The sequence below is a fragment of the Bacillus sp. N6 genome (assembly GCF_052805735.1).
In genome coordinates, this window is sequence record NZ_CM127843.1 from 4,015,136 (window position 1) to 4,130,478 (window position 115,343).

The window sequence follows — 115,343 nt, forward strand, 5'->3', positions numbered from 1 at the left end:
CGGAATAAAGAACATGTCGTTTCACAATGAGTATCAAATCTTTACTCCGTTCTATAGTTACTTTCTATATGCTACCGTTGTACTTATCGCTATTTATACATTCACCTTATTTATCGGAACCATTACTGGACATATATTCTCTCAAAGTAGTTTAACTATCATTCTATTATTTTTACCATACGGTTTTGGATTGTTAATTTCCGGATTCATTTATTCCCATACACAATGGTCTTTAGATGCAATGGGAGAAATAGAGCAACGTACTCATGAGTACTTACAACATATAGATATCATTTCACCATTAGAATCTTTTTCTATTACTTATGATTATCACCCGATAGAAACATTTGATGACTATGGCAATAAACTTTCTAGTGTACCACAGGACAATCCAATGGAGCATACTTCTGTACCTTCTCCTTGGACACTATTAACACCATTTGCTTACATCATTATCTTTTTATCAATGGCAACCTTTCTATACACACGTACACCAAACGAACAAAACGGAAAAATACTATTGTTTCCTAACTTGCAAAAATGGTTCATGATTTGCACTGTTCTATGCTTCGGACTGCTTGGCGGTAGAATATTAGGCGGACGAGATGCACTTCTGTCTTATTATGTTGGATTTTTCCTATTCGCTATCATAAGTTACTTCATTTTTACACGTCTATTAAAATTGAAGTTTGCTTTTGGAGGGAAATAAACATACATTAAGGTAATGAATACATGTTTCAAAAAGCATTATAGATGTGAAACTATAAACACGTAACAATGGCATTAATAGAAGCTGACAAAAAAAGTCATACAATGACAAAAGAAAGATGTTATGAATTATTTAACTCTTATATGAACTAAATAAAAAGGCATTGCACAAGAGCAATGCTTTTTATTATATATCCCTATCTAAATAAAGAGGTTATTTCACATTCTCTCTCCTATCCCCATACACCATCTCTTCTTTCATCCCAAATCCATCACCATTTTGCACAATTTGCTCTGTCGGTGCAACTACACTTTCGGCAATTTTCCATTCCCCACGCTCTTTTACGAATACTTGTAGAAAATAGTTCATGCCATCTAATTGATATGCATTTTCTTTTTTCACATTATAGTGAATCGCAATGTAGTACACTTGAATGTTTTCTTTCCCTATTTTTGATACGTATTGCGATAGTCTCGGTATATAAAGTGCTGCTTTCTGAAAAGATAGTTGCTTCGCTTTAACAAGCGATGAACTTGTTACATTACGTAATGTGTCCCGATTACGAATATTATCGCTATGGTGGAATAATACTGCGTTTTGCATAGAACGAACCCATAATTTCGAATATAAGACTGTATTATCGTTTTCGATGTACTTCACTTCTTTTCGCACCACTTGGATAGGTGTATCTGCGTACGTGAATGTTTGAAAACAGAAAAAACTACCAAATAAAATGGTAAGTGCAGCAATATATTTCATAATCTTTCCTCCGATCTTTTAATTAAAGTATCGGAGTTTCAAAATATTTTTATTCAAAAGAAAAAGGATAGGAATGCTTTCGCTTCCTATCCTCATTTATTATAATACGCGGCCAAATAGTTCTAAGACCATTTCTATTTCTTGGTCGCTCCAACCTTTAAATCTCTCTTTATAATATTCTTTACGCACAGCTTCAAGTTTTTCAGTTACTTCTCTTCCGTGCTCTGTAATTTCTAAGTACACGATTCGACGATCTGAATTAGAACGTTTTCTTTCTACTAATCCTTTTCGTACGAGACGATCTGTAACAGCTGTAATATGACTGGAGGTTACGTTTACTTCACTCGCAATTTGCGAAGCCATCTGTGGACTGTTTAAAAATAACGCACGTAATACAGAAAATTCATTATATGGCATATGTTCTGCAAAACGTGTATTAATATCATTTTGTAATAAACGTATCATTTTTCGAAATGATGCAGATAAATCTAAAATCAGCGTTTCTCTTTTTTCGTTCAATAGCCTCGTCCCTTTTTTATCATATTTACACATATTATAATCTATAAATACCTATGTTGTATATGCTTTCTTTCCTCAACATTCTCATTTATGTAACTTTTTTCATATAAATTTCTTTTTTGTTCACACATATACATATAAAAAGGATGGTGATGGAAAATGCAGGGTGGAATGAATCCTTATTTACACAACGTACGCACTGCTAATACTGGTAAAGAAGCTACTATTACTGTACAAGGAGAAGGTGTTGTAAAAGCAAAACCGAATGTTGTTATATTAACACTCGGCATTCGAACAGATGATAAAAATGTAAAACAGGCTCAAGAAGAAAATGCAGTGCAATCCAAACAATTGCTGGATGCACTTAAACAGCTTGGTATTGCCGATAAAGATATAGAGACGATTTCTTATACAATTACTCCTCAATACGAATATGTAAATGATAAAGCATTGCTACAAGGATACCGTGTAGAGCATTTGTATGAAATTACCGTTTTAAATGTACAAAAAGCTGGGGAAGTATATGATATAGCCGTTTCAAATGGCGCAAATGTAGCAAAAGGTTTACGTTTCCGAGTATCTCATCCAAATAAATATTATGAGCAAGCTCTCATTCAAGCTCTGCACCAGGCAGTAGAAAAAGCTCGTGCTATTGCGAGTACATATAATTTAAATATTAATCCTGTTCCCCTCTCATTCGTTGAAGAATCTGCCCAATTACCAAGGGAGGTTACGTCTTATGCTACTTTACATGCGCAAGCAGCTCCACCTATTCAATCGGGAGAATTAGAAATTATTTCAACAATACGGGCAATTTTTACGTATTTATAAATAATTTCATTTATAAGTAAACGTTATCATTTTCCTTGTTGTAAAAACATGATGTTCTGATATAATAAAGGACGGTGAGCTCTTACCAAAGAGATATCACGGGTGGGAGAGGGATATGAAAAAGAAGGTTTAACATGAAAGGAATACTTGAAAGAACATTTAAATTAGGTTTACACGAAACATCACCAAAACAAGAAGTTTTAGCTGGAGTTACGTCATTTTTCACGATCGTATATATTATGATTGTAAATGCGTCAATTTTATCCGATGCTGGCATTCCTCTTGAAGCTGGAATTTTAGCAACTGTTTTCAGTTCATTTGTCGGATGTCTACTCATGGCATTTTGGGCAAATGCACCTGCTATTCTTGTCCCTGGTATGGGTGTAAATGCATTCTTCACGTACACAGCTGTGCATACGCTTGGACTAACTTGGCAAGAAGCATTAGCTGCTGTCTTTATCTCTGGTATTATTTTTGCAATTGCCGCTTTTACACCAATCGCTCGCGTGCTATCAGTATCAATTCCAAAGTCATTAAAAGAAGCAATTACTGTCGGCATCGGATTATTTTTAGCGTTTATCGGATTGCAAAAAGGTGGTTTAGTCGTTTCGAACCCAAATACTGCTGTTGCAATGGGTAAATTAAGTAACCCTGTCGTTCTTGCGACCGTGCTTACTCTTATCGTTGCACTTGTACTATTTATTCGTAACGTACGTGGAAACTTTTTATGGACGATTGCAATAGGAACTGGTATTGCATGGCTATTTGGCCTTGTTGATACAAGTCAAATCGGAAATAGTTCATTCTCATTCGCTAATTACGGCGATGTGTTTGGAGCTATGTCATTTGGCAAACTTTCTTCCTTACCGTTTTGGATTGCAACATTCTCCTTAAGCATGGTGCTTATTTTTGAGAACATGGGACTTCTGCACGGTTTATTAGAAGATGACCGTAAATTCCCACGTGCTTACCAAGCCAATGCAATTTCAGCAATGACATGTGGTCTATTTGGCACAAGCCCTACCGTATCAACAGTAGAGAGTGCCGCAGGTATTACTGCAGGCGGAAAGACAGGTCTGACGTCTATCGTTACGGGGTTGTTATTCTTTGCATCATTGTTTGCACTTCCGTTTGTCAAACTAATTCCTGATAGTGCCATTGCACCAATCTTAATTATTATTGGCGGCCTGATGATTACAAGCATTCAGCAAATTCCTCTGAACGATTTTTCAGAAGGATTTCCAGCGTTCTTAATTATCGTCATGATCCCGCTCACATATAGTATCGCTGATGGCATTGCGTTCGGATTTATTGCTTACCCTATCTTAAAAGTTGCTCTTGGAAAGCGTAAAGAAGTCGCACCATCTATGTATATCATTACATGCTTATTCTTAGCTATGTTTGTATTACATGCTATTGGTTAAGAAAAAACACCGGGGAAATCCTCGGTGTTTTTTTACTTAAACCATCCTTTTTTATAAAACCAGGCCATCATTCCGCCGCCAATTAATGCCATTAGAAGAAGACAAATAAAATAACTATATTGTCCACCAAGCTCTGGCATATGCGTAAAGTTCATTCCATATACTCCCGCAATAAATGTTAATGGCATGAAAATAGTCGAGAATACAGTTAATGTTTTCATAATGTTATTCATATGATGTGAGTTTAATGAAAAATAACTATCCCGAATATCCGCCGTTAACTCTCGACTTGCCTCAATCATTTCCGTAAGTTTAAGTAAATGATCATGTATATCTTTAAAATAAATCTCATGATCACTTATACCGTAAAAACGAGTGGAATTCAAAATACGATACAATAAATCACGCATTGGAATAATTGTACGTCTTAACTTAGATAAATCTGCCCTAATATCAAATACTTCTTCTAGTACGGCTCCTGCTGTCTCACCTGTTAAATTATCATCAATCGCATTTAAATGATCTTCAATGTAATATACAGGTGCGAAATAATCATCTACAATTTGATCAGTGATCGTATGTGCTACATGTAAAGGTCCTTTCTTAATCCGCCTCTTCTCACCAAGTGTTTTCCATACTCTTTCAATTGCATTATTATGAGAAAAATGGAAAGAAACAATATAGCGATCACTAACAAACAAATCAATTTCATGTGGTTCTAGCCCATCTTCTCCAAACGCATGAAGAACTAAAAAGTTATATCCATCATAAAAATCAACTTTTGGCCTCTGTACATATTCTAGACAGTCTTCAATTGCAAGGGGATGGAACTTAAAATGGTCTTGCAGAATATATGTATACTCTTCTTTCGTTGGCTTATATAAATCTAGCCAATACCATACAATATGGTCTTTCTTTGTTTCTTCTAGAGAAACATCATATAATACTTCATCTGTTTTTGTTACTGCACAAATTCTAATCATAATTTCACCCATTATTATTATAAACAAAAAATAGTAAAAAAAGCCAAGGAGAAATCTCCTCAGCTTTTTTTTATTACTTCGTTACGATACCGTGTACTAAAGTTGGTGCATCTACGTGTTCTTTAGAGATCTTCATGTTCTCATAAATTTTCGCTTTTACATCTTCAACATTTTCGCGGTTTGCGTAAATTGTAACAAGGGATTCACCTTGCTTCACGCCATCGCCTACTTTTTTGCGCAGCATTAGACCAACTGCTAAATCAATTTCAGACTCTTTCGTTGCACGTCCTGCTCCTAAAAGCATTGCTGCTGTTCCGATTTCGTCTGCAACGATTTCTGATACATATCCGTCTTCTTTCGCTTCCACTTCAATTTTAAATTGTGCTTGTGGCAATTTAGAAGGGTCATCAACAACAGATGCGTCGCCGCCTTGCGCTGATAAGAACGTTTTAAATGATTCTAGCGCTTTTCCGTTGTTCATTACTTCAATTAGCTTTTCACGCGCATCTTCTAAAGATGAAGCTTGTCCAGCAAGGTAGACCATTTGACTTCCAAGTGTTAAACATAGCTCTTCTAAATCTTTCGGCCCTTTACCTTGTAATGTATCAATTGCTTCTTGTACTTCTAATGCGTTACCGATAGCTTCACCGAGTGGTTGACTCATATCAGAAATAACTGCCATCGTATTACGACCAACGTTATTACCGATGCGTACCATTGCTTCTGCTAAACGTTTTGCATCTTCATCCGTTTTCATAAATGCACCTGCTCCAGTTTTTACATCAAGAACAATTGCATCTGCACCAGCAGCAATTTTTTTACTCATAATCGAACTTGCAATAAGCGGAATTGAGTTTACTGTTGCTGTTACATCACGAAGTGCATATAACTTTTTATCAGCAGGTGTTAAGTTACCACTTTGGCCGATAACAGCGATTTTGTTTTCATTTACAAGACGCATGAATTCATCGTTTTCAATTTCCACATGGAATCCTGGAACTGCTTCTAATTTATCAATTGTACCACCAGTATGTCCTAAACCGCGTCCAGACATTTTCGCTACTGGTACACCTAAAGCAGCTACTAATGGACCTAATACAAGTGTCGTTGTATCACCAACACCACCTGTCGAATGCTTATCTACTTTTACACCTTCAATAGCTGATAAGTCGATTGTATCACCGCTATTTACCATTGCCATCGTTAAATCAGCACGCTCTTGATCGTTCATATCTTGGAAGAAAATTGCCATTGCAAGTGAACTTACTTGATAATCAGGAATATCACCATTTGTATATCCTTCAACAATAAAGTTAATTTCTTCTGTCGTTAATGCATGTCCGTCACGTTTTTTTGCAATTAGGTCCACCATTCTCATTGTGAAGTCACCCCTTCATTTGTTTTACGATTGCTTTTACTAATGCTAAGAAGTTAGCTTTAACACGTTCTGTCGTTTCAATTACTTCATCGTGGTGAAGTGGTTGATCTAAAATACCAGCTGCCATATTTGAAATACAAGAAATACCTAATACTTTCATACCAGCGTGACGCGCTACAATTACTTCAGGTACTGTTGACATACCAACTGCATCTCCGCCAAGTGTACGAAGCATACGAATTTCAGCAGGTGTTTCATATACAGGACCTGTCATTCCTACGTATACACCTTCTTGTACTTTAATATTTAAGTCTGCTGCAACTTGTTTCGCCATTTCGCGAAGTTCTACTGTATATGATGTAGACATATCAGGGAAACGTACGCCCATTTCAGAATCATTCGGTCCGATTAATGGATTCGTACCCATGAAGTTAATGTGGTCTGAAATTAACATAAGATCGCCTGGCTCAAATGATGTATTTACACCACCAGCTGCGTTTGTTACAACTACTGTTTCTACACCTAGTTCTTTCATAACACGAACTGGGAATGTTACTTTTTGCATGTCGTATCCTTCATAGAAGTGGAAACGTCCTTGCATTGCTACTACTGTTACACCTTGAAGTGTACCAAATACTAGTTGACCTGCATGGCCTTCTACAGTTGATACTGGGAATTCAGGGATTTCACTGTAAGGTACTGTTACTGCATTCTCAATTTCGTCTGCTAATACACCTAGTCCTGATCCAAGGATTAGTCCTACTTGTGGTGTCTCTTGAAATTTCTCTTTTAAGTATGAAGCTGATTTTGTAATAAGTTCACGATTCATTTGTTTATCCCCCTATTTCTTTAGCTCGTTTAAGAAGCTTGTTCCGTATTCTGGCATTTTCACACCGAAGTTTTCTGCTACTGTTGCACCAATATCAGCAAATGTTTGACGAAGTGGTAACTCTTGTCCGCCTTCTTTCATGCTTGGGCTATATGCTAATAATGGTACATATTCACGTGTATGGTCAGTACCAGGGTGAATTGGATCATTACCGTGGTCTGCTGTAATTAATAATAGATCATCTTCTTTTAGTTTTGCGAATACTTCTGGAAGACGTGCATCATATTCTTGCAGAGCTTCTCCGTATCCTTGTGGATCACGGCGGTGGCCGAATAATGCATCAAAGTCAACTAAGTTTAAGAAGCTAAGACCTGTAAAGTCCATATTTAATGTATCTACAAGCTTATCCATTCCATCCATGTTAGACTTCGTACGAAGTGATTCAGTTACCCCTTCACCATCATAAATATCAGAGATTTTACCGATAGCAATTACATCGTAGTCACTATCTTTTAATTCGTTCATTACTGTACGGCCGAATGGTTTTAATGCATAGTCATGACGATTTGGTGTACGTGTAAAGTTTCCAGGTTCACCAACGAATGGACGAGCAATAACACGACCTACCATGTATTTCTCATCTAATGTTAATTCACGTGCAATTTTACAGATTTTATATAACTCATCAAGTGGCACTACTTCTTCGTGTGCTGCAATTTGCAATACGCTATCAGCAGAAGTATAAACGATTAAAGAGCCTGTTTCCATTTGCTCTTGACCAAGTTCATCAAGAATCTCAGTTCCAGAAGCTGGCTTATTACCGATAATTTTACGGCCTGTTTTTTCTTCTAATTCATCAAGTAATTCTTTCGGGAATCCTTCCGGGAACACTTGGAATGGTGTATCAATGTAAAGGCCCATGATTTCCCAGTGACCTGTCATTGTATCTTTACCAGTAGATTTCTCTTGCATTTTTGTGTAATATCCAAGTGGTTTCTCTACTTTAGAGATACCTTTCATTTCTCGAATGTTACCAAGACCTAATTTCACCATGTTAGGCATTTGTAACCCATTCATATGTTCAGCAATGTGACCAATTGTGTCAGATCCTAAATCACCAAATTGCTCAGCATCTGGTGCTTCACCGATTCCCACAGAGTCCATTACGACTAGGAATATACGTTTATATTTATTCATAACTGCGACCTCCTATAAGTTCAGTTTTACTTCTTGTAGTATGTTCAAAACGCTATAAAGTGAAACTGTTATCCAAAAGAATTCTCATTGTCAAACAGTACTTCTTTAAATCATTTTCTAACCTATTTCGTTTACTTGAAACGATTCAAAAACATTTCTAGTTTTTTCTAAGTCAGATGTCAGACATCTGATACTGATATCATAACATGTTTACGCTTTCTTTTTAATACATTTTCGTAGAATTTCTCATTTTCTTCACACTTCTATTGTAATCCATTCTGCAACGAAGTGCTAATTTTTTTATGATTTATTTCTTCATAACAAAAATAAAAAGTAGCTCTAAAGAGCTACTTTTTATTTTACTTCTATTGTTTCTTCTTTATGTTCATGCAATTCGCCTTTTCTTACATGTACTTTCACTTTGTAAGCACCGTTCTCTTTGAAAGTATGTTTCGTTTCATACTCTCCTTTATTTCCTTCTTTCGCCGGAATAAATTCGTGTTTTTCAACACCATCTTTCCAAATCTCTAGTTGTACTTCAGCACCAGTTAATGCTTCTTCTTTTTGCTTTAAATGAACTTTCATTGTAGATTCAGCATTTGCCTTTATGTCTCCAGCCATAAGATGGATCATTGTGTCACTTTTATGATCTCCATGTCCTGCACTGTGGTCACTATTTTCTTTTTTCGCATCTTCTACTTTCGCATTTCCTACAGCAACTTTATGTTCTGGCATAACGTGCATATCACGTGCATTTGTATGAGGAATAATATGATATACTCCGTCAGTTTCAAATGTTTTCTCTACTGCATAAACACCTTTTCCTTTATGCTTACCATCTAACATCTCGTGCTTCTCGTCGCCATCTTTCCAAATTTCAAACTTTACATCATCGGCATCGGTTACTCTTTCTTTTCCTTGTGTAACAAGTGCTTGTACTTCTGTTTTTTCACCAGGTTTAATTTCTTTCGGATTCGTTTGAATTGCTACGTTTACACTTTCAAGTTTCTTTTCTTTTTTCGGTTCTTCTTTGTTTGTATTACAGCCAGCCAACGCTAGCATCGCGATAAATAAAGTTATAATCAGTTTTTTCATCATCATTTCCTCCTTTATACTCTATTTAGTATAGAGGAAATACATTGTAATATTCCAGTCTTCTGCTGAAAACAATATACGAAATGTTTGTGAAGTTTCTGTGAAGCGGTCTTCCCCTCTTAATCTATGAAAAAAAGAGCATAGTAACTATGCTCTCGGATGAAACTGTTTATATACATCTTTTAATCTAGTTTTTGAAACGTGCGTATAGATTTGAGTCGTTGAAATATCTGCATGTCCAAGCATTTCTTGTACAGCACGTAAATCTGCTCCATTTTCTAATAAGTGCGTAGCAAACGAGTGACGCAACGTATGAGGTGTAAGCTCTTTTTCAATATTTGCTTCTTTCGCTAATCGTTTTAATATTTTCCAAAATCCTTGTCTTGATAATCGATTACCATGATGGTTTAAAAAGAGTGCATCTACTACTTTTTTCCCCATTAATTCTCTTCTTCCTTTTTCAATATACTTTTGAATCGCTTCCGTTGCTAAACTTCCTAGTGGAATAATTCTTTCTTTATTCCCTTTCCCTATGCAACGAACAAATCCCATCGTTAAATGTACATCTTCTAAATTGAGTGCAATCAATTCTGAAACACGAAGTCCTGTCGCATACAGTAACTCTAGCATCGCCTTATCACGAATCCCAAAAGCACTTGTCATTTTTGGTGTTTGAAGTAACGCCTCTACTTCATCAACTGATAATACTTTTGGTAATTTCCGTTCCCCTTGCGGCGTTTCAATATGTACGGATGGGTCGTGTTCTACCGCTCGTTCACGAAGTAAAAATTGGTGGAACGAACGAATTGATGCGATATGACGCGCCAATGTTTTCGAAGATTTTCCGTTCTCTTTTAAATACTGCAAAAAGTTAACAATGTGTAAACGGGTCACTTCATGAAAAGTTTTCGTCTGTTCCACATTTTGCAAATACTTTACGTAGCTTTTTAAATCCCGTTCATAAGATACTACTGTATTCTTTGCTAATCCTTTTTCGACAACCATATAATGAATAAAATCTTTTAATTGATCTTCCACTCTACACTACTCCCCATTTTCATAGAAAAACATCATTCTATTTACGAAAGCATCCTTTGCCGGTTCTTCATTCCCTGATACTTTTTCTACAGTCTCTTCTTTAGGTTTTTCATAACGATGATAGCTTTCATATTCTTCATTTATCCATAGTATAGCGAAATAAAACAAAATCGTACAACTTGTAAATAATAAAAATACTTTTATTCCATCAAAAGTTAATTTTAAAGCTCGGCGCATTGTAAATTCCTCCAAAATATAAGTTATTACAACATATGCCAAGCTTTCACCAATTTATACCTTATTCAAATAAAAAACCTCTTCCTAGATAAATAGGAAAAGGTTATTTTTCATCCGTTTCATTTTCTTGACAGTTTTTACAAATCCCATGGAATGTTAAACGATGATCTTTCACCTTAAAGCTCCAGTCTCGTTCTACTTTCCTTTCCACTTCACCAAGTAAATCTTCTTGTATTTCTTGTACAGCACCACATTGTGTACAAATCAAATGATGGTGGAAACGCTGCGCACCTTCTTGGCGTAAGTCATAGCGTGAAACACCGTCTCCGAAGTTAATCTTATCGACAACTTTTAACTCAGATAATAGTTCTAAAGTTCGATAGACGGTTGCTAATCCGATCTCTGGCGACTTTTCTTTTACAAGGAGGTAAACATCTTCTGCGCTTAAATGATCTTCTTCATTTTCTAGCAGCACACGAACTGTTGCTTCACGTTGCGGTGTTAATTTGTAGCTCGCTGCATGTAATTGCTTCTTAATTCGTTCAATTCTTTCTTCCATTCGGTACTACTCCCTCCTCGCCACTCTTACACCATTATATCAGAAGAAGGGCTTCTGTCAAAAGAAAAAACAATAAAAACAAATTGATAATTATTCTCAAAAAGTATTTATTTTTTATTAATAGCCTCAACGACTTCTTTCATTAAAACTGGTGATGCGTAAGCCTCCACACTAGAAGCAAGTGCTAACACCACTCCAATTACGAGAAAGAAGCATGTATAACGGATTAATAATGGTAATAGTGGCTCGGTTATTTTTCTAATAAATTGATGCCTAATCATCCGTAAAGAAAAACTTGCAGCAATAGTTGTCATAACGAGAAAGACTGGAATGATAATTAAATTTTGTGGCAAAACAGATACAAATGCTAATAATAGTCCATTCCATCCATGCTGACTTACTAAAAAACCAACTGTAAATCCAACGACAACTCCTTTTACAAATAATAAAATAAAAATAAGTGGTAATCCAATAATTGAAATCCCTAAAATCCAAATAAATCCGATGTATTTTAATTGCGAAAAGTAACTTTCTCGAAACATTTCGCCCGCAATGGCAAATTCTCCTTTAGAGACTTGTCCAAAAAAACGTTGTAAATAAAATGATAAATCTTGTTTTTGATTGATTTGTAAACTATTCACCAGAATGGCTCCGAATATTACTCCCATCAATAATAAAACGGCGTTAAATATATATAATGAAGAGTTTTCCTGTATGTGAGACATTACACGGTCTTGCCAATTTTTTCGCCACATTTTTCTTCCCTCCGTTCACACTCTTATTAAAAATGTATGAAAGAAAGAAAAAAGTATGACGAATTAACATTGAAATTCCGCTCTACTTTGCTAAACTAAAAAGTAGAGAATAGGAGGGATTTCTCTTGAAACCATTATTATTAGATTTTCCAACATTATTTCAAACTGAACGCTTGCAAGTTCGTAAACCATTTCCAGGTGATGGTGCAGAAGTATATGAAGCAATCCAAGCTTCTCTAGAAGACTTAGTACCGTGGATACCAATTAACGCTGAAACAGAAGAGAGTGCTGAAGAAATTGTTCGCGAAGCTCACGGACAGTTTTTACTTCGGGAAACACTTGATTTTCACTTATACGATAAAGTATCTGGTACATTCATCGGAGCAATTACACTAAAGCCTGAAAACTGGGATATTCCAAAGTTTTCACTTCACTTCTGGCTACATAGTGCCTATACAAAACAAGGCTATATGACCGAAGCTGTTAAAGGTGCAATTCAGTTCGCCTTTGATAAACTAGGCGCTAGAAGGATTGAAATTCGTACTGATGCAACAAATATAAATGCATGTAGCTTAGCAGAACGTCTAGAATTCATTCTAGAAGGTACAATGGAAAATGATTTCCTAGCACCAGATGGTAGCTTACGTGATGCACGTGTATATGCAAAAATCAATTAAAAAACACTCGCCTTTGGCGAGTGTTTATTTTTGTAGTTGTAAATATTGTACTGCAAACATCGTCTTCGCATCATGAATACGAAGATCTTTCATAAGAGTAATCGCTTCTTCTAACGATACTTCCATTAATTCCACAAACTCATCTTCGTCTAACTCAGCTTTATTTTCTTTTCTTGTCAAACCTGTCGCTTTATATACATATAAAATTTCATCTGCGAATCCTGGAGATGTATAGAAAGAAGTAATGAGCTCCATATTTTCACATACATATCCTGTTTCCTCTTCTAATTCACGAACTGCTGTTACCTCAGGTTTTTCACCAGGTTCTAACTTGCCAGCCGGAATTTCTATAATCGCCTTTTCAAGTGCTTTACGATACTGCTCAACAAGCACAATTTTCCCCTCATCAGTAATAGCAATAATAGCAACTGCACCAGGGTGATTTACAATTTCACGTTTACTCATTGCTCCATTTGGTAATACTACATCATCAACACGAACTTTTATAACTCTACCATCAAAAATTGGCTCAGTTTTTACTGTTCTCTCTGCAAGATTACTCATACTACTTCATCTCCCTGTTCTATTTCCTATTCTTTCCTCATACATTTTACCACATTGAAAGGAGCGTGATAGAAATGAAAGTTTATATTTTACCAAATCGCGTCACTTTAGTCGGAAAAGCATGGCAAATTCGCCATAAGCTAAAGCAATATAGCAAAGAGTATACAACTGTACAAGAGTGGATTACAGCAAATAAAGTGAAACATTAATCGTGCTTTTACGGGCAGTTAATGCGAAGCGGAAAGTAAACGTTTGTCAACCTCTTTTCCCTCTCGTACAATAAAGGTAAGGAGGTTGACCTATGAAAAAACGTCAATTAGGAAACTCAGATTTGTTTGTTACAGAAATGGGCCTTGGCTGTATGTCTCTCGGTACATCTGAAACAGAAGCTATGCATATTATCGATGAAGCGATCGATTTAGGAATTAATTTTTTTGATACAGCAGATTTATATGATTACGGATTAAATGAAGAATTTGTTGGAAAAGCCTTGAAGGGAAGAAGAGACCAAATTGTACTTACAACGAAGGTTGGAAATCGTTGGACAGAAGAAAAAAATGGCTGGTCTTGGGATCCTTCTAAAGCTTACATAAAGACTGAAGTAAAGGAAAGTTTACGTAGACTTCAAACTGATTATATTGACCTTTACCAACTTCATGGCGGAACAATTGAAGATCCAATAGATGAAACAATTGAAGCTTTTGAAGAATTGAAAAAGGAAGGTATTATTCGCCATTACGGTATTTCTTCTATACGCCCAAATGTCGTTCGTGAATATGCAAAACGCTCAAACATCGTTAGTGTACTAATGGAATATAACCTTTTAAATCGTCGTCCAGAAGAATGGTTCCCCCTTCTAAATGAACACCAAATTAGCGTCATTGCCCGCGGGCCACTTGCAAAAGGAATTTTAACTGATAATAATGCAAGAAAGATAGAAAGAGTAAAGGGAAAGGATTATCTCTCTTATTCTTACGATGAATTACATGCAACTCTAGCAAGTGTAAAAGAAATGATTGGAGAACGCTCTTTAACAGGAACAGCTATTCAATATTGCTTACATAATAAGACTGTTGCAGCTGTTATACCTGGTGCAAGCTCTCTTCAACAATTACAGGAAAATATACGAGCTAGTCAACAGTTACCTTTAACGAAAGAAGAATATATACAACTTCAAAAGATTGTTAAATATGACACATATGCTTTGCATCGTTAAAAATATCGAATTACCGATAAAACAGAAGACTGTCTCCAGTATTAGGAGACAGTCTTTTTTATAACGTATCATATTTATCAGGATTCGTTCCTACATGTAAATCACGATTCAACGTGTTAATTTGACGTATTTCTTCTTCAGTTAGTGCAAAATCAAAAATAGTAAAGTTTTCTTTAATACGAGATGGTGTAACAGATTTAGGAATTGTAACAATCCCGCTTTGAATATCCCACCTTAATATAACTTGTGCAGGTGTTTTTTCATATTTGTTAGCAATAGCCTGAATGATTGGATGCTGGAATACTTCTCCGCCCCTCATTAACGGACTCCATGCTTCCATTTGAATTTGCTCATCTTGACAATAATTGCACAACTCAAATTGCGTCAACATCGGATGAAGTTCCACTTGGTTTACCATCGGCTTCACTTTGCAATTTGGTAATAATAGTTCTAAATGATGTTTATGAAAATTAGAAACACCAATCGCACGCACTTTACCTTCTTCATACAATTTCTCTAAAGCTCGGTACGTATCAACATACTTCCCTCTTACCGGCCAATGTATTAAATATAAATCTACATAGTCCATTTGTAATTTTTTTAAACTCTTTTCAAACGCCTCGAGTGTCTCCTCATATCCTTGATCGTCGTTCCATACTTTTGTTGTAATAAATAGGTCTTCTCTTGGAATTCCTGATTCACGTATCGCCTCTCCGACACCGCTTTCATTTTCATATACAGTCGCTGTATCAATCGAACGGTATCCAACCTCTAACGCTGTTTTTACTGCTTGTTTTACTTCGTCTCCTTCTTTTGCTTTATATACGCCTAGACCAATCATCGGCATTTTCACGCCATTATGAAGTGTAGTTGTTGGAATATGCACAGTCGTCTCCCTTTCATTGTTACATTATTTATAAGCCACAACTTTATTTCAACAATATTCATCCAAAAAGTCAAAACATACGTACAGTTTACATAACACTTTTATATAGCTAAAAAATAACGTGAACTCATTCATTCACGTTATTTTCTCTCCATTCTTTCGCTTTTTTATCCACATTGCGCACAAACTCATTTTTCCCTTCCGTATATAGCGTGCCATCATATGTATACTTTTCGGCTAATTCTTTCTTTAAGGTTGCATATGCCTCTGCTTCTTCACAATGAGCCATCATATAATCACGAAACGCTAAATGCCTTACTATCTCTGGATTTCCTTTTTCAAACACGTGTAAATGATACGAACGTTTTTCCTCAGTTCCATGAATAAAATATCGGCGTCTTGAAATACCATTTTCCCCTTTTACGATGTAACCAAGCTCTATAAATCGTTCATTCCACCCATCTACTCTTTCGATATTTTCTACTTCCATGATCATATCAATAATAGGTTTAGCTGCCAGTCCGGGCACTGACGTACTTCCAATATGATGCATTTTCACCGTTTCTGGCATCGCTGATTTTAATCTTTCAGCCTCCATTTGAAATTTTTCAATCCAATGGTTTTCATGCGGAACAACGACAATTTTTCTCATTCTAACTCCCCTTTTCTTACAAGCTCGTCAAAAAATGATCAGTGGTATTTCACTGATCATTTTTTTATTATTTAAAGTCTTTCCAAGTAAGGTTACTTTCACTTAGCAGTTCTTCAAATGATTTATTCTTTTCACGTTCTTTTTGTTCTTGGCGCTTTCTTTCCAGTTCAGCTACCTCTTTTTCCTCTTCTCTCACTTGCAACTCTTTCTTCTTACTCTTTAATTGTTGCATGAGTGAATCATTTAATTGATCGCCTAATGTAAGTGTTTCTTTCTTTGGTTGATTCACTTGCGATTGTCTTTGCATTTGTCTTTGTTTCTTTTTCTTCATGCTACTCACCTTTTACTTTTTTCTCCATTATAGTAGATACACGATGAAATCGACAATAAAAAAGGGTCTTTACTCTATTATTCACTTTTTGTAAATATGTTAATTTTTCGAAAAGACTAAATTTTTATGTAGCTATAATCCTATGAATCTATTAAAATTATGTCGTATGATGTCAGATTATAAAAAGAGGAGAATTATATTATGTGGAAAAAAATTATTCCTGCCGTTGCTGTTTTAAGCACTATTACTTTTTCAAGCGTATTTGCCGCTCCCCCATCTCAGAATCCAGCTGAACAAAACCGCTACATAGACGTACAAATGCTTGGTATTAATGATCTCCATGGACAACTAGATACTGTTAAAAAAATCAATAATAAAGAAGCTGGTGGCGCTGATTACTTAGCTACTTATTTAAAAGAACGTAAAAAACAAAACCCTAATACACTTCTCGTACATGCTGGTGATATCGTCGGAGCTAGTCCACCAGTTTCAGCATTATTACAAGATGAACCGACGATTGAATTTTTAAATGATTTAAAATTTGATGTTGGTACAATCGGGAACCATGAATTTGATGAAGGCATTGATGAAATGAAACGCCTCATTTACGGTGGATATCATGAAAAAACAGGGAATTTCAAAGGGGCTAACTTCCCCTATGTAGCTGCTAACTTCTATAACAAATCAACTGGCCGCTTATTTTTACCACCATTTACTGTAAAAATGGTAGATGGTGTTCCTGTTGGATTCATTGGTGTTGTTACAACTGATACACCAAATGTTGTTATGCCTACGATGCTTAAAAATGTACAAATTACTGATGAAGTAGAAGCAATTAATAAATCAACACAACAATTAAAACGCCTCGGCGTTAAATCGATCGTCGTTCTTGCTCATGTCGGTGGAACAACCGATGAGTCTGGGGTAACAAATGGCGATCTTACTCGAATTGCAAATGAAACAGACCCAGAAGTTGATGTTATTTTCGGTGGACATAGTCATACGTATGTAAATGGTACAGTAAATAATAAACTAATTGTCCAAGCAAATTCATACGGAACGGCTTTCTCAGACGTGGATGTAACAATTGATCGTAAAACAAAGGATATTGTAAAGAAAAAAGCTGAAGTTGTTACAACGTATCATGAAGGTGTAGAACCTGATAAACAAGTAAAGAAAAAACTAGATCAATATAAAGAAAAAATCGCACCACTTGTAAATGAAGTGGTCGGAAAATCTACAGCACCTATCGACCGTAAACAAAATGATGCTGGTGAGTCCACTCTTGGAAATTTAGTTGCCGATGCTCAGCGTCAAACGATGCAAACTCAAATCGCCCTCATGAATCCTGGTGGCATTCGTAATGACTTAGATGCTGGTGATATTACGTGGGGTGAGTTATATGGCATTCAACCTTTTGGAAATCAATTGATTAAAGTAGATTTAACAGGTCAAGACATTCGCGATATTTTAAATCAGCAATGGCAAAAAGGAACAACAAGAATGCTTCAAATTTCAGGTATTCAATATACGTGGGATGCAAATAAACCAAACGGTGAAAAAGTTACAAATATACGTTTAACAAACGGAGAAGAATTATCTCCATCTAAAACGTATAGCGTAGTTGCAAATGCCTTCTTAGCTTCTGGCGGTGACGGATTCGTATCATTTAAAAATGGTAAAAATGCAGAAACTGGTCCAAACGACTTTGAAGCGTTAGTCGATTACGTAAAACAATTAAAAGAACCAATTCAGCCAGTTATTGATGGAAGAATTCAAAAAGTAAATTAAGTGTTTCTCTAATAATAAATTTTATTTTTCACGCCATAAAGGATTTGTACTGATCCTCTATTTTATACGTAATATACATCATAAAAAGGATACTCGTTCTTCCAATGAACATAGTATCCTTTTCTTTAGTTATCAAAATGTGATGTTTTGTCAACTTCATATTGCTGTAAAAATTGTTGCAACGCCTCTTCTACAAGTTTAGACTTTTGAATTCCTTTCGATTCTGATATAAGGTCCAATCTTGCTAATATTTCTGTATTAATAGAAAAGGTTCGTCTCTTTTTCTCTGTACTCTTACTCATAATTGGTGCAATTACTTCGCCTCTTTTTCTTAGTAACTCATAAATGCTTTGTAATTGCTCGTAAATTAATAATTGATAATCTGTTTTCTCATATTGAAGGGCGGTCGCTTCTTGGAGTTGTAAGTGACGTGGTTCTTCTCCATCTCCTACAAAAATACGTTTCTTCTGCTCTCCATCATATTCGTATCCAATCAATCTTAATTTCTTCGATAATGTATACGGGCTTATTTCAAGACGTTTTGCTATAATAGCGATGGATTCACGTCTGTTTAAACCATCTATAATTTCTCCAATCGTCACAATTTCCCTCCTCCCGTGTTGAAATGACACTAGTATGGTATGTTACAATGATTTTCTAACAGTATATGCAAAATGAATAGCCTGTGCGATTCATACGATTTCACAAAAGGAGGTTTTCAATATGCTTTTTCGTAGCTACACCCCTCAGTTCTATAACGAAAACAAACAACTCATTCCTAATAGTATCGCTACGATAGAAAGCGTTATGATAAATAATCGAAAACAAACTCTCCTTATGCGTGGACAAAACGTAGAGCAACCTATTTTATTATGCTGTCACGGCGGACCTGGGATGGCACAAATCGGATTTATTCGCCATTTTCAAAAAGAATTAGAGAAGCAATTTATTGTTATTAATTGGGATCAGCGCGGGGCTGGTAAATCCTTTTCAATGAAAGATTTCGGAGCAAATTTCACAATTGAACAATTCGTTTCCGATGCAAAAGAAGTGATTCAATATGTACTTAAAAGGTTCAACAAACAAAAACTATTTCTCGCTGGTCATTCTTGGGGAAGTATTATTGGGCTTAACATAGCACATCAATATCCAAAGTATATCGAGGCTTACATCGGTATTGGGCAAATTGTACATATGAAACAAAATGAAGAATTGCTATATCAACATTTAATTCATTCTGCAAAAAAACATGATCATAAAAAAGCATTAGCTTCCCTTTTAAAATTAGGCAAACCACCATTTTTAGATACGAGACGTCTCATTATTCAAAGAAAGTGGCTTGGCACATTTGGAGGCGCAATCCAAAACGGATCTTCCTTTTCTTTCATACGAAAAGGTTTCTTTTCTCCTGAGTATACGCTATTAGATTGGTTCAAGTTTCTCGCAGGAAATTTAAAATCTGGCGTTTTATGGGAAGAAATGCTGACAATCGATTTCTTTTCTTCTATCTCAAGTTTATCTATTCCAGTTTATTTTTGTTCTGGTCGCTATGATTATCAAACTCCTTATGCACTCGTTCAGGAATATTGCGATCTTATTGAAGCGCCTATAAAAAAGATGATTTGGTTCCCAAATTCAGCACATTCTCCTGATTTAGAAGAACCAGAATTATTCGCTAATTCTTTGCAATCAATTAAACAAGAGCTAGCTTTTCAGCATTAGTAACAAAAGGCTCTTTTACATTTCATAGAAAACATTTTATAATAATATGTCGCAAGTATGTATAAACATCGCAAAATATTTCATATTTACTTGTCTTAACAGAATAAAAATTTAGGGAGATTACATTTATTATGAACGCTGTACTCGTCGCAGTAGCAATTATGCTATTGCTTAGTTTGTTACGTGTCCAGGTCATTGTCGCCATCATTGTTGGAGCTTTAACAGGCGGAATTATCGGCGGACTCGGTATTTCAGAAACGATTAACACTTTTACAACTGGTCTTGGAAACAGTGCTCCAATCGCTTTAAGTTATGCAATGCTTGGTGGTTTCGCTATTTCCCTTTCCAAAACAGGACTTCCAGATGCTATGATTCAAACTGCATTAAAATGGATTGGCAATGAACAAGACACGAAAAAACAAGTTTATTCTAAAATACTTATTTTATTCATTATTTTAACGATGGCTTGTTTCTCACAAAATGTGATTCCTGTTCACATTGCTTTCATCCCCATCTTAATTCCAGCACTTTTAAAAGTATTAAATGAGCTGAAAGTGGATCGCAGACTTGTCACATGTATTATTACATTTGGATTGATTACTCCTTATATGTGGATCCCTGCAGGATTCGGAAAAATTTATCATGACGTATTACAAACCAACGCTGCGCAAAGCGGCCTTACATTTGATGTCACACTTATTCCAAAAGCAATGACTATTCCAGCAATTGGTATGATTATTGGATTATGTGTAGCGGTATTCATTACGTACCGAAAACCTCGTACGTATGAAACAGAACAAATTCATACTACCGAAAATGAAATCGTTCCCTATACAAAACGTAGCATTACTTTCGGGTTATTATCTATCATTGCTACATTAACTGTTCAATTAACAACAGAATCAATGATTTTTGGTGCTTTAGCAGGTATTATCGTCTTATCGGTTAGTGGCAGTCTACCACTTAAAGAAGCAGATGCGATATTAACAAGCGGAATGCGTATGATGTCCTTTATTGGCTTTGTTATGATTGCTGCCGCTGGATTCGGCGCTGTTCTTCGAAAAACAGGACATGTTGAATCTCTGGTGCAAACGAGTGCACATATAATCGGAAATAATAAACCACTCGCTGCATTTCTTATGCTCGTTATTGGACTTCTCGTTACAATGGGAATTGGTTCATCCTTTTCAACGATCCCTATCTTAACAACCATTTTTGTACCTCTTTGCATTCAGCTTGGATTTAGTCCAATGGCCACAATTGCAATTATCGGTACAGCCGGAGCACTAGGTGACGCAGGATCTCCAGCATCGGATAGTACCCTTGGACCAACATCCGGTTTAAATGCTGATGGTCAGCACCATCATATATGGGATACATGTGTACCCACTTTTCTACATTACAATATACCGTTACTTATATTTGGTTTTATTGCCGCAATTACATTATAAAAAGGTGCGTATAAAACGCACCTTTTACTTTTTTATTTTTCCTTTTAATTGTTGAAAAGCTAATTTTCCATTATCTTTGACATAGCTTTCAATTGCCGGTAGTGATGAACCTATCCATTCACACTCTATGCTCCCATTAGGTCCAACAATTTTTAATTTATCTGGTATATGTATATTTAGAAATCTCGCTGACCGAATTAACTCAATAGCAATCTGATCACTTGAGGTTACAATTCCATCTATATACGGATTGTTTTGCAATAATGTAATAAATTGTTTATTTGTATACCCTTGTACACATTCTTCTCGATAAGAGATTCCTTCATCCCAAACAGCGTCTAAAAACCCTGCTATATAATCTTCCATTTCTTCACTTTCTTCTCCCTCACCGAAATATGCAAGAAAGTGACACCCTTTCTCTTTTAATAAAGAAACAGCTCTCTGTCCACTTTCATAATAATTTCCATGTGATTGTTGCTCATCGATCACAACAAACGGAAATGGAATTTCTCCTACACTTTTAAAAACTGCTCTCGTCAAAATAACACCTGCAATGTTATTTTGCTTCAGCATATGTATGTATCTATCTTTATTCTCTATATTACAAATAATGATTTGATAGCCTTCTTTATATGCTATTTCCTCAATACAATGTAGCAAAGTGATGTTTGATTGGTTACATAAATTATCTACAAGTAATGCAATTATCGTTGAATTCTCTTTAAATAGTGGCTTCGCTGCACTGTTTGGCCTATAACGTAATTCTTCAATTGCTTCCTTTACTTGTTTTACTGTGTCCTCATGAACGTATCCTTTTTCATTAATAACTCGTGAAACGGTTGCGACTGAAACACCTGCCAATTTTGCAACATCACGTATAGTTGCCACATCGTCACCCCTTAATATGGTAATAGATTACAATTTTACGGTAACCTAAATTACACTATCCGTCAAGATTAATAACTCATATTTCTGAAAATTGTTACATCATTTCACTAAACGATACTCCAACTGAATTTCATGTAAAATTGGGATATTATCATATCCAATACGTGGAATTTCTTTCTTTATTTTTCGCGCCTCCTCTACCGCATTCACATATAAATTAGTCATTACAAAATTACGTTTTTGGTAAAATCGTAACGCATTCATATTATCATTTGTTGTAATAAGCCAAACCTGTCTGCACCGTTCTTCTTCTGCAACTTGTAATACACAATCCACAAGTTTCGTCCCTATTCCTTTTCTTTCTTCAAAGCTATCTAGCGATACAATTTCGCACATATTTCCGGTCACTTCATACGTTATAATTCCGATTATTCTGTCATCTGAGAGCGCAACAAATCCTGGCAACTCTTCTAACTGATGTCCCTTACCACGTGAAACCATCAATGAACTTCCCCAGTTCTCACACATGAACATTCGGATTGTTTCTTTCATCGCTGGCGTAATTTTTTGTATATGCAGCATTTCCTATTTCTCCCCTTTTATATCATTGTGATACAATATAAGTGTATCACATGTAACGGTATTTGGAGGATGAGGTAAAGTATGAAACGTTTTTTTGCAGCATTGTTTACTATACTAGGTGCAATAACTGCCCTTGGGATTTTCTTTACAAATAAAGTGATGTACTTAAAGAAAAAAACAGAGGAAGAAGTACTCGAAAGAGAAACGAAAAAACATTTTCGTATAGAGGATTTTGATGCTCTTCATAAAGAAGAAATTCATATCCCTTCACAATTCGGATACGACCTTCACGGATATTACATTCCTGCTGGTCATTCCAATAAGTTTATGGTTTTTTGCCACGGTGTAACTGTAAATAAAATAAACTCTGTAAAATATGCAAACTTATTCTTAAAAAGGGGATATAATGTCCTCATTTACGATCATCGTCGTCATGGTAAAACTGGCGGAAAAACAACAAGCTATGGATACTATGAAAAGCATGATTTGAAATCCGTAGTTGACTGGCTAAAAACCCGTTTTGGAACCAATATTACACTTGGTATTCATGGTGAATCTATGGGAGCCGCAACAATTCTTCAATACGCAGGACTTGTAGAAGATGGCGCTGATTTCTATATTGCAGATTGTCCTTTCTCTGATTTTCACGGACAATTACAGCACCGTTTAAAGGTTGAATTCCATTTACCAAAATGGCCTTTATTACCTTTAGCAAACGCATTTTTAAAAGTTCGTGACGGTTATACAATTCGTGAAGTTTCACCAATCGACTGTATAAAAAACATTAACAATCCCGTTCTCTTTATTCATAGTAAAGATGACGACTATATTTTAGCCGATATGACAAAAGCGTTATATGAAGCGAAAGAAAATAATAAGCAACTTTATATTGCAGAACACGGTGCACACGCTTGCTCTTATAACGAAAATAAAGAAGAGTACGAAGCAGCCATCGATCAATTTTTAAACACATATGTGAAAGAAACAAAAAACAGGCTTGCATAAGCCTGTTTTTTTATTGCGCTAAAACGTCTGTAACTTGTTCCATATTTTCAGAAATCCATTGCATTGCATCATCTAACGTTGGAAATTCTGTCGTTTGAAATGTTACTTCATCTTGAAGTAACCAAACATCCTTTACCTCTTGCCCTACACCTGCAATGGACCAATGTAACAAACTATATGGATGATTATCATTCAAAAATGATGCCCACGTGCGCTCATTTGCAATGTTTCGTAATGTATGTAATTGTTTATCCATCTCTCGTCACCTTACTCTAGTCAGTTATGAAAACTATTATAACACTCTCTTCTTTCTCAAACAAAGTGCTCTTTTTTCCCCGCTATTTGCGGGCAGTAAAACTCCCATCTCAAAATTCGGCTGAAACAAAGAAGTTAGGCGGGAGATTAACTGCCCCTAAAAGCCCGATTGGTTCAAATAATAATTAGTGGGGGATGCCTCCCCCACTAATTAAAGTTTCACTTTATATTGCCAAGCACTTCCCTTGATTATATGATGAAATTAAGCGTTTGGGAAGGAGGGATAACGTTGGCAAAAGTACAAATTAAAGTAAATGATAATGGCTCTTTTCGCGTTACAGGGGACGTGGAATTAGTCGACTCACAAGGGAATGTATTCCCAGCAAAACCGGCATTTTCTTTATGCCGTTGTGGTTTATCAAAAAATATGCCTTATTGCGACGCTTCGCATAAAGGTAAATTCGAGTCTGTTGTTAGAGCACCAGAGGCAGAATAATTTTACATGTGACATGCACATTTTTTTGTGCATGTTTTTTCTTTTTAGCAACTCCGTTATATCCCTTCTCCTTACAACATTTCTAATACTTTTATTTCCATTCCAGCCTGCATATATTTTCACACAATTCTTCACATTCGAATATTTTTTACTAGCCTTTTATTTTTTTTGTGCTATAATTTGAGCAAACAGCATCCTTCGGGGTCGGGTGAAATTCCCAACCGGCGGTGATGAAGTGAAAACTTCTAAGTCCGTGACCCGTTTTCAACTCGAAAACGGTGGATCTAGTGAAACTCTAGGGCCGACAGTATAGTCTGGATGGGAGAAGGATATGTTTCTAGTTTTTTATATAGTGAATACACTTTTATTTCAGTATGCATATTTATAAAGATTCATTTTGATTCTTTATATATGTTTAATTTTCTATACTTATTTTTTATACTGAAATAAAAAGAGACAACTAGCGTTTAAAAATTCGATATTTTGCTAGGTTTTTTCCTTATGCAGAAATATCAATTATCGTTAGGTTTCTTTCCTATGCTTTCGTATTCAAACTATATTTCTAGAAATCACGTCTCCCAAACCCCAAGGATATTAAATCCTTGGGGTTTTTTGATTTTTTTAGGAGAGGTGAAGAAAATGACAGATCAAGAATATATGAGGATTGCCCTGCAGTTAGCAGAAGGAACATCAGGACAAACAAGTCCAAATCCTATGGTTGGTGCTGTTGTTGTAAAAGATGGAAACATCGTTGGTATGGGGGCTCATTTACGAGCTGGTGAAGAACACGCAGAAGTTCATGCCCTTCAAATGGCTGGTCAGAACGCCAAAGACGCTACCGTTTATGTAACACTGGAACCGTGTAGCCACTTTGGAAAAACACCACCTTGTTGTGAATTGCTCATCGAAAAAGGAGTTAAGCGTGTTGTAATTGCTACTCTCGATTGTAATCCGCTCGTTTCTGGTAACGGAAAAAGAAGATTAGAGGAAGCTAGAATTGAAGTAACTACCGGTGTTCTTGAAGCAGAAGCAGTTTTATTAAATCGCTACTTTTTTCACTACATGAAAACGAAACGCCCTTTTGTAACAATCAAAACAGCGATGAGCTTAGATGGAAAAACAGCAACTGTAACTGGTGAAAGTAAGTGGATTACAGGTGAAGAAGCACGTGCTGATGTTCACCAATATCGCCATACACATGATGCAATTCTTGTTGGAGTGAATACAGTTATAGCTGATAATCCTCATTTAACAACAAGAATTCCAAATGGTGGGAAACATCCTATTCGCGTTGTTTTAGATACCCACTTACGAACACCACCATCTTCTTATGTTATAACAGATGGTTTAGCACCGACATGGATTATTGTCGGTAAGGATGTAAAGAAAGAGAAGATATCTTCTTATGAATCTAAAAATATAGCTATATTCCAAATGGAAACGAAGCATATAGAAATTGAGGACCTTCTTTCCTTTCTTGGAGAAAAACAAATTCTTTCTCTATTCGTTGAAGGTGGCCAATCGATTCATGCAAGTTTCTTAAAAACAAACAATTTTAATGAAATTGTAACCTATATAAGCCCGAAATTAATTGGTGGGAAAGATGCTCCTACTTTATTTGGAGGAAATGGTTTTTCAAAATTACAAGATGCGCTTTCCTTGAAAATTCAAGAGGTGAAACAAATCGGTGATGATATAAAAATTGTTGCGAATGCCCGAAACGAGGTGAAGGAATGTTTACAGGAATTGTAGACGAATTAGGAACGATAGCAAACATGCAACAAAGCGGAGAAGCGATGAAATTAACGATTCATGCAAAGAAAATTTTATCAGATGTTCACTTAGGTGATAGTATCGCGGTGAACGGTATTTGCTTAACTGTAACAAGCTTTACAACTAATTCATTTACAGTTGATGCAATGCCTGAAACGATGCAGTCGACATCACTTCGCATGCTTAAACCGCACTCTAAAGTAAATTTAGAGCGAGCAATGGCTGCAAACGGACGATTCGGTGGACATTTCGTTTCAGGACATATTGATGGCATCGGAACGATTTTAAATAAAAAACAACATTACAATGCCGTCTATTACAAAATAGCAATTTCTGATGAACTGCTGCGCTATTGTTTGCATAAAGGATCCATTGCTGTTGATGGAACGAGTTTAACGATATTTGATATAGACGAATCTTCCATAACGATTTCACTCATCCCGCACACAGTAAGCGAATCTGTCATTGGAGAAAAAAATGCCGGAGATATCGTAAACATTGAGTGTGACATGATTGGTAAATATATCGAACGCTTTATTACTAAACCTACAAAACGAGTAGGTTCAATGACTGAAAGCTTTTTACAAGAAAACGGATTTCTATAAGGGGGAAGCATAATGTTTCATCGTATTGAAGAAGCTCTAGAAGATTTAAAACAAGGTAAAGTCGTTATCGTATGTGATGATGAAAACCGAGAAAATGAAGGCGATTTTATTGCTTTAGCAGAGTACATTACACCAGAAACAATTAATTTTATGATTACACATGGCCGTGGTCTCGTTTGTGTACCGATTACAGCAGGGTACGCAGAACGTCTACAATTAGAACCAATGGTATCTCATAATACAGATTCACATCATACTGCGTTTACAGTGAGCATTGACCATGTTTCTACAACAACAGGGATTAGCGCTCACGAACGTGCAACTACGATACAAGAATTGTTAAACCCCGCATCAAAAGGCGCTGATTTCAATCGACCTGGACATATCTTTCCATTAATTGCGAAAGAAGGCGGTGTCCTGCGTCGTGCAGGTCATACAGAAGCTGCTGTTGATTTAGCGAAGCTATGCGGTGCCGAACCAGCTGGAGTTATTTGCGAGATTATAAATGAGGACGGCACGATGGCACGTGTACCTGATTTAATAGAATGCGCAAAACAATTTGATATAAAAATGATTACAATAGAAGATTTAATTGCTTACCGCCGCCATCATGAAACACTTGTGACGAGAGAGGTGGAAATTACATTACCTACAGATTTCGGTACTTTCCACGCAATTGGCTATTCTAACTCATTAGATACGAAAGAACATATCGCACTTGTAAAAGGTGATATTTCAATAGATGAACCGGTACTTGTGCGTGTTCATTCTGAATGCTTAACAGGAGATGTATTCGGTTCACATCGCTGCGATTGCGGACCACAACTCCATGCAGCACTTGCTCAAATTGAGCGTGAAGGAAAAGGTGTTCTTCTTTATATGAGACAAGAAGGAAGAGGCATTGGGCTTCTTAATAAGCTTCGTGCTTATAAATTACAAGAAGAAGGATTCGATACTGTAGAAGCAAATGAAAAACTCGGCTTCCCTGCTGATCTTCGTGATTACGGTATCGGAGCACAAATATTAAAAGATTTAGGTTTACAAAGTTTACGATTATTAACGAATAACCCAAGAAAAATTGCTGGCTTACAAGGTTACGATTTAGAAGTAGTCGAGCGTGTACCGTTGCAAATGCCAGCAAAAGAAGAGAATAAATCGTATTTACAAACGAAAGTAAACAAATTAGGACACTTACTAAACTTATAATTAAAGGAGAGATTTATTATGGTATTCGAAGGTCATTTAGTTGGTACAGGATTAAAAGTTGGAGTTGTTGTTGGACGTTTTAACGAATTTATTACAAGTAAGTTACTTGGCGGCGCTTTAGACGGATTAAAGCGTCACGGTGTAGAAGAAAATGATATTGATGTTGCTTGGGTTCCTGGTGCATTTGAAATTCCTTTAATCGCTAAAAAGATGGCTAGTAGCGGAAAGTATGATGCTGTTATTACATTAGGTACTGTAATCCGAGGTGCTACAACTCACTACGATTACGTTTGTAATGAAGTAGCAAAAGGTGTTGCGTCTTTATCACTACAAATGGACATCCCAGTTATTTTCGGCGTATTAACGACAGAAACAATTGAACAAGCGATTGAACGCGCAGGTACGAAAGCTGGTAATAAAGGATATGAATCAGCTGTTGCTGCAATTGAAATGGCTCACTTATCAAAACAATGGGCATAAAAAAAGAGGCTGCGGCCTCTTTTTATTTTTTCACCTTTTTTTGTACATCTTTTATTAATTCATTCATCGTTTTTCCTTCTGTTTTTATATGAAGAGCTTGTGCTGTTCTCCATACATTCTCTCTTTTTTTCGCTTCTTCTATAATAGTAATTTCTTTTCTAACTTCCTTTAAATCTTTTCCTTCCGTTTTCAATCCAAAATGTTCAGCTTTCGTTCGAAAGTGTTGTTCGATTCTTTGTTGCATCTCTTTTTGTTCAGGATTTTCAGCAGCCTTAACTGGATCAGAACTTATTGCTTTTATTAAAATTAAACAAGTCATAATCGCTAATATGTATTTGTACATGTAAAATCCTCCAACCCAATATAAATTACATATTTACTATGTACAACTAGGGCTTGGAAAATTCGTCCACAAAAATTCTTTTTTTCGCTCAAAAACCAATAATATCAAGCGTTCACAACTATTTATTACATTTTATTTACAAAAAAAGCAAACCCTTTTACAAGTTTGCTTTTTCATCTATCTTATAATGCACACTCTTCAATCTCAAATCCTAAATCTGCAATCATACCCCAGTCTGCAGTCGGCTCTTGTCCAGCTGTCGTTAAGTAGTCCCCGACAAAAATAGAATTTGCTGCAAATAAACCGATTGGCTGTACAGAGCGTAAATTGATTTCACGTCCTCCTGAAATACGAATTTCTTTTGTCGGGTTTACAAAACGCATCATTGCCAGTACTTTTAAACATTCTACTGGTGTTAACTCTTTTTGCCCTTCAAGAGGTGTTCCCTTTACAGCAACAAGGAAATTACAAGGGATAGAATCTGCATCTATACGTTGTAATTCAAATGCAATTTCAGCACGCTCTTCAATTGTTTCTCCCATGCCAAAAATCGCTCCAGAGCATGGGGAAATGCCCGCTTGTTTCGCTTTTTGAACTGTATCAACACGATCATCATACGTATGAGTTGAACAAATACTATCGTAATTATTTTCATGTGTATTTAAGTTGTGGTTATAACGATGCACGCCCGCTTCCGCTAAACGCCCTGCTTGATCTTCATTTAAGAAACCTAAACAACAACAAATCTTCAAGTCTGTCGTTTCACGAATTTCCTTAACTGCTCCAATTACGTGATTTACCTCTTTATCCGTCGGACGACGACCAGACGCTACAATACAATATGTACCTGCTTTACGGCGTATTGCTTCATGTGCCCCTTCTACAATCTTCTCCTGCGTTAACCATGCATATTTATCAATCGGTGCTTCTGAAATAATAGACTGTGAGCAATATCCACAATCTTCAGGACATAATCCAGATTTCGTATTAATAATCATATTCAATTTTACTTTCTTACCAAAGTGATGATGGCGAATAATGTAAGCCGCATTCATAATTTCTAAAACTTCTGTATCATCAGCTTCTAATATCGCTATTGCATCTTCTTTCGTAATCATCTTCTCTTCCACTACGTCGTATGCAAGTTTTTTCCAATCCCTTTTTGTTTGTACTTGTTTCATTTCATCTCTTCCCCTCTTTTGTTATATGTATAAATAAAGCATGATACGTTGCCATTATCCCTTCATTTCCCGTGAAGTCTCTTTCGTATATGCGTAGCATCGCACGAAAGAGTGAGGGACTTTGACAATATGATCCTTCATTGCTATTAGTCGCTCCTACTTTTCGAATAGAATGTAGAAATTCCTTAACTTCTGTAAAACTCTCTATGTAACATGTTTCAGAAACATGCACATCCCCTGTTTCTATCTTGCATATATGAAGCAACTGATCTTTCGAATAAAAACGTTGACCAATCGATGTTTCATTTTTTATATTTCTTTCTTCTTTCGCACGTTGGAACGAAGCATGCAATTCTTGAAATGTTTCATGTCCAAACGTTGAAAAGAGTAATATCCCATCTATAGACAAATGTTGAAATAAATTTCTTAACACTTGTTGTAAATTATTTAACCATTGAAATGTAGCATTTGAAATAATGACATCATATGATTCTTCTAATCGTAATCGCTCAATATCTTCACAGTGAAACGTTACATTTTTTACATTTTGTCTAGTTTGCGCAATTGCAATCATACTTTCAGCAAAATCAACTGCTGTAATATGTGCTTTCGGAAATAACTTTGATAATTGCTCTGTTACATACCCCGTCCCGCACCCCAGTTCTAAAATACGTATTGATGCCGTTTCACTATATCGTTCCTTTAAGATTGAAAGTAATGAATGTGCCATCTTTTTTTGTACATTTGCATATCGATCGTAAGATACGGCTGCCCCATTAAACCGTTTTTGTAGTAACGTTTTGTTGATCATGTCGTATCCCCTCTACAAATTGAATTATCTCATTTGCGCAATATTCAAAATTCGTTACACATAACGCATGCCCTGCATCACTTACTACTTTCAGCTCGCTGCTGCTATTCTCCGTCATACTACGTGCCGCAGACAATGGGCATATTACATCCTGTTCTCCGTGAATAAATAGTATAGGTACTTTAATTTCTTTTAGTTCTTCTCTCATATCTGTTTCTATTAAATAATCCAAACCTAGTTGTAAAGACTGAATAGAATCACCTTTAAAACGGTCTACAATGTCTTCAAAGTTTTTATTCTCTTTTAACTCATCTTTCGTAAACATATTTTCATAAAACCGCTTGAGCGTATCTTCTTTCCTTCTCGCCAAATTCCTTTTCAGCCGTTCTACATGCAAAGCATTCCATCCGTTACTGTAATCGCTCGTATTTGTAAATTTAGCAGTACCACCAATTAATACGATGCCTTTTGCCTTAATCTTTTTATAAGCTTCAACTGCTGCTAACGCTCCTAGTGACCAACCAACTAAAATTACGTTGTCGTTATGCGCTACATCTATAATTCGTTCCACAAATTCACTTCGTTCGTTCACATTACGCCAATCTATGCATTGAACAGGATATCCTTTAAAATACGGAATTACTAAATCCCAAATATTCTCTTCCATTCCCCATCCGGGGATAAAAATAATCTTTAGCTCGTTCATACGAAAATCTCCTCTTCTTTCGCAATGTGAATAATTCGGTCAATAGCCCATTTTAAATCAGCTATTGTATGTTGCGATGTAACTGCAAAGCGAATTCGAGAACTATGAACCGGCACAGTTGGCGGACGAATTGCAATAGCCGCAATCCCTGCCTCTTGCAACCTTTTACTAAATCGTAAAGCATGTTCATTTGAACTGACTACAATCGGTACAATATGAGTTGAACTATTCCCAATATCAAAACCAGCATCCCTTAATTTAGTTCTGAAGTATTCTCCGTTTGCTATAAGGTTCTCTCTTCTTTCGTTATCTTCTTTTACAATTTCAATTGCTTTTTGCACTGCTCCTAACGTACTTGGTGGTAAAGCTGTAGTAAAAATAAAGCTTCTCATCATATTTTGTAAATACTCTATATAAATTTCATCACCTGTCAAATACGCACCATAACACCCTAAAGCCTTGCTAAACGTCCCCATATGTATATCAATTTTTTGAGCAAGATTTTTTTCTATATGAGATAACCCAGCTCCGCCGATTCCATATATTCCACTCGCATGTGCTTCATCGACTATAATGATTGCCCCGTATTTCTCTTTCAGCTGTACTAAATCTCTCAAATAAGCAGTATCACCATCCATACTAAAAACGGTATCAGTTACGATTAATTTCCGCTTTTCAGGTGACGCTGTTTTCAACAGCTTCTCTAAATGATCCAAATCATTATGACGATACCTTTTATGCTCTGCCCCGCTTAATATGATTCCATCAACAATACTTGCGTGATTTAACTTATCACTAAAAACAATATCGTGCCGAGAGGCTAAAGAAGATATGGCACCTATATTTGCCGTATACCCACTATTTACAATTAAAGCTCTTTCAGTACCTTTCCAGTCACATATGCTTCTCTCAACCTCTTCATATAATGGATGATTTCCTACAACGAGACGAGAGGCAGTCGCTCCAGTTCCACATCTTTTTGTACAGGCAATAGCAGCTTCTTTTAACCTTTCATCTCCAGCTAACCCTAAATAATTATTTGACGCTAAATTTAACATCCTTTTTTTATCTCGAATAAGCCAAGTCTCTTCTGCCTTCTCTGTTACATATAAATTTCGATACTGCCCTTGCTCATGTAATTGTTGTAATTTAGATTGAAGGTGCGCCCGCCACGTTTGATTCATTTTGGATAAACTCCTCTAATTTTGAAATCATAATATGTTCTTTTGCAGATTCTAATACTTCTTCTTTCGTAAACTCACCTTCAAAGAATGGTAATAATCCTAAAACTGGTACCCCGCTCAGCTCTTCAATCATCTCTTTATTTTCTTGCACTCTTTCCATTTCACATTCTTTGCAACCTGATAAAATGACACCCGCTACGGTTAAGCCATGCGCCTTTGCGTAAGCAATCGTTAACACTGTATGATTTACTGTTCCTAATGTAGGACGAGCTACTACAATAAGAGGCAACTGTAATTCTTTTGCAAAATCAATTACTAAAGCATCTTCTGTATATGGAACAGCAAGCCCACCTGCTCCTTCTACAAATAAGCTATTAAACTCTTTTAATAGTTCATTATAGTAATCAATAATTTCTTTTAACTTTACTACTCTTCCAGCTCTTTTCATGGCAAGTCTCGGAGCAAGTGGTTCTTCAATAGAATAAGGGCAAATTTCATTTTCTGGTGTCGGTACACCTGATAATGCTTTTAACCTTGCCGCATCTCCCTCAGGATTTGATGCAACATGCCCACTTTGCAACGGTTTATACACCCCTACGTTATATCCTAATTCTCTAAATACACCTGCTATAGCACCTGCAACTACTGTTTTTCCAACTTCAGTATCAGTTGCTGTTATGAAAAAACCACTCATTATTCTCCCTCCGTAACATCCGAGATTGCCTTATATAAAATGCGTAACATATCATCAATCTCTTCAAAAGTAGAAGCAAGTGGCGGCATAAATACAATCGTGTTACCTAGCGGTCGTAAAATCATACCCAGCTCTCTTGAGCGTTTACATACTTGAACACCGACTCTCTCTGTCCAGTCAAACGCTTCTTTCGTTTCCTTATTCTTCACAAGCTCAATACCAACCATTAATCCGCACTGACGAATATCACCTACATGTTTATAAGCAAAGAGCTTTTCTAATTGCGCTGCCACATAATCCGTTTTATGTGCCACTTCTTCTATTAAATTTGTTTTTTCATATAGTTCTAGATTCGCGATTGCTACGGCACACCCTAACGGATTACCTGTGTAGCTATGTCCATGGAAAAATGTTTTTTGTTCTTCATATTCTCCTAAGAAGGCATTATATATTTCATCTGTCGTTACCGTAACTGCAATTGGTAAATATCCACCTGTTAAACCTTTCCCAGCAGTTAAAATGTCTGGCGTCACATTTTCATGTTCACACGCAAACATTTTCCCTGTACGCCCAAATCCAGTCGCTACCTCATCTGTAATAAATAATACATTGTACTTTGTACATAAATCGCGCAGTCCTTTTAAATATCCTTTTGGCATTGTAATCATTCCGCCAGCACCTTGCATTAATGGCTCTACAATGATGGCAGCTACTTCTTCATGCTTTTCTTTCAACAATTCTTCCATTTCTTCTAAATGGCTTTTTACAATTTCCTCCTTATTATTTCCGTAAGGAGAACGATATGTATATGGATACGGCATTTTAATCGCATCAAATAAGAGCGAACTATACACTTGGTGAAACAAGTCTATTGCCCCTACTGAAACAGCTCCAATTGTATCACCGTGATATGCTTCTTTTAATGTAACAAATCTTTGTTTCTTTGGTTTCCCTTTATGCTGCCAATATTGGAAAGCCATCTTAATTGCAATTTCAACAGCGGTAGAACCTGAATCAGAATAGAATACCTTCTTCAATCCATCTGGTACAACCTCAATAATTTTTTCTGCTAATAAAATAGATGGAACGTTAGCAAGTCCTAACATAGTAGAATGAGCAATTTTATTTAATTGCTCACGAATTGCTTCATCTAATTCCGGTACTTGATGTCCGTGAACATTTAACCATATAGATGAAACACCATCCCAATATTCATTACCATTTACATCGTATAGTTTTCTTCCCTCTCCACGTTCAATAATGACAGGATCTTCTTCTAAATAATCTTTCATTTGTGTAAATGGGTGCCATACGTAAGCTTTATTTTTCTCTGCTAATTCTTCATATGTATAAGATGATTTTTCAATCGTTCTACTATTTATTGTCACAACTGTCACTCCTAATGTTAACTTGTTTATAAATATAGTTAACATTAAATCCGAATGACTGTCAATTATTTTAAAATCAAATAGTTCTTAAAAAAGAACAACTTATCATACGATAAGTTGTTCTACTTTCCATGCTGTATCTTTCCAATTTCTAAAATAATTTCTTCATCTTTTTTCCCCTCTGTATCAATTCCAAGTTGCTTAGCGTGCTCAATTAATAAATCATGACGCTTCTCAAACCTAGCGGTATTTACTTCTTTCGTAACCTCTTCTTTTGTTTTCCCCTCAGTAGAAACTCCTAGTTTTTCTGCTGCTTTTTCCATTGATTTCTTCTCTTCTATTTCTTTTACTTTCTTCACTTCTGACTGTTGTATTTGCTTTTGTTTCAACTGCTCTGATTCAGCCGCAAAAGCTGTGTAAATTCCAGCACTTCCTCCAATAACTAATAAAGTGGTAAAAAGAATTATTTTTTTCTTCACTCTTTCCTCCCCCTTTCAAATTCATTATAACGTACATTTTTACAGCGTTAAAAACAATTCTCCTTTATTTCCCTAAAAAATATTTAATATTTTTATTGACATGTAAGATGAAAATATGATAAAAATTTAACTAACATCATATGAATCGGCGTTGATAGGATTTAGTAGTATTTCGATTTCTGATTTCAGAGAGCTGGTGGTCGGTGCGAACCAGTACAGAGCGAATTATGAATTACCCCCTGGAGCTTCTTTTACGAAACGTGAGGAGTAGTGAAAGACGGTTATAGACCGTTATGTCTAAAGAGTGGTGAAACGACACTGTTTCACAATTTAGGGTGGTACCGCGAATTTTTCGTCCCTGCATATATTGCAGGGGCGTTTTTTATTTTATAAGCGCATATCATATGACCCTTTATTTTGTGATACATTCATTTCACAAGCTAGGGTGGTACCGCGATTTCTTCGTCCCTGCATAATTATATGCAGGGACGTTTTTTTATCCAATCATTTCCGTATCATATAGAAGGACTAACAATTACCGGTAATTTGTCGCAAAATTCTAAATTTTAGAAGGAAATATACAATATTGGCGAATTTTATATAAAAAAGAGCTATTTTACATTACTTAGGAGGGGAAAACAATGGTTTCAAAAATTGAGTCTGTTCTTTTAACAACTTTTATCTTTTTCTGTATTGGTTTTAGTGTTATTCAATTAGAAGTTTCACCACACATCCCAATTTTATTTGGTATCGTTCTTTTATTAGCATTTGGATCCCTGAAGAGAATCTCTTGGTCTACTATGGAGAAAGGGATGATCAGTAGTATTTCAGCTGGTATTCCATCTATATTTATTTTCTTACTTGTAGGCGTATTAATTAGCGTTTGGATCGCAGCTGGAACTATTCCAACTTTAATGGTATACGGCTTCCAACTTGTATCTCCAAAAATTTTCGTTCCAACTGTTTTTGTTGTTTGTGCAATTGTTGGAACTAGTATCGGTAGTGCATTTACAACTGCTGCAACTGTAGGACTTGCCTTTATGGGAATGGGTACTGCCCTTGGATACGATCCAGCTCTTATTGCTGGTGCAATTATTTCTGGTGCATTCTTCGGAGATAAAATGTCTCCTTTATCTGATACAACAAACTTAGCGCCTGCTGTAACGGGTGTAGATTTATTTGAACATATTCGTAACATGCTTTGGACAACAGTGCCAGCTTTCATTATTGCATTTATCGCATTTTTCATTTTAGGAAGCGGATCTGGTGGAAACGTTGATTTCTCAGCATTTATTAACACATTAGAAAAAAATGCAACGATTTCTATCGTTACACTGATTCCTATTTTATTACTGTTCCTATTCGCATTTAAAAAGGTACCCGCAGTTCCAACATTACTTGCAGGAATTGTGGTAGGGATTATTATTCTCTTTATTTTTAAACCTAGCACTTCTTTAGCTGATTTAATAAAAATTATGCAAGACGGTTACGTTTCTAAAACTGGTATCAAAGACATTGACAGCTTATTATCTCGCGGTGGCCTGCAAAGTATGATGATGTCAATTGCTCTTATTTTCCTAGCTCTTTGTATGGGAGGATTATTACAAGGAATGGGTATTATAGCGCAGCTGATGAATATTATCTCTAGCTTCGTAAAAAATAGCACACGCTTAATTATTTCTACTGCTTCAACTGCAATTGGTGTAAACTTCTTACTTGGTGAGCAGTACTTATCCATCGTTTTAACAGGACAAGCATTTGCTAATAAATACGATGAAGTCGGTTTAGAACGTCGTAATTTATCACGAGTATTAGAAGATGCTGGTACAGTAATTAATCCACTCGTACCATGGGGTGTCAGTGGCGTATTCTTAACAAACGTTCTTAGCGTTCCAACATTCGATTACTTGCCATACGCAATCTTCTGTTTAGCGTGTCCAGTCGTAACCATTATCGTCGGCTTTACTGGATTCGGTCTTTCATGGAAAAAAGAAAAAGCAGTACCAGTTTCATAATATATAAAAAGGATTACCAAATCGGTAATCCTTTTTATATTTCTCGACTATCTATTCGCTTTCTTTCTTCTAAATAACATAAGTAATCCCGCTCCAACAAACGCAAGACCAGCTCCAATTGTAGAAGCAATACTTGCACCTGTTTTCGGTAAATCACGTTCATCTTTTTCAGCTTCTTTATTTTCACTTACAGTTGTTGTTGTTTCTTTTGTATTTTGATCATCTGTTGTAGTTTGTCCAGATCCGATATTATTTCCATCTTGCTTTGGTTCATTACCATTATTACCTTCTTCTGTTGGTGGTGTTGGGTTTTCTCCATTACCTGTTGGCGGTGTCGTCGGATTTTCTCCACCACCTGTTGGCGGTGTCGTTGGATTTCCTTCACCACCTGTTGGCGGTGTCGTTGGATTTCCTTCACCAGTTTCTTTATCATCATTCTTCTTCGTTATATCAATTGCATATTTAGCAAATTCATTTTCAGATGGTCCAACATATGAAACCTTTCCATCTTTCTTTATATACTTTTGTGCATTTGGTGAAGAATCAAATGTTGTATTTAATTTATCTGCAACAATCGGTTTAAATGTCCAATTTTGATCAGCTGCTGGATCAATATCTTTTATTTTTTGCATATACTTCACAATGATTTGACGTGTTTCATCTTGTGATTGGTATACAACTTCCCCTTTACTTACACCTGGGAACGTTTGGCTACTTCCACGATAGTTATTTGTAGCGACGATGAACTCTTGCTTGTCAGCTACTGGCTTACCTTCATATGTCATATTTACAATACGATTAGCATTTGCATTTACAACTTTTCCATCTTTATCGTATTTCGCCGGTTGTGTTACATCAATTTCGTATTTTAAGCCATCTAAAATATCGAAGTTATATGTAGGATAGCCTATATTTACTAACGGCTGTTCTTCTGTTTTCTTTGGATCAATTTGATTAAACTGACCTGCAGACATTTCAAGCCATTCTTTCACTTGTGCCCCATTTACTTTTACAGCATATAACGTATTTGGATACACGTATAAATCTGCAACGTTTTTAATTGCTAACGTTCCAGCTGGAATATCCGTATAATATGTAGCACCGTTTCGGCCACCTGCTTTAAATGGTGCGCCTGCAGATAAAACCGGAATATCTTTAATCTCTTCGTACTCTGGTTTTTTAAGTTCTTGTTCTACATACCATTTTTGCGCATTTGTCACAATTTGTACGGAAGGATCATCTTGTACTAATGAAAAATAACTATTAATTGGTGCTTTCGTTTTACCTACAGGTGTATTTACATAGTCGATTGTCGCTTGATGCTCATCTTTAATTTCATTAACTAATTTTTGATCAGATTCTACTAATGGGGTACCTTTACTATTAGCAATCGGGCGAAGTTGTGGCTTAGATTGATCTTTTTGTACTTCCCATTTTCCGTTTACCTTTTTCAATTGCATATCAATAATACCTAAGTTACTTCCAAAGACACCAGGCATTACAACTGGAACACCATTAAATACATCCTTCACTTCAGTATGTGAATGTCCCATTAATACTGCATCTACGCCAGGAACTTCTGTCGCTAAATAAAACGATGAATTTTCCATTCCTTCGTTGTATCCACTCTTATCAACACCTGAATGCGCTAGTGCAACTATAATATCCGCACCTTGCGCCTTCATTTCCGGAACTAATTTTTTCGCTGTTTGCACAATATCTTTTGCCTTTACTTTTCCTTCTAAATTCGCTTTATCCCAATTCATAATTTGTGGTGGAACAAATCCCATTACACCAATTTTCACTATTTGTTTTTGGCCTGCTTCATCCACTACTTCTTTCTCTAAAATATGATATGGTCTATCAAAGTAATGCTCGTCATTCTCATCATTACCATCATGGTCATCTCTGTAGACATTCGAGTTAATAACCGGAATTTTTGTTTTACTAGTCACTTCCTTTAAATAATCTAAACCATAGTTAAATTCATGATTCCCAAGAGAGATGACGTCATACTTCATTAAATTCATTACACGATATAATGGATGTGTATAACTAGGATCCACACGATTCTTCGGATCTTTTATTTTATTCGCTACGTAATCCCCAAGCGGTGTCCCTTGTAATGCATCCCCATCATCAAATAGGACAGAGTTTTTCACTTCTTCACGTGCTTTATTAACGAGTGTTGCCGTTTGTACAAGACCTACTTTATTATCTGTTTTCGTTTGATAATAATCGTAATTCATTAAGTTAACGTGAATATCTGATGTTTCTAGAATTCGTAAGTTAACTGTACTCTCCCCAGTGTTCTCATCTGCATGAGCTGTTGCTGGCATTACTTGCGGTGCCATTACACCAATCGCAAGAGTTGCTCCAGCTAGCATTTTTTTTGACTTTTTCACAAAAAATCCCCCTTATACAATTACCAGAAATAATGAAATGAATCCCTATCTGTCTCTAACCACATACCTTTTTTCTTCTATTAGAGACACAATTTTCATTTCACCCTGCGCTAACGAGTAGTCCCCTTAAACGCTCGATTGATGAAGACTAACAATTAATAGGAAATAAAGCTCCCACTAATTAAAATTTCACCTTATCTGACATTATCATATATAAAGTTCTTTCCTATCGTCAATATTTTTTGACAAACTTCAACAAATTTTCTGTAAAGTTATTATAAACTTTTCATAAACATATAATATGCCCTTACATTGCTAATACTGCTGAATATGATAAAATTACCAATTACAAGGAGGATGAATTTATGAAAAAAGTCATCTTAACAATTGTTTGTCTCCTCCTTCTGATCATTTCTTATTCTTATTTTGAAAAGAACGACGAGACAAAACAAAATGAACCCGAAGAAAAAACAGAAAAAACATCTACTCCAAGTTGGATTGATAAGCAAACAAACGATTCCTTTTATCATCTCGTACTAGGTGATTCGCTCGCCAAAGGATATGGATCAACACAAGGTGGATTTGCTGAATTAGCCTCTAAACAAATAGAAGCACAAATTCATAAACCAATTACTGTAGAAAACCTTGGGATAAACGGTATTACAACAGATCGTCTCGCTAAAAAAGTTCAATCAGAAGATGTAAAGCAAAAAATTAGAGCAGCAAATATCATTACAATTAATATTGGGGGAAATAATTTATTTCGCTTAAATCGTGATGTCGGTGTTATAGACGGTATTAAAATGTTAAATAAAGAAAAAGCTCATTTTGAAGCGGATGTAAAAAATATTGTAAAGACAGTCCGAGATCAAAATCCGGATGCTTTACTCATTCTTTCTGAACTCTATAACCCGTTACAACTCGATGACTCCATCGCAAGTTATGCAGATATGTTTTTAGACGGCTGGAATGAATCCGTTTATTCCATTGCAAAAGTGAATCAACCATCTATCGTTTTGCCAATTCGTAAATTAATATCGAATGATAAAAAAGAATTGCTCTTTGACCAAGTACACCCAAATGATAAAGGCTATACGATTATTGCCGATTCATTTACAAAAAAAGTATTGGCCTACAAATATTAAAATTCCCATGAAACAATTCTATTTTTATAACATGTCTTTTTTGTTACAATGAGAGTGGAAGGGGGCCTTTATATGGAATCACGCGAGTGGGAACGTATTGTTGATCATCTTCTTTCGCTAGTGCCTCTTTTTTATCGCAAATTTATGCTTCCTGGAGAATTTTCTTCTCAAAGACATATGCCGCCATCACATACACAAGTATTACTGCTTTTGCATGAAAACGGCACATTAGCAGTTTCCGAAATCGGCAAGCGGCTAGCGATTTCACGGCCTAACATGACACCTCTATTAAACAAACTTATTCAAGAAGAACTAATAGAGCGTCATTATAGCGAAAAAGATCGACGGGTCATTTTAATTTCTCTAACAGCTGAAGGGAAATTATTAGTAAATCAGTATCAGCAATTCATTTTAGACAAACTAAAAGAAAATTTCCAAACATTATCTGAGGAAGAGCGCGAAAAGCTCATTCATTCTCTTCAAACCATTCAAAATTTAATTTTGAAAACAAACGTATAAAGCTGCTTCTAAATAGAAGCAGCTTTATGATTCGTAATAATTACCATAGTACACATTGGAATATGGCCATGTTGTTAAATATGGTTTTTTTTCCTGTGTAGGCTGTTGTTGTGGTAATTGTGGTATTTGTGATAATTGCTGTAATTGTTGTTGCCGATATAATTCGTATTGTCTACTCGTATCATAAACCGGATAATAATTTACATATGGATATACTTGAGGTACGTAATAATAATACATTATCCTCTCCTCCTTTTTCTTAAACATATTCAAAGGAGAAAATGAATGTGACATTGTTTATAATTGTACAAGTGGTTCTCTCACTCGTTTCTTCCTTTTCTTCAAGCGTAACTTACGGTTCTTTTCGTATAAATAATGCACAACGAAATATGAAATGAGACCAAACACAACTCCTAAAATCGTCATTCCAATTAATACATACACTTCACTTTGTAATAAGCTCTTTAATATCGTAAAAATGTGACTTGAAAACAAGTCCGATATCGTAAATGGTTCATGATGAATTTTCTGTACATGAAATGGATAAATCATTTTTCCTAGCGCATACGCAAGCGGAAATAAAAATACTGGGAGAAACGATATTTTCCCAATAATATTGCCAATAACTGCCGCAGGAAAAGATCCCTTTGCTAACCTGACGATTGGATAAAATATTACATATACGAGCGATGCCGTATAAATGACTAACATTTCTAAGCCGAATCCTATAGCAAACCCTAACGATACTTTCTTTGCGCCTTCTGGCGATCGAAGCAACTTATAATATTGAAACTTTAATATTCTCCACATCCGCTGAAAAAACGAATATGTTTTCTTAGTTGTTTTCACCCTCATCATCTCTTTAACTATATTTTTATATGTAGTATGTCCTTACACACTCTGAAAAACAAATTTAGTTTTCTCTTTTATTATAAATGATATCGAAATGGTTAACCAAATATACATCCGACATTTTAATATAAAAAAACCTCCCTTTTAGGAAGGCTCTTCTACATTTTTAAATAAACTCACTAATAACGCTTTTTGAGCATGCAATCGATTACCAGCTTGCTCAAATACGATAGACTGTGGTCCATCTATAATTTCGCCTGCTACTTCTTCTTCACGATGGGCAGGTAAACAGTGTAAGAAACGATATGTTTGTTTCGCATGCTTAACAAGTTCATTATTGATTTGGTAAGGTTGAAATAAAGTATATTTCTCTTCTTCTCCCTCTTGCCCCATGCTCATCCAAACGTCAGTATAAATGAAATCTGCTTCATTCACCGCTAATTCAGGATCATGCAAAACTTCAATTTCAGCTCCTGTTTCCTTGGCAATCGCTAACGCTTTTTTTACAATCTCTTCATTCGGTTCATATCCTACAGGCGTTGCAACAGTCATATGCATTCCGACTTTTGCACTCGCTAGCAACAATGAATGACATACATTATTTCCGTCACCTACGTAAGCTAATTTTATTCCTTTAAATGTATTTGTTTCTTCATATATCGTCATGAGGTCTGCCAATGCTTGACAAGGATGATGATCATCCGTTAAACCGTTAATAACAGGAATACTCGATTCTTTTGCAAGCTCTTCTACATCCGCGTGTGAGAATGTACGTATCATGATCCCGTCAATATACTGCGATAATACTTTCGCAGTATCTGAAACGGTTTCTCCTCTTCCCATTTGCATCTCTTTCCCACTTAAAAACATACCATGTCCCCCGAGTTGTACCATTCCCGCTTCAAAAGATACACGAGTACGAGTTGAATGCTTATCAAAAATAAGCCCTAATATTTTGCCTTGTAATAAAGGCTCTTGCTTATTCTTTTTTAAATATATAGCGAACTCAATTAAAGAAATAATTTCTTCTTTCGTTAATTCTTCTAGTGTTAAAAGATCTTTCGTATTTAATTTCGGTACTTGTACAGTTGACATGAAACTTCCCCCTTATATGATTGATACGTTTTTTGTACAAACTACTTTTTTTATTATATATACTGCCTGTTCTAACTCTTCATTCGTGACAATGAGTGGCGGTAATAGTCTTATAACATTAGGGCCTGCTTGTAATACGAGAAGTCCTTCGTTTTCTAGTTGTTCTATAAAACTTGCAACTTCATGCTTACACTCAATCCCAATCATAAGCCCCTTACCACGTATATTTTGAATACATTCGACATGCTGTAATTCCTCTTGCAACTTCTCTAATACGTACTCGCCTTTTTCTTGTACTTCTTTTAAAAACGATGGTTTTTTACTCACTTGCAATACTTCTTTCGCTGCAGCCATCGCGATGTAATTCCCGCCAAAAGTTGAACCGTGTGATCCTGCAGTAAACGACGTTCCGAGCTCTTTCCCGCCAATCATCGCTCCGACAGGAATCCCATTCCCAAGTGCCTTTGCAACGGTAACGATATCAGGCTCTATTCCCACTTGTTCATAAGCGAATAGTGTTCCAGTTCTTCCTATCCCCGTTTGTACTTCGTCTATAATAAATAAGGAACCGAACTTATTACATAATGTTTCAATCTCTTTCAAAAAAGATAGATCAGCAGGTATTACTCCTCCCTCTCCTTGAACAACTTCTACCATTACCGCCGCAACTTCTTCATTCATTACTTCCTCTAATGCTTTAATATCGTTAAAAGGGATATGTAAAAAAGATGGAAGTAATGGACCAAATCCTTCTTTCACCTTATCTTGGCCCGTTGCACTCATCGTTCCAAATGTTCTACCGTGAAAAGACTGCTGGCATGTTACGACGAGAGATTTTCCAGTATGCTTACGTGCTAACTTTAAAGCCGCTTCATTTGCCTCTGCCCCACTATTACAGAAAAACACATAATCTAATGCTCTATTTTCTGTTAATAATGACGCAACTTCTTCTTGTAAGCTGTTTGTAAACAGGTTAGATATATGCCATATATCATCAAGTTGCTCTTGTACACCTTTGAGAACAGTAGGGTGACAATGTCCTAAATTACATACGCCAATTCCTGCTGTAAAATCTAAATATTGCTTACCTTTATTATCAATAACTTTCGTTCCAGTTCCCTTTACAAACTCAATAGTTCTTCTGCCATACGTTTGAAAAAGATGACTCGTCATGCAATACTCACACCTTTCGTTACCGTCGTTCCAATAAACTCTCCCGTAACCTCAGTAAAATCTTTTGTACCATTCACAATACTTATCTTTTGCACTCCCATTTTTAATGATGCTAGTGCCGCCTGTACTTTCGGAATCATCCCACCTGTAATAACACCTGTTTCTATAAAAGTTGCAATTTCAGATTCATCCGTTTCCTTTACCAAATTCCCTTCATGTAATATTCCATCTACATCCGTAATAAAAATAAGCTCTTTTGCCCCTAACGCGGCCGCAATCCCAGCTGCAGCATTGTCCGCATTTATGTTATAAATTTCATTACCATTTACCCCGATTGGAGCAATAACAGGAATATACCCCATATTTATTAATCCTTTTAATAAGGCTGTTTCTACATAACTTACTTCTCCCACATATCCTATCTCCTCGCTGACAGGTTGAACTTGAAGTAAATTACCGTCACACCCCGAACAACCTACAGCAAGTAAATTATGCTTTTGTAAATTCATTACGAGTTTTTTATTCGTACTTCCGCATAGCACCATTTGAACAACATCCATAACTTCTTTTGGTGTTACGCGTAATCCATCTCTTTTTTCTACGTTGATGTTACAATCTTTTAATTTGGCATCAATTTCTGGCCCACCACCATGAACAATCACTACTTTATACTTCTGTTGCAATTTCTTTATACAATCAAAAAACACAGCATTTAATTGATTCAACATACTACCGCCGCATTTCACTACAATATAATCGCTCATCTTCTCTCTCCTTATGTACGATAACAAGCATTTATTTTCACATATTCATAGCTTAAGTCACAGCCCCAAGCTGATCCTGTCTCTTCACCTAAGTGTAAGTACACATTAATGACTATTTCATCTTCTTGTAATCTCTCTTTCATTTCTTCTTCAGAAAATATTTGAGGCTCACTATTTTTTAATACCGATATAGATTGAAGAGTAATGTCAATTGTGTTCGGATTAATAGCTACTTCACTTTGTCCAATACTGCTAATAATTCGCCCCCAGTTTGGGTCTTCACCATGTATTGCTGTTTTCACAAGACTCGAACCGACTATTTGCTTTGCAATTTTTTTTGCCTCTTCATTCGTTTGAGCTCCTAGCACATTTACTTCTATTAACTTCTTAGCTCCTTCACCATCTTGCGCAATTTTTTTCGCTAAATCTTCACATACCTTCTGTAAAGCACATACGAAAGTTTCCCAATCTGTATGTTCCATATTTATCGGTCTTGTTTCTGATAATCCACTTGCCATAACGATGACCATATCATTCGTAGAAGTATCTCCATCTACCGTAATTTGATTAAATGTATGATTCGTAATTTGGGATAACACTGTTTGCAATACGTCATGCTCTATATGAGCATCTGTCGTAATAAAACTAAGCATCGTTGCCATATTCGGATGAATCATCCCTGAACCTTTTGCAACACCCGCAATCGCCACTTTCTTCCCATCAATAATCATTTCATAGCAAGTTTCTTTCGTTATAAGATCCGTCGTTAAAATTGCTTCAGAAAAACAATATGCTTCACTTTCTTCCTTCGTTGGTATAAGAGTTGCAACTCCCTTTCGGATTATATCCATCGGCAGTGGAACACCAATTACACCTGTTGAAGCTACTGCAACGTAATTTTCTTTCATCCCAAAATGTTCCGCCCCTAATGCGCGCATCTCGTATGCGTCTTGTAATCCTTTCATTCCAGTACAAGCATTTGCATTTCCACTATTAACGATAATTGCTTGTAACTTCCCTTCTGCCGTTATACTATCCTTCGTTACTTGCAAAGGAGCTGCTTGTATTTGATTCGTTGTATACACAGCGGCACATGATGCTGGTACATCACAAACGATGGCACCTAAATCCTTTTTCTCCTTTTTTAAACCATTTGCAGTACCAATTGCCGAAAAGCCTTTCGGCGTTACAATTGAACCATTTTCTAATTTTGTAATAGACGCTACTTTAATCATCATGTCCCCCTTATAGATAAAGCGGCATATGTTGTAAACCTGTTGTCTCTTCTAGTCCCGCTATTATGTTTGCATTTTGAATCGCTTGCCCAGCCGCGCCTTTCATCATATTGTCTATAACAGAAACGACCGTAACTCTTTCAGCTCTTTCATCGTAAGCTATGCCAATATCACAATAATTTGAGCCTCTCACTTCTTTTGGACTTGGAAATTTCCCTTGCGTACAAATTCGGATGAAAGGCGATTGTTCATACGTTTCTTCATACAATTTTTGAAGTTGCTTTATTTCCATCTTTTGTTTTACTTTTGCATAAAGTGTAATCATGATTCCTCGTGATATCGGTATTAAATGTGTGCTAAATGTAATTGGCTGTGATTCACTATTCCATTCTGTAAGCATTTGCTCAATCTCTGGAACGTGCTGATGCTCATTCACTTTATAAATGTGCAAGTTATCATATAGCTCAGGAAAATGAGTCATTGTTGTTGGTGTTTTACCTGCTCCTGATACCCCTGATTTCGCATCAATAATAATCGAATCTTCTTCAATCATGCCGCTACGTACTAACGGCGCTATCGCTAGCAATGTGGCTGTAGCAAAACATCCTGGGTTTGCAATTAAATTTGCCTTTTGAATCCCAGTCCTTTTCCATTCACTTAACCCATACACTGCTTTTCTAAGAATTTCTTCTTTCGCTGCTGGCCTTTTATACCACAGTTCATATGACGAAGGATCTATCATACGAAAGTCTCCAGATAGGTCAATTACTTTTAAACCTTCTGCTAATAACTTGGGAGTTAACTCCGCCGATACTCCTGCTGGGGTTGCTAGAAATACGAATTCTGCTTCTTTTCCTATCGTCTCCACATCAATTTCTTGTAACGTATGAAAAAGGACATTTCGAAGATGCGGATATACATTTGTTATACACTCACCAACTTGTGAAAAAGAATGGAGAGATGCTATCGAAAAATATGGATGTTGTTCTAATAAACGAATTAACTCAATGCCCCCATATCCAGTGGCTCCAATAATTGCGACTTTCATAAGTTCCTCCTCATATCGATTCTTTAAATTAAGTATGATTATAATATTGTATATTTATAGAGTCAATTAAATATTTATAAATTTTTAAATCTAAAAAAACTTAATTTTATTAGAAAAATAATATACTCAACCGAATTTTTATACAAAAATAGTGCATAGTAGTTTTTTTATTTCACTTCAAGTACAATAAAACAATACATACGTACATACAGGCGGGGAAAAATATGAACGAAAAATTAATTGAGAAAATGATTATAAAAAGTTTTCAACAATATCAATGCAGTCCAATATCAAAAGAAGATCAGGAAATGCTAGTGAAACATATTCAAACGGTGACTCATTCAAATATTGAAATTGATTTATACGAGGAAATTGAGGATATTGTTTATGATTATGTAACTGGAAAACAATAAAAAATAGGAGATTTCCATATGGAAATCTCCTATTTTTTACTTAATGATTTACCTGCTACACGTTCAAATAAACCTGGGAATAAAGCATAAAGTTTCGGGCCAATTCCCATCCACTTCGGTAAGTTTACTTCACGTTTTTTCGTGTGCATCGACTTTACGATTTGTTCTGCTACGTATGTTGGTTTTAACATGTAACGTCCCATATTCTTTACATATGTACCAGATTGATCCGCTATTTCAAAAAAGTTTGTATCTATCGGACCTGGATTAATTGCTGTAACATAAATATCTGTATTGGCTAATTCCATGCGTAAACTATTCGTAAATCCTAATACGGCATGTTTCGTTGCTGCATAAGCACTCGATTTCGGAGTTGCAATTTTTCCAGCAAGTGAAGCAATATTAATAATATGTCCTTCATTCTTGTTTACCATATAAGGTAGTACCGCTTTCGTACATGCTACTAATCCAAATACATTTACTTGGAACATATCTTTTACTTCACCCATTGACGCATCTTCAAACGTTTTAAAAATACCAAATCCCGCATTGTTTACTAATATATCAATACGTCCCACTTCTTGTAATACCTTTGAAAAAACAGACTGTACTTCCATCTCATCACTTACATCTAATACATAATAATAGCAAGGCGTATTATAAGTTTCTTTAATTTTGTCTACTAACGCTTGTAGTTTCTCTTCTGTTCGAGCCATTAATACTGGAGTCGCTCCCTGTGCTGCAACTTGCATTGCAACTTGCTCACCAATCCCACTAGAAGCACCTGTAATGACGATTACTTTATTTTGTAAACGTCCTGTCATTGCTGTCACCTACTTTGCATAATAAATCAATTGTTGCGATGACTCATCAATCATCACTTGTTGATTATATGCTAAATAGTCCAATTGTCCAACCGTTTCTGAAATAGTAAGTGGTAATTGTTCTTTATATAATACCGGAAATAGTTTTACACATACTTCAAATGCTGTCATTGGTTTTTCCTTTAATAACTCAAGTACTTTAAAAGCACGTGTTTCTTGCTTTTGTAATCTCGTTTCAATAAGTTGTTTCACATTTAGAACGTCTTCCCCATGCCCTGATAAAATGCGTGAAATATTCATTTCGCTTAAACGCTGTAATGTTTGATTATATTGTAGTAATGGGCGTGCCCGTTCTGTTTGCCCTTCATATGGTGGTTCTAGTATTGGATTCGAAGAAATATGACTAATGAGAGCATCTCCACCAATTAATATTCCATCAGATTCTCTATATAAAGAAATATGAGTAGAAGCATGACCTGGTGTTTCAAGCACTGTAAATCCAGGCAAAGAATTAATACGATCTCCTTCTCTCACAGTATGCGTTAACGATCTATTACAAGAATATTTAAGTGTCCTCGTCGTCAATAACGACTCGTCTTTCAAAAATGCTACTGGCACACCAAACTGTAAGGCCGTCTCTCTAAAAAATTCATGATACCGCTTTAAAAACTCTGGATTTTGTGTGATCCAAGGCTCATTCCAAGGATGTCCAATAATATTCGTCTTCTCAGAAAATATATTTAAAAGTCCACAATGATCTGCATGATGATGCGTAATGACTACTGTTTCAATATCTTCTATCGTATGTCCTAATGCACCTAATTGACTTTCTAACGCATTTCTTGCCTCTTCTGTATTCGTCCCTGTATCAATTAATGTTAATGTCTCCCCCTCAACTAAAAACACATTCACAGTTTCCACTGCAAATGGTACAGGAATCTCCATTCGGTGAATCGCCGTCATGCTTAGCCCCCCTGTCTCTTTCCGGTTCAAAAATGAATACTTCTTCAGTTTACAACTTCTATATATATTTGTCATTATTTTCAGATAAAAAGAGGTGTTTCCTATAAAAAAACGAATGTATGTACATTTATAAGAATTTCTAACCAAAATTAAAGGAGGAACATCATGTCTATTCAAAACATTTCCTTTCTCGGTGCAGGCTCTATTGCTGAAGCTATTATTGGTGGCTTGTTACATGCAAATGTTGTTAAATGTGAACAAATTACTGTAAGTAATCGTTCTAACGAGACAAGATTACAAGAGCTACATAAAAAATACGGTGTCAAAGGTACTCATAATAAAAAAGAATTACTTACTGATGCAAATATTCTTTTTCTAGCAATGAAACCAAAGGATGTTGCAGAGGCGCTTATCCCTTTTAAAGAATACATAAATAATAACGTGCTTATTATTTCATTACTAGCAGGTGTTTCTACTCACTCAATTAGAAAACTACTTCAAAAAGACGTTCCAATTATTCGTGCAATGCCAAATACATCCGCAGCCATTTTAAAATCAGCTACCGCTATCTCCCCTTCGAAACATGCAACAGCGGAACATATTCGCACTGCAACATCTTTATTTGAAACGATTGGTCTCGTCTCTGTTGTAGAGGAAGAAGATATGCATGCTGTCACTGCATTATCCGGAAGTGGACCTGCTTATATTTATTACGTAGTGGAAGCTATGGAAGAAGCTGCAAAAAAAATTGGTTTAAAAGAAGATGTTGCAAAATCACTTATTCTTCAAACGATGATTGGTGCTGCTGAAATGCTAAAAGCAAGTGACAAACACCCTTCTATTTTGCGAAAGGAAATTACTTCTCCTGGCGGAACTACCGAAGCAGGTATTGAAGTATTACAAGAACATAAATTTCAACAAGCACTTATTTCTTGTATTACACAGGCAACGGAACGATCACATAATCTTGGAAAAACATTAGAACAACTAACAAAAGAAAAATAAAAAAAGGAGCTCAAGTTTATTTGAGCTCCTTTTTCTATAATTACACTTAGTTATTGTTCTTCCCAAAAATCTCTTCTTGCAGGCGACGACCAGTCGGCGTTGCTGCAAGTCCACCTTCCGCTGTTTCACGAAGTGCTACTGGCATCGTTTGTCCGATTCTAAACATTGCCTCAATTACTTCATCACATGGAATTGTACTCGTTACACCAGCTAATGCTAAATCTGCTGAAATCATCGCATTTGCAGCTCCTGCTGCATTACGTTTTACACAAGGTACTTCTACAAGTCCTGCAACAGGATCACACACTAAACCAAGCATGTTCTTTAATGAAATTGCCATCGCTGTAGCTGCTTGATCTTGTGTTCCACCAGCCATCTCAACTGCAGCTGCAGCCGCCATTCCACTTGCTGAACCAACTTCAGCTTGGCATCCTCCTGCAGCACCAGAAATACAAGCGTTATTCGCAACAACCATACCGAAAGCTCCTGCTGTAAATAAGAATTCAATCATTTCTTCACGTGTAGGCTGCAATTTTTCTCTTAGCGCAAATAGTACACCTGGCACTGTTCCAGCAGACCCTGCTGTTGGTGTTGCACAAATAATTCCCATCGCTGCGTTTACTTCATTTGTTGCAACAGCTTTGCTTACTGCATCCAAAATCGTATCTCCAGATAAGCCTTTTCCACTCTTCATATACGCTTGAACTTTTACAGCATCTCCACCAGTTAAACCAGTTGGTGATTTCACGCCGCGAATACCACGTTCTACTGCTTGTTCCATCACGACTAAGTTCTTTTCCATACCAGCAATTACTTCTTCACGTGAAATACTTCTTGTTTCCATTTCACATTGAATCATAATTTCTGCGATTTTTACATTTTGTTCTTTAGCTTGCGCCACTAGTTCCGCTGCGTTCCGAAACATGGTGTGTCCCCCCTGCAATTAATCCATAATAGTTACTTGACAAATATTTTGTTGCGCTTTTATTTCTTCAATCACTTCATCTGCTAATAATTCATCTGTTTCAATAACCATAAGCGCTCTTCTTCCTTTTTCTTTACGAGAAACACTCATTGTACTAATGTTAATCTCGTTTGTAGCAAGGATTGAAGCTACTGCTGCAATAGCACCAAAGCGATCGTTATTTACAATAAGTAGTGCTGGACTTGTGCCTGATAATTGAAGATCGAATCCGTTTAATTCTACAACTTCAATTTTACCGCCACCAATTGAGCAAGCAACAACTTCAATTTCTTCTTCACCTTTATACAAACGAATTTTCGCTGTATTTGGGTGAGGTGCATTGGCATCTTCTTCAATGAATTCCACTTCAATTCCGCGCTCTTTTGCTATTTCTAGCGCCTCTGGAATACGTAAGTCATCTGTTTCAAATCCTAATATTCCACCGATTAGTGCTACATCCGTACCATGCCCTCGATACGTCTTTGCAAATGATCCATATAACGAAATGCTTACTCTTTCTGGTTCATGACGAAACAGCTGGCGAGCAACTTGCCCCATTCTTGCCGCGCCTGCTGTATGTGAACTTGATGGTCCAATCATAACTGGACCGATAATATCAAATACTGAGCGATACTTCATCATAACTCCCCCTAAACCTCTATGCAAAAATTTATTCTACTATTCTATTAACCTGCTACATCTGTCGCTTTTCCAGTTGTACCACGAATTTGTTCTGCTGTATGAATTGGATAATTTTTAAATAAAAGTAATCCAATATAACCTGAAATAATACCAGTTATAATAATACATAAGAATCTTAGCATTATTTTCATTAAAAAATGATATAAGATAATCCACAATAAAGTCTGGTAGCAATCCAAAGTTTAACACAGAAGTCATTGCAAGGATAGCATAAACAAGCGATATCTTTCCTATTATAATTCTCATGTTACTCTCTCATGGTTTAGTCAACTTCACTTGTTACGATAATAACTAAAAAGCATGTGACTTATCATAAATTATAATCTGCCCTCATTATAGCTTGTTTTTTATAAAACGCTTACTTTTGTTGAATTTTAAAAGTTCTGAATAAAAGTCCATTCCTGCTATTTGTATCACTTGTATGTCATCTGACTTATATAACAGTTTTTCTAAATAATCATTATTTCGTATTTTTATCGTATATATTCAAACCATTCTAATTTTCTGTATCATCCAAGTATAAGTATAAAATAATAACAGTTTTATTTTTAAATTTTTTTAGACATAAAAAAATGGTAACCCACTGTTACCATTTTTTACAAAATTATTATTTTTCTACTGGGAATGATTTCAAATCTGTCGCTATTTCTGTATTAGAAAACAACTCTCTTGCCTCTTTCAATAATTCCTTATATGTATCTCCTTGATAGCGAGAACTAATGTGAGTTAAGATTAATCGCTTCGCATTTGCCTGAAGTGCAATGCTCGCAGCTTGCTTAGATGTGGAATGAAAATAATCATGCGCTTGTTGCTCATCTTCTGCCGCGAAAGTCGCTTCATGGACAAGTACATCTGCATCTTGCGCAAGCTCCCTACTCGCTTCGCAATATCGCGTATCACCTAAGATAGTAATAATTCTTCCTTTTTGAGGTGGGCCGATAAACTCATTTCCATTTAATATCGTGCCATCCTCTAATTCAACTACTTCTCCATCCTTTAAACGTTTAAAGATTGGACCTGGTTTCACACCCATCTCAAGCAACTTATCAACTAAAAGAGCACCTTGTATATCTTTCTCTACAATACGATATCCAAAACATTCTATACCGTGTGACAATCTTTTCGTTTCTACATAAAATTCATTATCTTCAAATACGGTACCTTCTTCTGTTATCTCCACAACTTCAAGTGGATATTTCACATGTGTCGTACTTACCGATAATGCCACTTCAATAAATTGTTTAATTCCTTTCGGTCCATACACCGTTAAAGGCGTAGTTCCTCCTTGAAATGAACGGCTACCTAATAAACCAGGCAATCCAAAAATATGATCGCCATGTAAATGCGTAATAAATATTTTTTCAATGCGGCGCGGACGTACAGATGTATGTAATATTTGATGTTGCGTGGCCTCGCCACAATCAAATAACCAAGTTTGTCCTCGTTCTTCTAACAATTGTAAAGCAATTGCTGAAACGTTCCTTCCTTTTGAAGGAACACCTGCACCAGTTCCTAAAAATACAAATTCCACTTTCTTTCCTCCAGCTCTAAATATACTCTATCTCTCATCTTACGGAATGTTATTTCAAATGGCAAATTGAATTTACATAACCAATCATCTAGACAACTATATAACACGAACGTTATACTTAAAAAATTTAGCAATCGTTCGTGTTTTGTGTTAAAATGATTATACTACATTTTAAGGGAGCGTTTTATTATGAAAGAAGTATTTCGTTTACAAACTGATTTTTCATCTTCATTTGATCGCTGGGTAAGTTCTTTCGTGTCTGATCACCCAGCACAATTAGAATGGACAACTTTAAAGGAATTAATCCATGAATATACAACATCACATACAAATGATACGTTACCAGCATATATTTCTTCAGCTTTAACATATTACGCCCAACGCGTTTCAACTACAAACAGTTCAGAGATTGTTATTTTTGAAAACCCTACAATCTCGTAATCTATAATAAAAAAGCACTGGTTACAGTGCTTTTTTATTTATACTTATTTAGCAAATGATTATATTCCGTCCAAAAGTCTGTATACATACTTTGATCAAACTCATCTAAAATTATCTTTTCACTTGATTTATTGAATAATTCTTTTGCTTGTAGCGCAAAAGAAACAATTTGTTTTCTATATTCATTTTCATTTACTTCTATATGAAGCCCTTCATAGTATATAGCCTTTTGATCAGTAGAAATAACCTTGACAAAATCCTTTAAAACCACATTTTCACCTATATGGTTTATAGTCCAATGAATTAAAATTGGGCATCCTAACATGAGCATAGTGCCACATCCGTGCAAAATAAGCCCCTCTTCATTTTCAATATCACAAATATATTCTTTATCTAAAGTTCGTAACAGAGCTAAAGCTGATTCACTTATTCCCCATTCCTCATCCATACCTGTTTGTGTAATAATCGTTCCATCCACATTTAAATAAATTTCCCCGTGAGAACATAAATCTTCCTGCTCATTAAACAACCACTTTTGATTCTCAATATTTATAATAAAATTTTGTGGTACCATTACAAATTCCCCTTTTATAAAAATATTTATTTTCCACATTATTTATAATTAATATCATGCATTTCATCCCATATATCTATTATAAATCCATTTAATATTTTAAAAACACAGATAAAAAAGATATTGACACTACGATTTTACAGTGCTAACATTCAACATGTAATTGAATATGGTCTCTGTTAGGTGAGGCTCCTGTATAGAGAAACGCTGCTGCCCAAAAATGTCGAGAGACGCCAATGGGTCAACAGGAAAGGTCGGAATGAAGGCCTTTTTTAACGTAGCTGGTTTCAGTACCTATGCTATACAGTGCTAAAACTCAACGAGGGAGAGGTGCATGTATTTTGTCATACACAAAAACTGTTTTTATTTATGTCTACTAGCAGTCTTTGTTGTGGACTCTTTTAACTGCGAATTCAGACCTTTACTCGTTTTGAGTAAAGGTCTTTTTACGTCTATATGCACCTTACTATGAAACAAACATAGCATATTCAGAAACTACTAAATTGTACGGAGGTGAGGAACAGTTGGCAATTGATGATTCGGCCCAGATACCCATACGTTTTACATTCATATTTCATCATGTAGGTAGGAAAGAAACTGTTCCTCACCATTTCAAATAGTTAGGTAACAGATTGTTTCCTCCTTCATGACAGAGGAGGAACTACCGATGTTTAATTTACAAAGACAAGAAACAAAGCATGCTTATGAGCAAGATAGCATGAAAACAAATAACGAATTATTAGTGGAGGTTGCAACACAAGATATAAGCTCTGCGTTAAAACTTTTAGAAACATCTCAAGATGGATTATCTAAACAAGAAGCGTCTCGTAGACTTTCTTTATATGGCCCGAACGAAATAGCTCATAATAAAATGGCACCGTGGTACATTCAGCTTCTGTTAGCATTTAAAAATCCATTTATTTTCGTTTTATTAGCTCTTGGAGCACTCTCCTTTTTCACGGATGATATGCAAGGAACAATTGTCGTATCTGTAATGGTCCTACTTAGTGCAACGATTCGGTTTTCCCAAGAATTTCGTTCTCAAAAAGCTGCCGATAAATTAAAAGCTATGGTTCGAACAACTGCGAGCGTATTTAGAATAAATGGATTTGTACATGAAATAAAAAATGTAACGAATTTAAATCGAAATTACACAACAGAAATTCCAATTGAGGAACTTGTACCTGGCGATATTATTTCCCTTTCAGCAGGTGATATCGTTCCAGCCGATGTGCGTGTTGTATCCGCTAAAGATTTATTTGTTAATCAATCTTCTTTGACAGGGGAAGCACTTCCTATAGAAAAATACGAACACTGCTACCATACAGAAAATAAGCATATCTTACCGAAAAACATGAAAAAAAATTACAATCCACTCGATATGGAAAACCTTTGCTTCATGGGAACAAATATTGTAAGTGGTAGCGCAAAAGCTGTTGTCATCTCAACAAGTACCGATACGTATTTCGGCTCTTTAGCAAATAAGGTAATCGGAAAGCGGGTAGAAACAAGCTTTGATAAAGGTGTAAACAAAGTAAGCTGGCTCTTAATTACATTCATGCTTATTATGGCGCCTATTGTCCTTCTCATTAACGGATTCACAAAAGGAGATTGGCAAGAAGCTTTCTTCTTCGCTATTGCCGTGGCTGTTGGCCTTACACCTGAAATGTTGCCAATGATTGTAACTGCTAATTTAGCTAAAGGTGCCGTTAACATGTCTAAACAAAAAGTAATTGTGAAGCAACTAAATTCTATTCAAAACTTAGGTGCTATGAATATTCTTTGTACAGATAAAACCGGAACTTTAACAGAAGATAACATTATCCTTGTTCGTCACTTAGATCCTAATGGAAATAAATGCAATCGCGTCTTGCAATTTGCCTATTTAAATAGTTTCTATCAAACTGGATTGAAAAACTTAATAGATAAAGCTGTTATTAAGCATACAGAGGAAAACAATACATTTGACCCATCAGCTTTTCAAAAGCTAGATGAAATTCCATTCGATTTCGCCCGCCGGCGTATGTCAGTCATCGTAAAAGATATTTCAGGTGAACATACAATGGTTTGTAAAGGTGCCGTAGAAGAAATTTTATCAATTTGCAACTACACTGAAGTGGATAAAAAAATCGTTACACTCACTGAGGAAATACGCTCAAATGTCAAAAAACTAAGCGAGACATTGAATAGTGAAGGTATGCGGGTTATTGCTGTGGCTTATAAAAAAGATAGAAACATAAATGATAAAGAGTACGCAGTAAAAGACGAAACTGATATGATTCTCGCTGGATATATCGGCTTTTTAGATCCCCCGAAACCATCTGCAGCAGCTGCAATTCAAGCATTACAAAAGCATGGTGTACAAGTGAAAATTTTAACTGGCGATAACGAAATTGTTACACGAAAAGTTTGTAAAGAAGTTGGATTAGATATCGGCGAACCAATCCTCGGTTACGAGATTGATTCTTTACCCGATAAAGCATTAGCAAAACTTGCTGAAGAAACGACTGTATTTGCGAAGCTTAATCCAATGCAAAAATCTCGCATTATACACGCATTACAAGGAAACAGACACACTGTAGGTTACATGGGAGACGGCATTAACGATGCTGTAGCATTACGTGAAGCTGATGTCGGAATATCTGTTGATACTGCTACTGATATTGCGAAAGAAGCTTCTGATATTATTCTACTCGAAAAAAGTTTAACTATATTAGAAGTCGGGATTGTAGAAGGACGTACTACATTCGGAAATATTTTAAAATATATTAAGATGACAGCTAGCTCTAACTTCGGTAATGTGTTTAGCGTGTTAGTAGCAAGTGCTTTCATTCCTTTTTTACCGATGCTTGCCATTCATCTTTTAATTCAAAACTTACTTTATGATATTTCACAACTTTCTATTCCATGGGACAAAATGGATAAAGAGTTTCTAGAAAAACCCCGAAAATGGGATACTGCAAACTTACGAAACTTCATTATTTGTATCGGCCCAATTAGTTCCATATTTGATATTATCACATACGTAGTCATGTGGAATGTATTTGGCGCAAATACACCGAGCGAGCAATCATTATTCCAGTCCGGTTGGTTTGTGGTTGGATTGTTAACACAAACTTTAATTGTTCACATGATACGAACACAGAAGATTCCATTTATTCAAAGCGCTGCATCAACACCCGTCGTTTTATTAACCGCTCTTATTATGGCAATCGGGATTTATATTCCATTCTCACCACTTGGTGTAGCCGTTGGTTTACAAGCATTGCCACTTAGCTACTTCCCTTGGTTAGTAGGAATACTATTAGGCTACGCTTTTTTAACACAATTCCTGAAAAAGCTTTATATTAAAAAGTTTCATAGCTGGTTGTAAAAATAAGAATGAGTGGGTATTCCCCGCTCATTCTAAAAGACATAACACATATTTATATATGGAGGTGACCATGATGGTATGGTACGACATTATATTCAGATTAGTTATAGCAATTATTGTAGGAGCTTGCATCGGAATGGAAAGACAATGGAGACATCGAATGGCTGGGTTACGGACAAATGCTCTCGTATCACTTGGTGCCTGTATATTTGTTTTATTATCCGTCATGCTTGATCATGATGCTAGCCCCTCACGCATTGCTGCTCAAGTCGTTAGTGGCATTGGTTTTTTAGGGGGTGGCGTTATTATCCGCGATGGTTTTAGTATTAGAGGGCTAAATACGGCAGCTACTTTATGGTGTGCAGCTGCTGTCGGTACTCTTACAGGCGCCGGTTTCCTCGTTGCAGCTATATTAGGTGCAGCCGGCGTGTTACTAGCAAATATACTTCTTCGCCCAATTGCTCTTTTTATGAATAAAAAATCAAAAGAAGAATCACCTGAACAAACGAACTACTTACTTTCCCTTACTTGTTCAGAAGAAACTGAAGCACATATTCGTTTTTTACTTATGCATATGGTAAGTACAGAAGGGCTCAGTTTAAAAGAGTTGTATAGTGAAGATGTAGATTCTAATCAAAAAGTTTGTATACAGGCTACATTACATTGCAAGACAAATGCAGCTATCTTAATTGAAAAAATAGTAAGTAGAATGCTATTAGAATCTGGCGTTACTGGAGCTGGATGGAAGACTTCTTTAGATTTAGAAGCGAGTTAAATAGGAAAGGTGTCATGATTTTTACTACTTCATGACACCTTCTACATAAATTTATTTTCTAACTTTTGTTGAAACGACTTCTCTTGCTTACGTAGTAGTTGACTACCTCGTTGTAAAAGTGGTGTTCCATACTTATCATTAATTTGATCAATGACAGCAAGTAGCGGTTCTTTTTTTGCATCCTCTTCAAATGAAAACAAATCTAATTGTTTCACCGATTCTGTCTTCCACTCTATTTCAGTAGCTGTAACACCTAGTAAACGAACGGAATCACCATCCCAATGTTGCTTCCATAAACGGGATGCTGCTTGAAAAATATCGCGTTCTTCCCAAATCGCATTTTTCAATTGCTTACTCCGTGTTACTGTTCGCCTATCATGGTATTTAATCATAATTTGAATATTATAGCTGACAAGGGTTCGCTTTTGTAACCTTTTACTCACTGACTTTGATAAACGTTCTAACATATCAAGTAATTCTTTCTCTTCATCCATATCCTTTGAAAAAGTCATCGAGTTACCGACACTTTTATGCTGTCCCATTTGACTCGGATCCACTTCCCTATCATCCATACCTTTTGCACGCCTTTGCAAATCAACACCGTGCTTGCCAATTTTAGCGCGAATGATATGCTCGTCTCCCTTTGCCAACTGTTCAATTGTCTGTATATGAATATCATTTAATTTTTCAGCTGTTTTCTCACCAATTCCATGCATTGCTCCAACTGGACGTGGCCAAATCAGTTCTGGAATATCGCGTTTTCGAAGCACGGTAATACCAAGTGGTTTTTTCATATCTGAAGCGGTCTTTGCTAGGAAAAGATTTGGAGCGATTCCAATACTACACGGAAGCTGCAACTCTGTTAATAGTGCTTGTTGAATCATCTTTGCTATTTCAAGAGGAGAACCAAGTGCGTAGCAATCTGTAATATCTAAATATCCTTCATCTATTGAGACTGGTTGTATCTTTTCTGTAAAACGGGAAAGGACTTGAAACATTTGAAATGAAGCTTCGCGATATAATGCGAAATTAGGACGCCTTACAACTAATTGCGGGCATAACCTTTTCGCTTCCCAAAGGGGCATCGTCGTACGTATTCCGTATTCTCTCGCCTCATAACTACATGTTATAATAATTCCTTTTCTCTCTTTTTCATTTCCAGCAACCGCTAATGGCTTTCCTTGTAATGATGGATCATGAGCAATTTCAACAGATGCGAAAAAGCAATTCATATCTACATGTAAAATTACACGACCATTTTTCGGATACATTTCTCGCATAGTACTCACCCCCTAATCAGAACGTTCGTTCTTTTATTATATCAAATTTTGCACAATAGTTATAATAATTACTTGTTCTTTTTTATAATCCATATAAAGAGGATACACATGTGAAAGAGGCTGATTATGGTGAAATTAACTATATGTTCCTTGTAGTTATATTAATCATCATAATTAATTATTTACTCCTTCCAATTTTCAACATGAATACGTTTGGATTTTTCTCTCGTCTAATATTATATACTGCTATGATTTTTCTTGTATTGGCTTATACGCCTTGTAAAAACAATCGAATCAAAATAAAAAGCGTGTAAATCACAATTGATTTACACGCTTTTTCTATTCTATTACTTCGCTACTTCTTCAATAATTGCAACAACTAATTCTGCTGTTTTTGCTAACTCTTCAACAGGAATCTTCTCGTTTGTTGTATGAATTTCTTCATAACCAACTGCCAAGTTAACTGTTGGGATACCGTGTCCTGCAATTACGTTTGCATCACTTCCGCCACCACTTTGGTGAAGAGAAGGTGTACGACCAATTTTTTCAGCTGCACGTTTTGCAACTTCTACAACGTGATCGCCATCAGCAAATTTAAATCCTGGGTACATAACGTTTACTTCAACGTCTGCATGACCACCCATTTCTTTTGCAGTTGTTTCAAATGCTTCTTTCATTTTCGCAACTTGTGCTTCCATTTTCTCATTGATTAAAGAACGAGCTTCTGCAAAGATTTGTACATGATCGCAAACGATATTCGTTTGTGTACCACCTTCAAAACGTCCAATGTTTGCAGTCGTTTCAGAGTCAATGCGACCAAGTGGCATCTTCGCAATTGCTTTCGCTGCGATAGTAATTGCAGATACACCTTTCTCCGGTGCTACACCAGCGTGAGCTGTTTTCCCGCGAATAATTGCGTTCACTTTCGCTTGTGTTGGAGCTGCAACAACGATTTCACCAACTTTTCCATCGCTATCTAATGCGTAGCCATACTTCGCTGTAATACGCTCACGATCTAAAGCTTTTGCACCAACAAGACCTGATTCTTCTCCGACTGTAATAATAAATTCAATTTTACCGTGAGAGATATTTTTCTCTTTTAAAACACGGATTGCTTCGAACATTGATGCTAATCCAGCTTTATCATCCGCGCCCAAAATTGTTGTACCATCTGATACGATATATCCATCTTTAATAGAAGGCTTAATTCCATTACCAGGAACTACTGTATCCATATGAGAAGTAAAGTAAATTGTATCAACACCATCTTTTGTTGCTGGTAAAGTACAAATTAAGTTACCTGCACCATGACCAGTTACAGCCATTGTGTCATCTTCAAATACTTCTACACCTAAATCTGTAAATTTCTTCGTTAATACTTTGCAGATTTCTGCTTCAAATTTCGTTTCAGAATCTACTTGTACTAATTCCATAAATTCATTTACTAAACGTTCTTGATTAATCATAAGACTGCGCCTCCTGCACTACCATTATGTATGTAACACTATTAATTATAACAGAATTTCGCAAAAGTTTCGAAATACAAGACAAAAAACAGATGGTTTACATGTCTAGATAACCATCTGCTTTCTATTACTCATTTAACAATACCCAGCGCATATGATCCTCCCACACGCCATTTACCATTAACATCTTCCTAGACACGCCTTCATATTGAAAACCTATCTTCGTCACTACTTGTATAGATGCTAAATTACGAGGCATAATCGGAGCTTCTATACGATGTAACTGAAATCCCTCAAAAGCAACTTGAATTGCTTTTCTAAGCGCTTCTGTCGTATACCCTTTGTTTAACTCTGCTTTATCTAATTTATAACCGAGTACACAAGATTGATAAATGCCACGAACGATTAAATTAAATGAAATACAGCCAATTATTTTCGTATCATCACCCTTTTTAAAAATCCATAGTCTGATGATTTTCCCTTCTTCGAACTCTTTTCTATCCTTTTGCAACTTTTTCTTTTGATAATCTAGCGTAAAAAAATCATCCGGTCTATACTCTTCCCAAGCTTTTAAAAACTCACGATTTCTGTCGTAATATTGAAGAACTGTTTCAGCATACGACTCATCAATTTCCTTTAAATATAAACGATCTGTTTCGTATATTTTCATCATCGTATCTCCATTCTTCAGCTTGCCCAACTAAAAATTAACAATATACCCTTTTACTATATTCTCTACACACACTCAAATTTCCTGTTATATTTTGCAACCCCTTCCCGAATTTTGTCCTTACTCTCCCCTTGTCCATAATTTCATTTCTCGTTACAATGAAATTGTACTGATTTGCAAGGAGGTATAACGATGCATAAAAAAGCTCAAAAAATTATGGTTTATGTGATGCTAATTTCTATGCTTGTAACAACATTACTTGCTGGCGCGAGTATGTTTTGGTAAAAAGGGCGATGTGTTCGTCCTTTTTTTACTTTTTACACATGACAAAATAAACCATCTCGACATCGAGATGGTTTATTTTATATAAAACACAATCGCTACAATACTAAAGGAAAATGACATTACAAGTGCTATTACAAAACTTGTATATTGTTTCTGCTGAAATGCCCCAATAACAAAAGTGAGATTAAGTAATGCCATACATACAATCGCTACAAGATAAGAACATATATTAAAAGTTGCCAATATGAATGTAATAACAAATAGAAATCCCATAAAAAACTGCATATACGAAAGTTTTGGATTCAAGTACATATGAGCAACCCCTTTATCTAATTTTATCTTTCTATACTTTCATTAACGCATGGTTATGTACACATGTCAAGACAACTTATTACAATAGAAAAAGCCAACCTTTTCGTTGGCTTCTTCATATGCAACGGCTCCTTTTTCTTTTGCCAATTGCTGAAATGATTTTTTCGATTTCACAATCCATACTTTCGTTCCAATTGGAATACGATCAAACAAATATTCCACATCGTTTTTCTTCATTCTTATACATCCTTGTGAAATATACTTTCCAATTGAACTCGGTTGGTTTGTTCCATGTATTCCATATTTACTTCCATCAGTTCCTCTTGCATTAAATCCAATCCACCTTGATCCAAGTGGATTTTTTGGCGATCCACCTGGAATATCCTTCGCAATGTAATACGGATCCTTTGCTTTCATTACAACATCAAAAGTTCCTTCTGGAGTTAATTCATTCGTTTTCCCTGTCGCTACTGGAAAAACCTTTTGAATCTTTCCATCGTCAATGTAAGCTAATTTATTCGTTGCTTTATTTACAATAATAAAAGGATCTCCGGCACGTGGATTATCCCCAAGAGGCCAAATCGGTGATAAAGAAAGACATAATATGATAGAGAGAAGATACGGCATAGATAATTCCTACCTTCTATATAAGTTCTTTTATATTATCCTTTCCCTTAAAGCGACTTTTAATGAGTAAATATTGTTCCATTTCATACACAAGTTGAACAAGTTTCGCACGTATCTCAAATTCTTCGCGTGTAGCTGGCAATGGCATGTCTCTAAATAATTCCCTCATTTCTTGAAGCTGCCTTAAGGAAATAACGCCTGTACTCTCAGGGCTAATAGCATTACCAATGTTTTCAACAACATCTGCAATCATGTCAGCTTGTTCATACGTCCACGATAAAGAAGCTGCTAATGGTATCATTCGCTCTAAAATTTCGAATTGTTGCATACGCATATTAAAATAACGATAGTAATAATCATCTTCTCGCATAAATGCATTCTCAAGTTTTTTAAACGATAAATCTCTTGCTTCATTTAACATATTCTCGGTTTCAATGAGTTCTGCTCCACTCCAACTACTTTCTCGATTTCGTAAATACACAACCATTTCAAACAAAATCGTTTTAAAATTACTCTCTATTTTATCCTGATACTCTTTTAGCTTATTTTCACTACTCGGCATATACATATTTACTAATAACGCCACGCTAATTCCTATTGTTAATATAGCAATTTCATTTCCAACTATAAGCCATGTAATTTGCTTCAATGAATATAGATGCATAACAATAACTGAACTCGTGACAATACCTTCTTGAATTTTAAGCATTACTGCAGTCGGAATAAATGTAAGTAACAATATACTAATTGCAAGTGGTGTATAGCCGATCGTTTCAAAAATACAAAACGCGAATACCATTGATAATACACATGCTAGAAAACGATGTAACGACACTTGAAGCGATTTGCGCTTCGTATTTTGTACACATAAAATAACTAAAATACCTGCTGAACTATAAAATTCTAATCCTAATAACTGAGCAATAAAAACTGCCGCGCCTGTCCCTATTGCTGTTTTTACTGTACGGTATCCAATTTTGAACATATCATTGCTCCTATATGTATAAACGTATTTACAGCTAGTATAAAAAAAGGATGACACAATGTCATCCTTTTCTACTTATTATTCACATAACCTTTTCATATTACAATATTTTTTGTAAAAATTGTTGCGCACGTTCACTTTTCGGCGCTGCAAAAAATTCTTCTGGCGCACTATCTTCTACAAGCTTTCCTCCGTCCAAGAAAAGAACACGATCTGCCACTTCTTTTGCAAAGCCCATTTCATGTGTAACAATAGCCATCGTCATTCCTGTCGTAACTAACGATTTCATAACTTCTAACACTTCTTTCACCATCTCTGGATCTAGCGCCGATGTCGGTTCATCAAATAACATAACTTCCGGTTCCATCGCTAACGCTCTTGCAATTGCTACACGTTGCTTTTGTCCTCCCGACAAACGATTCGGATACGTATTTTTTTTATCTACTAATCCAACCTTTTCTAAAAGTTTCTCAGCTTTCTTTTCAGCTTCTTGCTTCGTTACCCCTTTTACATTGATAGGGGCATACGTAATATTTTCTAATACAGTCATATGAGGAAATAAGTGAAAATGCTGAAATACCATACCGACATTTTCACGAACATGCATAACATTCGTTTTCGGATTCGTTACTTCTTCCGTTCCAATCCAAATGTGACCATCCGTTGGTGCTTCTAACATATTCATACAACGTAAAAATGTTGATTTTCCTGATCCAGAAGGTCCTATAATTGCAACTACTTCCCCTTTTTCAATCGTTGTTGTAATTCCTTTTAATACTTCGTTTTTACCAAATGATTTATGAAGGTTTTCAATTTTAATCACTTTTCTTCATTCTCCCTTCAATTGCCTTCCCGACTAATGTAAGAATAATGACTAACATATAATAAATCAGTCCAACAAAAAGTAATGGTTCAAGATATTTAAATGTCTCACCACCTACAATGTAAGCACGACGCATTAAATCAGTCGCGCCTATTACTGTTACTACAGCTGATTCTTTCGTAAGTGTCGCAAATTCGTTCACAAGCGCTGGTAATATATTTTTTAATGCTTGAGGGAAAATAATATTTCTCATCATTTTTCCGTATGGTATCCCTAAAGCCATTGCTGCTTCTGTTTGTCCTTTATCAACTGCTTGAATACCAGCACGAATTACTTCTGACATGTATGCACCTGAATTCAAGCTAAATGCAAGTACAGCTGCTAAGAATGCTGGTATTTCATAACCAATTATTTGCGGGACACCGAAATAAATAATCATTAATTGCAATACAAGTGGTGTACCACGAAAAATTGATGTATAAAAATCTGCTGCTATATTTAATGCTCGTATTCTAGCAATTTTACAAAGTGCTAATAACGTTCCTAAAATAAATCCTGCTAAAGCTGATACCGCTACAATTTTCAAAGTAACTTCTAAACCTTTTAGTATATATGGTATCGAAGGCGTAATCGCCGAAAAATCTAAGTTCATTCTTTTCATTCCCCTCACAGAAAAGTGAAAGGCAGCTTATTTTCCGCTGCCAAACCATTTCTTCACTAATTTATCCATTTCTCCATTTTCTTGCATTTTTTTAATTACTTTATTAAATTCAGCTGTTTTATCACTGTTTTTCGGAAGGGCAATTGCTGCTCCAACTTCTTCTGGCGCTTCTTTAATTTCAATTCCTTGTAAATCTTTCATTTTCTCTAAATAATTTTTAGCAACTGTGTCTTCTATAATTGCAGCGTCAAAACGACCAGCTTTAATTTCTTGTACGATTTCTGGTATACGGTCACGTCCCTCAACTTGGAAATCTACTTGTTTTTTAAATTCTGCCGCTTTCTCTTCTTGAATAGATCCTGTTTGTACCCCTACTTTTTTCCCTTTTAAATCCTCTACAGATTTAATGTTAGAATCCTTTTTAGAAACAACCATATTTTTCGCAACAAAATAAATATCTGTAAAATCAACATTATTTTTACGCTCTGCAGTTGGCGTCATGCCTGCCATTACGAAATCAACTTTTCCTGAACTAAGAGATGCTAATAAACCACCAAAATCCATATCTTTCACTTTCACTTCATACCCAAGTTCTTTTCCGATATATTTAGCAACATCAACATCAAAACCAATAATTTCATCACTTTTTGAAGCTTCCACGTATTCATATGGTTTATAATCTGCTGAAGTCCCCATTACGAGTACTTTCTTATTTCCTTTTGTTTCTTTCGATTCCCCATTACTACAAGCGCTGAATATACTTACAATTAAAATAAGTGCAAACGATATTGATACTAACTTCTTCATCTTTCTTCCCCCTAATAATGTATATTTAAAAGTTTAATAGAATATTTATTCGATGTTTGTATTGTATCAGCACTTTTATTTTTATGCAATATATAAAATAAAAATAAATAACAAAACAATATAAATGCTATTTGTTATGTATAAAATAATGCATAAAATAACATAACTATGCATATCTCTGAAATTTTAATAATAAATAAAAAAGGCGGCACATCCACTTGATTGTGGACGTGCCGCCTTTTCTCTTATTTTTTATAGTTCTTCACAATTCTCTTCAAAATATGATTGTAGTTTCGCAATAACTTGCATCGGTTCATGACCTTCAATTTCATGACGCTCTACCATCGTTACAATTTTTCCATCTTTTAATAAAGCAAATGATGGAGAAGAAGGTGGGTACCCTTCGAAATATTCACGCGCTCTTGCTGTCGCTTCTTTATCTTGACCTGCAAACACCGTTACAAGGTGGTTAGGACGTTTATCATAATGTACGGAATGCGCAGCAGCAGGACGAGCAATACCACCTGCACAACCACATACAGAGTTTACCATTACAAGTGTTGTTCCATTTCTTTTAAACGCTTCTTCTACCGCTTCTGGCGTCGTCAATTCTGTATATCCAGCAGAGACAATCTCTTCACGCGCTTGGCGGACAACATCATTCATAAAAAAGTTAAAATTAATCACTCTTTTCCCTCCTCTAAAACTACCTATTTGTATCTTACCAGTTAATGTTTATGAAATACAAGTAAGTTTACTTGTATTTAAGTATAGAAAAGGTGTTAGAGCAATTGCTCTAACACCTTTTCTTTAATGACCACGATGTTTTTGCTTTGCTTTTTGTACTTTAATTAAACGTCTTCTTTCTTTTTCAGCTTCTCGCTTCTCCTTAGACTGCACTTTCTTTTCTTGTTTATGCAATTCATAAGATAAACTAATCGCCTCTTGCGCCTTAGTAAAACGTTTAACATTTGTTTCTTTTGCTGCTTGTCGTATGATACGCTTTATGTTTTTAGGACGCTGTTTTTCTTTAACTTCTACACCAAATTTTGCAAAATGCTGAAAATGCTCTAAAAGTGAACTATTCACAAACATAAGCACTTCTTCATCTGACGGTTCCGCTCCAAAAATATACCTTGCTCCATACAATTTCCCTTGTTCTTTACATGTAATGATTCCAACAAAAAATTGGCCATCGTGATATACTGTCAACTCCATTGACAGCCCCTCCTTTAAAAAATTAGAAATACGGGACATCCCGGAGGGGAAGGTTACTGACATGAAATCATGCGTCTGGACTACCAACCAGAGCTGTGTTTTTGTATTTCTTTCACTTTTATTATATCTTTTTTTCCATAATCTTCATATATTCAACAATCATTTTTTTATGCGATCCTACAATATAGTCAGGTAGTTCTGTTACTGAAAAGAATTTAAGCTGAACTGCTTCTTCTTTATTCATAACAAAATCCCCTTCGTATTCATCCGTATAATAGGCGGTTGTTACAGATTGAAATTCATCACCGTTTGCTAATTTTGTAAAGTAGTTCGCTCCAGAAAATACATTGATTAGTCGCAAGTTCTTCACTTTTATTCCTGTCTCTTCATATACTTCACGATAAGCTGTTTCTTCTGGTGATTCACTAAGCTCCATTAGCCCGCCAGGTAGCCCCCATTTTCCGTACGGCTCTGTCCGCTGCTGCAATAAAACATAACCATTTTCATCTATAACGAGTACAACAGCACCAACTAAAATTAAAGGGCGATGACCAACTATTTTTCGTAATTCTTCTACATATCCCACCGTATCGCCTCCTTTTTCGTTGTCCACACTATTGTATCATATGTACGAAACGACAAAATGCGTATATTTTTCATTTTTTTAACAAAATATTTATTTTATGTGATTCATCTACTGTAGCTAACATAATGGATTCTACTTCTGAACTCTCCTCTAGAAATTCTCTCGCCCACGCTTCTGTTTTTCCTAATAATGCAAGAACATCTTTCTGAATCCTCCCATCCTTTACTAATATAAAAGAAACTGGAGATTTTCTTCCCGCCACTTTAAGATCAAGCCGCGAAACTGCTTCATATTCTGGATACCGAAATATAGAAACGACACCGTTCGCTTCCCATAATGCTAATTTAATCGTTTGAATATCGCTCACATTTCGCATACGAAGTTCCGAAAACAAATATTCCACGGTAATTCTCGCCTTTTTCAAATTGCTAAAATCAATGGAACCATTATGTATAAGAATGATAGGTGCTGGCTCTAAAAAGCGTCTCCATCTATCCCATTTCAGCATTAAAACTGAGCTTATAATATGAAGTACAACGAGTATGAACGTTGTAATCATCGAGCCCAGTAACCCTACTTTTTCATCAGATAATGCGTTAGAAATATTCCCACCCAGCAATAACACTAATACAACATCTAAAAAACGAAGTTGTGCGATAGACCTTTGCCCCATTGCTTTCGCAACTAATATTAAAAATATGTATGCTATAATAGCCCGAATAACCCATTCACTATTAGAAAGATGCCGTGCTCCTTCAAAAATATGCATATGCATCACTTTGCACTCCTTACCCGTCTCAAACTGCTATCCTGTTTTAGTTTGCAACGTTTATGAGCATATATGTAAAAAAAGCTGGTTCGTTTAAAAACGAACCAGCTTTTTTTACTTAACTGAAAACATATATTTTTTATAAGTTTTCCGTACCGATAGTATGAGCCCCATCATAATCATATTCGAGAATAAGGAACTTCCCCCATACGATAAGAAAGGTAATGCAATACCTTTTACAGGCATTAACCCAACGATCATACCGATGTTTTGGAATATTTGAACTGTTAATATACCGATAGATCCAGCGCATAATAATGTACCAAATAAATTATCAGCGGAATAACCAATAATAATTGTTCGATATAGTAGCAACAGGAACAAGAAGACAACTAACGCTGCTACGATAAATCCACCTTCTTCGGCAATTGTAGCGAAAATAAAGTCAGTATGCTTCTCTGGGATATAGACGCTTCCTCCCCCAAACCCTTTACCTTCCATTCCTCCACTACCTACAGCTAAAATCGATTGTTGCGTTTGATAACCTTGATCTGCATTTTCAAATGGATTTAACCAACCTACAATACGCGACTGTTGGTGAGGTTTTAGTAAAGTAACTAAATTATTATAGAAAAAATCTTGATACTTAAAGAAAATAAATATTAAAGCAGATAATATGGTCAACGGAATAACTGTACATAATGCTATCAATTTCTTTTGAATACCTGACATAAATAAAATACATGCAATAGCAGCAGCATATAAGAACACCATACCTGTATCCGGTTGACTATATACAACCGCCATAGGTGGAAGTGACACTAGCATAATTTTACCTACTAGCTTTAAATCTGTTTGGAATGTCCTTGCCATATACTGTGCATTATGTTTTACTGCTATACTCGCTACTACAAGTAGCAATGCAATTTTGAAAAACTCAGACGGCTGAATTTGTCCAAATACTGGGAAAACAAACCATCTTTTTGCACCTAATTTTTCAGGTGTAAAACCTGATGGTGGTAATACTTTCAAAAGAATAAGTGAAGCAAACCCAGCAATATAAAGCGGCCAAGATAATTTTTGTAACTGATCTAAATCAATGCTTGCAACAAGAAGTAACAATACAACCCCAATTATGTAGTTAACACCTTGTTTCATAGCAAAGTTTGCAGCTCCATACTGTCCCGTTTGCTGACTGCTATATATAGCAGCTATACTCGTCACACATAGTGCACACAAAATTAAAATTAATTTTACATCTAAACTTTTTAGAAACTCGGTACTTCTTTTCATGACATCCTCCTGAAACATTGTTACGGCAAAAATAAAAAACCAGGAGTCAACATTCTTCATGTTTTGACGACTGATTACACATTATCTATAAAACACTTATATAGAATAACTCTCTTTTTCATACAATACAATATATTATACTACAGTTTCATCAGTAAGATTTGCCAAAAAAATTATTCTTTTCTTATTTTATATCCATATACCATATATCAGCAATGTATTTTCGTAAATTCCTAATACATAATCGTTTATTGTAAGATTACTGGGAAAGGTATTTATACATATAGTAGGATGTAGATGGAGAAATAAGATAATAAAAAGCTCGCATAAGCGAGCTTTTTATTAATATACAGATGTATTATTTTCTGACATGTTTTCCAAAATTTCTTTAACACGTCCTAAGAACTTACCACAAATTAAACCATCAAGTACGCGGTGATCAAGTGATAAACATAAGTTAACCATGTCACGAGCACCGAACATACCGTTATCCATAATTACTGGGCGTTTTACAATTGATTCAACTTGTAAAATAGCCGCTTGTGGGTAATTAATAATACCCATAGATTGAACAGAACCGAATGATCCTGTGTTATTAATTGTAAATGTTCCACCTTGCATTTCGTCTGCTTTTAACGATTTCGTGCGTACTTTTCCTGCAAGTTCTGTAATTTCACGAGCGATACCTTTAATTGTTTTCTCGTCCGCTTGCTTAATTACTGGTACAAATAGTTCTTCCTCTGTTGCAACAGCGATAGAAAGGTTAATATCTTTCTTCTGAACAATTTTATCGCCAGCCCACATTGAATTAATTTGAGGATACTCTTTTAACGCTTGTGCCACTGCTTTTACGAAGAAAGCAAAGAACGTTAAGTTAAAGCCTTCACGCTTCTTAAAGTCACCTTTAATTGAGTTACGGTATGACACAAGGTTTGTCACATCTACTTCAATCATCATCCAAGCATGTGGTGCTTCGTGTTTACTACGTAACATGTTTGCTGCGATTGCTTTACGCACACCTGTGACTGGAATTTCGATATCTCCAGGCATTGTAGGTACAGAAACTGGTTTCGCAGCTTCTCCTTTTTGCGCTACTGGTGCTGCTTTTGGTGCTTCTGGGCGAGCTTCTACTACCGCCGCTACAGCTTCATCTTTCTTCGCCGCACCTGCTTGCGGAATATTTCCAGATTCCACTAGCTTTAAAATATCTTTACGAGTGATACGGCCGTTTGCTCCCGTACCCTCTACTAGATCTAAATCAACGTTATGCTCACCCGCAAGTTTTAACACAGCTGGTGAAAAACGTGGTTTTCCATCAGTTGGTTGTTTTACTTTCGGTGCTTTTTCAGGCGTAATTGCTGCTGCCTTTGGTTCTTCTTTCGTTTTTTCCTCAACAGCTGTTGCTGCTACTTCGTCTGCGCCTTCTACTTGAATCACACAAACTACTTCACCTACAGCTAACGTATCACCTTCACCAGCGATTAACTCTTTCACAATACCAGTGAAAGAAGATGGTACTTCAGCATTTACTTTATCAGTCATTACTTCTGCAAGCGGATCATACTTGTTTACGTGATCGCCAACATTAACGAGCCATTTACTAATTGTGCCCTCTGTAACGCTCTCCCCGAGCTGAGGCATTGTAATATTTTCTACAGCCATGTATAGTCCCCCCGATTAAAATTCCGCAAGTTCACGCATTGCTTTTTCAACTTTATCTGGATTTACCATAAAGAATTTTTCCATTGTTGGTGCATATGGCATTGCTGGAACGTCTGGACCTGCAAGACGTGCGATTGGCGCATCTAAATCAAATAGACAGTTTTCAGCAATAATTGCTGCCACTTCACTCATAATGCTTCCTTCTTTATTGTCTTCTGTTACAAGAAGAACTTTACCTGTTTTAGAAGCTGCTTCAATGATTGCTTCTTTATCTAATGGATATACAGTACGTAAATCAAGAATGTGTGCAGAGATGCCATCTTGTGCTAACTTTTCAGCTGCTTGAAGAGCAAAATGAACACATAATCCGTACGTGATAACTGTAATATCATCACCTTCACGTTTTACATCTGCTTTTCCGATTGGTAATACGTAGTCATCCTCCGGCACTTCACCTTTAATTAAACGATATGCACGTTTATGTTCGAAGAATAATACTGGATCTTCATCACGAATGGCTGCTTTTAATAAGCCTTTTGCATCATATGGTGTAGAAGGGATAACGATTTTTAAACCTGGTTGGTTTGCAAACATCGCTTCTACAGATTGTGAATGATACAATGCACCGTGAACACCTCCACCAAATGGTGCACGGATTGTAACTGGACAAGTCCAATCATTATTAGAACGATAACGAATTTTTGCTGCCTCAGAAACAATTTGGTTTACTGCTGGCATGATGAAATCAGCAAACTGCATTTCAGCGATTGGACGCATACCATACATTGCTGCACCAATTGCTACCCCAGCAATTGCAGATTCTGCAAGCGGTGCATCAAGCGCACGATCTTCACCAAATTGATCATACAAACCGTGTGTCGCTTTAAACACGCCACCTTTTTTACCAACATCTTCTCCTAAAACGAATACTTTCTCATCGCGTTCCATTTCTTCGCGCATTGCTAATGTAATAGCATCAATATAAGACATTACAGCCATGAAACGTTCCCCCCTATTCTGCGTATACGTGCTTCAATGCATCTTCAGGTGCTGCATACGGAGCATTTTCTGCATATTCTGTTGCTTCATTTACGATATGCATAATTTCGTCTAACATTTGTTTTTCCGATTCCTCAGTTAACACACCAGCTTCTTTTAAATAAGCCGCGAATGTTATAATTGAATCTTTTTTCTTTGCTTCTTCTACTTCTTCTTTATCACGATAAACACGATCATCATCGTCACTAGAATGTGCTGTTAAACGATATGATACTGTTTCAATTAAAGTTGGGCCTTCACCACGACGACCGCGATCTGCTGCTTCTTTTACAGCTTTATATACTGCAAGCGGATCGTTTCCGTCTATTGTATATCCAGGCATACCATAACCAATTGCACGATCTGATACGTTTTTACATGCTAATTGTTTTTCAACCGGAATAGAGATTGCATATTTGTTATTTTCACACATAAAAATAACAGGTAGTTTGTGTACACCAGCAAAGTTTGCCCCTTCATGGAAGTCACCTTGGTTTGAAGAACCTTCTCCAAATGTAACGAACGTGACTAAATCTTTCTTCTCCATTTTTCCAGCTAGTGCAATACCAACTGCATGTGGTACTTGCGTTGTTACTGGAGATGAACCTGTAACAATACGATTTTTCTTTTGACCGAAGTGACCAGGCATTTGACGACCACCAGAGTTTGGATCTCCAGCTTTCGCGAAAGCAGACAACATAAGCTCTTTAGCTGTCATACCAAATGCTAGTACAACACCCATATCACGATAGTATGGTAATGCATAATCTTTCTCTCTATCAAGAGCGAACGCCGCTCCAACTTGTGCAGCCTCTTGTCCTTGACAAGAAATTACGAATGGAATTTTACCAGCGCGGTTTAATAACCACATACGTTCGTCGATTTTACGTGCAAGTAACATCGTACGGAACATTTCTAATACTTGCTCATCACTTAAGCCAAGCTCTTCATGGCGCTTTTCTTTTACTTCTGCCATTTTTCATAACCTCCTAAATCCACATTTTTATGCGTGTAACGCTCTTCCATCTACAGCAAGTGCTGCTTCACCAATCGCCTCAGATAATGATGGATGCGGATGAATTGTATGTGCTACTTCCCAAGGTGTTGCATCAAGTACTCTTGCAAGACCAGCTTCAGAAATCATATCTGTTACATGTGGTCCAATCATATGAACACCAAGAATGTCATTTGTCTCTTCATCAACTACAAGTTTTACGAAACCATCTGATTCTCCGTATACAAGTGCTTTTCCGATTGCGCGGAATGAGAACTTACCTACTTTTAACTTATAGCCTTTTTCTTTCGCTTCTTGTTCTGTTAAGCCAACAGAAGCAACTTCTGGACTGCTATATACGCATTTTGATACCATAGAGTAATCAATTGGTGTAACTTCTTTCCCTGCAATATGTTCTACTGCAGCAATTCCTTCATGAGAAGCAACGTGAGCAAGTTGCAGGCCACCGATTACATCTCCAATTGCGTAAATATGCGATTCTTTCGTTTGATAAAACTCATTTGTTTGAATGTATCCTTTTTCCACAACGATATCTGTGTTCTCTAAGCCAATATTTTGCGTATTCGCTTGTCTTCCTACAGATACAAGCATTTTTTCTGCTTTAAATTCTTTATTTTCACCGTTGTGTTCAGCTTGGATTGTTACTCCATTATCTTTTACCAATGTTTCTGGTAATACTTTTGCACCAGTTACCACTTTAATACCTTTTTTCTTGAATAGACGTTGCATTTCTTTTGAAACGTCTTGATCTTCTAGTGGTAATATCGTTTTTGCATACTCTAATACTGTAACTTCTACACCGAAGTCAGCAAGCATAGATGCCCACTCAATACCGATTACACCGCCACCAACGATAATAATCGAACTAGGAAGCGTTTCCATTTTTAGGGCATGATCCGAAGACATTACGTATTCTCCATCTAATTCTAAACCTGGTAATGAATTTGGACGAGAACCTGTTGCAACAAGTACATTTTTTGGAATTAACATTTCATTCTCTTCTCCACTTGCAAGTTCAACTGAAATTGTCCCTGGCATAGGAGAGAAAATAGACGGGCCAAGAATACGACCAATACCTTCAAACACATCAATTTTACCTTGTTTCATTAAATGTTGAACGCCTTTATGAAGCTGCGTTACAATCTTCTCTTTACGCTCTTGTACTTTTGCAAAGTTTAGTTCTACATTGCTTGCAATAACTCCGAACTCTTCGCTTTTTTTAGCAGTTGCATATACTTCCGCACTACGTAAAAGAGCTTTACTAGGAATACATCCTTTGTGTAAACAAGTACCACCAAGATTTTCTTTTTCGACTAGTGCTGTTTTTAACCCTAATTGTGATGCACGAATTGCAGCAACATATCCACCAGTACCGCCGCCAACGATGACTAAATCATATTCTTTTGCCATTATCTCAACCCCTAGCTACCGTTTCTTTTTCACGTACAACGTATTCTTTTGGAGCTTCTTCTTCACGTAATACACGAAGTGCTCCTTCTGCTAACGCTTCTAACTCATCTTCGCCTGGATGTACGATAACATCTGCAATCCAGTCCACTCGCTCTTTTATTTCATCGACAAGAATTTTACTGTATGCCAGTCCACCAGTTAATACGATTGCATCGATTTTCCCGTGAAGTACAGCGCTAGCTCCGCCAATCTCTTTTGCAACTTGATATGCCATTGCTTTATAAATAAGAGTTGCTTCAGGATCACCTTTTTCAACCATTTGCTCTACTTTAATCGCATCATTTGTACCGATTAAACTTACAAGTCCACCTTGTCCGACAAGTGTTTTAATCATTTCATCACGGTAATACTCACCAGAGAAACACATTTCTACTAGTTGCCCTACTGGTACTGTACCAGCGCGCTCTGGACTAAATGGTCCTTCTCCGTTTAAACCGTTATTCACATCGATTACTCTTCCTTTTTTATGAGCACCAACTGTAATACCGCCACCCATATGTGTAACTAATAAATTTAAATCCTCGTATTTGTGATTTAACTGTTCAGCTACTTTACGAGCAACTGCTTTTTGATTTAATGCATGGAAGATACTTTTGCGTTCCATACCAGCAATGCCACTTATACGAGCAACCGGCTCCATCTCATCTACAACGACAGGATCTACAATGAATGCAGGAATGTTTAATCCAGAAGCAATTTCATATGCTAAAATGCCTCCAAGGTTTGAAGCGTGATGACCGCTAAAGCCATTTTTCAAATCTTCTAACATCGCATCGTTTACTGTATACGTACCGCCTTCGATTGGACGAAGTAATCCACCACGCCCACAAACAGCGTTTAATTTTGAAATGTTAATACCATGAGAATGTAGAACTTCTAAAATCGTTTCTTTTCGAAACTCATATTGGTCGATAATTCTCTTATATTTTCCAATCTGTTCTACGTCATGACGAATCGTTTCTTCTAGAACGGGTCTTTCATTATCAAAAACACCAATTTTTGTGGATGTACTACCTGGGTTAATAACAAGAATTCGATTTACAGACAATGTTGCTACCTCCACTAATAAATTCAAAAGGAAGTGGAAACCTCATAAGAGGTAACCACACCTTTTGTAAAAGTTATATATGAATGATTAGCGACGGCTAATAATATCGTGACCGTTGCGTAAGTAAGTGCTACGAGAATTCTTCAAGCTTGCAATGCGCTCTTCAGCTAGACGATCTGCCGCTACATAAGTTGCTATGCCATCGCGTTTTGAAATTTCGATTACTTTTGCAATCGTGTCATAAATAGACTCAACACGTTTTAGTGCACGTTCTCTATTGTATCCATATAATTCGTCTGCTACGTTAATTACGCCACCTGCATTAATTACATAATCTGGTGCGTATACAATACCCATTTCATGAATGATGTCACCGTGACGATCTTCTTTTAATTGGTTATTTGCAGAACCTGCGATTACTTTTGCTTTAAGTTGTGGAATAGTTTCATCATTAACTGTTGCGCCTAATGCACATGGTGCGTAAATATCGCATTCCACACCGTAAATTTCATTTGGTTCAACTGCTGATGCACCGAATTCTTCTACAGCACGTTGTACAGCTTCTTTATTAATATCTGTAACGATTAATTTTGCTCCTTCAGCGTGTAAATGTTTGCATAGATGATATGCTACGTTACCAACGCCTTGAACAGCAATTACTTTTCCTTCTAAATTGTCAGTACCGAAAGCTTCTTTTGCAGCTGCTTTCATACCACGATAAACACCGTATGCAGTTACTGGAGATGGGTTACCAGAAGAACCGAATGATGGTGAGATACCTGTTACAAAGTCAGTTTCTTCGTGGATAATATCCATATCATCTACTGTTGTACCAACATCTTCAGCTGTAATGTATCGTCCGTTTAGTCCTTGGATATAACGTCCTAGTGCACGGAACATTGCTTCGCTCTTATCTTTACGAGGATCACCAATAATTACTGTTTTCGCACCACCTAAGTTTAAACCAGCTGCTGCGTTTTTGTATGTCATCCCTTTTGCAAGACGCAATGCATCTTCAATCGCCGCTTCTTCAGAATCATATGTCCACATTCTTGTTCCACCAAGAGCCGGTCCAAGTGTTGTATCATGAATTGCAATAATTGCTTTTAAACCAGATTCTTTATCTTGACAAAATACCACTTGCTCATAATCATATTTTTCTAAGTATTCGAAGATTTCTAATGTCATTGTCGTTTCCCCCTAATGTTTTACCCTTTTTGGTTTATTTTGAAGCAGTCGCAACTGCCAATGCTAATGAATATACTTTTGTTTCTGCTGAATCAGCACGAGATGTTAAAACAATCGGTGCTTTTGCGCCAGCAATCATTGCTCCTACTTTTGCATCCGCAAAGTATACGAGTGATTTATATAGCACATTTCCAGCTTCAATCGTTGGGACGAGTAAAATATCTGCCTTACCTGCTACATCACTTACTATGCCTTTATGCTCTGCTGCAATTTGTGATACTGCATTATCTAAAGCAAGTGGTCCATCAACGATACAATCTTTAATTTGTCCGCGGCGATTCATTTGTGTTAACATCGCTGCATCAATTGTCGCCTGCATCGCTGGATTCACAACTTCTACTGCTGCAATTGGTGCCACTTTTGGCAAGTCGATTCCTATTGCCCGGGCAACTTCTACAGTATTTTGTATAATAGCAGCTTTTTGTGTTACATCAGGTGCGATGTTCATCGCTGCATCTGTAACGAAAATAAGACGATCATAATTTGGAACTTCAAATGCTGCTACATGTGAAAGTACGCTACCTTTACGTAGGCCCCACTCTTTGTTTAATACAGCCTTCAAAATATTCGCTGTTGGGATGTTACCCTTCATAAGCACGTCTGCCTCACCATTTCTCACAGCTTTAACAGAAAGTTCTGCAGCCTCTGCATTAGACATTGCTGCAATCACTTCAACATGTTCTGAAGTTTGTAAACCATGTTCTTGTAGCATCCCCATTATTTTTTCTTGATTTCCATATAGACGAAATTGAGCTAGCTGTAATTTAATTGCTTTCGCTACAGCTTCAATTACTTCATGATCTTCAGCTACTGCTACAGCTACAGTTTTTTTAGGCTGTCCCGCTGCTTGATCAATTAAGTATTCTAACTTCATATTTTGTAATCAACCCTTTCCGTCGTCCCTCGTCTATTTATAAAGCAAATACCGTGCCAACTTTTAAAAGTGGTCTTACCAATAATGAAAACGCATTCAAAATGCAGTAAAATCAATACTTTGGAAAATAACAAAAGATTCTGTCTTATTTTGTCGCTTTTTGTATACCATGCAATAAATTGCACGGTACGCAATTTATTGCATGCTATTTTTTGCATGGTCATACTTTTCTAGCTTATAATATAAATTTCGAACGGAAATTCCTAACGCTTTTGCAGTTTGTGTTTTATTCCCATCAAATCTCTCCAAATATTCATGAATAATATTCCCTTCAAACTCTGTTACTAAATGTTCAAGTGGCTTTTCTTCTAATTCAGGTAATAAATGAGATTGCTTTGACTCCACCTGCTCTTCATTATGTAATGGCGGTAAATGTTGTACATCAATATAGATCTCGTTATAATTCATAAAAATAATCGCTCGTCCTAAAATATTTTCAAGTTCTCTCACATTTCCTGGCCATTCGTATGATTGTAAATATAAAATAGCTGAATCAGTGAGCCCTTCTACATTACGACCATAATCTTGATTAATTTTTTGAATCAACCTGTCCGCAATTTTCGGTATATCTCCTTTACGTTGACGAAGAGATGGAATTTGAATTGGAATTTTATTTAATCGATAATATAAATCCTCCCTAAACTTCCCTTCTAGAATAGCCTTTTCTAAATTCACATGTGTCGCTGCAATTACTCGAACATTAATGGGTATCGCTTTCGTTCCACCAACTTTTACAATTTCTTTTTCCTGCAATACACGAAGGAGTTTCGCTTGTGTATTTGCAGATAACTCCCCTATTTCATCTAAAAAAATACTACCGTTATTCGCTTCCTCAAAGAACCCACGTTTCCCGCCTCTTTTCGCTCCAGAAAACGCCCCTTCCTCATAACCAAATAATTCACTTTCTAACAACGTCTCCGAAATGGCCGCACAGTTTACACGGACGAACTTATTATATTTCCGATTACTTCCATTATGGATTGCATGTGCAAACAATTCTTTACCAGTCCCAGATTCACCGCGTAACAGTACCGTTGCTGGTGTATTCGCTCCTAGCTTCGCCTGTTCGATAGCTGCCGTTGTTTCATCTGAATTTCCGACAATATCATCAAATGAATATTTTGCTTCTAATGTGCGAATAATTTGCCTTGCTCTATTCAATTCATTTGTTAACTTTTGAATTTCCGACACGTCACGGATAACGCCAACGCTTCCTTTCAATATTCCATCCACAATAACTGGCGCTACGTTTACAATTACATCGCGCTTTTTTTGCCCAATCTTCATATGTATTCCGCGCACCGCACGACGCGTTCGAAGTACTTTCATATGCATACTTTCGCCTTCTACAATATCAGTTGTAGCAGGCTTCCCAATAATATCTTCTTCTGTTAGACCCGTTAATTTCGTATATGCCGGGTTAATGACTAAACCTCTTCCTTTTTCATCCACAACCGAAATCGCTTCTTCAGATGAGTTGATAATTGCCTCTAATAGTGTTTGAATTTCTTTTAAGTCTGTAACTTCTTCCGCTAAATCTACAACTTCTGTTATATCTTTAAAAATTGCAAATGCCCCTTGTACCTCTCCGCCTTCTTTTAATATCGGTATACGCGTTGTAATAATTTTCTTTCCATTCTCTAATGTTAGTTCATAATTTACTTCTATTTGTTTCGTACGTATAATGCGAAGTAATTTACTAGTGGGAATGACTTCTAAAATATATTTTCCTATCGCCTCTTCTTTTTTATATCCGATAATACGCTCCGCACTTTTATTAAAAAGACGAACTTGTCCCTCTCGATCAATTACGATCATGCCGTCATGCGTAGAATTTAAAATTAATTCTCCTTGTTGCGTTTGTTCCTCTAACCGCCCAATTAACCCTTCCTTCTCATGCGCTAATCCTGTAACAATTTTTGCAATATCACCTGGTATAAGAAGAGTGTCTTTTTTCTTTTTTTCCAATAAAACTTTATGTACATCATCTTCACCTGTCATATCAAATATTACATCGATATGCATAGAAAGAAATGGAGTTACACTTTCTCCAATTGCAATTCCATATTCCTTAGCAATTTGTAATCCTTTTGCCAACGGATTTATATCAATAATCCCTATAATTTGAAATATATTCGAACTATGTAACAGATTCAGCAGTGCGCTCCCGCCTTCACCTGCACCAACAATTAATACTTTTTGTTTCATATATTACACTTCCTCTCGAAGTAACTCTGCAAATTTTTTCACACCCTTATCTTACTCGTTCAGCACCCTCTTGACAAACCCCCTTTCCGTATAACATCATTAAAATATACGAAATAATCTGAAAAGGAGAGTTATGTATGCAGCGTTACGTTGCTCTACTATTAGCACTCATCCCTATTTCATTAGCTGTGTTTGGTATAAAGTTAATGAGAGATACTGTATTCGGGATTCTATTTCCACCAATCTCTATACTGTGGTTACAATTTTTAATCGGTGCTCTCTGCTTCGGGCTCGGGTTTTATATCTTCGGTGGCTTCGTCTTGCACCGAGACCGTAAACGAAATAAAGTACAGGCTCGCTTTAGAAGATAGGAAGGCCCCACTATTTATAAATAAAAAAATGAGACCGTTACACGCGGTCTCATTTTTTTATTGGCAACAACGTTCTTGCCGTTTCAGGGTAATCAGTAATAATCGCCGATATATTCATATCAAAATATTTACGCATAAGCGTTTCTTCATTAATTGTATAAGGGCGAACCTCTACACCACTTTCCATCGTTAGTTCAGCAATAGCATCTTGAAGGTAACGATAATTCGGATGTACTGCTGTAGCCCCCATTTTTTTCGCGTATGCCCACGGACTATGCAAACCTTCGCGATATAAAATTGCTGTTTGAATATCAGGAGCCATCATATGACACCGTTTCATGCTGTAGTGATTAAACGAAGAAAATATAACACGATCCTCTAAACTAAATTTCCGTACAAGCGTTATAACTTCTTCCTCTAAACCTCTGTATGGAATTTTATTATTTTTAAGTTCAATATTAAGTAGCAAACTCGTTTGTTCAAGCCATTCTAATACCTCTTCTAAAAGTGGTATTTTACAAAACCCTACTTTATCACCAAATTTATAACTTGCATCTAACTTGCATAAATCCTCATATACATAATTCCGAACCGCACCTTTTCCATTTGTTGTTCGGTCCACCGTTTCATCATGAATGACGACAACTTTTCCATCTTTCGTTAATTGAACATCAAGTTCAATTCCATCCGCTCTAAAAGACTCAGCCGCTACAAATGAAATCATTGTATTTTCTGGGTACGTTCCAGCCGCACCACGATGTGCAAATATAAGAGTCATCCTCACTCCCCCAATCTTATGCTATACTATACGAAAAAGGAGGTACTTCTATGAGACCATTACAAATTTCTCCAGATACTGCAGTCCGCTTATCAAAAGCACTAGGTGTTCCACTTGAACAACTCATGCATATGCCGCAGCACATTTTAATTCAAAAGCTAGTTGAATTAGAAAAACAAAATAAAGACGAAGAGTAATACAGTCCTGTTTTGCAGGGCTTTTTATATTTTCTATTATATCACGGATGACTTCCTTGCTAAAATCCCTTACCGGATATACTATGATTCCATTTAATCTTTTCTTCAAACATTTAAATGAAGCCCCCTCTTTTAACAAAAGAGGGGGCTTCTCATTACTCGTTTTAGTTACTCAAATTATGCGTTTTTCTTTTCTTTGTTAAAAATCATAAACACTTTATACAATCCTAAAGAAGCTGGAATATTCATAAATGCAAATGCTTCATACGTATAATGAGGAGCTGTTTCCCATAGTAACAAGAAAGTAAATACCCCTAATGCACTAATCATCGCAATTCGTATAACTTCCGATTCATTTTCATCTTTCTTTTTATAAAGAATAACAGCCGCCAAAACAGCTATATAAACAAATAATTTGATAATATACGAATATATAGTAACGATTTTATACTTCGTTGTACTATAATTCGATACGTAATTAGTTACCATGTCATTCTTCTGTTCAAACCATTGCCCAATACGGTACATGGAGAACTGACTTGATACCCATTCTCTAGTTATTTTTTCATTCAAATGTTGCACATAACCCATTACACCAAGTTCACTGAAACGTTGCACTATAACTTCTTGATTGTGCTCATTCAAATCTTTCGTATTCTTTATGTTTTCATCATCAATATAATCTGCATCTGCCTGATTCCACACACCATACGTATCTTTGTTCAGGCCCATTTTCACCCAATGAGTGAATGGAATTTTTTCAATTTCATTATCGGTACTGAGATTTAGCTTTGTCGTTATACCTTTAAAACTTACAATAAGGATTAAACAAAATAAAACACTACTTAACACCTTTACAGAGTATTCCTTACGAAACTTAAAAATATTTTCAATTAAAATCGCTAACGCTACGGTTAATGCTGTCGGTCTTATAATATAAGTACAAGCTGCGAAAACCCCTAATAAAATCCATAAAATAATCTTCATTCTTTTTGTTTCCGCCGTTTTCAAGCACAAATATGTATACATTGTTGCTGAAATAAAAAATATTACCAATGTATGAGTATAGAAAACTGGTGCCTGCCAATATATAAAAATATTTAGCACAGATAACACAATCGATATGTGAGCAACTTTAAAGTTTGTAATTTTCCTTACAATCAATACATTTAAAATAATACTGCCTGTTATACAAGCTATTGGTAATATTTTTATCGCTAAATCTACGCTCCCTATCAATTTAGCAAAATATCCTCCTATTAATACAACATGTGTATTATATGGATAAAATAAAAGCTGTCCCATTTCTAAAAATTGATTATCTCCATTAAACACAGAGACAATTCCTTGTTTAAGGATAGCATAATCCCCAACAACAGGGTTAAATGCTATGGAAGTAATAATTATTTCCATCGTCAAAACGATTATGATACCTAAAGCAATCATAATATTTGTATACGTTCTTTTCATTTTATTAATAACCAATTTATAATACATAAAGAAGAGCACAAATAAAAGCAACGTCAACGCTATAACAGCAGCGACTTTTTTGGGAGTATACTCCTCAGTCGGATAAGGAAATTCACCCCTCATCAAAATTGTTTTTGGGATAAAAAATTTACTTACTATCATTGAAAATATAGATAAAAACACCGTCATGACAATGATTGGGTACGCTCGATTTACTATTTTTTTTAAAGTCATTCATCCATTCTCCTATATCTCTAACTTTTCCAAATCAATGATACGTTATAGAGATTATGATGTCAAATCCACTTATTTTCTGTACATATCCGTATTTTCACTGCATTTTTCTATATAAATATGTATTCCTTCAAAATCCTTAAATCGAGGTAAATAAAAAACTCATTGATTTTAAATTTACTATCGAGTATAAATTGCAAGAATTATTAAGCTTTACTATAACTTAAATCCCTTACTGTTCCTACTCTCAGCTTATCCGCAACCATTGCGATAAATTCAGAATTCGTAGGTTTGCTTTTGACATGGATACTGTATAACCATCGCTATATCAAGGCATTGTATATTTCATAACTATCATTAAATGATTCTATTTATTGGTGCCCATCCTCAAATTGATAGGTCAACTTAATAAGAGTTCATCATTTTCTTCTATTTAGATGCTTTGCATCGCAATGAAGTAAAAAATTTTCTACATTCATCTGAAAGTTATTCATACAACAAAAAACCTCCTAGCTATTGGAATCAAAATTTCAATCCAATAAATAGAAGGTTTTTAAATTAACCGCCAATTACCTATGTACTTTATTGCCTACATACGTAATTCGTTGGTTATTAAATTTTATTATGAAATACGCTTAACACCTTGATACTACAGCGTTTACGAAGCCTTATGTTCAAGTCTCAGCTTATCCGCAACCATTGCGATAAACTCAGAGTTCGTAGGTTTTGCTTTTGACATGGATACTGTATAACCGAATAAGGACGAAATAGAATCAATATTCCCACGGCTCCAAGCTACTTCAATCGCGTGACGAATTGCTCGCTCCACACGGCTTGCTGTGGTATTATATTTCTTTGCGATATCTGGATACAATACTTTCGTAATCGATCCTAATAATTCGATATCGTTGTATACCATGGAGATTGCTTCTCGTAAATACATATATCCTTTAATATGAGCGGGTACACCAATTTCATGAATGATACTCGTAATACTCGCATCTAAATTTTTCGGTTTTCCATCTACTGTTGTTGCTGATCGGAATGATGGTAGTGGACGTTTAATCATAGCATTTGCTTTACCACTCACTTGACGAATATGACTCGTTAAATTCTCCATATCAAATGGTTTTAATATGAAATATGAGGCACCTAAGTCAACTGCTTTTTTCGTCACATCTTCTTGCCCGAATGCTGTCAACATAATTACGCTAGGCTGTTTTAACCTTTCAATATGTCGCATTTTTTCCAATACAGCTAAACCATCTAAGTGTGGCATAATAATGTCTAAAACGAGTACATCAGGTTGCTTATCTGTTAATAAGTTTAAACACTCTTGACCATTATAAGCAGTACCGATTACTTCCATATCATCTTGAGCAGCTACATAGCTCTCTAACATTGATACTAGTTCTTTATTATCATCCACAAGACATACTTTAATTTTCTCCACAGCTTTTCCTCCCTTACCGAATCGATTCTCCGACATGTGTATCCTTCTAGGCTACATGAATTGTTCGACAATTGTGTGAAAATTCCCTTTTAAAGTTTCTTACTTTCCGATAAAATCACAAAAAAATATGTTTATCGTTCATTTATTCCCTTTCGCAACACATTCCATCATAGAAATACAACGAAACGTTCAACCCTTTTCTTTTATTTTACAACAAAAAACACCTCTTGCGGAGCTTTTACAAAATTTCAACGAATTTTTCAAGAGAAAAAGCGAGCTAATATGTATTAGCTCGCTTTTTTCTCTTGATCATAAATATTAATTCCAGCTTGATGTAACATCCATTCAATATGAACACCATATCCGGATGTTGGATCATTTACAAATACATGTGTAACAGCACCAATTACTTTTCCATTTTGTACAATTGGACTTCCGCTCATTCCTTGTACGATACCGCCCGTTTTCGCTAATAGACGTTTATCTGTTACTTTTATTACCATACCCTTTGTGGCTGGGAATTTTTGCTGCACTGTACTAACGACTTCAATATCAAACGCTTCTACTTTATCTTGATCAATAACTGTTAATATTTTTGCCGGTCCTTCTTTTACTTGATGAGATAATGCGATAGGCATTGCTTTATCCATTATACCGTTTTTCATATTCGTATTTAATTTTCCAAAAATACCATATGGACTATTAATTGTAATATTGCCAATCACTTCACGGTCTGGTGAGAATCTTGCTAATTTCTCCCCTGGATTCCCATGACTACCTCTTTCAATTGATGTAACTGTCGAGCGCATAATTTGTCCATCTTCGACTTGAATCGGCTTTTTCGTATCATTATCAGAAATAACATGACCAAGTGCCCCATATTTCATAGAATCTGGATGAACAAATGTCATCGTTCCAATTCCAGCTGCCGAATCACGGATATACAAGCCAATTCGATAAGACGATTCACCGTTGTCTTTTTGTGGAGTTAGCTTCGTACGAATATATTTTCCATCTCTTAACAATACAAGATTAAGCGGTTCACCTGTTTCTCCACTATTATGAATAAACGGTGCTACATCACTCATTCTTTCAATTGTTTTACCATTAATTTCAGTAATCATATCTCCAATTTGTACACCTGCTGTTTCACCAGGAGATATTTTACCTTTTTCAGTTTGAATTAAATGATGGCCTACAACAAGTACACCTTTTGTATTTAATTTCACACCAATTGATTGTCCACCTGGAATCACTTTAAAATCTTTTAACACTTTCACATTTACTTTTTTCACTGGAAAACCCGCAAGCTGAAATACCATATCAGCTTCACCATTTTGATGAGAATTTACCATAAGTCCTTGTTTTTGTTCATTCGAACTCACTGTAAATACATGACGATTTGTGGATGAAGCTTTGAAAACTGGTAATGATGATATTTCTGATTGTTGTCCTTCAAAAACAACAAGTTGTTTCGGTGATGAAATAAACGTTCGAAGCGGTTTAAAACATCCAATAAAAACTAAAGAAACAAGGAGACAAAGACCTATTATTTTTCGAAATTTTTCTAATTTCAACTTGTTCACTCTCCTCGCTCCTACCCCACATTCAGCCTCTTGGCTTCACTTTTTAATCTCTCCTTGCAATGCTTTATTTATAACCGGAAGAATTAAGAAATCGTCATTTGAGAAAAAAAGCTATCCATTACTGGATAGCCTCTGCTGTCTGTTTAAAATGATGCGCTTGCGTAAGTAATTCTTTCGCATGCTCCGTCGTTAAATCTGTGATTTCCACACCAGAAATCATTCGAGCTATTTCTGTTACTTTATCCTCCATAGTTAAAACAGTAACTGATGTAATTGTCCGATCATTCGCTACTTGTTTTCGAATAAATAAATGCGAATCTGCCATTGAAGCTACTTGAGGTAAGTGCGTAATACAAAGTACTTGCGAGTTTACTGATACTCGATAAATTTTTTCAGCAATAGCCTGTGCGACCCGGCCACTTACACCCGTATCCACTTCATCAAAAATAACAGATGCAACCCCTTGATGCTTAGAAAAAATGCTTTTTAAAGCTAAAATGATACGAGATAACTCTCCGCCAGAAGCAACCTTTGAAAGTGGTTTTAGCGGCTCTCCTGGGTTGGTCGAAATATAAAATTCCACATGATCGTAACCATCTGCCGTAAGTCTTACCGGTGCACCTTCCACAAGGGGCTCTTCTGCATTTCCTTCTCTCTTCATAATTCTCACTTCAAATTTCGTTTTTTCCATATATAATTCTTTTAATTCCTGATGAATTGCATTTGTAAGGTGTTCTGCAAGCTCATGACGCATATTACTTAACAACGTTGCTTCTTTCAGAATAACACTTTCTAATTCCTTCAACTGTTTCTTCGTCGTTTCAATATGAACGTCTTTATTTTCAATTGTAAATATTTCTTGTTCAATTTTATCTGCATACGCTAAAATCTCTTCTACAGTATTTCCATATTTTCTCTTTAGCATACGAATTTCATTCAAACGTGTTTCGATTTCATCTAAACGATTTGGATCATATTCCATCATATCGAGCTTTTCTCTCAGTTGATATGCAACCTCTTCTAATAAGTAATAGCTATTTGCAATTGAATCATGATTCTCTTGATACATTTCATCTAAATGTGTAATACTTTCCATTTGTCCCATTGCGCTTCTTACATTATCTAATCCTTGTCCGTCAGCACTCAATGAACGATATGCATCACCTAATGCTTTATAAATCTTTTCAAAATTAGAAATTTGCAATCGTTCCTCAGTTAATTCATTTTCTTCATCCATCTTTAAATCAGCTTTGCGAATTTCTTCATGCTGAAATTGAATTAAATCTAAGCGATGTGCCATCTGTTGTTCATTTTCACTTAACGATTTCAATTGTTTTTTTAATTTTTCATAGTCAGCGTATACGTTTTGATATATGTCTAGTTGTTTAACGATTCGATCCCCATCAAAGTGATCAAGCATAAACAGATGTCGTTCTTCATTCATTAAATCTTGCGTTTCATGCTGTCCATGAATATCAACAAGTGTTTTCCCAATTTCTTTTAATATGCTAAGTGTAACAAGCTTCCCATTTACACGACATACACTCTTCCCGTTCGCAGCAATATCACGCTTTAAAATAATCATGCCATCTTCTATTTCTATATCTAACTCTTCTGCCTTTTCAATACATGGATGCTTATCATCTTCAACATAAAACAGCCCTTCAATCTCAGCCTTTTCTGTTCCATATCGAACAAATTCTGCTGACCCACGGCCACCTACAAGTAAACTAATCGCATCAATAATAATCGATTTTCCGGCCCCTGTTTCACCGCTTAAAACCGTTAAACCTTTTTGAAAAGAAATATTTAATGCTTCAATAATAGCAAAGTTTCTAATCGATAATTCCGATAACAATGCCCCATTCACCTCGTTATAAAATAATCCCTTACTAAAGGATTTTCTCATTTCTTTATTCAAATAATCATGCTATATATTTGTATGTATATACTCTTCTAACCCGCTTCATTGTACCAAACATTTGTTTTACGGGTCAATCCATCTATTTTCTAACTTTATGCAAACAAAATATTATATTACAATTGAAAAATCATATTTTTGACCAATAAAAATATCTTGTTCACTTCCCACTTTACGATGGAAAGCAAACAAGATTTTTTGTTACAACATATTTAAGAAACGATCAGAGACAACACCTGTATCGTCAGGTGTACGGCAAATAATTAAGCAAGTATCATCACCACAGATGGTTCCGATGATCTCATCCCACTCTAAATGATCAATAAGTGCTCCAAGTGAATGAGCGTTACCAGGCAATGTTTTTAGCACAAGCATATGTCCTGCCGTGTCTAATTTTACAAATGAATCCACTAGATTTCGTTTTAATTTTTGTAACGGGTTAAATCGTTGATCTGCTGGCAAGCTATATTTATAGCGCCCATCATGTAATGGCACCTTCACTAAGTGCAGTTCTTTAATATCGCGCGATACTGTTGCTTGCGTTACATTAAATCCCTCATTACGTAAAATATCAACTAATTCATCTTGTGTTTCAATTTCTTTGTTTGCAATAATTTCCCTGATTTTAATATGGCGCTGACCTTTATTCATACATTTGCACCTCACACTATCTCTTACCATAGTTTAAACATTGGTATACTTCACTTATTTATGTTAACTTATAATTCGTTTCTTGTACACAATTGTTTTTACAATCATTATACAATTACAGCAAAAAGAGGAACAACATATGTTATTCCCCTTTCCCTTTTTGTTTTAGAACGTCATGTGCTTCTGTAACAACTTGCTCTATAGAAATCGGAGAATGATTTTCGCCATTCTCACGTTCACCATGCCATTTCAGATGAATTAAAAATTCAATATTACCATCCCCACCCGTAATTGGTGAGAATGTTAAACCTTCCACATCATAGCCCTCTTTTAAAGCAAAATCGACAATCATTTCTACAACAGCTTCATGTACTTTTCTATCACGAACGATACCTTTTTTCCCAACTTGCTCTCTTCCAGCTTCAAACTGCGGTTTAATTAACGCTGCTACATCTCCGTTAGGCATAAGCATTGTTTTTAAAACTGGCAGTATAAGCTTTAATGATATAAATGAAACATCAATACTTGCAAATTGAGGTAAACCACGTTCTAAGTCTGCTGGTGTCACGTAACGGAAGTTTGTTCGTTCCATTACAACAACACGCTCATCCTGACGTAATTTCCACGCTAGTTGATTGTATCCTACATCTAATGCATAAGATAATTTCGCTCCATTTTGAAGCGCGCAATCTGTAAAGCCACCAGTTGATGAACCAATATCTATCATAACTTTATCTTGTAAATCAAGATGAAATGTCTCTAATGCCTTTTCAAGTTTATAACCACCACGACTTACATACGGCATAACTTGTCCCTTCACCGTAATCTCAGTATCTTGCGAGATTTTCTCTCCTGGCTTATCAAGTCTCATCTCATTTGCATATACGAGTCCGGCCATAATGGCGCGCTTTGCTTTCTCACGCGTTTCTATAAGTCCTCGCTCTACTAATAGTACATCTACTCTTTCTTTTTTTACGCTCATTTGTTACGCCCTTTTTTGTTTTGATGGAATCATTGTATGAATACGGTCTACAACAGCATCTGTCGTTAAACCAATTTCTTCTAATAATTTTGTTACACTTCCGTGCTCTATGAAGCGGTCTGGAATACCCATTCGTTCAACTAATGCACTATGGTAACCATTTTCAGATGCAAATTCAACTACTCCTGTTCCAAAACCACCGATTAAACAAGCTTCTTCAATCGTTAAAATCGGTATATTCTTCCCTAGAAGATCATGTAAATATGCTTCATCCATTGGTTTAATAAAGCGAGCATTCACTACTTTCACTGAAACCCCAGCTTTTTCAAGACGCTCAGCTGCTTCCATTGCCATTGGTATTGTCGTACCAAACGTTAAAATAGCTGCTTGTGTACCCTCTTTTAACGTCTCCCACGTACCGATTGGAATCGCCTTTAATTCTTCATCCATATGAACGCCAAGTCCATTACCACGAGCATAACGCAATGCGATTGGTCCATCTTCATATTGCATCGCCGTATAAACTAAATGTTGCCCTTCATTTTCATCTTTCGGCATCATAAGCACCATATTCGGCAAGTGACGTAAGAATGAGATATCAAATACGCCTTGATGCGTTTCACCATCTGCTCCTACTAATCCCGAGCGATCTATTCCGATGAAAACATTTAAATTTTGGCGGCATATATCATGAACAACTTGGTCATATGCTCTTTGTAAAAATGTCGAATAAATTGCTAAGAATGGCTTCATTCCTTGCGTTGCCATACCTGCTGCCATTGTTGTAGCGTGCTGTTCTGCAATACCTACATCAATCATACGATCTGGGAATTCTTTTTGGAATTTCTCAAGTTTTGATCCAACAGGCATTGCAGGTGTAATTGCTACGATACGCTCATCCGCTCTCGCTAGCTTAAGTACTGTTTCACTAACGACAGCACTCCATGCTGGTGCAACTTCTTTTGGCTTAACGAAGTCACCTGATTCAATTTTATAAGGTCCTGTTCCATGCCAAGTTCCAATAACGTCACTCTCAGCCGGTTTATAACCTTTTCCTTTTTTCGTAATAACGTGAACAAGTACTGGGCCTTTTGTTTTCTTTGCATATTGCAACGTTTCGAATAACTTTTCATAATCATGCCCATCGACTGGACCTAAATATGTAAAGCCTAACTCTTCGAAAAAGACACCAGATACTAGTAAATATTTAAGACTATCTTTTATTTTCTCTGCTGTCGCAGCCACTTTCCCGCCAACTGCTGGGATTTTCTTTAATATATACTCTAACTCATCTTTTACCCAGTGATATTTTCCTGCGGTACGTAAACGACCGAGTACATTATGAAGCGCACCAACGTTTGGTGCAATTGACATTTCATTATCATTCAAAATAACAATCATGTCTGTTTTTTCATGTCCAATATGGTTCAATGCCTCTAAGGCCATTCCACCTGTTAAAGCACCATCTCCAATAATTGGTATAACATATTCTTTCGTTTTCTTTAAATCACGTGCCAGAGCCATTCCCATTGCAGCCGATAACGAAGTCGAGCTATGACCAGTTTCCCATACATCATGCTCACTCTCGCAACGTTTCGGGAAACCACATAGACCTTGATATTGCCTTAATGTACCAAACTCTTTCGCGCGTCCAGTTAAAATTTTATGTACATAGGATTGATGTCCTACATCCCATAAAAATTTATCTTGCGGGCTATCAAATAATTTGTGCAGAGCAATTGTGAGTTCTACTACACCTAAATTAGGTGCAATATGTCCACCTGTTTGAGAGAGCTCTTCAATTAAAAACTTACGAATATCCTCACTCAATCCCTCTAGTTCACTGATAGACATATCTTTCAAAAAACTAGGGTTTTGAATTTGCGTTAGATCCACATGGATCACTCACTTTCATTTCATAATCTGTCAACATGTCAAATATTATAAAAAACATTTACACAAAACAAGAAATTCTCTTTTCTATTTTTCGTCTTGTCCCGCTATTAACCAGTCTATTGCGCCTTAATCCTATTATAAACCATATTTCTTTAGGCGATGAAAAAAATAGCCGCTAACACGAAGTGATAACGGCAATGTAATCTACATATATTTTTGCCAATAACAAGAAAAGAAAAACCTTTTCCTACATTTATATCATAAAATGATGAATGACTCAACAAATGAAAACGCTGTTATATTAGTTATTACGTTTTGCAATCAAATCGCAAATAGATAGTAAATATTCATCTTGTAATTGCAAGGAGCTAATTGTACCTTTTGCTTCTGCAATTGTTTCTTCTAAAATATCCTTTGCTCTATCTACAGTAAACAACGTCGTATATGTGCTCTTTTCATTAGAAAGATCGCTACCAATCGGTTTTCCAATCTCTTCTTCGGTGCCTTCGACATCTAAAATATCGTCTCGAATTTGGAAAGCTAGACCGATATATTTAGCAAACGTAAGCAACTTTTCTTCTTGCTCTTCTGTCGCATCAGAAAGTATCGCACCCGCAAGTACAGCAAATTCAAGCAGTTTTCCGGTCTTATGTTTATGGATGTACTCCAATTCATCAATCGTAAGGCGTTTCCCTTCAGCTTCCATATCTGCCACTTGTCCGCCAACCATTCCTTCTGGTCCTGCTGCTTTTGCAAGTTCAAGTACAAGTCTTACTTTTTTTTCTGCAGAAATTTCTTTTTGCTCATATGCCATAATAACTTGAAAAGCATACGTCAATAAGCCATCTCCTGCTAAAACTGCCATCGCTTCACCAAATACTTTGTGATTTGTGGGCTTTCCTCTTCTTAAATCATCATCATCCATACAAGGTAAATCGTCATGAACTAACGAATATGTATGAATCATTTCAAGAGCACAAGCTGCACCTACTCCAAGATTTCTTTCTTTCCCAAACGCTTGTAATGTTGCAAACAAAAGTAACGGGCGGAGACGTTTTCCACCCGCTTCTAAAGAATATGCCATCGCTTCACGAAGTACATTTGGACATTGTAATTCATTTGCATAGCTTACAAGTTTCTCTTCTACGAAAGTTTTACTTTCCTTCAAAAAAGTATCAAAAGCAATCGTCACTATGCTTCATCTCCTAAAGCAGTAAACGGTTCAAGCTCTCCATCTTCCCCAAGAATAACTGCCATTTGTTCTTGTACATTCTTCAACTTCTCATCACAAAGCTTAGATAATTCCATACCCTCTTTAAAATAAGAAATCGCTTCTTCTAAAGGTACGTCACCTTGTTCTAGCTTAGAAACAAGATGCTCAAGTTGCGAAATTGCCTCTTCAAAGCTTAATTTATTTTCCATTATTCAATTCACGCTCCTCTATGCCTGATACGCTACAATCTAGTATTCCATCTTGTAATTGAACTGAAACAGCATCTCCAAGGCTTACATCTTTCACACTTTTTAACACTTGCTTCTCTTCATCATATACAAGCCCGTACCCTCTCATCATTACTTTAAGCGGACTTAACGCTTCAAGTTTTTGAGCAGCTCTTACAAAGGCAAATTCTTTCGTTTGAAGTAACGTTTGCATTTCACGTTGTAATTGCTTTTGCAAAGTTTCAACAGCTACCTTCGTTTGAATAATTTTTTGAGATGGGTGGTGCTTCTCTAAATAAAATGAAAGTTGCTTTAACTGATTCACCTTTTTATCAATATAGCGCTCTTTCGCTAAAACAAGCTGTTCTAGCGCTCTATCTAATTGCTCTTCCTTTTGCTCATATACTTGTCTTGGATAACGGAACGCATACGATTTTTGCAACACTTGTAGTTTTTCTTCTTTTTTATGTACTAACTCTTTCATTGCTCTTTGCAATCTCAGAGTTCTTTGTAATACCTTTTCTTGTAACTCTATAATATTAGGTGCTGCTAGCTCAGCTGCTGCAGTCGGTGTTGGCGCGCGTAAATCTGCAACAAAATCTGCGATTGTAAAATCCGTTTCATGGCCTACTGCCGAAATAATAGGAATTTCACTCTTAAAGATTGCTCTTGCAACCATTTCCTCATTGAAAGCCCATAATTCCTCAATAGAACCTCCACCACGACCAACGATTAGTACATCTATCTCTCCCATTTCATTCGCTGTACGAATCGCTTGTACAATCGAGGGAGCCGCTGACTCCCCTTGTACAAGTACCGGAAATACAATAACATTCCCAATTGGATAACGACGTTTAATCGTTGTTATAATATCACGAATCGCTGCTCCTGTTGGCGACGTAATCACACCTATTGTTTTAGCGTAAGGAGGAATTGCTTTTTTATAAACTTGAGAAAAAAGTCCTTCTTCTTCTAAGCGAACTTTTAACTGTTCGTACGCTAAATGTAAATTTCCGACTCCGTCAGGCTGCATGTCTTGAATATAAATTTGATAAGAACCACTCGCCTCGTAAACAGAGATTTTCCCTTTCACGAGTACCTTCATCCCATTTTCAGGTTTGAATTTAATATTACGATTATGACCCGCAAACATAACCGCTGCGATTCTTGCATTTTCATCTTTCAATGTAAAATACATGTGGCCACGGCTATGATTTTTAAAGTTGGAAATTTCACCTTTTAACCAAACAGACTGCAAATGCGGATCATATTCTATTTTTGTTTTTATATAGCGTGTTAACGCTGTAACGGTTAAATATTGCTTCTCCATTTCTCTCTCCTCATAGCCGACTCAAATTATTTACAAACGACACCTGCACGTTTGGCAGATTCAACAGTATTATGAAGAAGCATTGTGATTGTCATTGGACCAACACCCTTTGGCACAGGTGTAATGTAACTCGCAACATCTAACACGTTGTCAAAGTCAACATCACCACAAAGTTTTCCTGTTTCTAAACGGTTAACACCAACGTCAATTACAACCGCTCCTTCTTTAATATAATCCGCTGTTATCATTTTAGGTCGTCCAACAGCTACGATTAAAATATCAGCTAACTTCGATAACTCTTTCATATTTTGCGTCTTAGAATGACAATATGTGACAGTTGCATTTTCATTTAAAAACAATTGCCCCACTGGTTTACCGACAATATTACTTCTTCCAATTACTACTACATGTTTTCCAGAAATATCAAGATTTGTTTCTTTTACTAATTCTACAATACCATGCGGTGTACATGGAAGGAATGTATCTTGTCCCGTCATCATACGTCCCACGCTGATTGGGTGAAATCCGTCTACATCCTTTTCTGGTGAAATTCTTTCAATGATAGCTTTTTCTTCAATATGTTTTGGTAAAGGTAATTGCACCAATATGCCATTAATACGGTCATCGCCATTTAAGCGATCGATTTCAGCAAGCAAACGTTCCTCAGTAATTGTTTCAGGAAGTTCAATTAGCTCTGAGTAAATCCCTACTTGTTCACAGCCTTTTTCTTTTCCTTTCACATAAGAACGAGATGCTGGATCTTCTCCAACTAAAATAACTGCTAACCCTGGTACAATACCTTGCTCTTTCAACTTCACAACTTCTTCTGTTAATTGTGCTCGTTTTTTCTCCGCAACTTCATTTCCTTTGATGATTACTGCTACCATTTTAAGATTCCCCCTTAAAGAATTTACAGTGTATCTTTTATATTAGATAAAACGCCGTTAATAAAACGACGAGATTCCTCATCCCCAAATGTTTTAGCAATTTCAATTGCTTCGTTAATTGTTACGTTGTGTGGAATTTCTTCCATGTATTTCATTTCATACACAGCTACACGTAAAATACTGCGATCAACAATGCTAATACGCTCAAGCTTCCACTTTTTTAAGTTTTGACGAATCGCTTCATCGATTGCTTCTTTATTTTCTACAAAACCTACTACAAGTGACTCTAGAAACTCATTTGTTTCTTCGCCTTCATCTAGCGTGTTTTCCACTGCTACTTTCGGTTCTAATTCACCTGTAATATCCATTTGGTATAATGCTTGCATTGCTCTTTCTCTAGCCGTCCTACGTTTCATTGTAACTCTCCTTTATGCTTCAAGTCTTTCCTTATACTTTGTTATATTATTATAATTTATAAGCCGTCAATTCACTTACTCTTACAGTTTTCATTGATTTTCCAACCTTATAATACAATGATAATAACACAATTTATCGTTTCACACACGGGTTACAAGGCTGAAAAATAATAAAAAGATTAACTTCAAGTTCCATATCTTATCACAATGTACGTTTTTTGGAAAAACGACACATTTTCTTGTTTATTTCTTATTTTTTGAAATAGTATAATAATTAGAGGGTTGTAATTTGTGAAGAAATGAAACGATAAAAAAGATGCCTATGTTACTAGGCACCTTTTCATTCTTACACTGGTTCGATTTCTGTTTTTTGTGTTTCGAATGTTACGCCAACGATGTGAACATTCACTTCTTTTGGCTCAAGTCCTGTCATCGTAAAGAGTGCTTGGCGAATATTGTCTTGAATCTTTTGTGCAACAACTGGAATTGCTACACCAAAATACATTACAACATAAAGGTCAACGATAATATCTTCGTTTGCTAATTCAACCTTTACACCTTTACCATGATTTTTCTTACCTAACTTCTCAACAACATCTGTAGCAAAATTACCGCGCATTGCCGCTACACCTTCTACTTCAGCAGCTGCAATACCTGCAATTACTTCAATTACTTCTGGTGCAATTTCTACTTTACCAAGAGTTGTATCTTGACCCATATCTAACATATGTTCAGCCATGAAAAAAACCTCCTTTAATGTATCACTGCGTCACAAGTTCATGCTCTTCCAAAAATTTCGTATTAAACTCACCTTTTACAAAATCAGGATGATCTAGCAATTGCAAATGGAACGGGATTGTTGTATGTACGCCTTCAATGACAAATTCACTAAGTGCGCGCTTCATTTTTGCAATTGCCTCTTCACGTGTTTTTCCGTGAACAATTAATTTAGCAACCATCGAATCATAGAAAGGTGGGATTGAATATCCCGGATATACAGCTGAATCGACGCGAATACCAAATCCTCCTGGTGGTAAGTACATTTCTACTTTACCTGGAGATGGCATAAATTTTTTGGCAGGGTTTTCCGCATTAATTCGACATTCAATTGCCCAACCATTAAATTGTACTTCTTCTTGCTGTAACGATAACTTTTCTCCTGAAGCAACAAGAATTTGTTCTTTAATTAAGTCCATTCCCGTTACCATTTCAGTAACCGGATGCTCAACCTGAATTCTCGTATTCATCTCCATGAAATAAAAGGTTTTCGTTTTATATTCATAAATAAACTCAACCGTACCAGCACCTGTATAATCAACCGCTACCGCCGCTTTAACTGCCGCTTCACCCATCTGCTTGCGAATATCTTCATCAAGTGCAGGTGATGGACTTTCTTCTAATAGTTTTTGCAAACGGCGCTGAATTGTACAATCACGCTCTCCTAAATGAATGGCATTTCCGTGTGTATCTGCCATTATTTGAATCTCAACATGGCGGAAATCTTCAACGTACTTTTCTAAGTATACACCAGGGTTCCCAAAAGCGGTACTAGCTTCTTGCTGTGTAATTTGAATTCCTTTTATAAGCTCTTCTTCATGGCGTGCAACACGAATACCTTTTCCGCCACCACCTGCAGTCGCTTTAATAATAACTGGATATCCAATTTGATTAGCAAGCTCGATCGCTTCTTCGGTATTTTTAATAATCCCTTGTGAACCTGGTACAATCGGAACCCCTGCTTCTTTCATTGTATCACGAGCAACGTCTTTTGTGCCCATCTTTGAAATAGCTTCTGGACTTGGACCGATAAAAATCAAGTTACATTCACGGCATAACTCTGCGAAATCTGCATTCTCTGCTAAAAATCCGTATCCCGGATGAATAGCATCGCAGCCTGTTAACTTCGCAACGCTAATAATGTTCGTCAAATTTAAATAGCTTTCTTTCGAAATCGTTGGTCCTACACAATACGCCTCGTCTGCAATCTGTACGTGAAGTGACTCTTTATCTGCTTCTGAATAAATTGCAACTGTTTCAATATCCATTTCTTTACAAGCACGAATAATTCGTACAGCAATTTCCCCACGATTGGCTATTAATACTTTTTTTATCATCACAAAGACTCCCTTATTACGCTTTTACAAGAAATAGCGGTTGTCCATACTCAACAAGCTGTCCGTTATTAACAAGAATTTCAACAATTTCGCCCTCTACATCAGCATCAATTTCGTTAAATAACTTCATAGCCTCGACAATACATACGATAGAATCTTTCGATACTCTATCCCCAACACTTACATATGGAGGTGTATCAGGTGAAGAAGAAGAATAGAATGTACCTACCATTGGTGAGATGATCTTATGTAGGTTTTCATCTTGAACAGTTTTCTTCTCTTCTTGTTTTGGCGCTTCTGCTTGCGCTGCTGCTACTGTCGTTTCAACTTCAACAGGCGCTACTGGTTGCATAGCTTGTTTTGCTGCAGGTGCTTGCACAGCAACAACTTCATTACCACGCTTTTTCATTTTGATTGTTGTACCGTCTTTTTTGTATTCAAATTCATCAATATTAGAGCTATCAATTAATTTAATTAATTCACGAACTTCTTGAATTTTAAACATGTAAAATCCACTCCCATACTCTTGTTTGTCCCGTTTTTACAGATTCTCGTCACGAAAACTAGATTGACTGTAAAAATACGATGTATTCTATTAGAAAATATATTTCATTAACTAATAGAAATATTTACTATTTCCATCTTACGATAAATTTTTTAAACATTCCAATTTATATTTCTTTATAATAAATCGAAACTCCTGTAAAAATATTATTCCAATAAAAATTTAATACCTAGTAATAATACCAAGTTTCACATGAAATTGGCAAGACCACTTCTTAAAAAACATTCACTACTTTAGCAAAACGTTACACAGCAAACATGCCATTCCCTCTCCACTCTTCACTACACCTATAGTCAATAACATATTTTTACCAAATATTTTTTTTTTGTTTACACGCCGTTCATCATTCCTTCATATAAGAATAGTATGTTCAAAGTGTAGAAAATATATTGTGTCGAGGTGTGGAAATATGATATGGCTCATTCTCTTTTTACCTGCTGTAATCGTTTGGGCATGTGTTCTTTGCATCCACGTCAAATCCGGAAAAAGTAATCATCAGTACCATGAACCATTAATCTTTTACTCGCAACGTGTTTCTCCATTCCGAGTTGAACATAGTAAAAATAACTACAAAGACGAAATAGAAAAAAGCTATCGAAAATGATAGCTTTTTTCTATTCACACATTTACTTACATACTCTATTTTACTATTTGCATACCCTTTGCTTAATAAAAGATAATAATCCGCAGGGAAATCCCTGCGGATTAAAGTTTCACTTATTTCGCTGGTGGATCAAATTTCACACCTACATCTTTTGATCCGCCTTCACTTCTTACAAGTTGAATAATTTTATTTGCTTCTTTCTGTGAATGTTTTGCCGCTTTAACCGTTACTCTAATGTCAGTACCATCAGCTCTTACAAGAGCATCTGGATATCCTCCTTGAGATTTAATTACTGTCTCAAGTAATTCTTGCTTCGTTTCCATTGTCGTAATGGCATCAAAATTTTCTTTTGCTTTATTCTTTTCTGTCGCTGAAGCTTTTGTTGAACTCATCACTTCTTGTAATTTTGCTTTTTGTTCACTACGCTGATCTTCCATTTGCATACGTAAAGCTGTGAAATTCTCATCACTTGATTGAACTGATACATTGCCCTCTTTTTTACTTGTTTCTTTTTTTGCATTTTCTTTTTTGTCTGTTTCTTTATTTGTTGTTTCCTTGCTTGTATTTTCTTTTTTCGGAGTTTCTTTAGGTGCTTCGTTTGTTACTGCTTTATCAGTACCTTGTTTTTCTTGTCCAATCTTTTCACCTGTTGCCGGCGATGCTGTATTCATTTTGTCAGGAGTTGTCACGTAATACACAGATAGTACAACAACTAAACTTAACATCGTTAATAACCAAACTGTTTGTTTTTTTAACACTTTATTTCCTCCCTATCAATTTTTCGGTGAAACTGAAACGCGATGGGCCGGTACATCTAGCAGCCTTATCACAGCTTCTTTTACCATTGCTTTAACTTGTATATTATCCACTCCCTTTGCTACGACAAGAACACCACGTACTTTCGGCTTCTCTGTTCGTAAAACAACAGGAGTTTCTTTATCCCCTTCACGTATAATGACAGTCTTTTCATCAAGAGACTCGTCCTCTACTTCTCTCTTACCGCCTGTTTTATCTGTTTCACCTGTTGTTTGTGAGCGTTTCACTGTATTTTTTTCTAAAATTTTTTCTTCAGATGAATCTAAATTCACTTTAATCGTTACGTCTTTTACTCCTGCTATTTCTTCTAAAGCAGTTTTTAATTCTTGTTCATACGCTTTTTCATATTTTTCTACATTTGACATACTATCATTACTTTTTTGTCCGAAAGTTGGTACGTCTTTTTCTTGATTTTGAGTTTTTTGTTCTTTAAATACAGGTACTTCTTCTTTTTTACTTGAAAAGAGACTACTAGAAAACATAAGCAAAATTCCAAGTATGAGTAGGACAAGTAAAAACTTAGGTGTTACCTTTTTACCCTTCTCGTTGCTTTCTTTTTGATCCCCATTCAATAAGTTTCGAAAAAATGAGAACTTCGAATTTTTATCTTTATTGTCCATTTACTCTACCTGTCCTCCCTTCCATTTGAACTTGGATTTGTTTACCCTCTAGTTGCCACCTGCTTGAAAAGAAATCTTTCATTTCTACATTCGTTTCTTCCACTTTTTTTGGAGGCTCTTTCGTGTTAATTTCAATTGGCTTTACTGTTTCGATTGCATCATTTTTACTACGTTCTTTTTCTTTCAACGTCACAACAACAGATTGAATATCTTTCGCTGACTTTACTTCTTCTGTATTTTCTGCTGCGACTATTTGTATTTCAGAGACAGTCATACCATACTTTTTCTCAAACTCTTTTCCTACTTCTTTTTTCATTTTGGTAGCCATCTCTTCTAAACTATATGCACGTGTTAGAGCTTGTATTTCTTTTTTCTTCGAATCTATTGAATTTTTTACAGATCCTTCTGCTACGTACTTTTCTTCATTAAAATTTGCAATTACTTCATTTACATCTGTCTGCAATAGTTTAAAAAGGGGCGTTAAAATTAATACGACTAACAAAAGACTTACAACGAATTTAACGTATTTTTGCAAATTCGAATTTGGAAGAATAAGATGAAGCATTGTTGCTAAGAGCAAAAAAACGATAATATTTCTGATCCACTCTGTAACAAATTGCATACTCTTCACCTCCTACCGCATCATAAGTGTAATATTCCCCGCAGCAATAATAATTGTAATACTTAAAAAGAACATAAATGATACGATAGCTAAGCAAGCAAATACGTAAATGATGCTTCGTCCAATAATGTCTAAACATTGAATAATTACTCCGCCGCCAACCGGTTGCAATACTGCTGCTGCGAATTTATAAATAAATGCAATACAGAAAATTTGAATCGCTGGAAAAGCAACAATTAAGCATAAAATGACGAGCCCAATAATTCCGACTGTGTTTTTCAATAATCCTGATGCGCTAATAACAGTATCTGCCGCTTCTGTAAACATCCTTCCAACTACTGGAATGAAGTTTCCTGTTACAAATTTAGCAGTTTTCACAGCTATTCCATCAGCAACAGCTGTTGCTGTCCCTTGTACAGATAATACTCCTAAAAAAATTGTTAAAAAGACACCGATAATCCCTACGCTAACGTTTTGCAGAAGCTTGGATAATTTCGTCACTTTATATTGATCACTCATTGTACTTACAATACTTAATATCGTTGCCAGTAATAAAAGTGGTAGAACGATATAATTCATAAGAAGCCCACTCGTATTCATTAAGAAAATGATAACCGGATGAAAAAATGATACAGATACAACCCCGCCCCCAGTTGCTATAAGCGCCAGCAAAATTGGCAATAACGCTAATATGAAATCTACCATTGTTTGTATCGTTTCTCTTGCATATGTCATAACGACATAAAAACTATTTAAAGCAAAAATAATAAGTACCATATACACAACAGCATCAGCAATTTTACTTACGCTACTTTTTGAAAAAGCGGATTGCAGTGATTGCAACAATGCACTAAAGATTGTGAGCATAATAAGTGTGCCAAGCAGTTTTCCATTAGCAGCAAGCTCATGAAATAAATATTTTAATAACCCTATCATCCACTCTTTTAGAGAGAATTCTTTTTCTCCCTTTACAAACTCCATAAAGCTCCCTTTTTGACTCTCTGGCAAATAGCCTCCATATTTTGTAACAAGCCCGTCCCAAAATTGCTTCACATCTTCAATTCCGAGCTTATCCAATTGTTGATCAACGACGTTTGTTTCTACAGGAGAAGCTTGTACAACAACCGGTAAAGAAAAGAAAAGGAAGCAAGCAAATAGCAGCTTAGCTCCAAACCTCCTCAACATTCACTCCCCCTTATCCCGTCGGTAAAAATCCGAGAATAGTTTCAATTACAACCGTCAAAATAGGAATCGCCATAACGAGAATTAAGATTTTCCCAGCAAGTTCAATTTTCGAAGCGATGGCACCTTGACCAGCATCTTTTGTAATTTGGGCTCCAAACTCAGCAATATAAGCAATTCCAATAATCTTTAGTAACGTTTCCACGTAGACGTTACTAACTTTCGCTTCACTTGCTACTCTCTCAATCATTTGTAAAATAGAATGAATTTGATCGATTAAAAAAAGAAACATCACGCTACCTACGAACACAATAAATAAAGATGTAATACTAGATTTATGCTGATTCAAAACAGCAGCTAAAAACGTAGCAACGAGGCCTAATCCGACAATTTGTATAATTTCGATTCGAACCGCCTCCTTTACTGGAAGAGAAAGACACTTTTAATCTTGTCAAATAGCGTGTTAATTAAAAATGCAACATGAAATAAAATGACGACAAAACCGACAAGGATAACCCAATTTGCAATATCCTCCCGCTTTAATTCTTTTAGTACAGTATGAATGAAAGCTAAAACAATGCCGATTCCGGCGATTTGAAATATTAATCCAACATCAATGGACATCGCCTTTCTCCCCCCTATAGCAGTAAAATTACAATAAGTAGCCCTGCTAGTACCCCTAAGCTCTTAATCATTTTTTCGTATTGCAGTTGTAGTGCTTTCGCTTCTCCTTCTTCTCTCTCCAAATGTGTAATACATAAGCGAATATGTTTTTGTTGTGATTCACGATCATGTTGCCCGAGCGTTTCACCAAATTGCTGCAGTATTTCATACTCAGTTTGTTGAAATGCGGTTAACTTCCAGTTCTCTTTCAAACTATCTATCCACGCTTCTCTTACTGTTTGTTCCCCGCTTTGTAGTCTTCTGGCGAAACTTTGAAATATCCAATTTAATGGCTTTGGCATTTGTTTAACTAAACGCTCGGCAGCCTCAGATAAAGGTGTGTGTCCATACATAATTTCTGCTTCTAATGATTGAAGTGCTGATTTTAATAATCTAAGTTGCCTCGGCCTCTCACTATATCTTTTAGCGTATGAAAACCCGAAAAAGGTGCTGACCGCAACGATTAACACTGCACCGAATATTTTCACCATACGCCCTCAGCCTTTCTACTTGATAGCACTGGTTTTCCATATTTATCTTTCACCTGCATAACCGTTCCTGGACCCCTCGCTTTTGACAACTCCACAAACCTATCAAATATACCAAGCTCTAGCACTGCCTTTAGCGATGGACGTCTCACAACATCCTCATAGGAAAATCCGTGTGCACTTATAAAAAGCTGAACACCTGCATGCACTGCCTCCATAATTGCTTCACTATCTTCTTTACGGCCAATTTCATCTACGATCAAAATATCAGGACTCATAGAACGAATCATCATCATCATTCCTTCTGCCTTTGGACACGCGTCTAACACATCGACTCGGGTACCAAAATCATATTGCGGGATCCCTTTCACACAGCCAGCAATTTCTGACCGTTCATCAACGATCCCCACTTTACAAGAAGGAATTTCCGAAGCACTTACTCCTTGACTCATGCAACGAGCTACATCTCTTAAAAGTGTCGTTTTTCCCGTTTGCGGAGGGCCAATTACCATCGTGTTTAACCATCTTTTTTCATACAAATATGGCAAAAGCGGTTCAGCAATCCCTATTTTTTGACGAGCAATACGAATATTAAAGGAAGAGACATCACGAATCATTTTCACTGCGCTTTTTTCTGTAATGACTTTTCCCGCTAATCCGATTCTATGCCCCCCGCGAAGTGTCACATACCCACGTTTTAATTCCTCTTCCATCGTATAAATTGAGAATTGACTTAACTTATTCAGTAAGTAAATAGCATCCTCTGCAGTAGTGATATAGTCATAAAAAAACACCTTTCCGTGTGCAATACACTCTAGCGGTCTTCCAATTCGAACACGAATTTCCTCTAAAGCATCGTATTGCTTACATTCTTCAATTAAATACTTCATCGTTTTTGGTAAAACTTCTAATACCTCTTTCATCGGCTTCTCCTCACTATACTCGACTTACTATTTCAGTAATGCGATAAAAATACAGCAAATTCCAAGCGCTAGAAAAAAGAGCTTCAAGAAAGAAATTTCACTTGCTACACTCGCTATCCCAATTGTCATTGTTAAAATTAATACGGTAGGTCCAACAAACGCTAACATACCATTTATAAACAACGCTTTCTTCGCATCATTCACATAAAGCATAAGCAAAGCAGCAAATATCTCCGCACTACCTGAAAATAATCGAAGTGCTCCCATAACAAGCACGGATGTTTCCATTGCCGCTAGCCACTGTTTCATTCTTCCACCTTCTCCCGTAACAGTTACTAACTTCGTATTCTTAAAAAGAATATATTTGTACAACCATATGCAGAGGTTGTCTATTTCAGAAGTAAAAACATAATTTTTCTCTAAAGCCCGAATTAGAATCTGAATATTCATATTATTTTATGGTATATTATGGTACATTTAGTTTAAAAGGGGTATAAACCATGCAGCACGTTACTTTATTACCACTCGATTTACGCTATACAAATGTGATTTTCGAGCTATCAAGTGATCCACATATAAAAAATGCATTAGGGATAACGGTAGAAAACATCGAAGACACAAAAGCATTTCTTCTTTTCGCAATAGAAGAAGAACATCAAAAGAAATCCTTATCGAGAATGATTGTGAATGAAGAGAATGAAATAATTGGCCTCACCACACTTAAACATATTAATGATGAGAAGAAGCAATCTCACATTGGTAGTTGGCTCGGCTATCCGTACTGGGGAAAAGGCTATAACGAGGCTGCTAAAAAAGAAATCTTTAAAATCGCCTTTTTAGACTTACAACTTTCCTACGTATTTGCTGGTGCTAAAACGAATAATACCCGCTCGTTAAAAGCACAAGAAAAACTACCTTATATTTCATTGCATGTGGAAAACAAGTTTCCAGACGAATACGCTGCACTAGAGAAAGAAGTAAAGTCAACTTGCTCTTTGCATGTCGTGTCACGTGAAAATTTTTTAAACTGGTTGAGATTACAGAATGAGGGGGAAAAATATGAAGACATTGAAAATTAGTTTAACCGTTGTAGTAGAATTAGCTCTTATTTATCTTTTTTCCTTATTGGTCGGTTGGTCATTTATAGAGACATTTTTCCTTGGTAGTTTAGGGATATTCGGTACAATTTGGCTCATTGCTTTAAATATAAACCAAAATGCCAACATTGATCACACTATATATAAAACAGGTGAAGTAAAACCTTTTCATATGACATGGAGCCCTTACACAGTAGGTGCTGCTAGTCTTACAGCTTTCAGTTTTATTGTAACAGCTATTTACTATCTACCCTATTTCCTATAAAAAAAGCACTCGTGAATTATCACGAGTGCTTTTCTACTATGCACGAGAAACGTATTTACCTTCACCAGTGTTGATGATAAGCATTTCGCCTTCGTTAATGAAGATTGGTACTTGTACAACAAGACCAGTTTCTAATGTAGCTGGTTTTGTTACGTTAGAAGCAGTATCACCTTTAATACCAGGCTCTGTTTCTGTAACTTGTAATTCAACTGTGTTTGGAAGTTCAACACCAAGTACTTCGCCTTGGTAAGTCATGATTGCTACTTCCATGTTTTCTTTTAGGAATTTAAGCTCGCGCTCGATTTGTTTTTCACCAAGCTCGATTTGCTCATAAGTTCCGTTATCCATAAATACGTGAGCCTCACCACTTGCGTATAAGTATTGCATACGACGGTTTTCGATGTGTGCTTTTTCTACTTTCTCACCTGCACGGAATGTTTTCTCCTGAACAGATCCTGTGCGAATGTTACGTAGTTTAGAACGAACGAATGCAGCACCTTTACCTGGCTTTACGTGTTGGAAATCAAGTACTTGCCAAAGGGCATTGTCCACTGAAATTGTTAAACCTGTACGAAAATCGTTTACTGAAATCATGTAAAAAAATCCTCCTGTGTATTACAAAATAATAAGTTCTTTTGGTGATTTCGTAATTACTTCATTACCTTCACTTGTCACAATGATATCATCTTCAATACGTACGCCGCCAATACCTGGAATATAAATACCTGGTTCTACTGTTACAGCCATACCTGGTTCAAGTACTGTATCAGAACGGAACGCTAAACCTGGTGCTTCATGGATTTCAAGACCTATTCCATGACCAGTAGAGTGTCCAAAGTATTCACCATATCCTTTTTCCGTTATGTAATCACGCGTTAGCGCATCAGCCTCGCGACCTGTTAAACCAGCTTTAATACCGTTCACACCACGTAGTTGTGCTTCTAAAACGATATTATAAATTTCTTTTAATTTATCAGATGGTTCACCGACTGCAATCGTACGAGTAATATCAGAGCAATATCCTTTGTAATAAGCGCCGAAGTCTAATGTAACGAAATCTCCTGTTTCTATCACTTTTTCAGATGCCACGCCGTGCGGTAATGCCGAACGAAGACCTGAAGCAACGATAATATCAAACGAAGAAGATGTTGCTCCTTGTTTTCTCATGAAAAATTCAAGTTCATTTGACACTTCAATTTCAGATACTCCCGGGCGAATGAATGATAGAATATGCTCAAAGGCAGCATCTGCAATCTGTGCAGCTTCCTTTAATATCTTAATCTCTGAATCAGTCTTTATCAAGCGTAACTTTTCTACAAGTCCAGAAGTTGGGATAAATTCAGCATCAATCGCTTCCTTATGCGCTGAATAAGAACTATATGTAAGAGTATCTTGCTCAAAACCAAGCTTTTGAATTCCAAGCTCTTTCACTTGCTTTGCCACTTCATCAATGATTAATCCTGCGTGCTGTACAATCTCATATCCAACCGCTTGTTTACTTGCCTGCTCGACGTAACGGAAATCTGTAATAAATTGCGCACGATCTTTTGAAATAAGAACTACACCTGCTGTTCCTGTGAAGTTAGCCATATATCTACGACTATGTTCATTTGTTAACAAAATACCGTCAATGCCAGCCTCACCAAATGCACTTCGTAATCTTTCAATTTTCTCCATTACTTTATGCCTCCCTCAATTTCTCCATTAATGCAAATAACGCTAACTTATAGCCATAAAAACCAAATCCAACAATTTGTCCTGCACAAACAGCTGCCGTCACAGATTCGTGACGGAACGATTCACGCTGATGAATGTTAGAAATATGTACTTCAATAACAGGAATCGAAATGCTCGCAATGGCATCACGAATCGCATAGCTATAATGCGTAAATGCTCCCGGGTTTAAAATGATCCCTTCATATATATCTTCCGCTTCATGAATAATGTCGATAATGGCACCTTCATGATTCGATTGGAAACATTCTAACTCCACTCCCATTGTTTCCGCTTCTTGCTTCATATCTGCTTCAAGTGTCGCTAGCGTGCCCTTTCCATATACATTTACCTCACGAACACCGAGGCGATTTAGGTTAGGACCGTTTACGAGGAGTAACTTTTTCATATTCTTAAAACTCCTTAATATTAAATATCTATACAATATTTTAACATAGGAGTTACTTATTTGAATAGTTCGTCTTCTCTCGCCCTTCTTGCTCTACTTTATTGCTATTTACTGCGTAAGAAACAGAATATGCTATAAACACACCATACAATATAAAAATACATATTGTCGTTACAATTGTCTCTTTTGGTAAATGGAGCGCACTTTTAATAACAGGAGCCATTAAACCCATCCCCAAAAACAGTAATGCCCACCAAAATAATCCATAAATAATTCCCGCAATAATCCCTTCAAACTTCGCAAAAAATGCTTTATACAAAAAGGCAATCAAAATTGAAAGAAGTCCCATACAAACTATTCCTGACACATTCCCCCATACACCTTCCTTCCAACTTCCAAACGCAAATGGTAAAAGGAAATAATTCGGTCCCGCCTCCGTGAATGAAAATATATGAAGGAAATACCATATCCCGCCCCAAAAGATTCCACCAAACAAACCGATTTGTACAAAATTCCTTGTTCCTAATTGTTCTTGACTCACATCGACACCTCCGCTCAATAGTATGCCCGAAACTATTTTGAAGCATGTTTAAATCCTGCGAAATTTGTCTATAAAAAGAATAAGAAATGTCCGACTCTCATAACATTTTCCCTTGTCATCTACTTGTATTTGCCGATAAAATAAAGGAAACTCGGTGATTGTCTTATTTCAAAACGACAGAACCCAGTATGACAATTGCCTCTTTTTCTACATAAGAGAGAAACAAATACAGGTTGGTGTTAACATGGCAGAAGAGTCAAAACAAATATATGGCGGGCAAGCGGTCATAGAAGGAGTTATGTTTGGCGGTAGAGAATATACTGTTACAGCGGTTCGTCGTAAAGATAAATCGATTGAATTTTATCGATTACCACGCGTTCGTAATAAAGTATTATCTATCCTAAAAAAAATTCCATTTTTACGAGGTATTGCCGCTATTGTGGATGCAAGTGCGAATGGAGCAAAGCATTTAAACTTCGCTTCAGAACGATTTGACGTCCACCCAGAAGATGATGAACAAATTGCAAATAAAAAAGAAGAACAATCAAAATTAACGATGGTATTAGGAGTTGCAGCTGTTGGCGTTTTATCTTTCATATTCGGTAAAGTCATCTTCACAGCAGTTCCTGCACTATTAGCTGAATTAACGAGACCGATTTTCCCATCTCATACTGGGCAAATCATTGTCGAAAGTGTCATTAAGCTCATGCTATTATTGAGCTATATATACTTTATTTCTTTAACCCCACTTATTAAGCGGGTATTTCAGTATCACGGTGCAGAGCATAAGGTAATCAATGCTTATGAGAATAACCTTCCTCTGACTGTAGAAAACGTTCAAAAGCAAACTCGCCTCCATTATAGATGCGGCAGTAGCTTTATTATATTTACAGTCATTATTGGAATGTTCGTTTATTTCCTAGTCCCTACAGATCCTCTTTGGGCACGAGTTATAAACCGAATTTTATTAATTCCAGTTGTACTTGGTATTTCTTTTGAAGTATTGCAATTTACAAATCGATTAAGAGATATTCCCGTATTACGCGTACTTGGATATCCTGGGTTATGGCTACAACTATTAACAACGAAAGAACCAACAGATGACCAAGTGGAAGTAGCAATTGCATCGTTTGAAGAATTATTACGTTTAGAGAACAAACAATAATTATTTAAAAATGGTGTTCAACTCCTTTCCTCATCGTTAATATACTAATTTTAATATACGTTTTTAGGAGGTGTCCCTTATGAACGGTCGTTCGTTTACTTTCGCTATATTTGTGCTTATTATTGGATTGGCAATATTCGGCCTTGTTTCATCTGTTATTACAAATCCCATGGGTGTATTAAGAAATATCGGGTACATGTTACTTGTTGTCGGTATCTTTTACTTGCTATACAAGATGTTTACAAATTCCAGTGGTTCCGCAAATTCGCAAAGCTCATATAAGCGTGCGGCAAAACAATCGAACCGCAAACATGGGAAACAAAATGTAGCACCCCTAGGCAATTCTTTCTTTAAGTCAAATACTTCTAATGACAAAAGTAAAAAAGGGAATTCTTCCACTTTGAAACGAAAAAGAAAACAGTCTCATTTAACTGTCATTGAAGGAAAAAAAAGTAAAAAGAAAGACCGTGCTTCCTTTTAGGAAATACGGTCTTTTTTTATACTTTGAAGCACTTCTTTTAAACTTTTCTCTCTCATACTTTCAATTCGAAGATGATGATTTTTAAATGGTAAATTCCGTGTCACATCATTAGGTACAACAACGCACGTTAATCCCGCTGCAACTGCTGCTCTCAATCCATTTAATGAATCTTCAAATACAACAGCTTCAGATGGCTTAATTCCTAATTCTTCTATTGCAACTCGATAAAGAGCTGGATCTGGTTTTACCTTCTCAACATCTTCTCTCGTTTTAATTACTTCAAAATATTCTCGAATCTGTAGCTCTTCTAAAAAATGAATAACCCATTCTCTAGACGAACTAGAAGCTAGTGCGATTTTTAATCCCATTTCTTTCGCTTCTTCTAAATATTCTTTTACCCCGTCACGAGCTTCTGGTATTTTCATTTTCTCTTTATGTAAAGTTGCCACTTTTTCTTTTAATACACTTTTGTTAAACTTCTCTTTTAATTGATCATTTAAATATGCATAAAGTACCTCATCTGTTGTTCCAATGCATTTCGCAAATTCCTCTAAAGGTAGTTCCCCACCGTATTCACGAACAGCATCTCTGAAAGAGTGAAACCATATCGTTTCTGTGTCCACAATTAATCCATCAAAATCAAAAATAATTGCTTTCATAATTCTCCCATCCTTTTCGAATTGAAATAAAAAAGGAAACGCCATCCGTTCCCCTTAATTACTTTTCTCTTCATTTGCTTTTTGAACACCACGAAGTGTTTCCACTCGAACCTCATCTTGTTCAAAGTATTGTACTAAATCACCGATACGGTCAATTGATTCCCAACTTAAATGATGTTCAATTCCTTCTACATCATTATAAATTTTACTTTCATCCACACCGATAATGCGCATAAACTGTTCTAACAATTCATGTCGATATACGAGACGTTCCCCGATTTTTTTACCTTTTGATGTTAATACAAGCCCTCTATATTTTTCATAAATTAGATATTCGTCTTTGTCTAATTTTTGTACCATTTTTGTTACAGAGGATGGATGTACACTAAGCGCTTCAGCAATATCAGATACACGGGCATAACCCTTTTCATCAATCAACAAATAAATTTGTTCAATATAATCTTCCATACTAGGGGTAGGCATCGGTTTCCTCCATCCAATTTCATTTTGCTTATTCCGTACGAAGCAATCAATAAAATGATACACCAGAAAGAATAACGTGACAAGGTGGAAACGAGCCTAAATCTGCAAAAGTGAAAAGAACCTGTATTCAAATACAAGTTCCTTTCATGTAAAATATTGAATTTCTGCGTCAGGAAAAAAGTGATGAATATATCCTCGAATCGTTTCCTCCAATACTTCTGCATCATCTTTTTTATATACATATTTCCCAATTCCATATCGTCCCCATTTATACTTTCGCTTCTCTTCATCCATTTCAAGCTTCGTATTTGGATAACGCTCTTGAATAACCTTTTTCGCTGGTTTCGTAAAACGATGCTGAATTAATTCAAACGTTAAATTTGGTATCGTCATATCTTTCAGCGCATTGTACAGTCGCTCAAATAGTTCACGATATCCTTCTTCCCATCCTTCATGCATATAAAGTGGCGCGACTATAAAACCAAGTGGATAACCTGCACCTGCTACTTTACGTGCCGCCTCAATTCGCTCCTCAAATGGCGATGTTCCTGGTTCAAAATTTTTAATTACATATCGTGAATTTATACTAAACCTGAAACGAGTTTTCCCATTATGCTTTGCATCTAATAAATGATCAACGTGCGAATATTTCGTGACGAAACGTAAGCGCCCATATTCACTTTCTCCAATGAATTCAATCGCCCGCTTTAATGCATGTGTTAAATGATCAATCCCAACAATGTCTGATGTACACGCTGCTTCAAATCTTGTTATTTCAGGTGCCCTTTCATCCATATATTGCTTTGCCTTCTCAAATATTTCATCAAGATTCACATACACACGAACGTAAGGCTTACTCCCAAGTGTTGTTTGCAAATAGCAATAATGACAATGTCCCATACACCCTGTTGCGAGCGGAATTGCATATTCAGCTGACGGTTTTGACGTATCAAACTTTAGCGTCTTCCTTACTCCAACGACAAGTGTAGCCTTTGCATTACGATACTTTTGCAAATCATTTTCTCCTGGCAAATTTCTAATTTGATTATGTGATGTCGTTTCACGAATTTCTAATCCCATCTTCGTAAACTTCTCATAAAGCTCTTTTCCAAGCGGATATTCAAGTGCCTTTGGTTCAAAGTAAACGAGTTTTGGCATAAATGGTTTCATGTGCTTCCCTCCCTCTCGTTAGTATGGGAAACGTTAAAAAATTAACACGCATTAAAGTTTTCCACTTCAGTAACTTGCGTTGCAAGTTACTGAATGTTATAATTTGGATAACAGCTACCTTGCAACGCAAGTTACCTGAGTAAAAGGTGGTGAAATCATGCACAGCCAAATGTTAAAAGGTGTACTAGAAGGTTGCATCCTATACATCATTTCACAAGAAGAAGTGTACGGATATGAACTGAGCACAAAATTAAATAAACACGGATTTACATTCGTAAGCGAAGGAAGCATATATCCGTTATTGTTACGTATGCAAAAAGAAAAATTGATTGAAGGAACATTAAAAGCCTCCTCACTCGGTCCAAAACGAAAATATTATCACGTAACCGATAAAGGATTAGAGCAGCTTGAAGAATTTAAACAAAGCTGGGGAATGGTTTCAACTACGGTAAATAACTTATTACAGGGGGAGTGATAGGGATGAATGCACAAGACATGATTGAATTGAATAATAAAAAACGTGAGCTTCTAACTTCCGAAAACGAGGCTGCTTATGGTGATATGTTGGTATATCTTCGAATATCAAACGTACCCGAGCAACAAATGGAGGAACTGTTACTAGAAATATTAGATCACCTCATCGAAGCACAAGCAGAAAATAAAAACGCTTATGACATCTTTGGAGATAATTTACAGTCTTATTGCGATGAACTTATATCAGCTTTACCAACTCAAACAAAGTTAGAAAAAACCTCTTTAATTGGATTTTCTATTAGCTTACTTCTTGCTATACAATTTGGCATAAATGCAATTATTTCATTTTTTATGTTTCTATTTAAAAAAAACAATACATTATCAAGTCCGCCTTTTAGCATCCTTGGAACTACTTTGTCTGTTTCAATAATTATACTAGGTATACTATTTCTTTTATATTTATTAAAGCGTTACTCCTTTGATCAGAAAATGAATTGGAAAAGAAGAATTCTATTTGGATTCGCATTTGCTACTCCATTTTGTTCCGCTGTATTCTTAAATATTTATTTCCAAAAGCAACCTTATCTCATTTATCATCTAAACTTCTGGCAAAATGCTTTAATTGCTATCTTATTTTTTATTTTATATAAATTACTATATAAAAAATCAAATTTTTAACAGCCCTTCAAAAGGCTGTTTTTTCTTCTGTCTAATTTTACAAATTGAAAAATTTCATAAAGAAAATAAGAAAAATGCAAAATAATTAAAGTTAATTGT

Annotated in this window: 129 protein-coding genes, 2 pseudogenes, 2 riboswitches and 1 other annotated feature (1 of these 134 cut by a window edge); of the genes and pseudogenes, 34 read left to right on the top strand and 97 right to left on the bottom strand. The window is 36.1% G+C overall.

The genetic code is table 11. The annotated features are described in order from the left end of the window. Positions 1–709, top strand: the 3' portion of a protein-coding gene (locus ACUXVC_RS20545) for an ABC transporter permease subunit (RefSeq protein ID WP_048655586.1). It extends 380 nt beyond the left edge of the window; only the last 709 of its 1,089 coding nucleotides appear in the window; its start codon lies off the left edge, out of view; the stop codon is at positions 707–709. A 213-nt stretch (positions 710–922) separates the two neighbouring features. Here the strand turns inward: ACUXVC_RS20545 and ACUXVC_RS20550 are convergent, their stop codons facing one another. Further along, positions 923–1,468 carry a hypothetical protein gene (locus ACUXVC_RS20550; protein ID WP_000873787.1) on the bottom strand — a complete coding sequence of 182 codons (546 nt, stop codon included), beginning with the start codon at positions 1,466–1,468 and terminating at the stop codon, positions 923–925. Positions 1,469–1,567: 99 nt separating this feature from the next. Continuing rightward, positions 1,568–1,987 carry a MarR family winged helix-turn-helix transcriptional regulator gene (locus ACUXVC_RS20555; RefSeq protein WP_001003307.1) on the bottom strand — a complete coding sequence of 140 codons (420 nt, stop codon included), beginning with the start codon at positions 1,985–1,987 and terminating at the stop codon, positions 1,568–1,570. Between the two features lie 159 nt (positions 1,988–2,146). Here ACUXVC_RS20555 and ACUXVC_RS20560 point away from each other — a divergent pair, with 159 nt between their 5' ends. Together ACUXVC_RS20560 and ACUXVC_RS20565 are read left to right on the top strand one after the other, a co-directional pair. Then, complete coding sequence (locus ACUXVC_RS20560) at positions 2,147–2,818, top strand: SIMPL domain-containing protein (RefSeq protein WP_001161449.1); 672 nt, start codon at positions 2,147–2,149, stop codon at positions 2,816–2,818. 134 nt (positions 2,819–2,952) lie between these two features. Continuing rightward, complete coding sequence (locus tag ACUXVC_RS20565) at positions 2,953–4,242, top strand: NCS2 family permease (protein WP_000676248.1); 1,290 nt, start codon at positions 2,953–2,955, stop codon at positions 4,240–4,242. 32 nt (positions 4,243–4,274) lie between these two features. On the opposite strand, the gene corA is transcribed toward ACUXVC_RS20565, so the two are convergent. The 9 genes from corA to spoIIM form a co-directional block, all read right to left on the bottom strand. Beyond that, a complete protein-coding gene (gene corA, locus ACUXVC_RS20570) occupies positions 4,275–5,237 on the bottom strand; it encodes a magnesium/cobalt transporter CorA (protein WP_002026281.1) in 963 nt (320 codons plus the stop codon). A gap of 61 nt (positions 5,238–5,298) precedes the next feature. After that, positions 5,299–6,603, bottom strand: coding sequence for a pyrimidine-nucleoside phosphorylase (locus ACUXVC_RS20575; RefSeq protein ID WP_069356161.1), 1,305 nt, complete (start codon positions 6,601–6,603; stop codon positions 5,299–5,301). Positions 6,604–6,610: 7 nt separating this feature from the next. Then, positions 6,611–7,432, bottom strand: coding sequence for a purine-nucleoside phosphorylase (locus ACUXVC_RS20580; protein ID WP_001078446.1), 822 nt, complete (start codon positions 7,430–7,432; stop codon positions 6,611–6,613). A gap of 12 nt (positions 7,433–7,444) precedes the next feature. Then, entirely contained in the window at positions 7,445–8,629 is a 1,185-nt protein-coding gene (gene deoB, locus ACUXVC_RS20585; RefSeq protein WP_001046079.1) for a phosphopentomutase, read from the bottom strand. A gap of 354 nt (positions 8,630–8,983) precedes the next feature. After that, positions 8,984–9,727, bottom strand: a complete 744-nt coding sequence (locus ACUXVC_RS20590; protein ID WP_002101286.1) for a FixH family protein — start codon at positions 9,725–9,727, stop codon at positions 8,984–8,986. Positions 9,728–9,871: 144 nt separating this feature from the next. Further along, on the bottom strand, positions 9,872–10,762 hold the full coding sequence (xerD, locus tag ACUXVC_RS20595; protein ID WP_000390088.1) for a site-specific tyrosine recombinase XerD: 891 nt from the start codon (positions 10,760–10,762) through the stop codon (positions 9,872–9,874). A 6-nt stretch (positions 10,763–10,768) separates the two neighbouring features. Continuing rightward, complete coding sequence (locus ACUXVC_RS20600) at positions 10,769–10,999, bottom strand: YqzK family protein (protein ID WP_001250432.1); 231 nt, start codon at positions 10,997–10,999, stop codon at positions 10,769–10,771. A 103-nt stretch (positions 11,000–11,102) separates the two neighbouring features. After that, positions 11,103–11,558 carry a ferric iron uptake transcriptional regulator gene (gene fur, locus ACUXVC_RS20605; RefSeq protein WP_000392657.1) on the bottom strand — a complete coding sequence of 152 codons (456 nt, stop codon included), beginning with the start codon at positions 11,556–11,558 and terminating at the stop codon, positions 11,103–11,105. Between the two features lie 107 nt (positions 11,559–11,665). Next, positions 11,666–12,283 carry a stage II sporulation protein M gene (gene spoIIM / locus ACUXVC_RS20610; protein WP_013142149.1) on the bottom strand — a complete coding sequence of 206 codons (618 nt, stop codon included), beginning with the start codon at positions 12,281–12,283 and terminating at the stop codon, positions 11,666–11,668. Between the two features lie 155 nt (positions 12,284–12,438). Here spoIIM and ACUXVC_RS20615 point away from each other — a divergent pair, with 155 nt between their 5' ends. After that, complete coding sequence (locus ACUXVC_RS20615) at positions 12,439–12,990, top strand: GNAT family N-acetyltransferase (protein ID WP_000803479.1); 552 nt, start codon at positions 12,439–12,441, stop codon at positions 12,988–12,990. 24 nt (positions 12,991–13,014) lie between these two features. Here ACUXVC_RS20615 and ACUXVC_RS20620 read toward each other — a convergent pair whose 3' ends face one another. Then, on the bottom strand, positions 13,015–13,554 hold the full coding sequence (locus ACUXVC_RS20620) for an NUDIX hydrolase (protein WP_000067042.1): 540 nt from the start codon (positions 13,552–13,554) through the stop codon (positions 13,015–13,017). A gap of 74 nt (positions 13,555–13,628) precedes the next feature. Here ACUXVC_RS20620 and mciZ point away from each other — a divergent pair, with 74 nt between their 5' ends. Both mciZ and ACUXVC_RS20630 read left to right on the top strand, forming a co-directional pair. Further along, positions 13,629–13,763, top strand: coding sequence for a Z-ring formation inhibitor MciZ (gene mciZ / locus ACUXVC_RS20625; RefSeq protein ID WP_000870302.1), 135 nt, complete (start codon positions 13,629–13,631; stop codon positions 13,761–13,763). A 92-nt stretch (positions 13,764–13,855) separates the two neighbouring features. Continuing rightward, on the top strand, positions 13,856–14,770 hold the full coding sequence (locus ACUXVC_RS20630; RefSeq protein WP_088022435.1) for an aldo/keto reductase: 915 nt from the start codon (positions 13,856–13,858) through the stop codon (positions 14,768–14,770). Positions 14,771–14,828: 58 nt separating this feature from the next. On the opposite strand, the gene ACUXVC_RS20635 is transcribed toward ACUXVC_RS20630, so the two are convergent. The 3 genes from ACUXVC_RS20635 to ACUXVC_RS20645 form a co-directional block, all read right to left on the bottom strand. Beyond that, positions 14,829–15,656 carry an aldo/keto reductase gene (locus ACUXVC_RS20635; RefSeq protein WP_088022433.1) on the bottom strand — a complete coding sequence of 276 codons (828 nt, stop codon included), beginning with the start codon at positions 15,654–15,656 and terminating at the stop codon, positions 14,829–14,831. 127 nt (positions 15,657–15,783) lie between these two features. After that, positions 15,784–16,308, bottom strand: coding sequence for a GrpB family protein (locus tag ACUXVC_RS20640; RefSeq protein ID WP_001227176.1), 525 nt, complete (start codon positions 16,306–16,308; stop codon positions 15,784–15,786). Between the two features lie 67 nt (positions 16,309–16,375). Further along, complete coding sequence (locus tag ACUXVC_RS20645; protein WP_144465044.1) at positions 16,376–16,639, bottom strand: YqkE family protein; 264 nt, start codon at positions 16,637–16,639, stop codon at positions 16,376–16,378. A 201-nt stretch (positions 16,640–16,840) separates the two neighbouring features. Between ACUXVC_RS20645 and ACUXVC_RS20650 the strand changes: the two genes are divergently transcribed. Further along, complete coding sequence (locus ACUXVC_RS20650) at positions 16,841–18,430, top strand: bifunctional metallophosphatase/5'-nucleotidase (RefSeq protein ID WP_000265555.1); 1,590 nt, start codon at positions 16,841–16,843, stop codon at positions 18,428–18,430. 125 nt (positions 18,431–18,555) lie between these two features. Here the strand turns inward: ACUXVC_RS20650 and ACUXVC_RS20655 are convergent, their stop codons facing one another. Continuing rightward, on the bottom strand, positions 18,556–19,032 hold the full coding sequence (locus ACUXVC_RS20655; protein WP_000151933.1) for a ribbon-helix-helix domain-containing protein: 477 nt from the start codon (positions 19,030–19,032) through the stop codon (positions 18,556–18,558). A gap of 121 nt (positions 19,033–19,153) precedes the next feature. Between ACUXVC_RS20655 and ACUXVC_RS20660 the strand changes: the two genes are divergently transcribed. Both ACUXVC_RS20660 and ACUXVC_RS20665 read left to right on the top strand, forming a co-directional pair. After that, a complete protein-coding gene (locus tag ACUXVC_RS20660) occupies positions 19,154–20,152 on the top strand; it encodes an alpha/beta fold hydrolase (RefSeq protein ID WP_053563703.1) in 999 nt (332 codons plus the stop codon). 131 nt (positions 20,153–20,283) lie between these two features. Continuing rightward, complete coding sequence (locus tag ACUXVC_RS20665; RefSeq protein ID WP_000994810.1) at positions 20,284–21,603, top strand: Na+/H+ antiporter family protein; 1,320 nt, start codon at positions 20,284–20,286, stop codon at positions 21,601–21,603. 24 nt (positions 21,604–21,627) lie between these two features. Here ACUXVC_RS20665 and ACUXVC_RS20670 read toward each other — a convergent pair whose 3' ends face one another. Both ACUXVC_RS20670 and ACUXVC_RS20675 read right to left on the bottom strand, forming a co-directional pair. Beyond that, positions 21,628–22,491: a LacI family DNA-binding transcriptional regulator gene (locus tag ACUXVC_RS20670; RefSeq protein ID WP_000201347.1), complete on the bottom strand. Its 864-nt coding sequence runs from the start codon at positions 22,489–22,491 to the stop codon at positions 21,628–21,630. Positions 22,492–22,590: 99 nt separating this feature from the next. Continuing rightward, entirely contained in the window at positions 22,591–23,073 is a 483-nt protein-coding gene (locus ACUXVC_RS20675; RefSeq protein ID WP_000902437.1) for a GNAT family N-acetyltransferase, read from the bottom strand. A gap of 81 nt (positions 23,074–23,154) precedes the next feature. Here ACUXVC_RS20675 and ACUXVC_RS20680 point away from each other — a divergent pair, with 81 nt between their 5' ends. Beyond that, the gene (locus ACUXVC_RS20680) at positions 23,155–24,078 is read left to right on the top strand and encodes an alpha/beta hydrolase (RefSeq protein ID WP_000819230.1); all 924 of its coding nucleotides are present in this window, start codon (positions 23,155–23,157) and stop codon (positions 24,076–24,078) included. 10 nt (positions 24,079–24,088) lie between these two features. On the opposite strand, the gene ACUXVC_RS20685 is transcribed toward ACUXVC_RS20680, so the two are convergent. Next, positions 24,089–24,334: a DUF2552 family protein gene (locus tag ACUXVC_RS20685; protein WP_000360796.1), complete on the bottom strand. Its 246-nt coding sequence runs from the start codon at positions 24,332–24,334 to the stop codon at positions 24,089–24,091. 288 nt (positions 24,335–24,622) lie between these two features. On the opposite strand from ACUXVC_RS20685, the gene ACUXVC_RS20690 reads away from it, so the two are divergent. From ACUXVC_RS20690 to ribH, 5 genes are all read left to right on the top strand, one after another. After that, positions 24,623–24,829, top strand: a complete 207-nt coding sequence (locus tag ACUXVC_RS20690) for a CDGSH iron-sulfur domain-containing protein (RefSeq protein WP_001151582.1) — start codon at positions 24,623–24,625, stop codon at positions 24,827–24,829. A gap of 190 nt (positions 24,830–25,019) precedes the next feature. Next, positions 25,020–25,163, top strand: a riboswitch (FMN riboswitch). A gap of 305 nt (positions 25,164–25,468) precedes the next feature. Continuing rightward, positions 25,469–26,581 carry a bifunctional diaminohydroxyphosphoribosylaminopyrimidine deaminase/5-amino-6-(5-phosphoribosylamino)uracil reductase RibD gene (gene ribD, locus ACUXVC_RS20695; RefSeq protein WP_446025834.1) on the top strand — a complete coding sequence of 371 codons (1,113 nt, stop codon included), beginning with the start codon at positions 25,469–25,471 and terminating at the stop codon, positions 26,579–26,581. After that, positions 26,563–27,207 carry a riboflavin synthase subunit alpha gene (ribE, locus tag ACUXVC_RS20700; RefSeq protein WP_000493869.1) on the top strand — a complete coding sequence of 215 codons (645 nt, stop codon included), beginning with the start codon at positions 26,563–26,565 and terminating at the stop codon, positions 27,205–27,207. Before ribD ends, ribE begins: the two co-directional genes overlap by 19 nt. A gap of 12 nt (positions 27,208–27,219) precedes the next feature. Next, entirely contained in the window at positions 27,220–28,413 is a 1,194-nt protein-coding gene (ribBA, locus tag ACUXVC_RS20705) for a bifunctional 3,4-dihydroxy-2-butanone 4-phosphate synthase/GTP cyclohydrolase II (protein ID WP_144465046.1), read from the top strand. Between the two features lie 18 nt (positions 28,414–28,431). After that, the gene (ribH, locus tag ACUXVC_RS20710; RefSeq protein ID WP_000230895.1) at positions 28,432–28,893 is read left to right on the top strand and encodes a 6,7-dimethyl-8-ribityllumazine synthase; all 462 of its coding nucleotides are present in this window, start codon (positions 28,432–28,434) and stop codon (positions 28,891–28,893) included. Positions 28,894–28,915: 22 nt separating this feature from the next. Here the strand turns inward: ribH and ACUXVC_RS20715 are convergent, their stop codons facing one another. The 8 genes from ACUXVC_RS20715 to ACUXVC_RS20750 form a co-directional block, all read right to left on the bottom strand. After that, the gene (locus ACUXVC_RS20715) at positions 28,916–29,236 is read right to left on the bottom strand and encodes a hypothetical protein (protein ID WP_000280032.1); all 321 of its coding nucleotides are present in this window, start codon (positions 29,234–29,236) and stop codon (positions 28,916–28,918) included. A 182-nt stretch (positions 29,237–29,418) separates the two neighbouring features. Further along, positions 29,419–30,417 (bottom strand): biotin synthase, encoded by a 999-nt coding sequence (gene bioB, locus ACUXVC_RS20720; protein ID WP_000815858.1) that lies wholly within the window; start codon positions 30,415–30,417, stop codon positions 29,419–29,421. Position 30,418: 1 nt separating this feature from the next. Continuing rightward, positions 30,419–31,228: a malonyl-ACP O-methyltransferase BioC gene (bioC, locus tag ACUXVC_RS20725; RefSeq protein ID WP_000608911.1), complete on the bottom strand. Its 810-nt coding sequence runs from the start codon at positions 31,226–31,228 to the stop codon at positions 30,419–30,421. After that, a complete protein-coding gene (locus tag ACUXVC_RS20730; protein WP_144465047.1) occupies positions 31,194–31,934 on the bottom strand; it encodes an alpha/beta fold hydrolase in 741 nt (246 codons plus the stop codon). The genes bioC and ACUXVC_RS20730 overlap by 35 nt, the downstream gene beginning before the upstream one ends. Further along, the gene (gene bioF, locus ACUXVC_RS20735) at positions 31,931–33,118 is read right to left on the bottom strand and encodes an 8-amino-7-oxononanoate synthase (protein WP_144465048.1); all 1,188 of its coding nucleotides are present in this window, start codon (positions 33,116–33,118) and stop codon (positions 31,931–31,933) included. Before bioF ends, ACUXVC_RS20730 begins: the two co-directional genes overlap by 4 nt. Next, entirely contained in the window at positions 33,084–33,812 is a 729-nt protein-coding gene (gene bioD, locus ACUXVC_RS20740) for a dethiobiotin synthase (protein ID WP_144465049.1), read from the bottom strand. The genes bioF and bioD overlap by 35 nt, the downstream gene beginning before the upstream one ends. Further along, positions 33,812–35,245 carry an adenosylmethionine--8-amino-7-oxononanoate transaminase gene (gene bioA, locus ACUXVC_RS20745; protein ID WP_144465050.1) on the bottom strand — a complete coding sequence of 478 codons (1,434 nt, stop codon included), beginning with the start codon at positions 35,243–35,245 and terminating at the stop codon, positions 33,812–33,814. The genes bioD and bioA overlap by 1 nt, the downstream gene beginning before the upstream one ends. A 77-nt stretch (positions 35,246–35,322) precedes the next feature. Continuing rightward, complete coding sequence (locus ACUXVC_RS20750) at positions 35,323–35,679, bottom strand: hypothetical protein (RefSeq protein WP_000726902.1); 357 nt, start codon at positions 35,677–35,679, stop codon at positions 35,323–35,325. Between the two features lie 142 nt (positions 35,680–35,821). Further along, positions 35,822–36,042 (top strand) — a binding site (T-box leader). A 278-nt stretch (positions 36,043–36,320) separates the two neighbouring features. On the opposite strand from ACUXVC_RS20750, the gene nhaC reads away from it, so the two are divergent. Then, positions 36,321–37,694, top strand: coding sequence for a Na+/H+ antiporter NhaC (gene nhaC, locus ACUXVC_RS20755; RefSeq protein WP_144465051.1), 1,374 nt, complete (start codon positions 36,321–36,323; stop codon positions 37,692–37,694). Positions 37,695–37,741: 47 nt separating this feature from the next. On the opposite strand, the gene cpdB is transcribed toward nhaC, so the two are convergent. After that, positions 37,742–40,099: a bifunctional 2',3'-cyclic-nucleotide 2'-phosphodiesterase/3'-nucleotidase gene (gene cpdB, locus ACUXVC_RS20760; protein WP_144465052.1), complete on the bottom strand. Its 2,358-nt coding sequence runs from the start codon at positions 40,097–40,099 to the stop codon at positions 37,742–37,744. A gap of 365 nt (positions 40,100–40,464) precedes the next feature. Here cpdB and ACUXVC_RS20765 point away from each other — a divergent pair, with 365 nt between their 5' ends. Then, positions 40,465–41,244: a GDSL-type esterase/lipase family protein gene (locus tag ACUXVC_RS20765; RefSeq protein WP_098976511.1), complete on the top strand. Its 780-nt coding sequence runs from the start codon at positions 40,465–40,467 to the stop codon at positions 41,242–41,244. A 72-nt stretch (positions 41,245–41,316) separates the two neighbouring features. After that, a complete protein-coding gene (locus ACUXVC_RS20770) occupies positions 41,317–41,763 on the top strand; it encodes a MarR family winged helix-turn-helix transcriptional regulator (protein ID WP_000445819.1) in 447 nt (148 codons plus the stop codon). Between the two features lie 24 nt (positions 41,764–41,787). On the opposite strand, the gene ACUXVC_RS20775 is transcribed toward ACUXVC_RS20770, so the two are convergent. The 7 genes from ACUXVC_RS20775 to argC form a co-directional block, all read right to left on the bottom strand. Continuing rightward, on the bottom strand, positions 41,788–42,003 hold the full coding sequence (locus ACUXVC_RS20775; RefSeq protein WP_000291956.1) for a hypothetical protein: 216 nt from the start codon (positions 42,001–42,003) through the stop codon (positions 41,788–41,790). 57 nt (positions 42,004–42,060) lie between these two features. Next, positions 42,061–42,621: a DUF2062 domain-containing protein gene (locus ACUXVC_RS20780; RefSeq protein WP_002005691.1), complete on the bottom strand. Its 561-nt coding sequence runs from the start codon at positions 42,619–42,621 to the stop codon at positions 42,061–42,063. Positions 42,622–42,759: 138 nt separating this feature from the next. After that, positions 42,760–43,710 (bottom strand): ornithine carbamoyltransferase, encoded by a 951-nt coding sequence (argF, locus tag ACUXVC_RS20785; RefSeq protein WP_095690237.1) that lies wholly within the window; start codon positions 43,708–43,710, stop codon positions 42,760–42,762. A gap of 12 nt (positions 43,711–43,722) precedes the next feature. Beyond that, positions 43,723–44,883 carry an acetylornithine transaminase gene (locus ACUXVC_RS20790; protein WP_095690236.1) on the bottom strand — a complete coding sequence of 387 codons (1,161 nt, stop codon included), beginning with the start codon at positions 44,881–44,883 and terminating at the stop codon, positions 43,723–43,725. Next, complete coding sequence (argB, locus tag ACUXVC_RS20795; protein WP_050844494.1) at positions 44,880–45,647, bottom strand: acetylglutamate kinase; 768 nt, start codon at positions 45,645–45,647, stop codon at positions 44,880–44,882. Before argB ends, ACUXVC_RS20790 begins: the two co-directional genes overlap by 4 nt. Positions 45,648–45,658: 11 nt before the next feature. After that, positions 45,659–46,882, bottom strand: coding sequence for a bifunctional glutamate N-acetyltransferase/amino-acid acetyltransferase ArgJ (gene argJ, locus ACUXVC_RS20800; protein WP_050844495.1), 1,224 nt, complete (start codon positions 46,880–46,882; stop codon positions 45,659–45,661). A gap of 10 nt (positions 46,883–46,892) precedes the next feature. Continuing rightward, on the bottom strand, positions 46,893–47,930 hold the full coding sequence (gene argC / locus ACUXVC_RS20805; RefSeq protein WP_050844496.1) for an N-acetyl-gamma-glutamyl-phosphate reductase: 1,038 nt from the start codon (positions 47,928–47,930) through the stop codon (positions 46,893–46,895). 224 nt (positions 47,931–48,154) lie between these two features. Between argC and ACUXVC_RS20810 the strand changes: the two genes are divergently transcribed. Next, positions 48,155–48,343 carry a YqzH family protein gene (locus ACUXVC_RS20810; protein ID WP_001003222.1) on the top strand — a complete coding sequence of 63 codons (189 nt, stop codon included), beginning with the start codon at positions 48,155–48,157 and terminating at the stop codon, positions 48,341–48,343. A 29-nt stretch (positions 48,344–48,372) separates the two neighbouring features. On the opposite strand, the gene ACUXVC_RS20815 is transcribed toward ACUXVC_RS20810, so the two are convergent. Together ACUXVC_RS20815 and ACUXVC_RS20820 are read right to left on the bottom strand one after the other, a co-directional pair. Further along, positions 48,373–49,167, bottom strand: a complete 795-nt coding sequence (locus ACUXVC_RS20815) for an SDR family NAD(P)-dependent oxidoreductase (protein WP_000147789.1) — start codon at positions 49,165–49,167, stop codon at positions 48,373–48,375. 9 nt (positions 49,168–49,176) lie between these two features. Continuing rightward, complete coding sequence (locus ACUXVC_RS20820; RefSeq protein WP_016080348.1) at positions 49,177–50,130, bottom strand: MBL fold metallo-hydrolase; 954 nt, start codon at positions 50,128–50,130, stop codon at positions 49,177–49,179. Between the two features lie 165 nt (positions 50,131–50,295). On the opposite strand from ACUXVC_RS20820, the gene proI reads away from it, so the two are divergent. Continuing rightward, the gene (proI, locus tag ACUXVC_RS20825) at positions 50,296–51,135 is read left to right on the top strand and encodes a pyrroline-5-carboxylate reductase ProI (protein ID WP_000027242.1); all 840 of its coding nucleotides are present in this window, start codon (positions 50,296–50,298) and stop codon (positions 51,133–51,135) included. A 46-nt stretch (positions 51,136–51,181) separates the two neighbouring features. Here proI and sdaAA read toward each other — a convergent pair whose 3' ends face one another. The 4 genes from sdaAA to rnz all read right to left on the bottom strand — a co-directional run bounded on the left by sdaAA (position 51,182) and on the right by rnz (position 54,332). Next, a complete protein-coding gene (sdaAA, locus tag ACUXVC_RS20830; protein ID WP_000489461.1) occupies positions 51,182–52,060 on the bottom strand; it encodes an L-serine ammonia-lyase, iron-sulfur-dependent, subunit alpha in 879 nt (292 codons plus the stop codon). 18 nt (positions 52,061–52,078) lie between these two features. Beyond that, positions 52,079–52,738: an L-serine ammonia-lyase, iron-sulfur-dependent subunit beta gene (sdaAB, locus tag ACUXVC_RS20835; protein WP_000877449.1), complete on the bottom strand. Its 660-nt coding sequence runs from the start codon at positions 52,736–52,738 to the stop codon at positions 52,079–52,081. 47 nt (positions 52,739–52,785) lie between these two features. Then, entirely contained in the window at positions 52,786–52,923 is a 138-nt protein-coding gene (locus ACUXVC_RS20840; RefSeq protein WP_000943432.1) for a hypothetical protein, read from the bottom strand. Positions 52,924–53,408: 485 nt separating this feature from the next. Next, positions 53,409–54,332, bottom strand: a complete 924-nt coding sequence (rnz, locus tag ACUXVC_RS20845) for a ribonuclease Z (RefSeq protein WP_000397454.1) — start codon at positions 54,330–54,332, stop codon at positions 53,409–53,411. 189 nt (positions 54,333–54,521) lie between these two features. Between rnz and ACUXVC_RS20850 the strand changes: the two genes are divergently transcribed. Beyond that, positions 54,522–54,773 (top strand): DUF3932 family protein, encoded by a 252-nt coding sequence (locus ACUXVC_RS20850; RefSeq protein ID WP_000665709.1) that lies wholly within the window; start codon positions 54,522–54,524, stop codon positions 54,771–54,773. 34 nt (positions 54,774–54,807) lie between these two features. Here the strand turns inward: ACUXVC_RS20850 and ACUXVC_RS20855 are convergent, their stop codons facing one another. Then, positions 54,808–55,347: a hypothetical protein gene (locus tag ACUXVC_RS20855; RefSeq protein ID WP_048563888.1), complete on the bottom strand. Its 540-nt coding sequence runs from the start codon at positions 55,345–55,347 to the stop codon at positions 54,808–54,810. A gap of 168 nt (positions 55,348–55,515) precedes the next feature. After that, positions 55,516–55,683: riboswitch (M-box (ykoK) riboswitch) on the top strand. Between the two features lie 331 nt (positions 55,684–56,014). On the opposite strand from ACUXVC_RS20855, the gene mgtA reads away from it, so the two are divergent. Together mgtA and ACUXVC_RS20865 are read left to right on the top strand one after the other, a co-directional pair. Then, the gene (gene mgtA, locus ACUXVC_RS20860; RefSeq protein ID WP_144465054.1) at positions 56,015–58,720 is read left to right on the top strand and encodes a magnesium-translocating P-type ATPase; all 2,706 of its coding nucleotides are present in this window, start codon (positions 56,015–56,017) and stop codon (positions 58,718–58,720) included. Positions 58,721–58,793: 73 nt separating this feature from the next. Further along, positions 58,794–59,495 carry an MgtC/SapB family protein gene (locus ACUXVC_RS20865; RefSeq protein WP_140155615.1) on the top strand — a complete coding sequence of 234 codons (702 nt, stop codon included), beginning with the start codon at positions 58,794–58,796 and terminating at the stop codon, positions 59,493–59,495. Between the two features lie 41 nt (positions 59,496–59,536). Here the strand turns inward: ACUXVC_RS20865 and ACUXVC_RS20870 are convergent, their stop codons facing one another. After that, positions 59,537–60,775, bottom strand: coding sequence for a DNA polymerase IV (locus ACUXVC_RS20870; RefSeq protein ID WP_069356180.1), 1,239 nt, complete (start codon positions 60,773–60,775; stop codon positions 59,537–59,539). A 110-nt stretch (positions 60,776–60,885) separates the two neighbouring features. Here ACUXVC_RS20870 and ACUXVC_RS20875 point away from each other — a divergent pair. Beyond that, positions 60,886–61,078 (top strand): annotated as a pseudogene (locus ACUXVC_RS20875) (hypothetical protein). Positions 61,079–61,122: 44 nt separating this feature from the next. Here ACUXVC_RS20875 and ACUXVC_RS20880 read toward each other — a convergent pair. Beyond that, positions 61,123–62,241, bottom strand: coding sequence for a tripeptidase T (locus ACUXVC_RS20880; protein ID WP_000609816.1), 1,119 nt, complete (start codon positions 62,239–62,241; stop codon positions 61,123–61,125). A 127-nt stretch (positions 62,242–62,368) separates the two neighbouring features. Further along, positions 62,369–62,914, bottom strand: a complete 546-nt coding sequence (locus ACUXVC_RS20885) for a GNAT family N-acetyltransferase (protein WP_025118231.1) — start codon at positions 62,912–62,914, stop codon at positions 62,369–62,371. A gap of 189 nt (positions 62,915–63,103) precedes the next feature. Between ACUXVC_RS20885 and prli42 the strand changes: the two genes are divergently transcribed. Further along, positions 63,104–63,196: a stressosome-associated protein Prli42 gene (gene prli42 / locus ACUXVC_RS20890; RefSeq protein ID WP_000549037.1), complete on the top strand. Its 93-nt coding sequence runs from the start codon at positions 63,104–63,106 to the stop codon at positions 63,194–63,196. Positions 63,197–63,268: 72 nt separating this feature from the next. Here the strand turns inward: prli42 and ACUXVC_RS20895 are convergent, their stop codons facing one another. From ACUXVC_RS20895 to ACUXVC_RS20985, 19 genes are all read right to left on the bottom strand, one after another. Further along, a complete protein-coding gene (locus ACUXVC_RS20895; RefSeq protein WP_000281167.1) occupies positions 63,269–63,508 on the bottom strand; it encodes a DUF3894 domain-containing protein in 240 nt (79 codons plus the stop codon). A 66-nt stretch (positions 63,509–63,574) separates the two neighbouring features. After that, positions 63,575–64,135: a L,D-transpeptidase gene (locus ACUXVC_RS20900; RefSeq protein ID WP_001146564.1), complete on the bottom strand. Its 561-nt coding sequence runs from the start codon at positions 64,133–64,135 to the stop codon at positions 63,575–63,577. Between the two features lie 16 nt (positions 64,136–64,151). Beyond that, positions 64,152–65,120, bottom strand: a complete 969-nt coding sequence (locus tag ACUXVC_RS20905) for an aromatic acid exporter family protein (protein ID WP_000472671.1) — start codon at positions 65,118–65,120, stop codon at positions 64,152–64,154. A 100-nt stretch (positions 65,121–65,220) separates the two neighbouring features. Further along, positions 65,221–65,943, bottom strand: a complete 723-nt coding sequence (locus tag ACUXVC_RS20910; protein WP_000590203.1) for an amino acid ABC transporter ATP-binding protein — start codon at positions 65,941–65,943, stop codon at positions 65,221–65,223. Next, positions 65,936–66,595: an amino acid ABC transporter permease gene (locus ACUXVC_RS20915; protein ID WP_001046915.1), complete on the bottom strand. Its 660-nt coding sequence runs from the start codon at positions 66,593–66,595 to the stop codon at positions 65,936–65,938. The genes ACUXVC_RS20910 and ACUXVC_RS20915 overlap by 8 nt, the downstream gene beginning before the upstream one ends. A 36-nt stretch (positions 66,596–66,631) precedes the next feature. Further along, complete coding sequence (locus ACUXVC_RS20920) at positions 66,632–67,411, bottom strand: transporter substrate-binding domain-containing protein (protein WP_000737678.1); 780 nt, start codon at positions 67,409–67,411, stop codon at positions 66,632–66,634. Positions 67,412–67,663: 252 nt separating this feature from the next. Then, entirely contained in the window at positions 67,664–68,077 is a 414-nt protein-coding gene (locus tag ACUXVC_RS20925; RefSeq protein ID WP_001979317.1) for a BrxA/BrxB family bacilliredoxin, read from the bottom strand. Positions 68,078–68,221: 144 nt separating this feature from the next. Further along, complete coding sequence (locus ACUXVC_RS20930) at positions 68,222–68,629, bottom strand: YjdF family protein (RefSeq protein WP_144465055.1); 408 nt, start codon at positions 68,627–68,629, stop codon at positions 68,222–68,224. Between the two features lie 121 nt (positions 68,630–68,750). Then, entirely contained in the window at positions 68,751–69,215 is a 465-nt protein-coding gene (locus ACUXVC_RS20935) for an NUDIX hydrolase (protein ID WP_065229330.1), read from the bottom strand. A 70-nt stretch (positions 69,216–69,285) separates the two neighbouring features. Next, on the bottom strand, positions 69,286–69,990 hold the full coding sequence (locus ACUXVC_RS20940; RefSeq protein ID WP_144465056.1) for a DUF421 domain-containing protein: 705 nt from the start codon (positions 69,988–69,990) through the stop codon (positions 69,286–69,288). Between the two features lie 108 nt (positions 69,991–70,098). Continuing rightward, entirely contained in the window at positions 70,099–71,277 is a 1,179-nt protein-coding gene (locus ACUXVC_RS20945; RefSeq protein WP_000831181.1) for an FtsW/RodA/SpoVE family cell cycle protein, read from the bottom strand. Between the two features lie 342 nt (positions 71,278–71,619). Then, positions 71,620–72,939 carry a dihydrolipoamide acetyltransferase family protein gene (locus ACUXVC_RS20950; protein WP_078400969.1) on the bottom strand — a complete coding sequence of 440 codons (1,320 nt, stop codon included), beginning with the start codon at positions 72,937–72,939 and terminating at the stop codon, positions 71,620–71,622. Between the two features lie 15 nt (positions 72,940–72,954). After that, a complete protein-coding gene (gene bfmBAB / locus ACUXVC_RS20955) occupies positions 72,955–73,938 on the bottom strand; it encodes a 3-methyl-2-oxobutanoate dehydrogenase subunit beta (RefSeq protein ID WP_000290071.1) in 984 nt (327 codons plus the stop codon). 13 nt (positions 73,939–73,951) lie between these two features. Beyond that, on the bottom strand, positions 73,952–74,953 hold the full coding sequence (gene bfmBAA, locus ACUXVC_RS20960; protein ID WP_000852551.1) for a 3-methyl-2-oxobutanoate dehydrogenase subunit alpha: 1,002 nt from the start codon (positions 74,951–74,953) through the stop codon (positions 73,952–73,954). Between the two features lie 27 nt (positions 74,954–74,980). Further along, complete coding sequence (gene lpdA / locus ACUXVC_RS20965; protein WP_001051295.1) at positions 74,981–76,402, bottom strand: dihydrolipoyl dehydrogenase; 1,422 nt, start codon at positions 76,400–76,402, stop codon at positions 74,981–74,983. Positions 76,403–76,406: 4 nt separating this feature from the next. Beyond that, positions 76,407–77,510: a butyrate kinase gene (gene buk, locus ACUXVC_RS20970; protein WP_144465057.1), complete on the bottom strand. Its 1,104-nt coding sequence runs from the start codon at positions 77,508–77,510 to the stop codon at positions 76,407–76,409. A gap of 87 nt (positions 77,511–77,597) precedes the next feature. After that, a complete protein-coding gene (locus tag ACUXVC_RS20975; protein WP_000171355.1) occupies positions 77,598–78,698 on the bottom strand; it encodes a leucine dehydrogenase in 1,101 nt (366 codons plus the stop codon). 34 nt (positions 78,699–78,732) lie between these two features. Beyond that, positions 78,733–79,632, bottom strand: a complete 900-nt coding sequence (yqiS, locus tag ACUXVC_RS20980) for a phosphate butyryltransferase (protein WP_000764675.1) — start codon at positions 79,630–79,632, stop codon at positions 78,733–78,735. A gap of 195 nt (positions 79,633–79,827) precedes the next feature. Continuing rightward, the gene (locus ACUXVC_RS20985; protein ID WP_023522991.1) at positions 79,828–81,900 is read right to left on the bottom strand and encodes a sigma-54 interaction domain-containing protein; all 2,073 of its coding nucleotides are present in this window, start codon (positions 81,898–81,900) and stop codon (positions 79,828–79,830) included. 137 nt (positions 81,901–82,037) lie between these two features. On the opposite strand from ACUXVC_RS20985, the gene ACUXVC_RS20990 reads away from it, so the two are divergent. Continuing rightward, positions 82,038–82,271 (top strand): DUF2627 domain-containing protein, encoded by a 234-nt coding sequence (locus ACUXVC_RS20990; protein ID WP_001190211.1) that lies wholly within the window; start codon positions 82,038–82,040, stop codon positions 82,269–82,271. A 49-nt stretch (positions 82,272–82,320) separates the two neighbouring features. Here the strand turns inward: ACUXVC_RS20990 and ACUXVC_RS20995 are convergent, their stop codons facing one another. Then, positions 82,321–83,049 carry a glycerophosphodiester phosphodiesterase gene (locus ACUXVC_RS20995; RefSeq protein WP_075716800.1) on the bottom strand — a complete coding sequence of 243 codons (729 nt, stop codon included), beginning with the start codon at positions 83,047–83,049 and terminating at the stop codon, positions 82,321–82,323. 50 nt (positions 83,050–83,099) lie between these two features. Here ACUXVC_RS20995 and ACUXVC_RS21000 point away from each other — a divergent pair, with 50 nt between their 5' ends. Beyond that, on the top strand, positions 83,100–83,246 hold the full coding sequence (locus tag ACUXVC_RS21000) for a YycC family protein (protein ID WP_001247671.1): 147 nt from the start codon (positions 83,100–83,102) through the stop codon (positions 83,244–83,246). A 177-nt stretch (positions 83,247–83,423) separates the two neighbouring features. Here ACUXVC_RS21000 and ACUXVC_RS21005 read toward each other — a convergent pair whose 3' ends face one another. The 16 genes and pseudogenes from ACUXVC_RS21005 to accB form a co-directional block, all read right to left on the bottom strand. Continuing rightward, positions 83,424–84,950 carry a glycosyltransferase family 39 protein gene (locus ACUXVC_RS21005; RefSeq protein WP_144465058.1) on the bottom strand — a complete coding sequence of 509 codons (1,527 nt, stop codon included), beginning with the start codon at positions 84,948–84,950 and terminating at the stop codon, positions 83,424–83,426. Positions 84,951–85,156: 206 nt separating this feature from the next. Continuing rightward, a pseudogene (locus tag ACUXVC_RS21010) lies at positions 85,157–85,269 on the bottom strand (hypothetical protein); the annotation flags it as partial. Positions 85,270–85,608: 339 nt separating this feature from the next. Next, a complete protein-coding gene (gene spo0A, locus ACUXVC_RS21015; protein ID WP_011110369.1) occupies positions 85,609–86,403 on the bottom strand; it encodes a sporulation transcription factor Spo0A in 795 nt (264 codons plus the stop codon). Between the two features lie 287 nt (positions 86,404–86,690). Further along, positions 86,691–87,989: a SpoIVB peptidase gene (gene spoIVB / locus ACUXVC_RS21020; protein WP_002000940.1), complete on the bottom strand. Its 1,299-nt coding sequence runs from the start codon at positions 87,987–87,989 to the stop codon at positions 86,691–86,693. Positions 87,990–88,107: 118 nt separating this feature from the next. Next, complete coding sequence (gene recN, locus ACUXVC_RS21025) at positions 88,108–89,847, bottom strand: DNA repair protein RecN (protein ID WP_000947734.1); 1,740 nt, start codon at positions 89,845–89,847, stop codon at positions 88,108–88,110. Between the two features lie 264 nt (positions 89,848–90,111). Continuing rightward, entirely contained in the window at positions 90,112–90,561 is a 450-nt protein-coding gene (argR, locus tag ACUXVC_RS21030) for an arginine repressor ArgR (protein WP_001032580.1), read from the bottom strand. 142 nt (positions 90,562–90,703) lie between these two features. Continuing rightward, positions 90,704–91,543 (bottom strand): TlyA family RNA methyltransferase, encoded by an 840-nt coding sequence (locus tag ACUXVC_RS21035; RefSeq protein ID WP_000111872.1) that lies wholly within the window; start codon positions 91,541–91,543, stop codon positions 90,704–90,706. A 3-nt stretch (positions 91,544–91,546) separates the two neighbouring features. Beyond that, complete coding sequence (gene dxs, locus ACUXVC_RS21040) at positions 91,547–93,439, bottom strand: 1-deoxy-D-xylulose-5-phosphate synthase (RefSeq protein WP_000366452.1); 1,893 nt, start codon at positions 93,437–93,439, stop codon at positions 91,547–91,549. Positions 93,440–93,740: 301 nt separating this feature from the next. After that, positions 93,741–94,631, bottom strand: coding sequence for a (2E,6E)-farnesyl diphosphate synthase (gene ispA, locus ACUXVC_RS21045; protein WP_144465060.1), 891 nt, complete (start codon positions 94,629–94,631; stop codon positions 93,741–93,743). Then, positions 94,631–94,861 (bottom strand): exodeoxyribonuclease VII small subunit, encoded by a 231-nt coding sequence (gene xseB / locus ACUXVC_RS21050; protein ID WP_000428423.1) that lies wholly within the window; start codon positions 94,859–94,861, stop codon positions 94,631–94,633. Before xseB ends, ispA begins: the two co-directional genes overlap by 1 nt. After that, the gene (xseA, locus tag ACUXVC_RS21055) at positions 94,851–96,209 is read right to left on the bottom strand and encodes an exodeoxyribonuclease VII large subunit (protein ID WP_000415244.1); all 1,359 of its coding nucleotides are present in this window, start codon (positions 96,207–96,209) and stop codon (positions 94,851–94,853) included. Before xseA ends, xseB begins: the two co-directional genes overlap by 11 nt. A gap of 26 nt (positions 96,210–96,235) precedes the next feature. Then, positions 96,236–97,096 (bottom strand): bifunctional methylenetetrahydrofolate dehydrogenase/methenyltetrahydrofolate cyclohydrolase FolD, encoded by an 861-nt coding sequence (gene folD / locus ACUXVC_RS21060; RefSeq protein WP_144465061.1) that lies wholly within the window; start codon positions 97,094–97,096, stop codon positions 96,236–96,238. Positions 97,097–97,119: 23 nt separating this feature from the next. Further along, positions 97,120–97,512, bottom strand: coding sequence for a N utilization substance protein NusB (gene nusB / locus ACUXVC_RS21065; RefSeq protein ID WP_000830247.1), 393 nt, complete (start codon positions 97,510–97,512; stop codon positions 97,120–97,122). Between the two features lie 346 nt (positions 97,513–97,858). Beyond that, positions 97,859–98,251 carry an Asp23/Gls24 family envelope stress response protein gene (locus tag ACUXVC_RS21070; protein WP_000807630.1) on the bottom strand — a complete coding sequence of 131 codons (393 nt, stop codon included), beginning with the start codon at positions 98,249–98,251 and terminating at the stop codon, positions 97,859–97,861. Positions 98,252–98,273: 22 nt separating this feature from the next. After that, positions 98,274–99,626 (bottom strand): acetyl-CoA carboxylase biotin carboxylase subunit, encoded by a 1,353-nt coding sequence (accC, locus tag ACUXVC_RS21075; RefSeq protein ID WP_000592870.1) that lies wholly within the window; start codon positions 99,624–99,626, stop codon positions 98,274–98,276. Positions 99,627–99,642: 16 nt separating this feature from the next. After that, positions 99,643–100,131, bottom strand: a complete 489-nt coding sequence (gene accB / locus ACUXVC_RS21080; RefSeq protein ID WP_144465062.1) for an acetyl-CoA carboxylase biotin carboxyl carrier protein — start codon at positions 100,129–100,131, stop codon at positions 99,643–99,645. A gap of 469 nt (positions 100,132–100,600) precedes the next feature. On the opposite strand from accB, the gene ACUXVC_RS21085 reads away from it, so the two are divergent. Beyond that, positions 100,601–100,795 (top strand): hypothetical protein, encoded by a 195-nt coding sequence (locus ACUXVC_RS21085; RefSeq protein WP_002000935.1) that lies wholly within the window; start codon positions 100,601–100,603, stop codon positions 100,793–100,795. Between the two features lie 113 nt (positions 100,796–100,908). Here ACUXVC_RS21085 and ACUXVC_RS21090 read toward each other — a convergent pair whose 3' ends face one another. The 9 genes from ACUXVC_RS21090 to ACUXVC_RS21130 are packed head-to-tail and all read right to left on the bottom strand — an operon-like array spanning position 100,909 to position 106,418. Beyond that, the gene (locus ACUXVC_RS21090) at positions 100,909–101,553 is read right to left on the bottom strand and encodes a SpoIIIAH-like family protein (RefSeq protein WP_000914710.1); all 645 of its coding nucleotides are present in this window, start codon (positions 101,551–101,553) and stop codon (positions 100,909–100,911) included. A 15-nt stretch (positions 101,554–101,568) separates the two neighbouring features. After that, a complete protein-coding gene (gene spoIIIAG / locus ACUXVC_RS21095; RefSeq protein WP_000368890.1) occupies positions 101,569–102,231 on the bottom strand; it encodes a stage III sporulation protein AG in 663 nt (220 codons plus the stop codon). Next, complete coding sequence (gene spoIIIAF / locus ACUXVC_RS21100; protein ID WP_001161037.1) at positions 102,221–102,853, bottom strand: stage III sporulation protein AF; 633 nt, start codon at positions 102,851–102,853, stop codon at positions 102,221–102,223. Before spoIIIAF ends, spoIIIAG begins: the two co-directional genes overlap by 11 nt. A gap of 12 nt (positions 102,854–102,865) precedes the next feature. Next, positions 102,866–104,038: a stage III sporulation protein AE gene (gene spoIIIAE / locus ACUXVC_RS21105; RefSeq protein ID WP_144465063.1), complete on the bottom strand. Its 1,173-nt coding sequence runs from the start codon at positions 104,036–104,038 to the stop codon at positions 102,866–102,868. A gap of 10 nt (positions 104,039–104,048) precedes the next feature. After that, positions 104,049–104,432 (bottom strand): stage III sporulation protein AD, encoded by a 384-nt coding sequence (gene spoIIIAD, locus ACUXVC_RS21110; protein ID WP_144465064.1) that lies wholly within the window; start codon positions 104,430–104,432, stop codon positions 104,049–104,051. A gap of 23 nt (positions 104,433–104,455) precedes the next feature. Next, positions 104,456–104,659 (bottom strand): stage III sporulation protein AC, encoded by a 204-nt coding sequence (gene spoIIIAC / locus ACUXVC_RS21115; protein ID WP_000020914.1) that lies wholly within the window; start codon positions 104,657–104,659, stop codon positions 104,456–104,458. A 14-nt stretch (positions 104,660–104,673) separates the two neighbouring features. After that, entirely contained in the window at positions 104,674–105,189 is a 516-nt protein-coding gene (gene spoIIIAB / locus ACUXVC_RS21120; protein WP_000238703.1) for a stage III sporulation protein SpoIIIAB, read from the bottom strand. Next, a complete protein-coding gene (gene spoIIIAA, locus ACUXVC_RS21125; protein ID WP_000665907.1) occupies positions 105,183–106,109 on the bottom strand; it encodes a stage III sporulation protein AA in 927 nt (308 codons plus the stop codon). Before spoIIIAA ends, spoIIIAB begins: the two co-directional genes overlap by 7 nt. 27 nt (positions 106,110–106,136) lie before the next feature. Further along, complete coding sequence (locus tag ACUXVC_RS21130) at positions 106,137–106,418, bottom strand: YqhV family protein (RefSeq protein WP_000816050.1); 282 nt, start codon at positions 106,416–106,418, stop codon at positions 106,137–106,139. A gap of 191 nt (positions 106,419–106,609) precedes the next feature. Here ACUXVC_RS21130 and ACUXVC_RS21135 point away from each other — a divergent pair, with 191 nt between their 5' ends. Together ACUXVC_RS21135 and ACUXVC_RS21140 are read left to right on the top strand one after the other, a co-directional pair. Beyond that, positions 106,610–107,188 (top strand): GNAT family N-acetyltransferase, encoded by a 579-nt coding sequence (locus ACUXVC_RS21135; RefSeq protein ID WP_023522996.1) that lies wholly within the window; start codon positions 106,610–106,612, stop codon positions 107,186–107,188. Further along, complete coding sequence (locus tag ACUXVC_RS21140; RefSeq protein ID WP_144465065.1) at positions 107,169–107,471, top strand: hypothetical protein; 303 nt, start codon at positions 107,169–107,171, stop codon at positions 107,469–107,471. Before ACUXVC_RS21135 ends, ACUXVC_RS21140 begins: the two co-directional genes overlap by 20 nt. A gap of 36 nt (positions 107,472–107,507) precedes the next feature. Here ACUXVC_RS21140 and efp read toward each other — a convergent pair whose 3' ends face one another. From efp to ACUXVC_RS21160, 4 genes are read right to left on the bottom strand one after another with little or no spacing between them, the layout of a single operon-like run. Continuing rightward, complete coding sequence (efp, locus tag ACUXVC_RS21145) at positions 107,508–108,065, bottom strand: elongation factor P (RefSeq protein WP_000626513.1); 558 nt, start codon at positions 108,063–108,065, stop codon at positions 107,508–107,510. A gap of 21 nt (positions 108,066–108,086) precedes the next feature. Continuing rightward, positions 108,087–109,148 carry a Xaa-Pro dipeptidase gene (gene pepQ / locus ACUXVC_RS21150; RefSeq protein ID WP_000411057.1) on the bottom strand — a complete coding sequence of 354 codons (1,062 nt, stop codon included), beginning with the start codon at positions 109,146–109,148 and terminating at the stop codon, positions 108,087–108,089. Between the two features lie 4 nt (positions 109,149–109,152). Beyond that, on the bottom strand, positions 109,153–109,593 hold the full coding sequence (gene aroQ, locus ACUXVC_RS21155; protein ID WP_000735140.1) for a type II 3-dehydroquinate dehydratase: 441 nt from the start codon (positions 109,591–109,593) through the stop codon (positions 109,153–109,155). 52 nt (positions 109,594–109,645) lie between these two features. Then, a complete protein-coding gene (locus ACUXVC_RS21160; RefSeq protein ID WP_000076886.1) occupies positions 109,646–110,134 on the bottom strand; it encodes a YqhR family membrane protein in 489 nt (162 codons plus the stop codon). A 244-nt stretch (positions 110,135–110,378) separates the two neighbouring features. Here ACUXVC_RS21160 and ACUXVC_RS21165 point away from each other — a divergent pair, with 244 nt between their 5' ends. Continuing rightward, positions 110,379–111,299 carry a DUF1385 domain-containing protein gene (locus tag ACUXVC_RS21165; protein WP_000807120.1) on the top strand — a complete coding sequence of 307 codons (921 nt, stop codon included), beginning with the start codon at positions 110,379–110,381 and terminating at the stop codon, positions 111,297–111,299. Positions 111,300–111,378: 79 nt separating this feature from the next. Then, on the top strand, positions 111,379–111,780 hold the full coding sequence (locus ACUXVC_RS21170) for an SA1362 family protein (protein WP_001014463.1): 402 nt from the start codon (positions 111,379–111,381) through the stop codon (positions 111,778–111,780). Here ACUXVC_RS21170 and ACUXVC_RS21175 read toward each other — a convergent pair. The 3 genes from ACUXVC_RS21175 to splB all read right to left on the bottom strand — a co-directional run bounded on the left by ACUXVC_RS21175 (position 111,777) and on the right by splB (position 114,092). After that, positions 111,777–112,439, bottom strand: coding sequence for an HAD family hydrolase (locus ACUXVC_RS21175; RefSeq protein ID WP_053565474.1), 663 nt, complete (start codon positions 112,437–112,439; stop codon positions 111,777–111,779). The genes ACUXVC_RS21170 and ACUXVC_RS21175 overlap by 4 nt on opposite strands. Positions 112,440–112,493: 54 nt before the next feature. Then, entirely contained in the window at positions 112,494–112,922 is a 429-nt protein-coding gene (gene mntR, locus ACUXVC_RS21180; RefSeq protein WP_001143080.1) for a transcriptional regulator MntR, read from the bottom strand. Between the two features lie 144 nt (positions 112,923–113,066). Then, complete coding sequence (splB, locus tag ACUXVC_RS21185; protein ID WP_065485176.1) at positions 113,067–114,092, bottom strand: spore photoproduct lyase; 1,026 nt, start codon at positions 114,090–114,092, stop codon at positions 113,067–113,069. Between the two features lie 157 nt (positions 114,093–114,249). Between splB and ACUXVC_RS21190 the strand changes: the two genes are divergently transcribed. Further along, entirely contained in the window at positions 114,250–114,567 is a 318-nt protein-coding gene (locus ACUXVC_RS21190; protein ID WP_000556083.1) for a PadR family transcriptional regulator, read from the top strand. A 5-nt stretch (positions 114,568–114,572) separates the two neighbouring features. Then, positions 114,573–115,244 (top strand): DUF1129 family protein, encoded by a 672-nt coding sequence (locus ACUXVC_RS21195; RefSeq protein ID WP_144465066.1) that lies wholly within the window; start codon positions 114,573–114,575, stop codon positions 115,242–115,244. The last annotated feature ends 99 nt before the right edge of the window (positions 115,245–115,343 follow it).

Excerpts from the sequence above, each read along its gene's own strand:
- ACUXVC_RS20550 (WP_000873787.1), bottom strand. The coding sequence starts at position 1,468 with ATGAAATATATTGCTGCACTTACCATTTTATTTGGTAGTTTTTTCTGT.
- ACUXVC_RS20560 (WP_001161449.1), top strand. The coding sequence starts at position 2,147 with ATGCAGGGTGGAATGAATCCTTATTTACACAACGTACGCACTGCTAAT.
- ACUXVC_RS20565 (WP_000676248.1), top strand. The coding sequence starts at position 2,953 with ATGAAAGGAATACTTGAAAGAACATTTAAATTAGGTTTACACGAAACA.
- corA (WP_002026281.1), bottom strand. The coding sequence starts at position 5,237 with ATGGGTGAAATTATGATTAGAATTTGTGCAGTAACAAAAACAGATGAA.
- ACUXVC_RS20575 (WP_069356161.1), bottom strand. The coding sequence starts at position 6,603 with ATGAGAATGGTGGACCTAATTGCAAAAAAACGTGACGGACATGCATTA.
- ACUXVC_RS20580 (WP_001078446.1), bottom strand. The coding sequence starts at position 7,432 with ATGAATCGTGAACTTATTACAAAATCAGCTTCATACTTAAAAGAGAAA.
- deoB (WP_001046079.1), bottom strand. The coding sequence starts at position 8,629 with ATGAATAAATATAAACGTATATTCCTAGTCGTAATGGACTCTGTGGGA.
- ACUXVC_RS20590 (WP_002101286.1), bottom strand. The coding sequence starts at position 9,727 with ATGATGAAAAAACTGATTATAACTTTATTTATCGCGATGCTAGCGTTG.
- ACUXVC_RS20600 (WP_001250432.1), bottom strand. The coding sequence starts at position 10,999 with ATGCGCCGAGCTTTAAAATTAACTTTTGATGGAATAAAAGTATTTTTA.
- fur (WP_000392657.1), bottom strand. The coding sequence starts at position 11,558 with ATGGAAGAAAGAATTGAACGAATTAAGAAGCAATTACATGCAGCGAGC.
- spoIIM (WP_013142149.1), bottom strand. The coding sequence starts at position 12,283 with ATGTCTCACATACAGGAAAACTCTTCATTATATATATTTAACGCCGTT.
- ACUXVC_RS20620 (WP_000067042.1), bottom strand. The coding sequence starts at position 13,554 with ATGAGTAATCTTGCAGAGAGAACAGTAAAAACTGAGCCAATTTTTGAT.
- mciZ (WP_000870302.1), top strand. The coding sequence starts at position 13,629 with ATGAAAGTTTATATTTTACCAAATCGCGTCACTTTAGTCGGAAAAGCA.
- ACUXVC_RS20630 (WP_088022435.1), top strand. The coding sequence starts at position 13,856 with ATGAAAAAACGTCAATTAGGAAACTCAGATTTGTTTGTTACAGAAATG.
- ACUXVC_RS20640 (WP_001227176.1), bottom strand. The coding sequence starts at position 16,308 with ATGAGAAAAATTGTCGTTGTTCCGCATGAAAACCATTGGATTGAAAAA.
- ACUXVC_RS20645 (WP_144465044.1), bottom strand. The coding sequence starts at position 16,639 with ATGAAGAAAAAGAAACAAAGACAAATGCAAAGACAATCGCAAGTGAAT.
- ACUXVC_RS20650 (WP_000265555.1), top strand. The coding sequence starts at position 16,841 with ATGTGGAAAAAAATTATTCCTGCCGTTGCTGTTTTAAGCACTATTACT.
- ACUXVC_RS20660 (WP_053563703.1), top strand. The coding sequence starts at position 19,154 with ATGCTTTTTCGTAGCTACACCCCTCAGTTCTATAACGAAAACAAACAA.
- ACUXVC_RS20665 (WP_000994810.1), top strand. The coding sequence starts at position 20,284 with ATGAACGCTGTACTCGTCGCAGTAGCAATTATGCTATTGCTTAGTTTG.
- ACUXVC_RS20675 (WP_000902437.1), bottom strand. The coding sequence starts at position 23,073 with ATGCTGCATATACAAAAAATTACGCCAGCGATGAAAGAAACAATCCGA.
- ACUXVC_RS20680 (WP_000819230.1), top strand. The coding sequence starts at position 23,155 with ATGAAACGTTTTTTTGCAGCATTGTTTACTATACTAGGTGCAATAACT.
- ACUXVC_RS20685 (WP_000360796.1), bottom strand. The coding sequence starts at position 24,334 with ATGGATAAACAATTACATACATTACGAAACATTGCAAATGAGCGCACG.
- ribD (WP_446025834.1), top strand. The coding sequence starts at position 25,469 with ATGACAGATCAAGAATATATGAGGATTGCCCTGCAGTTAGCAGAAGGA.
- ribE (WP_000493869.1), top strand. The coding sequence starts at position 26,563 with ATGTTTACAGGAATTGTAGACGAATTAGGAACGATAGCAAACATGCAA.
- ribBA (WP_144465046.1), top strand. The coding sequence starts at position 27,220 with ATGTTTCATCGTATTGAAGAAGCTCTAGAAGATTTAAAACAAGGTAAA.
- ribH (WP_000230895.1), top strand. The coding sequence starts at position 28,432 with ATGGTATTCGAAGGTCATTTAGTTGGTACAGGATTAAAAGTTGGAGTT.
- ACUXVC_RS20715 (WP_000280032.1), bottom strand. The coding sequence starts at position 29,236 with ATGTACAAATACATATTAGCGATTATGACTTGTTTAATTTTAATAAAA.
- bioB (WP_000815858.1), bottom strand. The coding sequence starts at position 30,417 with ATGAAACAAGTACAAACAAAAAGGGATTGGAAAAAACTTGCATACGAC.
- bioC (WP_000608911.1), bottom strand. The coding sequence starts at position 31,228 with ATGATCAACAAAACGTTACTACAAAAACGGTTTAATGGGGCAGCCGTA.
- ACUXVC_RS20730 (WP_144465047.1), bottom strand. The coding sequence starts at position 31,934 with ATGAACGAGCTAAAGATTATTTTTATCCCCGGATGGGGAATGGAAGAG.
- bioF (WP_144465048.1), bottom strand. The coding sequence starts at position 33,118 with ATGAATCAAACGTGGCGGGCGCACCTTCAATCTAAATTACAACAATTA.
- bioD (WP_144465049.1), bottom strand. The coding sequence starts at position 33,812 with ATGAGTGGTTTTTTCATAACAGCAACTGATACTGAAGTTGGAAAAACA.
- bioA (WP_144465050.1), bottom strand. The coding sequence starts at position 35,245 with ATGTTAACTATATTTATAAACAAGTTAACATTAGGAGTGACAGTTGTG.
- nhaC (WP_144465051.1), top strand. The coding sequence starts at position 36,321 with ATGGTTTCAAAAATTGAGTCTGTTCTTTTAACAACTTTTATCTTTTTC.
- ACUXVC_RS20765 (WP_098976511.1), top strand. The coding sequence starts at position 40,465 with ATGAAAAAAGTCATCTTAACAATTGTTTGTCTCCTCCTTCTGATCATT.
- ACUXVC_RS20770 (WP_000445819.1), top strand. The coding sequence starts at position 41,317 with ATGGAATCACGCGAGTGGGAACGTATTGTTGATCATCTTCTTTCGCTA.
- ACUXVC_RS20775 (WP_000291956.1), bottom strand. The coding sequence starts at position 42,003 with ATGTATTATTATTACGTACCTCAAGTATATCCATATGTAAATTATTAT.
- ACUXVC_RS20780 (WP_002005691.1), bottom strand. The coding sequence starts at position 42,621 with ATGATGAGGGTGAAAACAACTAAGAAAACATATTCGTTTTTTCAGCGG.
- argF (WP_095690237.1), bottom strand. The coding sequence starts at position 43,710 with ATGTCAACTGTACAAGTACCGAAATTAAATACGAAAGATCTTTTAACA.
- ACUXVC_RS20790 (WP_095690236.1), bottom strand. The coding sequence starts at position 44,883 with ATGACGAGTCATCTTTTTCAAACGTATGGCAGAAGAACTATTGAGTTT.
- argB (WP_050844494.1), bottom strand. The coding sequence starts at position 45,647 with ATGAGCGATTATATTGTAGTGAAATGCGGCGGTAGTATGTTGAATCAA.
- argJ (WP_050844495.1), bottom strand. The coding sequence starts at position 46,882 with ATGATTAAAGTAGCGTCTATTACAAAATTAGAAAATGGTTCAATTGTA.
- argC (WP_050844496.1), bottom strand. The coding sequence starts at position 47,930 with ATGAAAGTCGCAATTATTGGAGCCACTGGATATGGGGGCATTGAGTTA.
- ACUXVC_RS20810 (WP_001003222.1), top strand. The coding sequence starts at position 48,155 with ATGAACGAAAAATTAATTGAGAAAATGATTATAAAAAGTTTTCAACAA.
- ACUXVC_RS20815 (WP_000147789.1), bottom strand. The coding sequence starts at position 49,167 with ATGACAGGACGTTTACAAAATAAAGTAATCGTCATTACAGGTGCTTCT.
- ACUXVC_RS20820 (WP_016080348.1), bottom strand. The coding sequence starts at position 50,130 with ATGACGGCGATTCACCGAATGGAGATTCCTGTACCATTTGCAGTGGAA.
- proI (WP_000027242.1), top strand. The coding sequence starts at position 50,296 with ATGTCTATTCAAAACATTTCCTTTCTCGGTGCAGGCTCTATTGCTGAA.
- sdaAA (WP_000489461.1), bottom strand. The coding sequence starts at position 52,060 with ATGTTTCGGAACGCAGCGGAACTAGTGGCGCAAGCTAAAGAACAAAAT.
- sdaAB (WP_000877449.1), bottom strand. The coding sequence starts at position 52,738 with ATGAAGTATCGCTCAGTATTTGATATTATCGGTCCAGTTATGATTGGA.
- ACUXVC_RS20840 (WP_000943432.1), bottom strand. The coding sequence starts at position 52,923 with ATGCTAAGATTCTTATGTATTATTATAACTGGTATTATTTCAGGTTAT.
- ACUXVC_RS20850 (WP_000665709.1), top strand. The coding sequence starts at position 54,522 with ATGAAAGAAGTATTTCGTTTACAAACTGATTTTTCATCTTCATTTGAT.
- ACUXVC_RS20855 (WP_048563888.1), bottom strand. The coding sequence starts at position 55,347 with ATGGTACCACAAAATTTTATTATAAATATTGAGAATCAAAAGTGGTTG.
- mgtA (WP_144465054.1), top strand. The coding sequence starts at position 56,015 with ATGTTTAATTTACAAAGACAAGAAACAAAGCATGCTTATGAGCAAGAT.
- ACUXVC_RS20865 (WP_140155615.1), top strand. The coding sequence starts at position 58,794 with ATGGTATGGTACGACATTATATTCAGATTAGTTATAGCAATTATTGTA.
- ACUXVC_RS20870 (WP_069356180.1), bottom strand. The coding sequence starts at position 60,775 with ATGCGAGAAATGTATCCGAAAAATGGTCGTGTAATTTTACATGTAGAT.
- ACUXVC_RS20880 (WP_000609816.1), bottom strand. The coding sequence starts at position 62,241 with ATGATTAATCAAGAACGTTTAGTAAATGAATTTATGGAATTAGTACAA.
- ACUXVC_RS20885 (WP_025118231.1), bottom strand. The coding sequence starts at position 62,914 with ATGATGAAAATATACGAAACAGATCGTTTATATTTAAAGGAAATTGAT.
- prli42 (WP_000549037.1), top strand. The coding sequence starts at position 63,104 with ATGCATAAAAAAGCTCAAAAAATTATGGTTTATGTGATGCTAATTTCT.
- ACUXVC_RS20895 (WP_000281167.1), bottom strand. The coding sequence starts at position 63,508 with ATGTACTTGAATCCAAAACTTTCGTATATGCAGTTTTTTATGGGATTT.
- ACUXVC_RS20900 (WP_001146564.1), bottom strand. The coding sequence starts at position 64,135 with ATGCCGTATCTTCTCTCTATCATATTATGTCTTTCTTTATCACCGATT.
- ACUXVC_RS20905 (WP_000472671.1), bottom strand. The coding sequence starts at position 65,120 with ATGTTCAAAATTGGATACCGTACAGTAAAAACAGCAATAGGGACAGGC.
- ACUXVC_RS20915 (WP_001046915.1), bottom strand. The coding sequence starts at position 66,595 with ATGAACTTAGATTTTTCGGCGATTACGCCTTCGATACCATATATACTA.
- ACUXVC_RS20920 (WP_000737678.1), bottom strand. The coding sequence starts at position 67,411 with ATGAAGAAGTTAGTATCAATATCGTTTGCACTTATTTTAATTGTAAGT.
- ACUXVC_RS20925 (WP_001979317.1), bottom strand. The coding sequence starts at position 68,077 with ATGAATGATGTTGTCCGCCAAGCGCGTGAAGAGATTGTCTCTGCTGGA.
- ACUXVC_RS20930 (WP_144465055.1), bottom strand. The coding sequence starts at position 68,629 with ATGGAGTTGACAGTATATCACGATGGCCAATTTTTTGTTGGAATCATT.
- ACUXVC_RS20940 (WP_144465056.1), bottom strand. The coding sequence starts at position 69,990 with ATGCATATGCATATTTTTGAAGGAGCACGGCATCTTTCTAATAGTGAA.
- ACUXVC_RS20945 (WP_000831181.1), bottom strand. The coding sequence starts at position 71,277 with ATGAAAAGAAGTACCGAGTTTCTAAAAAGTTTAGATGTAAAATTAATT.
- ACUXVC_RS20950 (WP_078400969.1), bottom strand. The coding sequence starts at position 72,939 with ATGGCTGTAGAAAATATTACAATGCCTCAGCTCGGGGAGAGCGTTACA.
- bfmBAB (WP_000290071.1), bottom strand. The coding sequence starts at position 73,938 with ATGGCTGTAATGTCTTATATTGATGCTATTACATTAGCAATGCGCGAA.
- bfmBAA (WP_000852551.1), bottom strand. The coding sequence starts at position 74,953 with ATGGCAGAAGTAAAAGAAAAGCGCCATGAAGAGCTTGGCTTAAGTGAT.
- lpdA (WP_001051295.1), bottom strand. The coding sequence starts at position 76,402 with ATGGCAAAAGAATATGATTTAGTCATCGTTGGCGGCGGTACTGGTGGA.
- ACUXVC_RS20975 (WP_000171355.1), bottom strand. The coding sequence starts at position 78,698 with ATGACATTAGAAATCTTCGAATACTTAGAAAAATATGATTATGAGCAA.
- yqiS (WP_000764675.1), bottom strand. The coding sequence starts at position 79,632 with ATGAAGTTAGAATACTTAATTGATCAAGCAGCGGGACAGCCTAAAAAA.
- ACUXVC_RS20985 (WP_023522991.1), bottom strand. The coding sequence starts at position 81,900 with ATGAAACAAAAAGTATTAATTGTTGGTGCAGGTGAAGGCGGGAGCGCA.
- ACUXVC_RS20990 (WP_001190211.1), top strand. The coding sequence starts at position 82,038 with ATGCAGCGTTACGTTGCTCTACTATTAGCACTCATCCCTATTTCATTA.
- ACUXVC_RS20995 (WP_075716800.1), bottom strand. The coding sequence starts at position 83,049 with ATGACTCTTATATTTGCACATCGTGGTGCGGCTGGAACGTACCCAGAA.
- ACUXVC_RS21000 (WP_001247671.1), top strand. The coding sequence starts at position 83,100 with ATGAGACCATTACAAATTTCTCCAGATACTGCAGTCCGCTTATCAAAA.
- ACUXVC_RS21005 (WP_144465058.1), bottom strand. The coding sequence starts at position 84,950 with ATGACTTTAAAAAAAATAGTAAATCGAGCGTACCCAATCATTGTCATG.
- argR (WP_001032580.1), bottom strand. The coding sequence starts at position 90,561 with ATGAATAAAGGTCAGCGCCATATTAAAATCAGGGAAATTATTGCAAAC.
- ACUXVC_RS21035 (WP_000111872.1), bottom strand. The coding sequence starts at position 91,543 with ATGAGCGTAAAAAAAGAAAGAGTAGATGTACTATTAGTAGAGCGAGGA.
- xseB (WP_000428423.1), bottom strand. The coding sequence starts at position 94,861 with ATGGAAAATAAATTAAGCTTTGAAGAGGCAATTTCGCAACTTGAGCAT.
- xseA (WP_000415244.1), bottom strand. The coding sequence starts at position 96,209 with ATGGAGAAGCAATATTTAACCGTTACAGCGTTAACACGCTATATAAAA.
- folD (WP_144465061.1), bottom strand. The coding sequence starts at position 97,096 with ATGGTAGCAGTAATCATCAAAGGAAATGAAGTTGCGGAGAAAAAACGA.
- nusB (WP_000830247.1), bottom strand. The coding sequence starts at position 97,512 with ATGAAACGTAGGACGGCTAGAGAAAGAGCAATGCAAGCATTATACCAA.
- ACUXVC_RS21070 (WP_000807630.1), bottom strand. The coding sequence starts at position 98,251 with ATGGCTGAACATATGTTAGATATGGGTCAAGATACAACTCTTGGTAAA.
- accC (WP_000592870.1), bottom strand. The coding sequence starts at position 99,626 with ATGATAAAAAAAGTATTAATAGCCAATCGTGGGGAAATTGCTGTACGA.
- accB (WP_144465062.1), bottom strand. The coding sequence starts at position 100,131 with ATGTTTAAAATTCAAGAAGTTCGTGAATTAATTAAATTAATTGATAGC.
- ACUXVC_RS21085 (WP_002000935.1), top strand. The coding sequence starts at position 100,601 with ATGATATGGCTCATTCTCTTTTTACCTGCTGTAATCGTTTGGGCATGT.
- spoIIIAG (WP_000368890.1), bottom strand. The coding sequence starts at position 102,231 with ATGGACAATAAAGATAAAAATTCGAAGTTCTCATTTTTTCGAAACTTA.
- spoIIIAF (WP_001161037.1), bottom strand. The coding sequence starts at position 102,853 with ATGCAATTTGTTACAGAGTGGATCAGAAATATTATCGTTTTTTTGCTC.
- spoIIIAE (WP_144465063.1), bottom strand. The coding sequence starts at position 104,038 with ATGTTGAGGAGGTTTGGAGCTAAGCTGCTATTTGCTTGCTTCCTTTTC.
- spoIIIAC (WP_000020914.1), bottom strand. The coding sequence starts at position 104,659 with ATGTCCATTGATGTTGGATTAATATTTCAAATCGCCGGAATCGGCATT.
- spoIIIAB (WP_000238703.1), bottom strand. The coding sequence starts at position 105,189 with ATGGTGAAAATATTCGGTGCAGTGTTAATCGTTGCGGTCAGCACCTTT.
- spoIIIAA (WP_000665907.1), bottom strand. The coding sequence starts at position 106,109 with ATGAAAGAGGTATTAGAAGTTTTACCAAAAACGATGAAGTATTTAATT.
- ACUXVC_RS21130 (WP_000816050.1), bottom strand. The coding sequence starts at position 106,418 with ATGAAACAGTGGCTAGCGGCAATGGAAACATCCGTGCTTGTTATGGGA.
- ACUXVC_RS21135 (WP_023522996.1), top strand. The coding sequence starts at position 106,610 with ATGCAGCACGTTACTTTATTACCACTCGATTTACGCTATACAAATGTG.
- ACUXVC_RS21140 (WP_144465065.1), top strand. The coding sequence starts at position 107,169 with ATGAAGACATTGAAAATTAGTTTAACCGTTGTAGTAGAATTAGCTCTT.
- efp (WP_000626513.1), bottom strand. The coding sequence starts at position 108,065 with ATGATTTCAGTAAACGATTTTCGTACAGGTTTAACAATTTCAGTGGAC.
- pepQ (WP_000411057.1), bottom strand. The coding sequence starts at position 109,148 with ATGGAGAAAATTGAAAGATTACGAAGTGCATTTGGTGAGGCTGGCATT.
- aroQ (WP_000735140.1), bottom strand. The coding sequence starts at position 109,593 with ATGAAAAAGTTACTCCTCGTAAACGGTCCTAACCTAAATCGCCTCGGT.
- ACUXVC_RS21165 (WP_000807120.1), top strand. The coding sequence starts at position 110,379 with ATGGCAGAAGAGTCAAAACAAATATATGGCGGGCAAGCGGTCATAGAA.
- ACUXVC_RS21170 (WP_001014463.1), top strand. The coding sequence starts at position 111,379 with ATGAACGGTCGTTCGTTTACTTTCGCTATATTTGTGCTTATTATTGGA.
- ACUXVC_RS21175 (WP_053565474.1), bottom strand. The coding sequence starts at position 112,439 with ATGAAAGCAATTATTTTTGATTTTGATGGATTAATTGTGGACACAGAA.
- mntR (WP_001143080.1), bottom strand. The coding sequence starts at position 112,922 with ATGCCTACCCCTAGTATGGAAGATTATATTGAACAAATTTATTTGTTG.
- splB (WP_065485176.1), bottom strand. The coding sequence starts at position 114,092 with ATGAAACCATTTATGCCAAAACTCGTTTACTTTGAACCAAAGGCACTT.
- ACUXVC_RS21190 (WP_000556083.1), top strand. The coding sequence starts at position 114,250 with ATGCACAGCCAAATGTTAAAAGGTGTACTAGAAGGTTGCATCCTATAC.
- ACUXVC_RS21195 (WP_144465066.1), top strand. The coding sequence starts at position 114,573 with ATGAATGCACAAGACATGATTGAATTGAATAATAAAAAACGTGAGCTT.